93 protein-coding genes (2 of these 93 only partly in view) are annotated in these 115,343 nt (G+C 40.2%); 40 read left to right on the top strand and 53 right to left on the bottom strand.

The window, feature by feature from the left end; all coding sequences use genetic code 11:
• The 15 genes from yiaK to LV83_RS07210 form a co-directional block, all read right to left on the bottom strand.
• Window positions 1-442: the start of a 3-dehydro-L-gulonate 2-dehydrogenase gene (gene yiaK, locus LV83_RS07280; RefSeq protein WP_111610877.1), read on the bottom strand. The gene continues 572 nt to the left of window position 1, outside the view; 442 of the gene's 1,014 nt are visible here — the first part of the coding sequence; the start codon lies at window positions 440-442; its stop codon lies off the left edge, out of view.
• A gap of 74 nt (window positions 443-516) precedes the next feature.
• Complete coding sequence (locus LV83_RS07275; protein WP_111610876.1) at window positions 517-1,872, bottom strand: pectate lyase family protein; 1,356 nt, start codon at window positions 1,870-1,872, stop codon at window positions 517-519.
• Window positions 1,873-1,881: 9 nt separating this feature from the next.
• A complete protein-coding gene (locus LV83_RS07270) occupies window positions 1,882-2,265 on the bottom strand; it encodes a VOC family protein (protein WP_111610875.1) in 384 nt (127 codons plus the stop codon).
• A gap of 107 nt (window positions 2,266-2,372) precedes the next feature.
• Complete coding sequence (locus LV83_RS07265; protein WP_111610874.1) at window positions 2,373-3,857, bottom strand: pectate lyase family protein; 1,485 nt, start codon at window positions 3,855-3,857, stop codon at window positions 2,373-2,375.
• Window positions 3,858-3,937: 80 nt separating this feature from the next.
• Complete coding sequence (locus tag LV83_RS07260; RefSeq protein WP_111610873.1) at window positions 3,938-5,599, bottom strand: DUF4957 domain-containing protein; 1,662 nt, start codon at window positions 5,597-5,599, stop codon at window positions 3,938-3,940.
• 29 nt (window positions 5,600-5,628) lie between these two features.
• Window positions 5,629-7,434, bottom strand: coding sequence for a RagB/SusD family nutrient uptake outer membrane protein (locus tag LV83_RS07255; protein ID WP_111610872.1), 1,806 nt, complete (start codon window positions 7,432-7,434; stop codon window positions 5,629-5,631).
• A 111-nt stretch (window positions 7,435-7,545) separates the two neighbouring features.
• Window positions 7,546-10,833 (bottom strand): SusC/RagA family TonB-linked outer membrane protein, encoded by a 3,288-nt coding sequence (locus tag LV83_RS07250; protein ID WP_111610935.1) that lies wholly within the window; start codon window positions 10,831-10,833, stop codon window positions 7,546-7,548.
• Between the two features lie 367 nt (window positions 10,834-11,200).
• Window positions 11,201-13,114: a pectinesterase family protein gene (locus LV83_RS07245; protein ID WP_245947015.1), complete on the bottom strand. Its 1,914-nt coding sequence runs from the start codon at window positions 13,112-13,114 to the stop codon at window positions 11,201-11,203.
• A gap of 143 nt (window positions 13,115-13,257) precedes the next feature.
• Window positions 13,258-14,043 (bottom strand): rhamnogalacturonan acetylesterase, encoded by a 786-nt coding sequence (locus LV83_RS07240; RefSeq protein ID WP_111610871.1) that lies wholly within the window; start codon window positions 14,041-14,043, stop codon window positions 13,258-13,260.
• Between the two features lie 73 nt (window positions 14,044-14,116).
• Window positions 14,117-14,875 (bottom strand): rhamnogalacturonan acetylesterase, encoded by a 759-nt coding sequence (locus tag LV83_RS07235; protein ID WP_111610870.1) that lies wholly within the window; start codon window positions 14,873-14,875, stop codon window positions 14,117-14,119.
• Between the two features lies 1 nt (window position 14,876).
• Window positions 14,877-16,550 carry a glycoside hydrolase family 28 protein gene (locus LV83_RS07230; protein WP_245947014.1) on the bottom strand — a complete coding sequence of 558 codons (1,674 nt, stop codon included), beginning with the start codon at window positions 16,548-16,550 and terminating at the stop codon, window positions 14,877-14,879.
• A 21-nt stretch (window positions 16,551-16,571) separates the two neighbouring features.
• Window positions 16,572-18,251 carry a glycoside hydrolase family 43 protein gene (locus LV83_RS07225; RefSeq protein WP_111610868.1) on the bottom strand — a complete coding sequence of 560 codons (1,680 nt, stop codon included), beginning with the start codon at window positions 18,249-18,251 and terminating at the stop codon, window positions 16,572-16,574.
• Window positions 18,217-19,191 carry a pectinesterase family protein gene (locus LV83_RS07220; protein WP_111610867.1) on the bottom strand — a complete coding sequence of 325 codons (975 nt, stop codon included), beginning with the start codon at window positions 19,189-19,191 and terminating at the stop codon, window positions 18,217-18,219. The genes LV83_RS07225 and LV83_RS07220 overlap by 35 nt, the downstream gene beginning before the upstream one ends.
• A gap of 2 nt (window positions 19,192-19,193) precedes the next feature.
• Window positions 19,194-20,417 (bottom strand): glycoside hydrolase family 88/105 protein, encoded by a 1,224-nt coding sequence (locus LV83_RS07215; protein ID WP_111610866.1) that lies wholly within the window; start codon window positions 20,415-20,417, stop codon window positions 19,194-19,196.
• A 41-nt stretch (window positions 20,418-20,458) separates the two neighbouring features.
• Window positions 20,459-21,601: a DUF4861 domain-containing protein gene (locus tag LV83_RS07210; RefSeq protein WP_245947013.1), complete on the bottom strand. Its 1,143-nt coding sequence runs from the start codon at window positions 21,599-21,601 to the stop codon at window positions 20,459-20,461.
• A 429-nt stretch (window positions 21,602-22,030) separates the two neighbouring features.
• Between LV83_RS07210 and kduI the strand changes: the two genes are divergently transcribed.
• From kduI to LV83_RS07185, 5 genes are all read left to right on the top strand, one after another.
• Complete coding sequence (gene kduI / locus LV83_RS07205; protein WP_111610864.1) at window positions 22,031-22,870, top strand: 5-dehydro-4-deoxy-D-glucuronate isomerase; 840 nt, start codon at window positions 22,031-22,033, stop codon at window positions 22,868-22,870.
• An 11-nt stretch (window positions 22,871-22,881) separates the two neighbouring features.
• On the top strand, window positions 22,882-23,667 hold the full coding sequence (locus LV83_RS07200) for a gluconate 5-dehydrogenase (protein ID WP_111610863.1): 786 nt from the start codon (window positions 22,882-22,884) through the stop codon (window positions 23,665-23,667).
• Between the two features lie 40 nt (window positions 23,668-23,707).
• The gene (locus tag LV83_RS07195; protein WP_111610862.1) at window positions 23,708-24,766 is read left to right on the top strand and encodes a LacI family DNA-binding transcriptional regulator; all 1,059 of its coding nucleotides are present in this window, start codon (window positions 23,708-23,710) and stop codon (window positions 24,764-24,766) included.
• Entirely contained in the window at window positions 24,766-26,169 is a 1,404-nt protein-coding gene (locus LV83_RS07190) for a tagaturonate reductase (RefSeq protein ID WP_111610861.1), read from the top strand. The genes LV83_RS07195 and LV83_RS07190 overlap by 1 nt, the downstream gene beginning before the upstream one ends.
• 187 nt (window positions 26,170-26,356) lie before the next feature.
• The gene (locus tag LV83_RS07185) at window positions 26,357-27,475 is read left to right on the top strand and encodes an ATP-binding protein (RefSeq protein ID WP_111610860.1); all 1,119 of its coding nucleotides are present in this window, start codon (window positions 26,357-26,359) and stop codon (window positions 27,473-27,475) included.
• A gap of 184 nt (window positions 27,476-27,659) precedes the next feature.
• Here LV83_RS07185 and LV83_RS07180 read toward each other — a convergent pair whose 3' ends face one another.
• From LV83_RS07180 to rpsT, 8 genes are all read right to left on the bottom strand, one after another.
• Window positions 27,660-28,394, bottom strand: coding sequence for a zinc-dependent peptidase (locus LV83_RS07180; protein WP_111610859.1), 735 nt, complete (start codon window positions 28,392-28,394; stop codon window positions 27,660-27,662).
• A 311-nt stretch (window positions 28,395-28,705) separates the two neighbouring features.
• Window positions 28,706-30,271, bottom strand: a complete 1,566-nt coding sequence (gene rny / locus LV83_RS07175; RefSeq protein ID WP_111610858.1) for a ribonuclease Y — start codon at window positions 30,269-30,271, stop codon at window positions 28,706-28,708.
• Window positions 30,272-30,339: 68 nt separating this feature from the next.
• Window positions 30,340-30,624, bottom strand: a complete 285-nt coding sequence (locus tag LV83_RS07170) for a cell division protein ZapA (RefSeq protein ID WP_111610857.1) — start codon at window positions 30,622-30,624, stop codon at window positions 30,340-30,342.
• Between the two features lies 1 nt (window position 30,625).
• Window positions 30,626-30,910, bottom strand: coding sequence for a hypothetical protein (locus LV83_RS07165; RefSeq protein ID WP_111610856.1), 285 nt, complete (start codon window positions 30,908-30,910; stop codon window positions 30,626-30,628).
• A gap of 2 nt (window positions 30,911-30,912) precedes the next feature.
• Window positions 30,913-33,324, bottom strand: coding sequence for a phenylalanine--tRNA ligase subunit beta (gene pheT / locus LV83_RS07160; RefSeq protein WP_111610855.1), 2,412 nt, complete (start codon window positions 33,322-33,324; stop codon window positions 30,913-30,915).
• Between the two features lie 117 nt (window positions 33,325-33,441).
• Window positions 33,442-34,059 carry a DUF1684 domain-containing protein gene (locus tag LV83_RS07155; RefSeq protein WP_111610854.1) on the bottom strand — a complete coding sequence of 206 codons (618 nt, stop codon included), beginning with the start codon at window positions 34,057-34,059 and terminating at the stop codon, window positions 33,442-33,444.
• Window positions 34,060-34,193: 134 nt separating this feature from the next.
• Window positions 34,194-34,889: a RadC family protein gene (gene radC / locus LV83_RS07150; RefSeq protein ID WP_111610853.1), complete on the bottom strand. Its 696-nt coding sequence runs from the start codon at window positions 34,887-34,889 to the stop codon at window positions 34,194-34,196.
• Window positions 34,890-34,985: 96 nt separating this feature from the next.
• A complete protein-coding gene (gene rpsT / locus LV83_RS07145; protein WP_111610852.1) occupies window positions 34,986-35,240 on the bottom strand; it encodes a 30S ribosomal protein S20 in 255 nt (84 codons plus the stop codon).
• A 293-nt stretch (window positions 35,241-35,533) separates the two neighbouring features.
• On the opposite strand from rpsT, the gene LV83_RS07140 reads away from it, so the two are divergent.
• Both LV83_RS07140 and LV83_RS07135 read left to right on the top strand, forming a co-directional pair.
• A complete protein-coding gene (locus LV83_RS07140; RefSeq protein WP_394335794.1) occupies window positions 35,534-36,388 on the top strand; it encodes a zinc dependent phospholipase C family protein in 855 nt (284 codons plus the stop codon).
• A 110-nt stretch (window positions 36,389-36,498) separates the two neighbouring features.
• Entirely contained in the window at window positions 36,499-36,849 is a 351-nt protein-coding gene (locus LV83_RS07135; RefSeq protein WP_111610851.1) for a four helix bundle protein, read from the top strand.
• Between the two features lie 53 nt (window positions 36,850-36,902).
• Here LV83_RS07135 and LV83_RS07130 read toward each other — a convergent pair whose 3' ends face one another.
• Window positions 36,903-38,219 carry a pyridoxal phosphate-dependent aminotransferase gene (locus LV83_RS07130; protein WP_111610850.1) on the bottom strand — a complete coding sequence of 439 codons (1,317 nt, stop codon included), beginning with the start codon at window positions 38,217-38,219 and terminating at the stop codon, window positions 36,903-36,905.
• A gap of 451 nt (window positions 38,220-38,670) precedes the next feature.
• Between LV83_RS07130 and LV83_RS07125 the strand changes: the two genes are divergently transcribed.
• Window positions 38,671-39,885 carry a metallophosphoesterase gene (locus LV83_RS07125; protein WP_111610849.1) on the top strand — a complete coding sequence of 405 codons (1,215 nt, stop codon included), beginning with the start codon at window positions 38,671-38,673 and terminating at the stop codon, window positions 39,883-39,885.
• Between the two features lie 98 nt (window positions 39,886-39,983).
• On the opposite strand, the gene LV83_RS07120 is transcribed toward LV83_RS07125, so the two are convergent.
• Entirely contained in the window at window positions 39,984-40,226 is a 243-nt protein-coding gene (locus LV83_RS07120; protein ID WP_111610848.1) for a hypothetical protein, read from the bottom strand.
• A 163-nt stretch (window positions 40,227-40,389) separates the two neighbouring features.
• On the opposite strand from LV83_RS07120, the gene LV83_RS07115 reads away from it, so the two are divergent.
• Both LV83_RS07115 and LV83_RS07110 read left to right on the top strand, forming a co-directional pair.
• A complete protein-coding gene (locus tag LV83_RS07115; protein WP_111610847.1) occupies window positions 40,390-40,572 on the top strand; it encodes a hypothetical protein in 183 nt (60 codons plus the stop codon).
• A complete protein-coding gene (locus LV83_RS07110; protein ID WP_111610846.1) occupies window positions 40,560-40,865 on the top strand; it encodes a type II toxin-antitoxin system RelE/ParE family toxin in 306 nt (101 codons plus the stop codon). Before LV83_RS07115 ends, LV83_RS07110 begins: the two co-directional genes overlap by 13 nt.
• An 87-nt stretch (window positions 40,866-40,952) precedes the next feature.
• Here the strand turns inward: LV83_RS07110 and LV83_RS07105 are convergent, their stop codons facing one another.
• Both LV83_RS07105 and ettA read right to left on the bottom strand, forming a co-directional pair.
• The gene (locus tag LV83_RS07105; RefSeq protein ID WP_111610845.1) at window positions 40,953-42,146 is read right to left on the bottom strand and encodes a 6-bladed beta-propeller; all 1,194 of its coding nucleotides are present in this window, start codon (window positions 42,144-42,146) and stop codon (window positions 40,953-40,955) included.
• Window positions 42,147-42,455: 309 nt separating this feature from the next.
• Window positions 42,456-44,135 (bottom strand): energy-dependent translational throttle protein EttA, encoded by a 1,680-nt coding sequence (gene ettA / locus LV83_RS07100; protein ID WP_111610844.1) that lies wholly within the window; start codon window positions 44,133-44,135, stop codon window positions 42,456-42,458.
• A gap of 132 nt (window positions 44,136-44,267) precedes the next feature.
• Here ettA and LV83_RS07095 point away from each other — a divergent pair, with 132 nt between their 5' ends.
• From LV83_RS07095 to LV83_RS07075, 5 genes are all read left to right on the top strand, one after another.
• Window positions 44,268-45,515 carry a DUF349 domain-containing protein gene (locus LV83_RS07095; RefSeq protein WP_111610843.1) on the top strand — a complete coding sequence of 416 codons (1,248 nt, stop codon included), beginning with the start codon at window positions 44,268-44,270 and terminating at the stop codon, window positions 45,513-45,515.
• A gap of 78 nt (window positions 45,516-45,593) precedes the next feature.
• A complete protein-coding gene (locus LV83_RS07090; RefSeq protein WP_024284896.1) occupies window positions 45,594-45,815 on the top strand; it encodes a DUF2795 domain-containing protein in 222 nt (73 codons plus the stop codon).
• A gap of 482 nt (window positions 45,816-46,297) precedes the next feature.
• Window positions 46,298-49,984 carry a phosphoribosylformylglycinamidine synthase gene (gene purL, locus LV83_RS07085; RefSeq protein ID WP_111610842.1) on the top strand — a complete coding sequence of 1,229 codons (3,687 nt, stop codon included), beginning with the start codon at window positions 46,298-46,300 and terminating at the stop codon, window positions 49,982-49,984.
• Window positions 49,985-50,319: 335 nt separating this feature from the next.
• On the top strand, window positions 50,320-52,944 hold the full coding sequence (locus LV83_RS07080) for an Eco57I restriction-modification methylase domain-containing protein (RefSeq protein WP_111610841.1): 2,625 nt from the start codon (window positions 50,320-50,322) through the stop codon (window positions 52,942-52,944).
• Between the two features lie 3 nt (window positions 52,945-52,947).
• Entirely contained in the window at window positions 52,948-53,526 is a 579-nt protein-coding gene (locus LV83_RS07075; protein ID WP_111610840.1) for a hypothetical protein, read from the top strand.
• 192 nt (window positions 53,527-53,718) lie between these two features.
• Here the strand turns inward: LV83_RS07075 and LV83_RS07070 are convergent, their stop codons facing one another.
• The gene (locus tag LV83_RS07070; protein ID WP_111610839.1) at window positions 53,719-54,138 is read right to left on the bottom strand and encodes a helix-turn-helix domain-containing protein; all 420 of its coding nucleotides are present in this window, start codon (window positions 54,136-54,138) and stop codon (window positions 53,719-53,721) included.
• A gap of 1,325 nt (window positions 54,139-55,463) precedes the next feature.
• Complete coding sequence (gene tnpA, locus LV83_RS07065) at window positions 55,464-55,925, bottom strand: IS200/IS605 family transposase (RefSeq protein ID WP_111610838.1); 462 nt, start codon at window positions 55,923-55,925, stop codon at window positions 55,464-55,466.
• 376 nt (window positions 55,926-56,301) lie between these two features.
• Between tnpA and LV83_RS07060 the strand changes: the two genes are divergently transcribed.
• Together LV83_RS07060 and LV83_RS07055 are read left to right on the top strand one after the other, a co-directional pair.
• Window positions 56,302-56,769, top strand: a complete 468-nt coding sequence (locus LV83_RS07060) for a hypothetical protein (RefSeq protein WP_111610837.1) — start codon at window positions 56,302-56,304, stop codon at window positions 56,767-56,769.
• A gap of 263 nt (window positions 56,770-57,032) precedes the next feature.
• Complete coding sequence (locus LV83_RS07055) at window positions 57,033-57,701, top strand: DUF6266 family protein (protein WP_111610836.1); 669 nt, start codon at window positions 57,033-57,035, stop codon at window positions 57,699-57,701.
• Window positions 57,702-57,948: 247 nt separating this feature from the next.
• Here the strand turns inward: LV83_RS07055 and LV83_RS07050 are convergent, their stop codons facing one another.
• From LV83_RS07050 to LV83_RS07030, 5 genes are all read right to left on the bottom strand, one after another.
• Window positions 57,949-59,316, bottom strand: coding sequence for a hypothetical protein (locus tag LV83_RS07050; protein WP_211320462.1), 1,368 nt, complete (start codon window positions 59,314-59,316; stop codon window positions 57,949-57,951).
• Between the two features lie 504 nt (window positions 59,317-59,820).
• On the bottom strand, window positions 59,821-60,507 hold the full coding sequence (locus LV83_RS07045; protein WP_111610835.1) for a DUF2490 domain-containing protein: 687 nt from the start codon (window positions 60,505-60,507) through the stop codon (window positions 59,821-59,823).
• 1 nt (window position 60,508) lies between these two features.
• Window positions 60,509-61,105, bottom strand: a complete 597-nt coding sequence (locus LV83_RS07040; RefSeq protein WP_111610834.1) for a hypothetical protein — start codon at window positions 61,103-61,105, stop codon at window positions 60,509-60,511.
• 845 nt (window positions 61,106-61,950) lie between these two features.
• Window positions 61,951-63,033, bottom strand: coding sequence for a hypothetical protein (locus LV83_RS07035; protein ID WP_111610833.1), 1,083 nt, complete (start codon window positions 63,031-63,033; stop codon window positions 61,951-61,953).
• A gap of 51 nt (window positions 63,034-63,084) precedes the next feature.
• Entirely contained in the window at window positions 63,085-63,306 is a 222-nt protein-coding gene (locus LV83_RS07030) for a hypothetical protein (RefSeq protein ID WP_111610832.1), read from the bottom strand.
• 925 nt (window positions 63,307-64,231) lie between these two features.
• On the opposite strand from LV83_RS07030, the gene LV83_RS07025 reads away from it, so the two are divergent.
• The 3 genes from LV83_RS07025 (at window position 64,232) to LV83_RS07015 (ending at window position 67,115) form a co-directional block, all read left to right on the top strand.
• Complete coding sequence (locus tag LV83_RS07025; RefSeq protein WP_111610831.1) at window positions 64,232-65,065, top strand: sugar phosphate isomerase/epimerase family protein; 834 nt, start codon at window positions 64,232-64,234, stop codon at window positions 65,063-65,065.
• A gap of 758 nt (window positions 65,066-65,823) precedes the next feature.
• A complete protein-coding gene (locus LV83_RS07020; protein WP_111610830.1) occupies window positions 65,824-66,150 on the top strand; it encodes an ArsR/SmtB family transcription factor in 327 nt (108 codons plus the stop codon).
• The gene (locus LV83_RS07015) at window positions 66,147-67,115 is read left to right on the top strand and encodes an SRPBCC domain-containing protein (protein WP_111610829.1); all 969 of its coding nucleotides are present in this window, start codon (window positions 66,147-66,149) and stop codon (window positions 67,113-67,115) included. Before LV83_RS07020 ends, LV83_RS07015 begins: the two co-directional genes overlap by 4 nt.
• Window positions 67,116-67,219: 104 nt before the next feature.
• Here LV83_RS07015 and LV83_RS07010 read toward each other — a convergent pair whose 3' ends face one another.
• Window positions 67,220-68,497 carry a sensor histidine kinase gene (locus LV83_RS07010; protein ID WP_158530532.1) on the bottom strand — a complete coding sequence of 426 codons (1,278 nt, stop codon included), beginning with the start codon at window positions 68,495-68,497 and terminating at the stop codon, window positions 67,220-67,222.
• 678 nt (window positions 68,498-69,175) lie between these two features.
• On the opposite strand from LV83_RS07010, the gene LV83_RS07005 reads away from it, so the two are divergent.
• From LV83_RS07005 to LV83_RS06990, 3 genes are all read left to right on the top strand, one after another.
• A complete protein-coding gene (locus LV83_RS07005; RefSeq protein ID WP_111610827.1) occupies window positions 69,176-70,459 on the top strand; it encodes a condensation domain-containing protein in 1,284 nt (427 codons plus the stop codon).
• 21 nt (window positions 70,460-70,480) lie between these two features.
• On the top strand, window positions 70,481-71,110 hold the full coding sequence (locus LV83_RS07000; protein WP_111610826.1) for a hypothetical protein: 630 nt from the start codon (window positions 70,481-70,483) through the stop codon (window positions 71,108-71,110).
• Between the two features lie 487 nt (window positions 71,111-71,597).
• Window positions 71,598-73,040, top strand: coding sequence for a hypothetical protein (locus LV83_RS06990; RefSeq protein WP_111610824.1), 1,443 nt, complete (start codon window positions 71,598-71,600; stop codon window positions 73,038-73,040).
• 119 nt (window positions 73,041-73,159) lie between these two features.
• On the opposite strand, the gene LV83_RS06985 is transcribed toward LV83_RS06990, so the two are convergent.
• From LV83_RS06985 to LV83_RS06965, 5 genes are all read right to left on the bottom strand, one after another.
• Window positions 73,160-73,618 carry a COG2426 family protein gene (locus tag LV83_RS06985; RefSeq protein ID WP_111610931.1) on the bottom strand — a complete coding sequence of 153 codons (459 nt, stop codon included), beginning with the start codon at window positions 73,616-73,618 and terminating at the stop codon, window positions 73,160-73,162.
• A 249-nt stretch (window positions 73,619-73,867) separates the two neighbouring features.
• Window positions 73,868-74,992 carry a glycoside hydrolase family 16 protein gene (locus tag LV83_RS06980; protein ID WP_317046656.1) on the bottom strand — a complete coding sequence of 375 codons (1,125 nt, stop codon included), beginning with the start codon at window positions 74,990-74,992 and terminating at the stop codon, window positions 73,868-73,870.
• An 8-nt stretch (window positions 74,993-75,000) separates the two neighbouring features.
• Entirely contained in the window at window positions 75,001-76,488 is a 1,488-nt protein-coding gene (locus tag LV83_RS06975; protein ID WP_111610822.1) for a PKD domain-containing protein, read from the bottom strand.
• Window positions 76,489-76,591: 103 nt separating this feature from the next.
• Window positions 76,592-78,064 (bottom strand): RagB/SusD family nutrient uptake outer membrane protein, encoded by a 1,473-nt coding sequence (locus LV83_RS06970; protein ID WP_170124562.1) that lies wholly within the window; start codon window positions 78,062-78,064, stop codon window positions 76,592-76,594.
• A 5-nt stretch (window positions 78,065-78,069) separates the two neighbouring features.
• A complete protein-coding gene (locus tag LV83_RS06965) occupies window positions 78,070-81,150 on the bottom strand; it encodes a SusC/RagA family TonB-linked outer membrane protein (protein ID WP_111610821.1) in 3,081 nt (1,026 codons plus the stop codon).
• 248 nt (window positions 81,151-81,398) lie between these two features.
• Here LV83_RS06965 and LV83_RS06960 point away from each other — a divergent pair, with 248 nt between their 5' ends.
• Together LV83_RS06960 and LV83_RS06955 are read left to right on the top strand one after the other, a co-directional pair.
• Window positions 81,399-84,263 carry a triple tyrosine motif-containing protein gene (locus tag LV83_RS06960; RefSeq protein WP_170124561.1) on the top strand — a complete coding sequence of 955 codons (2,865 nt, stop codon included), beginning with the start codon at window positions 81,399-81,401 and terminating at the stop codon, window positions 84,261-84,263.
• A gap of 193 nt (window positions 84,264-84,456) precedes the next feature.
• Complete coding sequence (locus tag LV83_RS06955) at window positions 84,457-85,188, top strand: DUF3667 domain-containing protein (RefSeq protein ID WP_111610820.1); 732 nt, start codon at window positions 84,457-84,459, stop codon at window positions 85,186-85,188.
• Between the two features lie 33 nt (window positions 85,189-85,221).
• On the opposite strand, the gene LV83_RS06950 is transcribed toward LV83_RS06955, so the two are convergent.
• Window positions 85,222-85,671, bottom strand: coding sequence for a KTSC domain-containing protein (locus tag LV83_RS06950; RefSeq protein WP_111610819.1), 450 nt, complete (start codon window positions 85,669-85,671; stop codon window positions 85,222-85,224).
• A gap of 206 nt (window positions 85,672-85,877) precedes the next feature.
• Here LV83_RS06950 and LV83_RS06945 point away from each other — a divergent pair, with 206 nt between their 5' ends.
• Entirely contained in the window at window positions 85,878-86,792 is a 915-nt protein-coding gene (locus LV83_RS06945; protein WP_111610818.1) for a toll/interleukin-1 receptor domain-containing protein, read from the top strand.
• Window positions 86,793-87,255: 463 nt separating this feature from the next.
• On the opposite strand, the gene LV83_RS06940 is transcribed toward LV83_RS06945, so the two are convergent.
• Together LV83_RS06940 and LV83_RS06935 are read right to left on the bottom strand one after the other, a co-directional pair.
• Window positions 87,256-88,500: a S41 family peptidase gene (locus LV83_RS06940; protein ID WP_111610817.1), complete on the bottom strand. Its 1,245-nt coding sequence runs from the start codon at window positions 88,498-88,500 to the stop codon at window positions 87,256-87,258.
• An 89-nt stretch (window positions 88,501-88,589) separates the two neighbouring features.
• Window positions 88,590-89,384 carry a LytTR family DNA-binding domain-containing protein gene (locus LV83_RS06935; RefSeq protein ID WP_111610816.1) on the bottom strand — a complete coding sequence of 265 codons (795 nt, stop codon included), beginning with the start codon at window positions 89,382-89,384 and terminating at the stop codon, window positions 88,590-88,592.
• A 230-nt stretch (window positions 89,385-89,614) separates the two neighbouring features.
• Between LV83_RS06935 and LV83_RS06930 the strand changes: the two genes are divergently transcribed.
• Entirely contained in the window at window positions 89,615-90,547 is a 933-nt protein-coding gene (locus tag LV83_RS06930) for an ornithine cyclodeaminase family protein (protein WP_111610815.1), read from the top strand.
• 168 nt (window positions 90,548-90,715) lie between these two features.
• Window positions 90,716-91,906 (top strand): coiled-coil domain-containing protein, encoded by a 1,191-nt coding sequence (locus tag LV83_RS06925; protein ID WP_111610814.1) that lies wholly within the window; start codon window positions 90,716-90,718, stop codon window positions 91,904-91,906.
• Between the two features lie 69 nt (window positions 91,907-91,975).
• On the opposite strand, the gene LV83_RS06920 is transcribed toward LV83_RS06925, so the two are convergent.
• Together LV83_RS06920 and LV83_RS06915 are read right to left on the bottom strand one after the other, a co-directional pair.
• Window positions 91,976-92,713, bottom strand: a complete 738-nt coding sequence (locus LV83_RS06920; protein ID WP_111610813.1) for a phytanoyl-CoA dioxygenase family protein — start codon at window positions 92,711-92,713, stop codon at window positions 91,976-91,978.
• 114 nt (window positions 92,714-92,827) lie between these two features.
• Window positions 92,828-94,660 carry a rhamnogalacturonan lyase gene (locus tag LV83_RS06915; protein WP_111610812.1) on the bottom strand — a complete coding sequence of 611 codons (1,833 nt, stop codon included), beginning with the start codon at window positions 94,658-94,660 and terminating at the stop codon, window positions 92,828-92,830.
• Between the two features lie 381 nt (window positions 94,661-95,041).
• On the opposite strand from LV83_RS06915, the gene LV83_RS06905 reads away from it, so the two are divergent.
• From LV83_RS06905 to LV83_RS06880, 6 genes are all read left to right on the top strand, one after another.
• On the top strand, window positions 95,042-96,715 hold the full coding sequence (locus LV83_RS06905; protein ID WP_111610810.1) for an N-acyl-D-amino-acid deacylase family protein: 1,674 nt from the start codon (window positions 95,042-95,044) through the stop codon (window positions 96,713-96,715).
• Between the two features lie 155 nt (window positions 96,716-96,870).
• Window positions 96,871-97,758, top strand: coding sequence for an alpha/beta hydrolase (locus tag LV83_RS06900; protein WP_111610809.1), 888 nt, complete (start codon window positions 96,871-96,873; stop codon window positions 97,756-97,758).
• A gap of 198 nt (window positions 97,759-97,956) precedes the next feature.
• Window positions 97,957-98,448, top strand: coding sequence for an RNA polymerase sigma factor (locus tag LV83_RS06895; protein ID WP_111610808.1), 492 nt, complete (start codon window positions 97,957-97,959; stop codon window positions 98,446-98,448).
• Window positions 98,432-99,088 (top strand): hypothetical protein, encoded by a 657-nt coding sequence (locus LV83_RS06890; RefSeq protein WP_111610807.1) that lies wholly within the window; start codon window positions 98,432-98,434, stop codon window positions 99,086-99,088. The genes LV83_RS06895 and LV83_RS06890 overlap by 17 nt, the downstream gene beginning before the upstream one ends.
• Before the next feature lie 100 nt (window positions 99,089-99,188).
• The gene (locus LV83_RS06885; RefSeq protein WP_111610806.1) at window positions 99,189-99,641 is read left to right on the top strand and encodes a hypothetical protein; all 453 of its coding nucleotides are present in this window, start codon (window positions 99,189-99,191) and stop codon (window positions 99,639-99,641) included.
• Between the two features lie 250 nt (window positions 99,642-99,891).
• Window positions 99,892-100,200, top strand: a complete 309-nt coding sequence (locus LV83_RS06880; RefSeq protein WP_111610805.1) for a hypothetical protein — start codon at window positions 99,892-99,894, stop codon at window positions 100,198-100,200.
• A gap of 11 nt (window positions 100,201-100,211) precedes the next feature.
• Here LV83_RS06880 and LV83_RS06875 read toward each other — a convergent pair whose 3' ends face one another.
• The 3 genes from LV83_RS06875 to LV83_RS06865 form a co-directional block, all read right to left on the bottom strand.
• Window positions 100,212-100,439 (bottom strand): hypothetical protein, encoded by a 228-nt coding sequence (locus tag LV83_RS06875; RefSeq protein ID WP_111610804.1) that lies wholly within the window; start codon window positions 100,437-100,439, stop codon window positions 100,212-100,214.
• A gap of 72 nt (window positions 100,440-100,511) precedes the next feature.
• On the bottom strand, window positions 100,512-100,841 hold the full coding sequence (locus LV83_RS06870; RefSeq protein WP_111610803.1) for a hypothetical protein: 330 nt from the start codon (window positions 100,839-100,841) through the stop codon (window positions 100,512-100,514).
• 342 nt (window positions 100,842-101,183) lie between these two features.
• Window positions 101,184-102,188 carry a hypothetical protein gene (locus tag LV83_RS06865; protein WP_111610802.1) on the bottom strand — a complete coding sequence of 335 codons (1,005 nt, stop codon included), beginning with the start codon at window positions 102,186-102,188 and terminating at the stop codon, window positions 101,184-101,186.
• A 121-nt stretch (window positions 102,189-102,309) separates the two neighbouring features.
• On the opposite strand from LV83_RS06865, the gene LV83_RS06860 reads away from it, so the two are divergent.
• From LV83_RS06860 to LV83_RS06850, 3 genes are all read left to right on the top strand, one after another.
• Window positions 102,310-104,304 carry a tetratricopeptide repeat-containing sensor histidine kinase gene (locus LV83_RS06860; RefSeq protein ID WP_111610801.1) on the top strand — a complete coding sequence of 665 codons (1,995 nt, stop codon included), beginning with the start codon at window positions 102,310-102,312 and terminating at the stop codon, window positions 104,302-104,304.
• 88 nt (window positions 104,305-104,392) lie between these two features.
• Entirely contained in the window at window positions 104,393-105,019 is a 627-nt protein-coding gene (locus tag LV83_RS06855; RefSeq protein WP_158530530.1) for a response regulator, read from the top strand.
• Between the two features lie 47 nt (window positions 105,020-105,066).
• Window positions 105,067-106,071: a DUF1593 domain-containing protein gene (locus LV83_RS06850; RefSeq protein ID WP_111610799.1), complete on the top strand. Its 1,005-nt coding sequence runs from the start codon at window positions 105,067-105,069 to the stop codon at window positions 106,069-106,071.
• Here the strand turns inward: LV83_RS06850 and LV83_RS06845 are convergent.
• A complete protein-coding gene (locus LV83_RS06845; RefSeq protein WP_111610798.1) occupies window positions 106,043-107,221 on the bottom strand; it encodes a dicarboxylate/amino acid:cation symporter in 1,179 nt (392 codons plus the stop codon). The two genes, LV83_RS06850 and LV83_RS06845, sit on opposite strands and share 29 nt — an antisense overlap.
• A gap of 243 nt (window positions 107,222-107,464) precedes the next feature.
• Here LV83_RS06845 and LV83_RS06840 point away from each other — a divergent pair, with 243 nt between their 5' ends.
• Window positions 107,465-108,763, top strand: a complete 1,299-nt coding sequence (locus tag LV83_RS06840; RefSeq protein WP_211320461.1) for an alpha/beta hydrolase family protein — start codon at window positions 107,465-107,467, stop codon at window positions 108,761-108,763.
• Between the two features lie 7 nt (window positions 108,764-108,770).
• Here the strand turns inward: LV83_RS06840 and LV83_RS06835 are convergent, their stop codons facing one another.
• Both LV83_RS06835 and LV83_RS06830 read right to left on the bottom strand, forming a co-directional pair.
• Window positions 108,771-109,325, bottom strand: a complete 555-nt coding sequence (locus LV83_RS06835) for a DUF2911 domain-containing protein (RefSeq protein WP_111610797.1) — start codon at window positions 109,323-109,325, stop codon at window positions 108,771-108,773.
• Between the two features lie 171 nt (window positions 109,326-109,496).
• A complete protein-coding gene (locus LV83_RS06830; RefSeq protein ID WP_111610796.1) occupies window positions 109,497-110,216 on the bottom strand; it encodes a class I SAM-dependent methyltransferase in 720 nt (239 codons plus the stop codon).
• Window positions 110,217-110,556: 340 nt separating this feature from the next.
• Here LV83_RS06830 and LV83_RS06825 point away from each other — a divergent pair, with 340 nt between their 5' ends.
• Window positions 110,557-111,237: a Tat (twin-arginine translocation) pathway signal sequence containing protein gene (locus LV83_RS06825; protein ID WP_111610795.1), complete on the top strand. Its 681-nt coding sequence runs from the start codon at window positions 110,557-110,559 to the stop codon at window positions 111,235-111,237.
• A gap of 327 nt (window positions 111,238-111,564) precedes the next feature.
• Entirely contained in the window at window positions 111,565-112,497 is a 933-nt protein-coding gene (locus LV83_RS06820; RefSeq protein WP_111610794.1) for a carbon-nitrogen hydrolase family protein, read from the top strand.
• A gap of 100 nt (window positions 112,498-112,597) precedes the next feature.
• Here LV83_RS06820 and pgi read toward each other — a convergent pair whose 3' ends face one another.
• Together pgi and acnA are read right to left on the bottom strand one after the other, a co-directional pair.
• Window positions 112,598-114,244 (bottom strand): glucose-6-phosphate isomerase, encoded by a 1,647-nt coding sequence (pgi, locus tag LV83_RS06815; RefSeq protein ID WP_111610793.1) that lies wholly within the window; start codon window positions 114,242-114,244, stop codon window positions 112,598-112,600.
• 288 nt (window positions 114,245-114,532) lie between these two features.
• Window positions 114,533-115,343 carry the 3' end of an aconitate hydratase AcnA gene (acnA, locus tag LV83_RS06810; protein ID WP_111610792.1) on the bottom strand. 1,967 nt of this gene lie beyond the right edge of the window, so the window shows 811 of its 2,778 coding nt (coding positions 1,968-2,778); its start codon lies off the right edge, out of view; the stop codon is at window positions 114,533-114,535.

Raw genomic sequence — 115,343 nt, 5'->3', positions numbered from 1 at the left:
GCATATTGGGAATTGTATTTGTAAAGCAAATCCCGATGCATCCAGCCTCTACCGCCTGCCAACCGTAATTACCTCCACGCATCCAATGATTGGTGTTTTGCAAGGTAACACAGCTGATTCCAAACTCTTTTGAAAGCTGAATTGCTCGGTTCATCGCAAAATCAGCATTGAGATTCCCCACTCCCTCCTGTCCATCCCAACGCTCAAACATGCCTAGTTGAGTCAAAGCAACAGGTTCTTTATCAGGATAAACTAAGCCTTTTTTGATAAAATCGAGGAAAAGGAAAAAGCGATTTACCCCATGAGAGCGTACTCCGTCAAGATCAGCTTTGGCAAAAAGAAAGGCACATCGCTGCGCCCGTTCTTCAGTAAAGCCATAATTAAGTAATATTTGCTCAAGTGTTTTGCTGAGTTGCTCAAAAGGAAGTTGCAGATCAATCATCGAACAGTCTGAAATTATTAGTGGTATCCTCTAAGATAAAGCCTAGGCTCAAATTTCGCATATATTGTGAAAAATTAGTTGACCAAGCTGTTCAAATAAACCTCCACGTTGCTGTAATTCTGGTCCAGATCATAACCTTTGGAGTCATCCGGATTCTTTGGATCCAAGCCATTTTTCATCTCCCACTCATCCGGCATTCCGTCTTGATCCGAATCGATTTTTACAGTTCCTTGATCAAGAATCGGCCATCCTCCCACCTCAGCTTGAGAATTGATTATTCCATTTTCACCGAATTTATTTACTCCCGTTGCCACTTCCTTTACAATCCTCTCATCTATTGAATCTCTCCTGAGGCTTGCGCCAGCATTCTTTAAAACTGCATGATATGCTTCCTCAGCACACATGGTTTTTGCTCCCGCAAAGTCAAAAGCAGCTGAAGCTTCAACTTGGTCTGCATCCACTCCTTGAATTCCCAAACTGTTATCTGCCGTCACATTTTCAAACCCTTCCACTACATTTCCATCTACATAGAATTTAGCATAAGGTTCATAGGGCTCGACGATTCTATCTCGATTTGATTTCGTCGCTGGACCGGCTTTGTAGTAGTTATTGACGATGTTGTATTGCCCCTCTTCACCTGCATAGGAACTGTTTCCCTTCCAATTATAAATCACATTATTCCGGAAATCCACCCATTCCTTTTCAGGTTCCTTATGATAGCGAGCACCGTTAAATCTTGGGTTCCGGCTGTTATGATCTGCCAGAAGATTGTAAATGAAAGAAGCTTTTTTTCCTCCCCAGATTCCACCATAGCCATGTTCTCCTTTTTCGTGAACGGATTTATTCAGACTTTCTGAAAGAATAGTCCACTGCAAAGTGAAATTCTCATTGTCATAAAAAGACCCGCATTCATCCGTAGCCCAGCTCAAAGAACAATGATCAATAATGACATCTTTCACTCGAATGGCGCTCATCGCATCATCCTGAACGTTGAGTTCATCGCCTAGTCGACTTCGGATGTATCGAATGATGACGTTATCATCTTTCACTTTAATAGGATATCCTTGAAGTGTAATTCCTCCGCCGGGAGCACTTTGCCCAGCAATGGTCAGGTTACCGTAGTTTATATCCAAACTTGATTTCAACTCGATATTTCCAGAAACAGCAAAAACGATTATTCTTGGTTCCTTTTTTTGGATCATATCCCGAAGTGAGCCTGGTCCATCGTCATTCAAGTTAGTTACCACTAAAACTTTTCCACCTCGACCACCTGTAGTGAATTTCCCAAAGCCTTCAGCGCCTGGAAATGCGAGCGATTTACCTGCATTTTCTGATAGAAACTGGCTTTCAGCTTTTCCCTTTTCCTGAGCTTTACAGCCTAAAGAAATCAGTAAAATCAATCCTAATCCGATTGTGTTTTTTAGAATCATATTCAAAGATTATATCATTGGGTTTGCTCTTTTGCATAACTGAAGTGCCAATCCCCAAGGGTCTTTTACCATGACCAGGTGGGAGCCATCAGGCAAAATATCGTCAGAAATCACCTTAGCTCCAGCTTCTACCAAGCGATCTCGGTCTGCATTTGGATCTTCAGAAACCAATGCGAGATGAACGGCAAGTGGATGAAGTTTTTCAAAATCAAGAGTTTCACCTTTTGGATTGGAATAAATCTCAATCATAACCGTGCCGCTATCATCCGCCAAAAAGGTCATGTACGGTGGCTCTACCATTTTCTTGACTACTTTCAGTCCGAGATGTTCCTCATACCAATGAGAGGCAGCTGATGCATTAGCAACGTTTAGTGCAAAATGTTCGAATTTCATATGTTTATAATTGTTTTTTTATGGCCATATGGAATGCCCTGGTAATTGTTTCCCTGTGCCGTCCTTAAGGTTCAAGATCATGGGCATTTCACAGGTCTATTTTTATGTCAATTGCTTAACGGAAAATCCTTGATAAGACTATTTAAATAAAGCTCCAAAAAGCTATAAGGAGTTCCAGGTTTGATTTTAGCTGCATCTGTACCAAGATTTGGATCAAGCTCATTTGCTGTTTCCCAATTGTCTGGAATACCATCTCTATCAGTATCTATGACTGGGGTTCCTGCTGCGAGTTCTGGCCATCCACCTACGTCTGTCTGAGAGTCTATGATTCCGTTTGTAGAACCAAGTGATCCTTCTACCGAATAGGAATTATTATTAACGTTGTCAATAATTCTCAAATCAACCTCATCTCTTTTCAGTGAACTTCCTGCATGAAGCAGAACCAATTCCAAGACTTTTTCTCCAGAATGCGTAGTGACATTTCCATTAATAGGGTGAGGAGAAGCTTGTCGAATTCCATCAATATCGCCTTGCGAAACTGTGCCATAACTGCTGTGAAATTGATTTAAAACTCCATAATTCCAGTTATCCTGTGTAGTGGAGGAACTTCCTTCGATGACATTTCCGTCTATGAAAAACTTTCCCCAGACGTTATAGACTTCAGTTCCTTCATTCTTATTCTTATCGATGGAGACTATCCTATTCCGCTTCGATCCTGAAGGAGTTGCCGGGCCAGGCTTATAGTAATTATTGACAATGTTCACATTCATTGCCTCACCGCCATAGGCGCTGTTTGACCCCCAATTGTATATCACATTATTTCTCACATCCACGAGATCAGTCAAGGCAAATGCTTTACCTGCCTCCTCGCCAAGTCTAGGATTTCTACTATCATGGTGTGCTAGCAGATTATGATGAAAAGAGGCGTTTTTCCCGCCCCAGATTCCTCCATAGCCATGTGATCCTTTTTCATGAACAGAATTTTTCAAGCTTTCCGAAATAATACTCCACTGTAAGGTGGTATTCTCATTGGCATAGAATGTAGCTGTCTCATCCGTGGACCAACTCATAGAACAATGATCGATAATAATATCCTTATGAAAACGAGCTTCCAAGGCATCAGCTTGCTGTTTACCCTCGTCGCCCATCCTAAATCTAATGTATCGGATGATCACATTATCGGCATTGATTACCACAGGGAAATCCCGGATGGTTATTCCATCCCCTGGAGCACTTTGTCCTGCAATGGTAACATCGCCGAAGTTAATCTGAAGTTTAGACTTCAGCTGTATTGTTCCGCCTGTATTGAATACAATGGTACGTTTTCCAGATTGATTGATGGCATGTCGAAGTGTTCCAGCCGATCCATCATCGGTCAATTTATCCACATAATAGACTTTGCCTCCACGACCTCCAGTAGTGAATTGACCGAAGCCTTCGGCTCCTGGAAAAGCATAGTGTAACCCTTCATACGGAGGAACAACTTCTTCAATTTCCTCTTCCACCACAGGGTCAGAATCGGAAGGTCCTCCACACGAAGAACTTGCAGAAAAGATGATAGATATAAAGAAAAGCTTAATTATCGAATTCATTGGTTTTTGATTTGGATTGAAAAGAATAAGGTGTGGCAAAACCACACCTTATCTCAATTAATTATTAACCCAATACTTAACTATAATGTAACTCTCCAACGCGTGTCACCTGTATCAAACCTTCCAGCGAATCCACTGTCCTTAAAGTTAAAGTTATTCGTAGCTGGACTCACCCAAAGGTCAGATTGACCTTTTGAATAGTTACCAACAGGGAATCCTGGGATCTCATTTCCAGAAAAGCTGAAATTTGCAGTGCTGTAATTATTAATTAAATTAAAATTAGTGCTCTCCAGACCATCCACGCCTCTTATCCCATAGTTTTCAGATTCGGACTCATCCCAAGCATGCCCAAAAATACTATTGGTAATGCTGATGCCATTGGCCACATTGTTATTACCATCACCACCTCTGTATCTGAACATTTGTCCATTTGGGCTAATGAAATTGGCAAAGGTACAGCCATCAATTGTGATGGAATTTGAGTTATTTCTAGAAGTGATTCCTCCTTGGATTTTGTTGAAGGTAGAGGACTCGAATACTATGTTTTGAACGTTTGCCGTGAGCTCATCATCACTTGGGTTTGTATCCGTAGTCAGAAGCCCATAACCACCGATACTGTCCACCAATGTGTTTTTGATGAGATAGTTTTCTATGGTTACCGTTCCTCTTATCCTTAGAATTCCTCGGAAAGTACCCATTGTACAATTCTCGAAAAGTAATTCTCTCACATTCACTCCACTAGTATTAGGATTGAATACATAATCTCCAGTGTAATCAGCTCCACGAATCTCTAAATCAATGAATCGGATATGGTCGATCTGAGCGCCTTCAGCAATATTCCAGTTGCCTGTGGTATATAACTTGGCTTTTTGCTCACCAAAGCCATAAGCTGCCTGGATAGTGATAGACTTATCCAAGTTCTCAGAAGGCAAGTCGTAAGTAACGCCTCTTTTCACCAAAATAAGATCACCGTCAGCTGCTGCGAGCACTGCATCGGCCACTGCGCCTGGGCTTTCATTGTCCCGGATATCAATCACTCCAGGAGCTGTAGGGTCTATGTCAGCTACACGGGTAGTATAGTTAACCCAACCTCTCAGAACATCTCCGCTGTAGATTGCAATCTGGTATTCCATTTCAGGATCCAAACCTTCCACGATCACCTCTGCTTTTGCCTGCTCTTCACTTGTCACCATCTGCTCATCGAAAAGAGGAGTATTTAACTGTAAATCTTGAGCTGAAAACACTTTGACCCCGGTCACTTCTGCACCAGCTTTAGTCCAAGTAACTCTTGCTGCAATATCAGTCACATCAAAAGATGCCGGATTATTTAAAATGGTCGGGAAGCGCTGTGTACGCACATTTCCAAGATCTGATGCTTTGCTATCAAAAGCCGGATCTGCAGCTCTAGCTGTTGATCTCACTTGATAAAGCGTATTCCAGAAAAGCTCCTCTCCTATCAGAGCTTTGTTGATCTCGACATAAGAAGTATCTGTTTCAATGACATATTCGATTGTATTGAATGTATCACGACTCACTTCCAATGTGTAGGAAATAGCACTTTTCATATTTCCCTGATTGACAATAATTGTATTGCCTTCTGAGTAAAGATCTTCGTTCAATACCGGTCTGAATAACCTAGTCTCCTCGAACATCTCCTCGTCTTCCTTACATGCTGACACTGCCAAAACGGCCATCAACAGCATAAAAAGGGTGCTTTTTATATTTCTATTTAGAATTTTCATTGTTGAACTTTTAGATTTTGACAGCCTCATTAAAATCCATAACCATCATTGGTCAATGTCCCTTGGCTATTGTTGATAGCCGTAGAAGGAATCGGGAAGATGTAGCGTGCTACACCAGGATTTGGACCATTGTAATAGTTTGCCCAATCTTTCGTGATCCATTCCTGGTACTGCGTGGTCTCACTATGCATACTCAATAGGAATGGCACCTGATTCCAGGTATCATCCGGTGGAGCTACCACTCTCGTATTAGGATTCAGCAGTACAAACTGTCCAGACTCATTTACTTTCCAGTACATGTAATCCGGTAGATTACCAGTTCCATTGAATGCCTCATCAGCCATTTCTTTCAAGCCTTCAACAGTTTCTTCCATTTTCTCCGCATAATTTCCCCAGCGGATCAATTCGTATTTACGGATCATCTCACCACCAAACTCCCAAGCTCTTTCATCAACTATGGCTTCAAAGAAGCTCTCTTTGCTTGCAGAAATATCAGCCACATATGCATCTACTCGAGTACCCCAAAGATCATCCGAAAATGCTCTTCTTCTCACTCTTTTGAGTGCTTCCTGAGCTGCGGCAGTTGGACCGTACAATTCATTTTCAGCTTCCGCAAACATCAACAACACATCTGCGTAGCGCATCATTGGCCAGTTGATGCCTGTTCCTTTGGCAGAGGATGCACCTGGAGGATTTTCCAAAAACGATCTACTCCACTTGCCTTGGGCGATGTTTGTTCTACCGTTGACAAATTCTTTCTCAAAGTTTGTATTGATCTTGTACAATGCACAAGTCACATCTCTTCTAGTATCTAACGTATCAAAAGAAAAGTAATAAGTAGGAGGAATAGCCATGTAGTTATTACCCGACCCGAAACTGTGAGCCGCTGTAGGACCGCCTTCTACTGTAATACCGATGTTCCAGGCTACGTCACCATTTCCCAGCGCAAATGGCACTTCGAAAAGCACATCAGCATTTACCGGAGAGATGAATTTTGACTGATTAAGAAATACCTGACGATAATCTGAAGGAAGCGCACGATCCTTCAATTGCATCAATTTCTCAGTGTAGTTTTTGGCTACTTGATAGTACTCTAAATAATCGCTAGATCTCGTTTGAGAAAGGTCAGGTTGTAAGTAATACCCACCCCGCTGCAATGCAATTCTGGCGATCATTCCCAAGGTATATTCTCTGGTCACCTGCTCGATTCCATAAGGAGTCTGATCAGCCCAAAGCATTTTCTCTTCTACTTCGATCATATCCTCGATCACTCCAGACAAGATGACGTTACGATCTTCCTTTGGAAGGTTAAATTCAAGCCCTGCCTTAGGCGCTTCATTCACATAGGGCACATCCCCAAAATAGTACACCAAAATACTGTACCAATAGGCTTTCAAAGTTACTGCCTCACCTAGCAGGTGATTCATAGTTTTCGCTTCGGCTACATCAGTAGATTCTAATTTACCGGAGGCACGAAGTCCTTCTATAGAAATATTAGCATCGCGAATAGATCGATAAGCATAAGTCCAAACGATCTCCAAATCTCTGTTTGTTTCCAGAGCATTAAGGTCCCAGATTTGATATCTGTCTGATGAGCTAGTCCAGCCACTTTGATGTTCTATATCGGTGTTGCCAGCCATATTATTAGAAAGTCGAGAGCGAAAAGCATCCTGACCAAAATTTGCGTAAATAGCATTGACACCTTTTCGTGCATCATCCACATTTGAATAAATGTAGTTCGTATCGAATGTGGAAATAGACTCAGGCTCAAGGAAGTCATCGCATGAGAAACTCATCCCAGCAATAACAGCTATAATTATATGTTTGATTTTCATGTGTTTATATTTTTATTTTATGGCCACATGGAATCTCGCAATAAGAATAATCATCAATTTTTGTGAAACTCTTCATTATGCTCGATTTCATTGGTTTAAAATTCAGATCCATTAAAATGTAACATTTAACCCCACCGTGAATGAACGGCTTCGCGGAAATGAGGAGTAGTCAACTCCCGGAGTCAGCGCAGCATAAGAACTGCTTCGGCTCGTACTTACTTCAGGGTCATATCCTGAGTAATCTGTCCACAATTTCAAATTGTTTCCGGTACCGTAAATTCTCAATTGAGACAACCCAATACGTGAAATCAAATCCCTTGGAAAGGAATATCCTACGGTTAGGTTATTCAATCTGATAAAGGAACCATCTTCAACAGCCCAATCAGAGATCACTGCACCGGCGATACCAAAGCTACTATGTGACCAGATGTTTTTATCTGCATTCAACTCGCCCAACTGACCTAGATCAGTTACGACTTCACCAGGAGTTCCTGTATAAGTACCATCCACATCGATGTAGGTGAAGCGATTATCAGAACTCATCGTGGTGAGCAAGTTGCCATAGGTAGTTCTCCTGAACTGGTTGTATTGGATTTTACCGGTGTTATAGACATCATTACCAAACTGGTAATTGAAAAATATTTGCGTATCAAATCCTTTCCATCTGGCATTAAGTCCAAAACCACCCTGATTTTTTGGTAGTGCATTACCGATTACTTTTCTGTCTTTGGCATCGATTACACCATCTTCATTAAGGTCCTTCAGCTTCATGTAGCCAGGCTTGATGTTGGTGTTACCCACTACTCCGCCAGAGCTTGGAATCCCTTCTTTCAGGATATAACTTCCAGAAACAGCATCATAAGATTGGAAATCATCCACACTGTAGTAGCCATCATTTACATAGCCATAAATATCACCGAGTTTACCTCCCACTTGTAAGTAGAAATCATTGATGTTGTTCAAATCTGTACTTGCCCAGTTGGACTGAAAGAATCGGTCATTTGTCCCGTCAAGCTCCTCGATTCTAGCGATATTAACACCAGTATTGAAGTTGACAGAGAGAGAGAAATCAGGTCTGTCCAATAAGAAAACATTGATTCCCATTTCGAACCCTTTGTTTGATGTACTACCGATATTATCCCACTGAGAGTTAAACCCTGTATTAGGAGGAATGGCAGATTGAAGCAATAAGTCTCTGGTAGTATTAGAGTAGAAATCCAAGCTACCTTCAATTTTAGCCTGCATAAAGGCAAAGTCCAATCCCAAATTCCGGTTTACAGTAGTTTCCCAAACTAAGTCAGGATTGTATAATACTGAGCTACTTGGTGTGTAATACACATTATCCACGTTGCCAAAACCTGGACCTCTATTGGTAGATCCTTGGAAAAGGAATTGTGTAGCAGTAGGATCTATTCGGTCATTTCCAGTCTCTCCATAGGAAACTCTTAATTTCAACTCATCGACAAAAGTGGAATTTTGAAGAAATCCTTCCTCAGATAATTTCCAACCCAAAGCAACAGCCGGGAAAACACCGACTCTATTTTCTTTAGCAAATTTACTGGAGGCATCAGCCCTTACAGTACCTGTCAAAAGCCATTTGTTATTGAACTGATAATTCACTCTGCCAAAAAGTGAGAACCTGTTAGAATTAGTCTCATTTCTGGTTTCCAAACGATCCACTCTACCGAAGGTCATATTTGCAAAAAGCTCCTCAGGAGTAATGGATAATCTGAAGTCTTCAGATCGGATCATAGCATAGGTACCCCCGGTAGAATAAATTTCCTGCCCAACCAAGAAGTCTAACTTGTGTTTATCTCCAAGTCCCTGCACTACCCAGTTTACACTATTCAACCAACGAAATGAATTAGACTCTCTGTTAGTTTTGACACCAAGAGGTAAGCTACCTCCATTGTTGAAAGACTCCCCTGTTAATGGTCCGTAAAACCTTAGGTCTTCTCTAAAAGACTTAGACCCGTTGACGGTAGTTTTGAAATCTAAACCTTGTACAATATTCCAGTTAAGGCCAGCATTGAATACATAATCGTTGTCTGTACGTTTTCTCCAATCTTGCTCTGCCAATTCAACTGGACTTACTAGACTTAGCAAGAACGATTGAAAATCATCTTCTGAGTTGAGCTGATTTAGATCTATTTCCAATTCATCAGCTACTCCATTTACAGGTCTGGTTTGTACAGCGTCCTTAATGTTGATCTGAGCACTACCTGATGTGCCTGCTCCGTCAACCACCGTATTGGTGATACGGGCACCAGCATCAAACGTAAGTTTATTGGATAGCTCCTGATTTAATTTGAAGTTGATTACGTTTCTATTGTAACCAGAATTAATCATCAATCCTTCATCGGTATTATTTGTCAAACTCAACATCACCTTTGTTTTGTCTGTACCTCCAGAAAGGGAAATATTATGATACATGGACATTTTTGGGTCACCAAATAATTCCTCCTGCCAATCTGTTCCTGGCTTTTGCTTATAGAGCTCCAGATCATCATAGACGCCATAGAATCTCTCAAATCGTCTAAGATCAGCCTCTGATCTCAATTTGGCATATTCATAATTTGCCAACACATATTCGTACGGATCTAGCACTTCATATCTCCGATCCTTTGGCAAGGTTTTGTATTGGAAAAAGTTGTTGTAAGAAACAGATACTTTACCCGCCGTCGGTGTTTTAGTAGTCACTACAATTACTCCGTTGGAAGCTTGAGCTCCATAAATGGCCGTGGCAGAAGCATCTTTCAGTACCGAAATACTCTCTATATCTGTAGGAGGAATATCACGGATACTATTTACTATAAATCCGTCTACTACATAGAGCGGCGCATTATCCTGGGTAATCGATCCACCACCACGAACTCGTATTACAATATCTGCATCAGGAGAACCGTCTGTAGTAAGTACGTTTACACCTGGAAGTCGACCTGTGATTGCCTGTGCAGCACTTGCAACAGGAATTTTGGAAAGATCTTTTCCTGAAATAGAAGCTACCGATCCTGTCAGATCAGTTCGTTTCACTGTTCCGTAACCAAAGCTGACCACTTCGACTGTTTCCAGCTGAGCCATGTCTTCTTCGAGCGTTACGTTAATGACAGATTGATTTCCTACTTCTATGTTTTGAGTTTCCATTCCTATAAATGAGAAAACTAAAGTTTCTGAAGAAACCGCAGGGATGGAGTAGGTTCCATCAACATCTGTGACCACACCTCGTGTAGTTCCTTTTACCGTGACATAAGCCCCTGGGAGTGGCAAGCCATCCGAACCAATCACGGTTCCAGTAATTGGGCTTGATTGCGCAGAGACCTGAAAACTTAGGCTGCACAATAAGCACATTAAGAGAATTAGATATCGGGACTTTTCCGATACGAGTCGAGTTTTTTTCATTTCATTGGCTTTTTGGGTTGACAATTCCCTTTTTAAGGATAAAGAGCATCCGACAAATTCTTAGAATCCGACCAGCAGTACCTTCATGTTATTGTAAAATTTGAGTAGTTAAATAAATTATAAAGCTTGAATTGACTGCCAAGATTAGATACTCATTGTGCAATCGATTGCATGTTACATATTAATATTTAATGTCGCAAGATTTTTATCAAAATTTTCAGCAATTCAAAATAAATGGCCTGTAGGGCTATTATTGACAAAATAATAATTTGGAGAATGGAATCTAAGCACATCAAACCGGTAAAAATCATATAGCACCGTGCAATCGTTTACACTCCATTTTTAAAATAATAGTGAGAATAGATTCTTATTTCAGGGTATTTTCCAAAAAATCAGCCATTATCTCCACTGTAGTATTAAACCATGTGTCGTACAACCAAAAAGGATGTGGGCTGTCAGGAAAAGCATGAACCTCAGAATAGACTCCTTTTTCAGTCAATTTGACAATCAATTCGTCTCTTCCTGCATGAAATCTAGGATACTGAGAATTGATAAAAAGTATGGGTATCATTTCTGGTGCTTCTAAATACAATGGAGAAGCTGCATCCCATACTTCAGGCTTCTGCTCGTAAGTTCCTCCCAACCACTCTGAGGCAACTTGCCCCTCTGCCGATTCAGGATGATGAAATGCCAAAACTCCGTCCATGTCTATAATCGCTTGAACTGCTGAAGAAGCAGTTAACTCAGTGGAGCCTTCATACGCTCTGGAATTTGTCATTCCCACCAAAGCAGCAATCTGACCACCGGCAGAACTTCCTGAAATGGCAAGTAGTGTAGTATCCAACCCAAATTCATTCCCATGTACCTTCAGCCAACGGATCGCTTCCTTTACATCATGAATCGCAGCAGGATATTGCGCTTCCGGCGAAAGTCTATATTCAACAACTGAAGTCACATATCCCTTTTCAGCCAAAGCTATCGCCATTGGAATCTGTAGTTCTTTATCACCGGATTTCCATCCACCACCATGAATCATCACAATACCTGGACGTGGTGATTCTGCCTGTATCGGTGAGAAAACATCCAACTTCAGCTCCCTACCTCCGAGCTTCTTATAGACTAGCCCTTTACTTTCCGTTACTGATTCGCTGGAGAGAATCACAATAGGCTTGATCTGCGGGAAATTCTTCACATCCTTTTTCCATGCATCTTGCAGATTAAATGAACTGTCTTTCCGATAGCCAAACCAGCGATTTCCAAAGTAATCTGCATCGGTAGTTTTGCCTGAGAAGATTAAATCAGTGCTATAACTTTTAAGTTCATCTGCACTTAGCTGATGAGACCATTCTATCCGTGAATTTGCATTAGCACCAGCACCAAAACTTCCAGATTCTGCATAGAAAACAGTCTGTTCCGCTTTTTCCCGGTTCCAATTATGCCAACCTTCTGGGACGATATGAGCTCCCATTTCAGTATTTATGAAAACAGTTTTGGCAAAATCCCGCCACGGTCTTCCCAAATAAACCTTCGTGACGCCTTCAGCGGCAGTGAGTCTACAGTTCTTGAAAACATAACCGTATTCCACCCACTCTGGAGTCGAAGCCGCAGTGATGTAGGAATCTGATTTGGAATGGATGGTGCAATTTTCAAATAGCGCAGTAGCAGAGCCGAAGATAAAATCCGTTGTGCCCTCGATATAGCAATTTTTGTAGAGTTGACGGGAGTTTTCTCCAGAAGCAAACATGGTATCCTGATCGCCTATAAACCTACAATTCTCAAACACCAAGCGATCACCTTCAGCGTGAAGGGCCACTGCCTGCCCAACTGGTCCAGCTGTATTTTGAATGGAGAGATTTTTGAAAGTCAATGAATTGCCAAGGACTTTCAGTGTGTAGGTTTCGAAAGTGCCCATGTTGTCTTTCGCCGCAAAATCATCGTAAGTGATGATGGTGTTTTCAGGACTTTCGCCTAAAAAAGTCACATTGGTCACCGGACCCAGAATCGTCAATTTCTCCTGGTAAATTCCCGGCTTGATATAAACCGTCAGCGGTTTTGGCAGATAAACTCGAATCGCATCCAATGCTTCACCTACCGTTTTGAAATGCCCAGAACCATCTTGGGCTACCAATATATCATGTTCGACTTTGCCCTTCAGTGCTTCCGAATCAAGCGGTTTTATTTCTCCCGAAGGCACCTGAGAAAAAGAATTGCCAATTATCAAGAGCAAAAACACCAGATAAAAAAATGCTGATTTCATAAACCTTTTCATCATTACTTCCATACTTTCTGGTTTTATAGCCTCCTGGTTCTTAATACTTTCTTCTTGGATCTAGATTCTATTGTCTTGATACTTGATTCTTGGCTCTTGACTCTTGATTCTAAGCTCTTGGCTCTACTTTCTTGATACTTGCTACTTAATACCTACTACTTCACAAGATCCTTCATCCCTTCCAGCACCAACGCAGCAACAGCTTTCGCTCCTTCAGGCTGGAAATGTGTATTATCTTTTTGACCATCAGGATAGGCTTCGTATAGCCCTGGACCAAAGTTCATAAAGTAATTCTCGGTCACATATTCCTGCCCTTTTGCAGAGAAAAAATCCATCGAACGCTGATTCAAATCTATCATCAAAGCATCCAGCTCCGCTGCCACTTCTTTGGCTGCAGCATCATATTCACCATGGACATTCTCCAAATGACCGTCTTTCCAAGGATAATTTCTCGCCACCGGCGTCAGCACGATCGGAGTAGCACCTTTCTCTCGGGTTTGATTTACAAACAACCGAATGTATTCCTTGTAACCTTCCACCGTCACATAGCGCTCAGTTTTCTCCTTTGCCGCATCATTATGCCCAAATTGCATAATTACCAAATCGCCAGCTTGCAAATCCTTATAAACCGCCGACCAACGTCCTTCTTCGAAAAACGTCCGCGTACTTCTGCCTCCACGAGCTCTATCATCGACAATTACGGAGTCAGCATCCACCAAACCAGTTAATGACTTTAGGTTTTCTTTACTCATAAACTCTTGAAAAACCTGACCCCAACCCGTCACAGGATAGCGATCTTTCATGTAATCCTCGTCACCACCATAATTGGAATAATCCGCCATGGTAGAATCACCGATAAGGTATATTTTCTTGATCTTTTCCTTCGGAGAAAAAGCTGAGATAACTAGCAGAGCTAGAAGTATGGGAAGGTATTTTTTCATGGTTTTTTTGTTATGTCCACAGACCACGGTCTACAGTCGACTGTGGACCGTGGTCTGTGGACTTTTGACTTTATCAATCTTTCAAAAACTTCACCAGCTCAGGCAATTCCCGCTTCAATTCCTCTACAGCCAGGTCGCTCACTTTGAAAGCTCCAGTGGGTGACAAATGCGTATTATCTTCTCTTCCTTCGGGAAATTGCGAGTAATCCCCAGGACGATAATGAAGGAATAATTCCTTGGATTTCTCCACCCCGAATTGCTTGATTACTTCGATCGTTTTCGCATGCAGATCAAAAAGTGCCACTTCCATTTGGTCTGAAACTTCTCTGACTACTTCTGAATACCTGCCATGTGTATCGGTCAATACGCCATTTTCATCAAAGCTTCTTCTTGAAATCGGTGTTGCCAAAACTGCATTGCCACCCTTTTCCCGAATTTCATTGACATATCTAATCAGATTATCCCGATAGGTAGAATCTGCAAAAGCATAGCGATCGGCGGAATTGATCTTTTGATCATTGTGACCAAACTCTACAATCACATAATCTCCAGGTTTGATACGCTCCATCACCACATCCCAGCGTCCTTCATCCCGAAAACTTTTGGTACTTCTCCCGTTGACAGCATGATTTTCGAACCGGATTCCTTCTTTGAAATAAAGTGGAAAAACCTGCCCCCAACCTTTCTCGGGATTGCTACCCGAGTACGGTTTGTCAGCCATGGTGGAGTCTCCGACAAGGAAAAAAGTGATCTCGCCTTCATCTTGATGGTTTCCAAAAATCGCCGCATAAAACAGAGCGAAAGTTGAAAACAGAATTACAATCGTTTTCATCTTATTTTAGTTTTATCGCATTCTCTGAAACACCATTTCCTTTGGTAATCTTGTCTGGACTCTTAAAATCTGCCCGGTCAAACTCGACATTGTCAGAGGTTCCAAGCACACGAACCGCTGCTTTTCCATTCTCCTCAAAAGAAAAACCGCTCACTTTCACTCCCTGACTATTGTAAATCGTCAATGGAATCTCATCAGTGCCCAATACTCTTACATTGATCAGCTCCAAACCAGCTGCATCGATCGCAGTGATTCCTTTTTTTGCCTGCAAAACAGCATTTTCCAATCGCACATTTTCCAGTTTCATTTCAGGTAATCCCATAAAAAAGGCGGCTACTTCTGAATCTGTCACTGTGATGTTTTTCATGCTGATATTTCTAAAAACAGGCGTTTCTTCTGTTACAGGAACCAGATTTTCCTGTCGCGCCTCGTCATCTGCACTTTGATCTTCTTCGATCACAGGACTATTCCCAGTGTAAAACATATTGAAACCAATCGCCTCTGTTGGAATTCCAACCATATCAATGTCCGAAATCCAGATATTCTCCACTACCCCACCTCGGCCACGTGTGCTTTTGAAGCGAAGACCAATGTCTGTCCCAATAAATGTGCAATTGGAAACATGGATGTTTCTCACCCCGCTGGACATTTCACTTCCCACAGTTACTCCCCCGTGACCATGATACACGATGTTGTTCTTAATGATCACATTTTCGGTTGGAATCGCTCGATCTCTGCCGTCTTTGTCCTTTCCAGATTTGATGCAAATCGCATCATCTCCCACGTCGAAGGTGTTATTATAGATCAAGGAATTTTTGCAAGACTCCAGATCCAAGCCGTCACCATTCTGAGAAAACCATGGGTTTCTTACATTCAGGTTTCGGATGATTACATCTTCACTCATGAGCGGATGGATATTCCAAGCTGGAGAGTTTTGGAAAGTAGGCCCATCCAATAACACTACCTTACTTTCGCGGATACTGACCATCACCGGGCGAAGGAAATCTTTCATCTTCTCCAATTCAGCGCGGTCGGTAATATCCGGCACATTGAAACTAGAACTTGCATTATGTCCATCCAAGTAAGATTGGGAAGGAAACCAATTCGTCCCTTCTACTATTCCGCCACTTTTGACCAAGTCTTTCCACTGAGAATCCGTCATTTTTCCTTTCTTCACTGCTCTCCAGACTTCCCCACTCCCATCTATGGTTCCATTGCCGGTAATGGCGATATTTTCTACTTGATAAGCATTAATCGGAGAGAGGCAACGAACGGTATTCAAACCCTCAAAACTGGTCTCGATTAACGGATAATCATCTTTATCCTTGCTAAAAATAATAAGTGCTCCGTCTTCCAGATGAAGATTCACATTGCTCAAAAGCGTGATCGGCCCAGTGTACCAAACACCTCTTGGCACCAAAACTTTGCCGCCACCAGCTTTATTTACAGCTTCGATTGCTGACTTGAAAGCATTGGAATTCTTGGTCAAGCCATCTCCCACAGCGCCATATTCTGTAATGCTTTTTTCAAAATCAGGAAAGCTCGCCTCCTTCACTTTCGGCATATCGAATTCCACCCCATCATAAATGGTTTCCAGCGTTTGCTGCGCATAAATCGGTAATGTACTTGCAAAAAGAGCAAGTAGAAATGCTAGTCTTATTGATTTGGTTTTCATATTTCGGGTGTTCATTGTTTCTTATTTATTAAATCTAAACCAATCCACATCGGCAAATCCACTGTCATTGGTCTTCGTATTTCTGATTGCAAAAAGCCCAACTTTCGCTCCTATCCACTTGCCTGGAACGGCAGTGAAAGTTTCTTCGATTTGGGTGAATTTCTTTCCATCCTCACTGTATGAAAATTGGCAAATTCCACCTTTAATGACTGTCACCTGAAGTTGAATTGAGTTAATTTCCAGCTTGGCGATTTCCTTTTTCACTTCAGCTTTTCCATGCTCAGCATCGAGACAACTGACATAGACTAGAGCAATGCCGTCTTCGGTGCTTTCCAGAGCCAAATAAGCGTAACTCATTCCCATCACAATCAGCCCTACCTGCTCGTTTGTCAGTTTTGGATTTGGCAAAAATTCCAAAGAAATCGTCGTAGTAAATTCCTCCGCAGGGAATTTCTGAAGCAATAAATTCGGAGCATCCCAAAGATTTTTGGCATACTCAGGAAGTTGTACTGTGAAGAGTCTTAGCTTACTTTCAGCTGGATTTGCAAATGCCCAAGTGGCCTCAGGATTTGCTTGCCACTGCCATTGAAGACCGATATCATTTCCATCAAATTCATCCGAATCGGCTGGAGTAGTGATCTCTTGAGTTGCTTTCACAGCTGGCTTTTTATGCTTCAAAACAGGTTGTCCGGTTCCATCTCCATCCGGGTCTTCACCCATCGTAGGCCAGTCATTTTTCCAATTCATCGGCTGCAAATGCGTGATTCGTCCATAAGCCTCCACATCCTGAAAATGCACAAACCAATCTTCCCCCATGTCGGTATCAATCCATGCTCCCTGATGTGGACCATTGATTGGAGTATTTCCCTGTGCCAAAGAAATATGCTCCTCATACGGCCCATAAGGATTTTTTGACCTCAATATCAACTGCCAACCTGTAGAAACTCCACCTGCTGGCGCAAAAATATAGTAGTATCCATTTCGCTTATAAAACTTCGTCCCTTCCACCGTCGGATGCGCTTCATGCCCATCAAAAACCAATTTTCCAGCTCCAGTAGTCTTCGTGCCTTCCCAGTTCATCGGCTTTACGACCAGCACACTTTTTATCCCTGCACGACTTCCAGCAAAAGCATGGGACAAATAAGCTTTTCCATCTTCATCCCAAAGCGGGCATGGATCAATTAATCCTTTCCCTGATTCCACTAAAACTGGCTCATCCCATTTACCGAGCGGATCCTTGGTCTTGACCATGTAAATCCCAAAATCCGGATCGCCCCAATAGATGTAATATTCACCTTCATGATAGCGAATCGCAGGTGCCCAAACTCCATTTCCATGCTGTGGCTTCGCAAAATTATCAAAAGGAACCTGTCGCTCCAGCGCATAATTTACCAAAGTCCAATTCACCAAATCTTTAGAATGCAAAATTGGCAAACCCGGAACGGCATTGAAAGAAGAGGCTGTCATGTAGAAATCTTCGCCCACTCTCACCACATCTGGATCTGAGTAGTCAGCATGCAGAATCGGATTGATATAAGTCCCGTCCCCTTGATCTGAGACCCATACTTCAGATATCTCTCTTTGCTGCGCAAAAGCAGAAAGGGCAATAAAAAACGTTAAACAAATACTGTAAACTAACTTATTCACTTTTGGGTATTCTAAATTGCTAATCGTTGATTTTTTCTTTTGGATTCCAGCCATCTTCACCTGCAAGAACTGATTCCACTGTGTATTTTGCAGCTTCCTGTTCGCTTAACTGATGTGACCAAGAAACTCTTCCCGACACATCCGCTCCTGGGCCTTTAGATCCATATTCAGCGTAAAATGCAGTCTTTTCAGCATTTGGCTTGCTCCAATTGTGCCAACCTTCGGATTTGATATGCGCCCCCATTTCAGTGTTAATGAAAACTGTTTGCGCATAATCCCTCCATGGTCTTCCAAGATATACTGAGCTATCTTCAGCATCGCTTGTCAGTTTGCAATCGATGAATACAAACCCAAATTCAGTAGCTTCTTCGGTCGAAGCAGCAGTAACATAGCTTCCTCCTTTTTTGGAAAAAATCTCACAGTTTTCGAATACAGCCGTGGACCAACCAAAAATAAAATCGGTCGTTCCTTCTATGTAGCAATCTTTATAATATTGGCGACTGCGATCTCCATGCGGATAAAGTGTATCCTGAAATCCAAGAAATCTGCATTTCTCAAAAACTACTTTGTCCCCATCCACTCTCACAGCTACTGCTTGACCAACAGGTCCAGCGGAATTCTCAAACGTGATATTTTTCGCATAAAAACCATCTCCAAAAACAAAGAAACTTGTGGAGCCAGTGGTCCCCATTTCTTCTCCGAACTTGTTTTTCTTTTGTGCAAAATCATCGTTCGTAACCAACGTGGTTGCCGCATCTTCACCGATTAGGGAAATATTGGTTTTTGAAGCTGCCAGCACCAATTTCTCTTTATAAACCCCAGGCTTTAATAAAATCCGGGTTTCATTTTTCCGAAAATCCGGAACTGCATCAAATGCTTCTTGAATGATGCTAAAATCTCCAGAACCATCTTTGGCCACAACAAAATCAAAGTCCTGAGCGGAAACAAATCCGCTCAAGAAAAACATCAACAAATAGATAATAGGTTTTTTCATAATTACTTACTCAAATTCTCATATTGCAAGGATGCCAAAATAAATGGTCCAACACCCTTCGGGTCATTCACCCGGATCTCTTCGCCTACATAATACTCGAATGAACCATCCCGGTAGGGTGTTCCGCCAAGTCCTGCGACACCGCAGACATTCGTCAGGCTGATACCTCCATCGGCATCTTCTCGGACAAACTCAGCAAGCATCCCTTCATAAGCTTTCTTGCCGGCAGCAAGATCTTCTTGATCCAAGTAGCCCTTTTGGGCACCTTTCAATAGAAAGTAAGTAAACATCCCCGAAGCGGAAGATTCCAAATAATTTCCTTCACGCGTGCCCTGATCCACTACCTGATACCATACGCCTTCCGGCGTTTGATAGCGCTGAATTCCTTTCGCCAGTTTCTGCGCAATGGCGATAATATCATTTCTTTTCGGGTGGTCTGCAGGAATAAAATCAAGCACATCTACCAGTGCCATCGCATACCAGCCAATGCTCCTACCCCAGTAATTCGTGGAAAGTCCAGTTTCTGGATCTGCCCATTTCTGCTCCTTACTTTCATCCCAAGCATGGTGATAAAGTCCCGTCTCTTCGCTGTAACCATATTTATCCATCAGCAAAATCTGATTTGCGACGTCATCGAAGAGTGCAGGCTCATCGAAGGTGGCTCCGTATTGTGCCAAAAATGGAGAACCCATGTAGATACCGTCAAGCCACATCTGATGCGGATATACCTTCTTGTGCCAGAATCCACCTTCCTTATTTCTAGGATGATTTCGCATTTGGTCACGTAATTCTTCTACTGCTAGCTTGTATTTTTCTTCACCCGATTCCTCATAAAGGTTGATCAAAAACTTACCCCCATTCACGCGGTCTATGTTGAAATCAGACTTTTTATAGGTCAGAATATTCCCAGCACTATCCACCATGAAGTCCGCAAACTTCTTAGTGTAATCGTAAAACCGTTGCTCGTCTTTTTGCTTCCAAACAGCCTGCATGGAAGACATGATCAAGCCATGGGTGTATTCCCATTTTGGTTTCTTATTGAAATCTAGTGTCCAGCCTTCCGGATTTCTGGCGATTTCCGAATCTGCCATCCAGATGGAATAGGCTTTTTCAGAAACACTTTCCATTTCAGTACTTTCGACAACTTCAGTTTTTTCGGCAGAGCAAGCGATGAGAAAGGCTCCTGACAATAGGGCGAGAGAAGTGTATTTGAATAGTTTAAGCATGGTTTAGTTTGGGTTTGCTTGTTACTGTTTTACGACGAAAATTACTTTACCGCTATTTTCAGCGGATTGGAAAGCTTTAAAATTTCCTGATCTAAATAGGCTATAAATTCTTCTTGGGTAGTGATTCCGCCTGGTTCTTGTTCCCACGCTGCCAAAAAGTAATAGCTGAGCTTTTTACTTCCGGAATCAAATACCAGAATATGTGACAATTCATCTTCAGTGTCCTGCGTCAATTGAGCCGTCGGATAAATTACTGCTATTCCTAAATTATCCTCAGCCAAGCTCTGCGGACCATAAGTCGCTAGATAACTGTAAGCTAAGCTCCCATCACTTTTCAGCACTTCCGCTTTAGCATCCTTTATGAGACCGGTTGCAAAATTTGCGATAGAATTTGTGGATTCGAGATCCATTTTGGATAGACGCGTTCCAGAATGAATGGAGATATTAGCCAAAATATCTGTTTTGCCGGCAGGCAAATCCCAACCTGAATAGCGGGTAAAAACGGAAGAGTAAACCGGGCCATTATTTGTGATCTCGGCATACAGGCTATCCGTCACATCGACTCTTCTGGCTTTACCATCTTCGAGAGTAGCTATGCTTCCAAGACCTAAGGTTTTCCCAACTTTCAAAACATCCATACCCCAATTGGCTGGTTCATGATAAGAATCAAACCCATCCTGTCCAACTTCCTGTAGAACGGGAGTATTCACTTTTTTCCCAAAAACATCTATGCCATTTCTCCAATCTAAATAGAATCTATACCCTACTAAATCCGACTCCCAACCAGGGCCTTCATATCTAATAAACCAGGAATGGTCGGTGTGCGCGGCAGGCACGTGAAGTGAGTCCACATTTTCAAAGTGACCTCCCAGGTATTCACGATCTTTAAATTCACCTCCGAATTTATGCGATAGTTCAGCCTGTGTAAGTTTTGGATAATTTGGAACAGTAATGTCAGACGAAGCCTTGACTTCTATCTCAAGTTTTTGATTTGCACCTATAAAAGGGAGAACAAAAACCAGCCCCTTATCAGAACCCTTTTCATTGAGTTGAGAAGGAACCTCTTCCTCACCCAAAAACACACGATAGCTTACACCATCCTCCAAATAAAATTTCTCTTTTAATTCTTCCAGGCTGATGACAATCATTTCGCTGCTTCTATCGATGGACAAAGAATTTTCCATAGAAAAATGAACAGATTCAAACGAATTTTCCGAGTTTTCAATTTTCTTCTCCTGTGCACAACTTAATGCAACAACTAGGACAAACCCTAGGATTAGTTGAGAAAACAGTGGTTTTGACTTGCGGAATATTCTGGGCTGATATATCATTAGTATACTTAAAATCAATGAATTAGACTATAACTTGACTCAGGAATTTGAATTCAAAGGCTCAAATTTTCATATAATTTGAGCAATCGATTGCATATTAAAAAGAAATTAAATAATAAAAAATTTTAACTATGCATTATTCACCATTTTATACATTAACGGACTATTTTTATTGAATATACAAAATACTAGTTTGTCATAACTCAATGAACGATTAGTATAATTCGTATTTGAATTTCAAAATTAATACTATATTGCGCAAACGATTACACATAGACCCTAATGAGTACTACTATTGAAACACGGTATTCCTCACATCCTGAGGATTTCAAAAATTACCCAACCCAAGAAATTCGAGATAAGTTTTTGCTTGAGGAAATCTTCGTTCCAAATCAAATCACAGGGATTTACACGATGGAAGATCGGCTGATTGTGGGCGGAATTCATCCCGTAGACAAACCTGTGAAATTGGAACCTGTCGATCAATTAAAAGCACCCTACTTTCTAGAACGTCGAGAGATCGGCATTATAAACGTAGGCGATCAATGTACGATTGAGGTAGATGGTGAGTCAATTACGCTTGGTCGCAAGGAAGCTCTTTATATAGGCAAGGGCATTCAAAATGTTGTATTTCATCCTGCTACTGAGGGCAAGACATTATTATATTTCAATTCGGCACCTGCGCACTGCAGCTACCCGACTCGAAAAATAACACAGGAAGATGCTGAAGTGGTTACACTTGGATCATTAGAAAACTCTAATCACCGAACGATTTACAAGCTATTGGTCAACTCGGTTGTAGACACCTGTCAACTGCAAATGGGCATGACCGAGTTGAAGCCAGGCTCAGTTTGGAACACTATGCCAGCGCACGTTCATGACAGAAGGATGGAAGCTTACTTCTACTTTGATTTGAAGGAAGAAAACGTAGTCTCTCATTTTATGGGAACTTCAGCCGAAACTCGTCATATCTGGATGAAAAATCATCAGGCAGTCATCTCACCAGTTTGGTCTATTCATAGTGGTGCAGGCACTTCCAATTATACTTTTATCTGGGGAATGGCGGGTGAAAACATGGACTATGGAGACATGGATATGGTGAAACCTTCCGAATTAAGATAAATCGAAAGCATATGAAACCAAATTTTGAACTCAAAGGCAAAATTGCTTTAGTCACTGGAGCGACTCATGGTCTTGGCATGGCTATGGCGAAAGCTTTAGCTCATCAAGGGGCCACTTTGGTAATCAATGGCCATACTCCTTCCAAAATGGAAGCTGCGATTGAAGAATATGCCGCTGAAAAGATCCAAGCTCACCCCTATTTGTTTGATGTAAGCGATGCGAAAGCTGTTGATGCCGCCATCTCCAAAATCGAGGAAGAAGTTGGAGAAATAGCTATTTTGGTGAACAATGCCGGGATGATCCAGCGTGTGCCGGCATTAGAAATGAATCCTGATGACTTCAGAAAAGTCGTCGATATAGATCTCGTCTCACCGTTTATTGTCTCCCAGCGAGTAGCCAAGACTATGGTGAAAAACGGAAGTGGAAAAATCATCAACATATGCTCTATGATGAGCGAACTCGGCCGAAATACGGTTAGTGCATATGCAGCCGCAAAAGGTGGTTTGAAAATGCTTACAAGAAACCTTGCAACCGAATGGGCCAAATACAATATTCAAGTCAATGGAATTGGTCCGGGATATTTTGCTACCGAGCAGACCGCACCGATCCGAGTAGATGGACATCCTTTCAATGATTTTATTGTTAATCGCACACCTGCAGGGCGATGGGGAAATCCCAACGATCTTGGTGGAGCAGTGGTTTTTTTAGCCAGCCCAGCAAGTGATTTTGTCAACGGCCAAATCATTTATGTAGATGGAGGTATTTTGGCAACTATAGGGAAGCCCATCGGAGAATAGTTATTTTAGCTTTTGTTACTTTAAACCCAACCTAAAGGCAATGAAAAACGGAAAAGCCACCATTCATGATATCGCTGAAAAGCTACAGGTAACTGCGTCTACAGTATCAAGAGCATTAAATAATAACCCTAGAATCTCCGATGCGACAAAGAAAAAAGTACTAAAGGCTGCTAAAGAACTTAATTATCAACCTAATAATATTGCTTCAGCTCTGAGAAGTGGGAAAAGCAGACTTATTGGAGTGGTGGTACCTACGGCAAATCGAAACTTTTTCTCTTCCGTAATCCGAGGTATCGAAGAAATTGCTAATTCCGTTAATTATAAGGTGGTGATTTCACAGTCTTATGACGACTATGAAAAAGAGATGCAGACAATTGAGGCGCTGCTCAATGTACAAGTAGATGGCATAATTGCCTCAATAGGAAAGACCACTGAAAACGTTGATCATTATAAGAAAATCCTTAAAAAAGGAATTCCTTTAGTCCTATTCGATCGGGTGACAAATGAACTTGATGTAAGTCAGGTGGTAATCGACGATTATTATGGAGCATTTCAGGCAACCGAACATTTGATCAATGAAGGGTGTAGACGAATTGTACATTTCTCCAACTCCCAAAACATCAATATTTACAAAGAACGAAAAAGAGGTTATGAGGACGCTTTACTGAAGCATGGCATCCCCGTAGATCTTGAATTGATACGATTCAGTAAACTGCAGTTGGAAGACGGTAGAACATCCATGCAGGAAGTTATCGATGCTAAAATACCTTTTGACGCAGTCTTCTCCGCATCCGATTACTCAATTATGGGAGCAATGCAGGTCTTGAAAGAAAATGGATACAAACTCCCGGAGGATGTCAAATTAGTAGGATTTGGCGATGAGCCATTTACTTCCTTCACAGAACCAACACTTACTACAGTGAATCAAAAAAGTATTCCTATGGGGAATATCACTGCAGAAACTTTCTTTGAGATCCTCAATCAAAAAGATCAAAAGAATGTCATTTCGAAAAAAACTATTCTTAAACCAGAGCTGATCATTCGGAATTCTTCATTAAAAACCCAGAACCATAACAGCACTATTGACCTAATCGCCTAATGCAACTTCTTTCGAAAACTAACCATTCTACCCCCCAACGCCCAGTTAAAATCCTTCAATTTGGAAATGGGAATTTCTTAAGAGGCTTTACTGATTGGATGATTGAAAAATCAAATGAAGCCAATGTTTTTGACGGTAACATTCACATCGTACAAGTTCATAGCAAGTCAGGAAGTAATCCTATGAAGGATCAGGATTGTCTTTTTCATGTGATTGAACAAGGGTTGAAAAATGGAGAGTTGGTACAAGAAACAACCCTTGTAAAATGTGTCGCAGAGATCACCAATGTATTTGAGGAATATGAGGAATATCTGAAAATCGGTGAAAACCCAGATTTACGATTTGTGGTTTCGAATACTACTGAGGCTGGAATCGTCTTTGATCAGACGGATCACTCTGCAGACAGCATTTCCAAAACTTTCCCTGGAAAACTTACCGCATTACTTTATCACAGATTTAAAACCTTCAAGGGAGATGCTTCCAAAGGACTGATTTTTCTTCCTTGCGAGCTGATCGAAGCAAATGGAGAAGCACTCAAAGAATGTATTCAGAAGTACATTTCCTTTTGGAAGTTGCCTGCAGAGTTTTCGGAGTGGATTGATTGGAAAAATGTGTTCTGTAATACTCTTGTCGACAGGATTGTCCCTGGTTTCCCTAAAGGATCAATTGATGAAATTCAAGAGAATCTAGGTTACAAAGATGACATGGCAGTGATGGTGGAGCCTTACCACTTCTGGGCAATAGAAGGAGCTGAAACAGTTAAAGAAGAATTCCCGCTGGATAAAGCTGGACTCAATGTTAAATTCGTAGATAATCTCGCTCCTTTCCGGACCCAAAAAGTGCGAATCCTAAATGGAGGGCATACTTCGATGGTTCCTTATGCCTATCTGAAAGGATTGAGAACAGTGAGAGAAGCTGTGGAAAACCCAGAAATCGGAGCGTTCCTGAAAGAGGCTATTTACGAGGAGATCATCCCTACACTCGACATGCCTCAGGAAGAGTTGGAGCAGTTTGCAAACGATGTGTTGGAGCGTTTTGCTAATCCTTTTATCGTGCATGAGCTTAAGTCGATCGCGTTAAATAGCATCTCCAAATTCAAGGTTCGCGTGCTACCTTCTTTGCTAGCTTATTATGAGTTGAAAAAGGCATGTCCGGAGAAATTAATTCTTTCATTTGCAGCACTTTTAGTGTTTTATAAAGGAAATTATAAGGGAGAAGAAACGCCAGTTAATGACAATCCAACGCTGATGACTGAGTTCAAATCTGCTTGGGCACTTGGATCTACTGAACAGACTGTATCCAAACTTTTGAGCGAAAGAAGCTATTGGGGAGAAGATTTGAGTGCTTATGAAGGCTTGGTGGAAGCAGTGAGGGAAGCGGTGGATGGGTTGCTTAAGGCTTAGATTTACTTAAGTAAATAGGGACCATTATAGTACTCAATTACTTCTTTGATTTACTTTCCGATTTAGACTTAGGCTAAGCAAATCCCGAATTATTATGGTTTTACGGGATTTAAATCCTGAATTATTATGATAAAAAAGGATTGTAATCCCGAATTATTATAGTTTTACAGGATCTAAATCCTGTACTATGATAAAAAGGAAACTTCAAGAAGTAATCGAAAAAAGACTTTTCAAAGGCAAAGCTATTCTAGTTTTTGGTCCTAGGCAATCAGGAAAATCTACTCTAATCGAGAAAATTTTGCAGGAAAAGGAGTATTTATACCTTAATGGAGACGATGCTGATACCAGTTACATTCTTAGTAATACCACTGCCACCAAACTTAAAATCGCTACAGGCAAACATACTTTCATATTTATAGATGAAGCCCAAAGGATTCCAAATATTGGAATTACGCTAAAGCTTTTTACAGACCAGATAAAATCAGTTCAGGTCATAGCAACAGGCTCTTCAGCGTTTGAATTGTCCAGCCAAGTCAATGAGCCACTAACTGGCCGTAAGTATGAGTATATGCTATATCCTTTGAGTTTTGAAGAAATGGTGGCTCATCATGGTCTCATTCAAGAGAAGAGATTCTTGGAGCATCGCCTTATCTATGGGTATTACCCCGAAATTGTGATAAAGACTGGCGAAGAAATCGAGTTACTAAAACTACTCTCCAACAGCTACTTGTATAAAGATTTACTTATGTTGGAGCAAGTCAAAAAGCCACTGATTTTAGGAAAGCTACTGAAAGCGTTGGCCTTACAAGTAGGCAGCGAGGTGAACTTTCAGGAAATTGCTCAGACGATAGGAAGCGATCCTAAAACAGTGGATAAATACATTGATCTTCTTGAAAAAACCTTTGTTGTGTTTCGATTACCGGCGTTAAGTAGAAATGTCCGTAACGAAATTAAAAAAGGAAAAAAAATTTACTTCTACGATTGCGGTATTCGCAACGCAGTTATTAATAATTTCAAGCCATTTAGCGAACGAACAGATACAGGGGCTCTGTGGGAGAATTACCTTATTGCAGAGCGGCTGAAATACCTACAATATCGAAATATAGAGGCGGAAAGATATTTCTGGCGAACCACACAGCAACAAGAAATAGACTACCTTGAAGAAAATGTGGAGGGTCTTTTTGCTTACGAATTCAAATGGTCGAAACATGCGAGTGTTCGCTTTCCTACTACTTTTTCAACAAATTACCCAAATGCTCAAAGCAAGATGATAACACCAGCTAACATGGAGGAATTTATTTTGTAAATGGCTTAACAGTTTAGAAGTACAAATGAAAGAAGATTTGATATTGCTCCTATTATGAGGTCCCATAATCGTGGGCTTTGTCACATAGATCAGCCGCTTTTTGAAGCCGTGAACCACAAATGCAGTGAAGAAGATAACTCCAAAGAAGATGGGTGATGAACGCTCAAGAGTTGGAGGAGACTTTTTATACATTCACCCAAACCCTAGGGTCTTGCCGCATCAATCTCACCAAAGTCCCATACAGCTCAGGATTATATTCAAAAAACTCATGCGGCTTTTCGAAGAATGTCTCCAAAGCTACAGCGAAGAATTCATCATCGTCTATGCCGGCGTTTGATCTGAATACAGTGAGATTTCCAGTTTTTATCTTGTGGATTTCCTCAGTAGCTAGCAATTGAAATGATCGGTAAATCTCAGGATTGAAAAACTCACTTTCATCATTGTAATAAATCTGATTTTCCAGTTTCAACGCATGAGCTACCTCATGAATTCCTAAATTCACCCCATCTTTTTGATCAGCTATCCCATTCAAAAAACAGCTCCAGGACAGCACAATAATTCCATGCCTTGGATTAACTTCCCCTCTATGATATTGCTTAGAAATCGTGCTGTAATAGGTACTTGGATAGATCAGGATCTTTTTGAAATGAGGCAAGCGTAGATCATTCCAACCAAAAGTCACCATCACGATTGTAGCTCCAATGAGTATTTTCATCTCAGTTGTTACTTCACTTAAAGCTCCCCGAGGCACAAATGCTTTCCTAGTTATTACCAATTCCAGTTTGGTCACAAACTCCTTTTTATGATTTTGATTGAGTCGTTGGTAGTAGATAAACTTATTTTCCAGAATAGCCTTCTCCGAACTAGTTATTCTGTGCCTTTTCAAATGAGTGATGCCGTCCGAGAGCCACTCGAACATCTCTAATAAAAGTGAATGCAGTAAAAACATAAGTGAATATAAAGCTGATTGCGACCTGATCAGTGATTGCCTTCAAAATAAAAATTAATCCTTAAGTTATCTAGCGTAAAAGAACGGGGTTGACAGGTTTTCGGCCTAAAAGACCTGCCTACTGACAAGGCAGGCACAAGCCGAGGTTATAAAAATAATGGCAGCTACTTTTCAGCAACTGCCATTTTGAATAAAAATCTAGATTCGGTATGCACTATTTGAGAAAGGCACTCTTACTCCCCATATCTTCGGTCTTCCGCCTCCTGTCTTCCCGCTCTTTTCTACCTAGCATAATTCACTGATCTCATTTCTCTGATAACAGTTATTTTAATCTGTCCAGGATACTGCATTTCCTTCTCGATTTTCTGAGAAATATCAAACGAAAGCTTACCCGCCGTAGAGTCATCTACATTGTCTGCATCTACCAAAACCCGCAGTTCTCGACCTGCCTGCATTGCAAAACATTTGTTCACTCCGTCAAAGCTCAACGCAAGCTCCTCAAGGTCTTTTAGACGCTTGATGTAACTATCCATCACTTCACGTCTTGCGCCTGGTCTTGCGCCTGAGATTGCATCAGAAGCCTGAACAATCGGAGAAATCATAGAAGTCATCTCGATCTCATCGTGGTGAGCTCCGATAGCATTACAAATCTCAGGATGTTCCTTGTATCGCTTGGCAAGCTCCATACCCAACACTGCGTGCGGTAATTCCTGCTCCTCATGCCATACTTTTCCGATATCGTGAAGCAAACCTGCACGTTTCGCCATCTTAGCATTCAGCCCCATCTCAGCTGCCATGGTAGCACAAAGCTTGGCAACCTCTCTGGAGTGCTGAAGTAGGTTCTGACCATAAGAAGATCTGTATCTCATACGTCCCACCATTCTGATCAACTCAGGATGAAGGCCATGGATACCAAGATCTATACAAGTTCTCTCGCCGATTTCGACGATTTCTTCCTCTATATTCTTTTCAGTTTTGGCGACTACTTCTTCGATTCTAGCTGGGTGAATACGTCCATCTTGCACCAATCTATGAAGGGACAGTCTTGCAACTTCTCTTCTAACCGGATCAAAACCAGAAATAATGATCGCTTCAGGCGTATCATCCACGACGATCTCTACACCAGTTGCTGCTTCCAAGGCACGGATGTTTCTACCTTCTCTACCGATGATTTTACCTTTGATATCATCACTTTCGATATTGAATACAGATACGCAGTTTTCCACCGCATGCTCAGTCGCTGTACGCTGGATTGTATCCAAAACAATCTTCTTCGCCTGTTTGGTGGCAGTAAGTTTTGCCTCGTCAAGGATATCTTTGATCTGAGAAGATGCTCTGGAATTAGCTTCCTCGGTGAGCATTGTTACCAACTGATCACGGGCCTCTTCGCGCGTGAGATTAGCGACTTTTTCCAGGTCAGCAATTCGCTGATTAGTCACCCGATCTAGTTCTTCTTTTTTTACTTTGAGAGAATGTAATTGCGCATTTAAGTTCTCAGACTTACTATCCAATTCTGCTTCTTTTCTCTTCACCTGCTCCAATTCTTTGGAAACCTGTTGCTCTCTTTGCTTTACCTTATTCTCATTGGTGATGATAATATTCTTCTTATTACTCATCTCCTCATCAAAGTCAGACTTCAGTTTGAGGTACTTTTCCTTTGCTTCTAGAATCCTGTCTTTCTTGATGGATTCTGCATTGATCTCAGCTTCGCGAAGCATAGATTTCACTCGATCACGAGTTTCTTCCTCCAGCTTAGCATTTTTGTTTTTTATTAATGCGCCAGCAATTGCGGCTCCTGCACCAGTCCCGATAAGGGCTGCGAGGACGATATATAGTATGTCTCCCATAGGTATTTTGGATATAATTGAACCTTGGGGAATCTGAAAAATCTCCTGAATTTTTGTGTTGTGAATAATTACAACGCCTTAACTAATAAGGAGTTGATGTGAGAAATACTGGATTTTATATGCTCGGAATCTTCCGTATTAACTTGACTGGTTTCTAACGACTCCACCATGCAATCAAATGCTACCATTGCCAGCAAATCTTGGTTATCGTCCAGTCCGTATTCCTCTTTATACTTTTTTAATTTTTCATTAATCAGCTTGCCAGCATGACGGATCTTGGACTCGTCCTCGATCTTCACACGCATAGGATATTCCCTATCCCCTATTTTTAATCTGATGGCAAGTGTCTCCATATCACTCGGATAAGTAGGTGATTAAATGATCGATTTCTTGTATATAATTATTGATTAGGTCACTCATTTCAGTTGACTGTTCCGGATTCACCGGTTGGTTGTCTACAATGTTACTAATTTTAATTTTATTTTTAAAATGTTCGATTTCCTGCTCTTTTTTATCCAAAGCCGTACTTACTTCAGATAATTTTTGCTTCAATTGCACATTCTCCTCGCGTATTTCAAGCAATTTACTACTAGCTTGAAGCGCTAGTTTCTCTAATTTTTGCAGTTCCTCTTGAATCATTTCTATGTTCTTATCAATGCACCAACCTCTTTCTCAAAGGCTTGAATCAATTTACTCATAGTTTTGTCAATTACCTTATCGGTCAATGTATTTTCCTGATCTTGTAGGTGAAAACTCAACGCATAGGCCTTCTTCCCTGCATCGATTTTGTCTCCTTGATACACATCAAACACACCAATTCTTTTCAATAATTTCCCGCCAAACTTAGTCGCTACTGATTTTACCTGATCATAACTGACAGTTTTATCAATTACCAAAGAAAGATCTCTACGAACTTCAGGGAATTTTGAGATCTCCTCAAATTTCTTCAAGCCAGAAGCTTTTTTGCATAGCAAATCCCAGTTCAAATCAGCATACCACACTTCTTGACGAACTTCCGCCTGTTTCAAAATCTTATCATCTAACAAACCTATTGTCGCCAACTCCTTTTGACCAAGCATAATCTTCAACCCATAAGAAAATGGTGCTGTTTCTACCATGGAAATCTCCCCAGGAGTAACGTTTAACTTTTCTAAAATCGCTTCAACAGCCGAATAGATGTCTGCGAAAGCAAATGCTTTACTCGGCTCTAGCCAGCTTTCTGCTGTCTTTTTCCCCGTAAGAAAAAGAGAAAGTCTCCGGCGTTCTGAATATCCTTCTTCAGCCTTATTGTAAACGGTGCCAAACTCAAAGTATTTCAAATCTGTCTGACGACGATTGATATTTCTAGCCAGAACTTCCAGCCCTGAATACAGCAAACTCTGACGCATCACGTCAAGATCCTCGCTGAGTTTGTTATAAATTACAACATTTTCGGAGGGGTTCAGAAAACCAGATTTCTCAGCGTAAGTTGACTTAGTCAAGCTATTGGTGATCATCTCGTAATAGCCCTGACCGGTCAAAATCTCCGTCAATCTATACTGCAATTTATTCAGATCCTTCACAGGATGCTCCGCTAGATAATCCGTTTTCAGATTCTCTGAAAGCTCCACATTGTGAAAACCATAGATTCTCAAGATCTCCTCGATGATATCCGCCTCCCGAGTTACATCTACACGGTAAGGCTTCGCCGTCGCAGTAAATCCTTCTGCAGTTTCATTTTCCACTTTGATCTCCAGACTTTCTAATATCGACTTTACCTTTACAGGCTCAATCTTTTTCCCGATCAGGCGATTGATGTGACCATAATTCACGTCAATTACGAAATCTTGGATCGGCTCAGGGTAAATATCGATCAGCTCAGAGCTTACTTTTCCACCTGCAATTTCCTGAAGCAGTTTCACCGCCATTTTCAGCGCATAAACCGGCATATTTGGATCAGTTCCTCTTTCGAATCGGAAAGAAGCATCTGTTTTCAAACCATGAAACTGACTTCCTTTTCTAACGATATCAGGAGAAAAATAGGCTGACTCCAAGAAAATGGAAGTGGTGCTATCAGAAACTCCAGAATCCTCGCCACCAAAAACTCCAGCGATGCAAAGTCCTCCTTTAGGATCCTTAATCATCAATTCCTCACCGGAAAGCTTTCGCTTTTTTTCGTCTAAAGTCACAAATTCCGTATCCTTTGGAAGCTTGCCTACGATGATTTTTCCTTCGGAAATTTTTGCGGCATCAAACGCATGAAGTGGCTGACCCAAATCATGCAAAATGAAATTGGTGATATCCACCACGTTATTGATCGGCTCCAAATCCAGGGCTTTCAGGAAATTCTGAAGCCAAGCCGGAGAAGATCCAACTTTCAAATCCGTCATCACTACACCTGCATAGCGAGGGCAATCAGCCATGTTTTCTACTTCCACCTGAATCGCAGGACCGGAAGCCTCTACTTTAAATTCCGGAGCAGAATCAATTTTTAAATCTCTACCCAAAAGTGCCTTTAAGTCTCTCGCAACTCCTAAGTGGGAAGCTGCATCCGCACGGTTTGGTGTCAACCCGATTTCCAAGACCTGATCCTGACCAATTTCAATGAATTCAGAAGCCGGAGTACCATTTGGCAAGTCCGTATCCAACACCATAATCCCGGCATGACTGGACCCTAGGCCTAACTCATCCTCAGCGCAGATCATCCCTTCGGAAACCTCTCCTCTGATCTTGGCTTTTTTGATCTGAAATGAATCTCCATCAGAAGGAAAAAGTGTAGCTCCAACCGTTGCAACCAATACTTTTTGGCCTTTAGCTACATTCGGTGCTCCACAAACAATCGGAGAAACACCTGTTCCAATGTCTACAGTAGTAATGCTTAACTTATCAGCATTAGGATGCTTTTCGCAGGTCAACACCTCTCCTATCACTATGCCTTCAAGGCCTCCTTTGACGGAGACAAATTCTTCAAGTCCCTCTACTTCCAATCCAGATTGCGTCAGCAAGGCGCCGATTTCCTCCGCAGATTCGGTGTGAGGGATATATTTTTTTAATCGATTTATAGAAATCTTCATCAGTAAAACTTAAAGTGCAAATCAAAATTGATCTGCGTGATAAACAAAAGGGGTTCGAAAACCCCGTTTTATTCAATTATGCGTACAAATTTAAGAGATTTGAGCTAGGCAGAAAGGCTATTTCCCGTAATTTTTCTCTCCAACTGGAATTGGAATGTCTAGCAAATTTTCTTTGGGAGGAAGTGGACAGCCATAATCCGGATTATAAGCACAATAAGGATTATAGGCCAAATTGAAATCGATTGTGATACTATTCTTCCCATCTTGGCGGGCATTGATATAACGGCCTCCACCATAAGTCTCTACAGCGCTTGTTTCATCTGCAAAGGCAAGAAAGAAATTTCTCTTATCCGGCTCATTCATAGCCTGCAGAAGCAAGAGCTTTTCCGGTTTCCCATTCAACTCAAACTCAGCCCAAGAATGCTCAATGTATTTTTCTTTTGTGCCATCGGTGAGGGGAACTTCTCTTACTTTCCTGTCTTCTATATTCACCATTCTCGCCTTTACCTTATAGCTTGGGTCAATGGGATAGAAACTCAACTCCTTAAATGAGGCCTTTTGCTCCTCTGTCAATGGCGACTCAAAGTTATACCGGATGAATTTGAACTGTCGTTCGCGCTCAGCTTCGATTCTTTCAATGTAATCTTCTGGACTTTCTGTGCCTGTTAAAGTATAAACAACAGCAGCCAAAACCACCACAGAAATAATCAGAAGTATAATCGTATTGTTTTTCATGTGTTTATAATTTGATTTTTACTTGCCACATGGAATCTTCGCAAGCAGCATAATCATACCTCTGTGTGTCGCTTTGGGTCATGCTCGATTTCATTAGCTTATCTACTATTCAAGGGAACATGGCTCAACCTAAATCAGAGTGTTCCGTCATCGGCGAAGCTAAAGTAGCCACTATCTGTAAAAATCACATGATCAAGTACGGTCAAATCCAATTCTCGTCCGATATTAACCAGACGACGGGTGAGTCGCTTGTCTTGATCAGAGGGACTGATATTGCCACTGGGGTGATTATGAACCAAAATAATAGACTGCGCAAGATGCTCTAGAGCAATCTTGAAAACAACCTTGGGATCGACAACTGTCCCCGCAGTCCCGCCTTGGGAAATGAGCTGCTTTTTCATAACCAGATTACTTCGGGTGAGCAAGATTAGGTAAAAGTACTCCACTGCCGCATCAAGTAATTCCGGACGCATCAAATCATAAATATCCTGAGAACAGGTGATCTTGGGCTTTAGCACTGGTTCTGAATCTTTCCTTCTCCTCCCCAATTCCATAGCTGCAATAATCGATATGGCTTTAGCTTCGCCTATACCCTTAAACTTCTTCAAATCCTGAATGGACAGTCTTGCAAGTGCGCGAAGATCATAATTCACATCAGCCAAAATATGCTTCGAAAGATCAACAGCACTTACAGAAGGCGTACCTGAGCCTATCAGGATAGCAATAAGTTCTGCATCGGTTAAGGCTGATCTGCCTTTAAGTAGGAGTTTTTCCCGAGGTCGATCTTCTTCGGCAAGCTGGGAAATTTTGATAGAGGAGTAAGTATCCATAGCAATCCATTAAAAAGTGAGCTATGAATTTAGATACTTCAAGGCATAAAAAAAACCCTGACCAGCAGGGTTTTAGAGAATTAAAATCTTATAGAATTAACCTAGTGCAGAAACGAACCTAGCCAATCTTGATTTTTTGTTACTTGCGTTGTTCTTGTGAATCACATTCTTCTTAGCCAACTTGTCCAACATAGAAGAAACTTTCTTGTAAAGCTCAGAAGCTTCTACTTTATCAGTAGTTGCTTTCAATCTTTTGATAAAAGTTCTAGTTGTTTTAGCCTGATATCTGTTTCTCAAACGCTTAGCTTCGTTAGCACGAATTCTCTTCAGAGCTGATTTGTGATTTGCCATATCTTAATTATAATTGAATTTCTTTACGTGTCCCTATTCCGAATCGGAGTGCAAAGTTATTGTAATTTATTAATTCTGCCAAAGGAATTTTAAACATTCCCTTTGAAAGCAGTCAATTATAAACTCAATAAATTGGCAAAACCCTCGTTTACGGTGCAAATATACCGATTATCTATTCATATATCTGACAAAGATTTTGATTATTTTTAGGTATGAGAATTTTTCTAATATGCATTTTTTCGTTCTTTTTAATTTCAACCACACCAATTACTTGGGGATTTTATGCACATTCTTTGATAAATAGACTTGCGGTCTTTTCTCTACCTGAGGAAATGATCGGCTTTTACAAACCTCAGATCCAGTACATTACTGAGAATGCCGTAAATCCTGATCGTCGAAGATATGCCGTCGAAGGCGAGGCTGAGAAACACTTCATAGATCTGGACTTTTATGGAGATTCAGCAATGCAAATTCTCCCGAAATATTGGAATGAAGCGGTAGAAAAATTCACAGAAGACAGTCTTAGAGCAAATGGAATTGGGCCTTGGTCGGCCTATTTCACATTTTTAAATCTCACAAAAGCATTTGAAACCAAGAACTCAGCAGCCATTTTGAGGCTTTCTGCGGACTTGGGACATTACATAGGTGATCTGAATGTACCACTTCACACCACGGTAAATTACAATGGGCAGCTAACTGATCAGGTTGGTATTCATGGATTTTGGGAAAGTAGGGTGCCTGAACTGCAAGCCAAAGATTATCCGCTTTGGGTCGGGCAGGCGGAGTATGTAGAACAACCACAATTAGCGCTTTGGGACGCTGTGGCAGCTGCTCATGCGCAAGTTGATAGCGTATTGACTATAGAAAGGGAACTGACGAAAAGCTTCTCTCCTGATCAAAAATACAGTTATGAAGAGCGTAACAATTTAACTGTCCGGGTCTATTCCCGCGAGTTTACAGAAGCTTATGCATTGGCTCTAAACAGCCAGATCGAGCGACAAATGAAAAAATCCATCAAGATGATCGCTGATTTTTGGTTCACTGCCTGGGTGAATGCCGGGCAACCGGATTTGTCAACTTTTTCAAAGGAATCGGGGGAGGAAGAGGATATTGTTCCTGATTCAAAGATTAAAGTGAGAGAGCACTAAAATTCAGAAGTCTAAAGTGAAAAAGCTAAAAATATTTACCGAAATGTATTTGGGGAATTTGAAAATCAGAAAGATGAAGTGAAAAAGCTAAAAATGTAAACTAAACGATTATGGATAAAGACTTGAAGCAAAGAACCAAAGCATTCGCATTAGAAATTATAAAGCTTGTTTCAGAACTCCCCAAAAATACCGTTGGATTTGAGCTCGGAAAGCAAATAGTTAGATCTGGCACCTCCATAGGAGCGAATTATAGATCGTCTCAAAGAGGTCGTTCCAGAGCTGAATTTATTTCAAAGTTATCCGTCGTTCAAGAAGAAGCTGATGAAACAATCTTTTGGCTTGAATTGATATCTGAATCCGGGATTTCGCCAGAAGAAAGAATAAAACCACTACATAAAGAAGCCTGCGAGTTAACAGCGATTTTCACTACAATGGTCATCAATGCAAAGAGAAACATATAGAGCTAAACTCCTCGGGTTTTAGATTTTTCACTTCAGAATTCAGACTTTTTATTTCAAACTTCCACTTCCGACTTCAAATACTCCCCAATCGCTCTCCCTAATCTCCTAAACGTACTCTTAAAAACTTCCTCATTCTCCTCCAAAAGAGTCACACGGAAACCTCTTAAATCTGAGCAAAAAGAAGAAATAGGAACTACGCAAATCTGCTCAGCCGCCAAAAGATTATAAACGAATCGCTTATCCATTGGCATATTTTTCTCTTCCAACCATGAGTCCAGCAAACTTTGTAATCTCTCGTCTTCAATTGGCAGAAACTGATCTTCTTTCAATACTCCCTCATCAAATACAATTGTATTGTAAAAAGCTCCCTGTGTTGGATTAAACTTGATTCCTGGGATATCTCCCAAGATCTCACGCATCCAATCGCTCCTCTTACCTATCTGTGCATTTGCCTCTTCTCTGTATTTGAAGTAAGCAGGGTGCTTCATGATTTTCGGGATAGCCAATTGCGGTAAAATGGTAGAGCAAACTTCTATCATTTTGGCATTTTCCAGCGTCTGGCATAGCTTGGCGAACTCTTTCGAGGATTCACGATTATAAAATTCCATCCAGCCACAGCGTGATCCCGGCCAAGGGAATTCCTTGGAAATCCCTTTCAATGAAATAGCTGGCCGATCCCCGATTACGTCAGCCAAAGGAACAGCGGTGATGCCATTGTAGGTTATATTCTGATAGATCTCATCCGTGATCAAAAGCAGATTAAACTCCTCAGCTATTTTAACAAATGCCTCCAAAACCTCTCTTGGATACACCATTCCAGTTGGATTGTCTGGATTGATAATCAAAATTCCTACAATAGAAGGATTATAGCGGACCTTCAAATACAGGTCTTCCATATCCGGAAGCCACTGATTATCAGGATCTAGCTTATAGGTAATTGGTGCAGCGTTGGCATGAGCGGCCTCGGCAGAACTATGTGTGCTGTAAGCTGGTGAAGGACCAATAATTCGTGCCGTCGGAATCAAAAACTGATACAGCTTTGCGATAGCATCCCCCAGCCCATTAAAAAACAAAATATCTTCTGCGGTGATCTGAGTTCCACCTCTTTCGTTATTCAGATCCGCAAGAAACTTACGCGTTTCCAGCATCCCTTTGGAATCCGCATAACCATAAGTCTTGTCGTCTTTCATCAGGTCAGCGATGATTTCCTTCATCCAATCAGGCACATGATTGCTCTTTTGGATGGGATCACCAATATTTTCCCAAGTCATAGAATAACCCAAAGCTTCAACTTGACGTGCTTTCTTCACGATTCCACGAATCTCATACGTCAATTCTTCTGCTCCGGGTCTTAGGAGTAACTGTCTCATAGGTTTGATAGGCTGAATACAAAATAATTCAGCCGTAAAGAAACGAAAAAGAGGAATGAAAGTATCGCCTAGGGAAGAAATACTGAGTTTTTCTATTTCATTTTAAAACATCGCTTGAGGTCTTTATTATCTCGAAATGTTTTAGAATTTCACACTTTCAGAAAATAACCAAGCTCTTAAGGATTTGTAATTTTGCGCCAAGATCGCAGGATTTTAAATCAGGCAGATCAACATGGTAGGTATGACATTGAAGATTTTAACTCTTCGGATCAACTTTCGAAATTACAAATCCTTAGGCCTAATCACTTAACACCGAAGTAAATCCTCTGTTTTATTCAAGACAAATTCTTGAATCCATTTCAACCATTTAATCATTTTCTTGCGTAGCGTGTTTATTCTATATTGACATCCCTAGCAAGTCATCCTAATACCACATTTAAACAAATTTCACTTGGTTCGCATTACAATCCTCCTAGTCATCGTATTCCTTATCGACTGGTATTCGTATCAGGCTTTCAAAACTACTTTCCCTGAGCAAAGCTGGATTAAGATAGGGTTCTGGATTTTTTCTATTTCACTGTACCTTTTTGTAGCCTATGGTTTTCTGACCTTCAGCAGAAGTAATCTGAGCCCCAACTTTGGAAGACTTATCTCCCTGCTGGTGTTATCGTTGATTCCTAAGATCATTGTCCTAGGCTTTATGTTTGGGGAAGATATCTTACGCTTTTTAACCGGGATATTTTATTCGGTCGCTGGCCATCAGGAAGGGGATTTTCTAGCAGATAGAAGAAAATTTGTAAGCCAAACTGCATTGATAATTTCTGCAATTCCTTTTTTAGGAATATTGCATGGCGTATTAATAGGAAAATACCGTTATCGGGTAGTGAATCATACGCTGGAATTCGATGACTTGCCGGAGGAATTTGACGGATTTACTATCACCCAGATTTCAGATATACATTCCGGAAGTTTTGACAATAAAAAGAAACTGGAATATGGCATTGATCTGATCAACCAGCAAGAATCGGATGTTATCCTTTTTACTGGTGACTTGGTCAATAACCAATCGGAGGAAATGGAACCTTGGATCGACACATTCAAAAAGCTGAAAGCTCCCATGGGCAAGTATTCCATCTTAGGAAATCATGACTATGGGGATTATGTGTCTTGGCCTAGTAAGGAGGCCAAAGAAGCCAATATGCAGCGTCTGTACGAAATCCAAAAAGAATTGGGTTTCACACTTTTGCGCAATGAAAATATCAATCTGGAAAAAGGAGGCGCAAGTGTAGATCTAATCGGTGTGGAGAACTGGGGAAAGGGATTTGGACAATACGGAGACCTAAAGAAAGCTACGGCAAACCTGAGCGATAAAAGTTTTAAAATACTCATGAGTCACGATCCTTCTCACTTTGACGAGCAGGTGAAAAATTTCTCCCAATTCATCCATCTAACCCTAAGTGGACATACCCATGGGATGCAGTTTGGGATCGAGATCCCCGGTTTTATCAAATGGAGTCCCGCTTCCCTTCGCTATCCGAAGTGGGCTGGATTGTATGAGGAACTTGGACGTTACTTGCATGTCAACCGTGGATTTGGATTTTTAGCCTTTCCGGGAAGAGTTGGGATTTGGCCGGAGATTACGGTGATTAAGTTAAAGAGGAAGTAATTTTTTTTTAAAAACTTTAGAAGATTGAGCCATAAATGGACATAAAAGCCATTTACTATAGAAACTGAAATAAACCTATTCCATAGCAACTACTATCTTCAATCAAGATCAACCTCCTCTTTGAATCGATAGATAAACAGCACAGGATTGTCATCTCGCTTAATATCCAAAGGAACTATAAAACATGTATCAAAAAACTGTGACATTTTAAAGGTTTTCGGATCACTTACATCTACATATATTTCCTGGGTAGTTACTCCCTCATAATCGGAATCTGGTTCCTTGCAGGAGAAAAAAGTCAAAATAAGAAGTGATGCGGTAAAAGTTAAAAAGCGGTTCATTAAACTAAATCTATAAAAAATAAAAACCTCCTCCAAGTTTGATCAAAAGACTCAAAGAAAGCTTTACATTCTTTAACAAAATTTACAACACCTACATTTAGACTTGGTTAGAAAAAAAACTCCTCACTCCTAAAATCCTTATATTTGATTAAACTCGACTCATATGTTAACTAAAACATTGGTAAAAAAACAATTAGAGAAGCTTCCAGAGAAGTTTTCTTTAGACGACTTGGTAGAGCATTTAATTCTAGTTCAGAAATTGGAAAAAGGGCTCAGAGATTCGGAGGAAGGCAAAGTGCTTTCGGAAGAAGAACTAGATCAAGAAGTCAACAAATGGTTCGAGTAAATTGGACGGATCAAGCAGTAAATGATCTGAAAGAAATTGCCGAATATATTAGTAAGGACTCCAAACGATATGCTAAAATTCAGATCCAAAGAATAATAAGGCAGAGAACCCATATTCTGAAACAATTTCAACTCGCTGGTCAAAAACTAGAAGTTTTTGGTGATTTAAATATCCGACAACTTGTTGAAGGCAGTTATGTAATCCTTTACCATGTAAAAGTAGATAATCAGGTTGATATTTTGACAGTTCACCATTCATCTAGAGATCTCAATCAAAGAGCACTACTTTTTTAAAAACTTTAGAGGATTGAGCCATAAATGGACATAAAAGCCATTTACTATAGAAACTCAAACAAACCTATTCCATAGCAACTACTATCTTCAATCAAGATCAACCTCCTCTTTGAATCGATAGATAAACAATACCGGGTTATCATCTCGCTTAATATCCTTTTCCCTTAAAAAATCAAGGTATGAATTAGCCATGCCTTGAGAATTCCTCAGCACCTCATCCACAACAGCCGCAGGTATGATTCTCACATAAAACTCTGGCTTGGAAGATACCTCACCAGCAAATGCATTGCCTGAAGGAAAACCTGTAAGATCATCATCAATTTCATTTACATAAATGCTTTTTCCGGTTTCCTTATTATAGATAGCCGTACGAACAGCAATGCCTTCAATCACAGGCAAAAACAATAAATCACCTCCCTCAAAAAGAGCATTCCCAAAATAAAACAGATTATCCCGTGATGCTATATTGTAAAAAGACCTATCCGTCCCGTTGTCGATATCACTATAATCCAACTCCCTACCTGAGAATCTGACGTGATATGCTTTCTGTAACGTATCTCCGCCATACTCCAAAAAATAAGGAGACACCACATCAGAAAAATAAAAACCATTTCCGGAGGATTTGGGATATATAAAACTATACTTCGTTGATCTATAATGGAATGCTTTATCCCTAGAAAGAAATTTTTCAGGAATTAGTATCTCTTTGAAATCCTGAAATCCTACATCAGAAACCAAGAGTGACTCATTCTTACCATATGCATTCGCTCGTAGGAAATAAAATTTCCTGTCAAAGAACTTAAAGTCAAACAAACTAGTAATTGAATCAAGAAAAACATCTTTGGTCTTATCTGTATTTTGGTCGACGATAAGCAACTTATGAGTCCCTGCGCTGTAAATCACTACCTCTTTCTCATCAATCAACTGTGCATCACTAGGCCACTTAAATTCACCGGGACCCTCTCCTCCATTAGACAGAAACTTGATAAACTCACCCTGCCAATTGTACAAGTAAGCTTTCAGCATTTTCTTTTTATCCAAAACCAGAAGTTGCTCTTCATCAAAGTCCACCTCACTCACAATTCCGACTAATTCTCTATTATCTAAAGGAACAATAAAGCAGGTATCAAAAAACTGTGACATTTTTAAAGACTTGGGATTATTTATATCTACAAGTATTTCTTGGACATCGACTTCCTGGATTTCTTTCCTCTCCTGATTGCATGCAGAAACAATCAGGAATAAACTTGAAGCTATTATTAGTAGTAAAAATCGTCTCATTGAACTAAACCTATAAAAAATAAAAACCTCCTCCAATCCTGATAACCCAGATTGAAAGAGGTTTTATGATTTTTAACATACTAATCAATAACACCCTTCGACTTCACTCAGGGTGATACCTTACAGGATATCCACCGAAGAACTAGCAATGCAGCTTTATCACTTCAGATTTCTGATTTTATACTTCAACCTTTCTGAATACTGATCACTGCCACTGCCTACTTCTTCAGACTTTTGAATTATTGCCTTCGACTCCGCTCAGGCTGACTGAACACTGCGACTGCTTACTATTTTTAGCTTTCTGACTTCTTATTTTAGATTTTTGTATCGAATCCTCTTCGGCTCTACATCACCCAATCTCTTCTTCTTATTCTCCTCGTAGTCGGAGAAGTTACCCTCAAACCACACCACCTGAGAATCTCCTTCAAAAGCCAGAATATGTGTACAGATTCTATCCAGGAACCATCTATCGTGAGAAATTACCACGGCGCAACCACCGAAGTTCTCCAAGGCTTCTTCCAACGCACGAAGTGTATTCACATCCAAGTCGTTGGTAGGCTCATCGAGAAGCAGCAAGTTACCGCCTTCTTTTAGCGTCAGCGCCAAGTGAACTCGGTTACGCTCTCCACCGGAAAGTACTCCCACCTTTTTCTCCTGATCTCCTCCACCAAAGTTGAATTTGGAAACATAGGCTCTAGAATTCACCTCTTTGTTCCCTAGTTTCATCAGCTCGTTTCCTTCAGAGATCGTCTGATAAACTGTTTTATTTGGATCCAAAATATCATGTCCCTGATCGACATAGGCCAGTTGAACCGTTTCTCCAACTTCAAAATTACCAGCATCCGGTTTTTCTTGTCCCGTAATCAATTTGAAAAGCGTGGATTTACCAGCACCATTGGGCCCGATCACACCCACAATTCCACCTTGAGGTAAGGCAAAAGTCAAGTTTTCGAACAACAGTTTATCTCCGTAGGCTTTGGACACACCATTAACTTCGATCACTTTCGCTCCCAAACGCGGTCCCGGGGGAATAAACAATTCAAGTTTCGCTTCTCTCTCTTTGGATTCCTCTCCAACTAACTTATCATAGGAGTTAAGACGTGCTTTACCTTTTGCCTGACGGGCTTTGGGCGACATCCTAATCCACTCCAGCTCTCGCTCAAGCGTTTTCTGTCGCTTGGATTCTGTTTTCTCCTCCTGCTTCAGACGGTTTTGCTTTTGATCCAGCCAAGAAGAATAATTTCCTTTCCAAGGGATACCCTCCCCACGATCAAGCTCCAAAATCCATCCGGCTACATTATCCAAGAAATATCTATCGTGAGTTACAGCAATGACGGTTCCCTTATAATTTTGCAAGTGCTGCTCCAGCCAATGCACGGATTCCGCATCCAGGTGGTTGGTAGGCTCATCAAGAAGGAGCACGTCTGGTTCCTGAAGAAGTAGACGGCAAAGTGCCACTCGTCTCTTTTCCCCTCCAGAAAGGTTTGCTACGTTGGCATCACTAGGCGGCAGTCGAAGCGCGTCCATTGCTTTCTCCAGCATAGTGTCCAATTCCCATGCGTTGGCAGCATCTAACTTGGTTTGCACTTCACCTTGCTTCTCGATCAAGTCATTCATTGCATCTGGATCTTCCATCAAGGCTGGATCCATGAATTTCTCATTGATATCCTCAAATTCCTTTAGCAAAGCAACAGTCTCAGAAACCGCTTCTTCTACTACTTCTTTCACAGTCTTAGTAGGATCAAGTTTTGGCTCCTGTTCCAGCATCCCTACAGTATAGCCAGGTGACCAAACAACCTCGCCTTGGAATTCCTTATCCATTCCGGCGATGATTTTTAGTAGGGAGGATTTACCCGAACCGTTCAAACCTAGAACCCCGATTTTGGCTCCATAAAAAAATGAGAGATAGATATCTTTGAGGACTTTTTTCTGTGGCGGATAGATTTTTGAAACTCCTGCCATGGAAAAGATGATTTTTTCTGAACTCATGCGTTATATTTTTACTTAGAAATTGCACTTAAGAATCAAAGATGGCAAAAAAACCGCTTTCTTAGGATAAGTGCTTTTGAATTAATTAATTTGCGGAAATTCGAAAACCGCCACCTAACCTACTGTAGAGCAATGGAGCATCCGTATGGATATATCAAAAACGACAAAGTTTATTTGAAAGGTTTTTTGGGGCAGGACGATAGGATAATCGGTGAAGTAAAAGAAGATGAAGCTTCTACGCTTAAGTATTTTGAGGATCGATTTGAGCAGCTCAAGGAAAAAGTAGAGAAGCTCAAAAATGACATTCAAGAAAACCAGAACAAAGGTTCTTTCTTGATGAAACTCATTCACCTTAGAGAATCGCTTATGCAATCTGATGCATTGGGGGATTTTGAACCACTGATCAAGGACCTAAGCCAACAAGAGGAGTACCTGAATGAAATCATACAGGTAAACCGTACCAAAAACCTTGAAGTAAAAAAAGGGTTAATTCTAGAAGCTGAAGAGAAAAAAGACGATACTGACTGGAAAGAAACCACCGAGTTTTACAAGGAACTAAAACTTCGCTGGATCAAGACTGGCCCTGTAGATAAAGAACATCAAGAAGAAATCGAAGGCACTTTCAATGATATTGTTCAGCATTTCTTCGAAAACAGAAGGCATTTCTTTGAAGGGTTAGCCCTTCAGGCAGAAGAAAACATTAAAGTGTACGAGGCACTGGTCGTGCAAGCTCGAGAGGCACATGATTTTCCAGATGCTAAGACAGCCTTTGACATCTCCAAGAAAATCCAACGTCAATGGAAAGAGGCTGGAAAAGTGCCTGCAGAAAAACGTCAGCCACTTTGGGATGAGTTTTCTAAACTGAATAACCGAATTTTCTCTCGCTATAAAAGAACGCTTCAAACTGGTCCTCAAATGAACCCTCGGGAACTAATGAGGAAAGTAGAAACCTTAACAGAGGAGATCAAGGCCCTTTCAGGAAAACCAACTTCTTATGAACTGATCGGTAGAGCCAAGGCTATACAGGAAGAGTGGAGAAAACTACCACCACGCAAGCCGAGAGAAGCAAATTTGATCGTCAGATCATTCCAATTCTTCTCCGACATCGTATTTGAGAAGGCATTCTTGGAAAAATTGGTTCATGGTAAATACCAAGACTTCGACGAAAAACCAGAAGCGGAACAAATTCAGATAAAAACGGCTTTACTAAAAGATTTATTGAAAAGAGATCAAACTGAGCTGGAAGCGGCACAAAACAATACGGAGAATTTCCGCGTTCAGTCAGCTGATTTTGACATCATGATGAAGAAAAAACTATTTGCTGTAAAGCGGAAGGTTGACGTTAAAAATTATATTTTAAAACAACTTTCTTTTAAATAGTAAATACACAATTGGATATTTCAAAAAAAGAATAATTTTGCAACCCTTAAACTCCGGAACTCCTTTAAAATAAACATTATGTACTGGACACTCGAATTAGCATCCTATCTAGAGGACGCCCCCTGGCCAGCCACCAAGGATGAATTAATTGATTATGCCATCCGATCCGGCGCACCAATGGAAGTAGTAGAAAACCTTCAAGAATTAGAAGATGATGGCGAACCTTATGAGACCATCGAAGAAATTTGGCCTGATTATCCGACCAAAGACGACTTCTTCTTTAACGAAGACGAATATTAAATTCAAACAGCCCTGAGTGATCGGGGCTGTTTCTTTAAGTGCCATTTGGTCTAAGCCTACCTGCATGCAGCCCGTCTGGTTCAAGTCTTCAGACTTGGACCTACATTAATGAAGTCTCCCGTCTGGTTCAAATCTTCAGACTTGGATCCACCATAATGAATTCTCCGGACTTCCATTTCAATTTCAAAGCATAGCAGTCTGAAGACTGCATTGAACAAGGCACAAGTCTGAAGACTTGCGCCAATCAATTCCGGTTGTTCAAATGGTCTGGTTCAAGTCTCATGACTTGGACCTAAATTAATGAAGTCTCCTGACTTCATATTTCAATTCCAAAAATTTGCAGTCTGAAGACTGCATTGTAATAGGCACAAGTCAGGAGACTTGCGCCAATCAAGGCCATTCAAGTGACGATATTTTTCAATCTTTCAATCTTTCAATCTCCCCCTCAATTCCGTACCTTTGCATCTTACCAGCCAAAGGACATGATTTTCTTCTTTGAATCCCCTCAAAAAACCGTTTACGCTGTACAATCTCCACAACCTTTCGCATCCGAAGACTTAGAAAAGCTGACTTGGCTTTTCGGCGGAGCCACAGCGATCAGCAGCCCTTCACTTTCTGGAGAATACTCAGGACCCCGCAAGGAAATGATTACGCCATGGTCCACCAATGCCGTGGAAATCACCGCAAACATGGGAATCCCTGGAGTCATCCGTATCGAGGAGTTTTTCCCGCTAAATGAAGGAGATCAGATTGACCCAATGCTTCAGCATGCATTTGATGGACTGGATCAGGAGATTTTTGATATCCACCTGCAGCCAGAAGCTATCGTAGAAGTGAACGATATCGCTGCTTATAATAAGGAAAACGGATTGGCGCTGAGTCAGGTAGAAGTCGATTACCTGGACAATGTCTCCAAGCAATTGGAGCGACCGCTGACGGATTCTGAGGTTTTTGGATTTTCCCAAGTGAACTCAGAGCATTGCCGTCACAAGATTTTCAACGGTACTTTTATCATAGACGGAGTAGAAAAGCCACAGACACTTTTCCAACTCATCAAAGAAACTGCAAAAGCGCATCCCAATCGGATCGCTTCGGCTTACAAAGACAACGTAGCATTTGTTGGCGGACCAAAAGCCCAGCAGTTCGCGCCGAAAACTGCGCATCAGGCGGACTTCTTCGAAACCCGAGAGATCGACACCGTCATTTCCCTGAAAGCTGAAACACACAATTTCCCAACTACCGTGGAGCCTTTCAACGGAGCTGCAACCGGTGCCGGTGGAGAAATCAGAGACCGTATGGCGGGTGGAACAGCCTCTATTCCTTTGGCAGGAACGGCGGTTTATATGACTTCTTACCCACGCTCCGAAAAAGGAAGATCTTGGGAAAGCAAGCTGGAGGAACGCCCTTGGCTGTACCAAACCCCGATGGATATCCTGATCAAAGCTTCCAACGGAGCTTCTGATTTCGGGAATAAATTCGGTCAACCCCTGATCTCCGGATCTCTCTTGACGTTCGAGCACGAGGAAGATGGCAAGCATCATGGTTTTGATAAGGTAATCATGCTGGCTGGTGGAGTGGGTTTCACCAATGCCAAATACACCAAAAAAGACGAGCCAAAAGCCGGTGATCAGATTGTGATCATGGGCGGCGACAATTATAGAATCGGAATGGGCGGTTCGGCGGTTTCTTCCTTGAACACCGGTGAGCTTTCCAATGCTATCGAGCTAAATGCAATTCAGCGATCCAATCCTGAGATGCAAAAGCGAGTTTCCAACGTGATCCGCGCCATGGCCGAAAGCGAAAACAACCCAATCATTTCCATACACGATCACGGAGCTGGCGGACATTTGAACTGCCTTTCTGAGCTGGTGGAAGACGCCGGAGGAACAATCCACATCGACCAACTTCCTGTGGGTGACCCTACCCTTTCCGCTAAGGAAATCATCGGAAACGAATCTCAGGAACGTATGGGATTGGTGATCGGCAAGAAGGATGTGGATACCCTACATCAAATCTCTGACCGCGAGCGTGCGCCATTCTACGTGGTGGGCGAGACGACTGGAGACATGCATTTCAAATTTGAAAATGGTAAAACCGGCGAGAAGCCAGTGGACTGGAACCTGAGCTACATGTTCGGTTCTTCGCCTAAAACCATCTTGGAAGACGATACGACCAATGCAACTTTTGCGGAAGCAAGCTATGAAGCTGACTTGATCCAAGGATACGTTCGCGAGGTGCTTCAGTTGGAAGCAGTGGCTTGTAAGGATTGGTTGACAAATAAAGTGGATAGATCCGTGACTGGTCGTGTGGCGACCCAGCAGACCGTCGGCGAGATCCAACTTCCGCTGAATGACGTGGCCGTGATGGCGCTTGACTTCACCGGAAATAAAGGAATCGCAACTTCCATCGGCCATGCGCCAGTGGCAGCTTTGGCAGATCCTGAGGCGGGTAGCCGATTGGCGATTGCTGAGGCGATGACCAACTTAATCTTCGCACATATTCAGGATGGTTTGCAGGGAATTTCCCTTTCTGCCAACTGGATGTGGCCAGCAAAGAATAAAGGCGAAAACGATAGACTTTATAGAGCGGTTGAGGCCGTTTCGAAGTTTGCGATAGATCTGGGTGTGAATATCCCTACGGGAAAAGACTCCCTTTCCATGACGCAAAAATACCCTGACGGAAAAACGGTGTACTCTCCGGGAACGGTGATTATCTCCTCCGTAGGCGAATGCTCTAATGTGCAGAAAACAGTGAAAACTGCATTGAAACCTATCAAAGGAAGTAGAATCCTATACATAGATTTCTCTAAGGATGACTTCAAACTGGCTGGATCAAGCTTCTATCAGGCCTTGAACAAGGTCGGAACAGAAACTCCAGACATCAAAAACCCTAGATACTTTGCGAAAGCATTTACAGCCGTTCAGGATCTGATCGATCAGACTTGGGTAATGGCTGGTCATGATATTTCTTCTGGTGGATTGGTGACAGCTTTGTTGGAAATGTGTTTCCCTGTGCAGCAGGTAGGCTTGAAAGTGAAAATCGATCGTCTGCATGAGCCGGACATGGTGAAAGCACTTTTTGCAGAAAATCCAGGTATCCTGATTCAGGTAGCCGACGATCACGCAGTGGAAGCCTTACTGGTAGAGGCTGATATCGATTATGTAGAACTGGCAAAAGTGACTGATTCTGGAAACATCGAGTTCGCAGGAAAAGACCTGACGCTGGACATCGCAGAGCTTCGTGATGTATGGTTCAGATCTTCTTATTTATTAGACAGAAAGCAAAGCGGTGAGCAATTGGCAAAAGACCGTTTTGACAATTATAAAAATCAGCCGCTTGCATTTGAGTTTGCAGAAGGATGGAAAGGTAACTTTGCAGCAGCTGGATTAGATCCTTTCAGAACTTCGAAAGGCAAGGCGAAAGCAGCGATCATCCGTGAAAAAGGCGTGAATGGCGACCGTGAGATGGCTTATTCCCTATGGCTCGCAGGATTCGAAGTGAAGGACATTCACATGACCGACCTAATCGCAGGTCGTGAAAACCTGGAAGATGTGCAGATGATCGTCTTCGTAGGCGGATTCTCCAACTCAGATGTCTTGGGTTCGGCCAAAGGCTGGGCAGGTGCCTTCCTCTACAATCCTAAGGCTAAGCAAGCGCTGGACAACTTCTATGCAAGACCTGACACCTTGAGTTTGGGCGTATGTAACGGTTGCCAACTGATGGTGGAATTAGGCTTGGTCACTCCTGATCATTCCGAAAAACCAAAGATGCTACACAATGCATCGCATAAGTTTGAATCCACCTTCGTGAACGTAACCATCCCACAAAACGAGTCTGTGATGCTAGGCTCACTTACCGGACAGAGATTGGGCGTATGGGTGGCGCATGGTGAAGGCAAGTTCTCACTTCCACAAGCAGAAAGCGACTACAACTTCGCGATGAAATACAGCTATGAAGCTTACCCTGGCAATCCAAACGGTTCCGATCATGCAACGGCAGGTATCGCCTCCGCAGATGGCCGTCACCTAGCCATCATGCCACATATCGAGCGAAGCCTGAAGCCTTGGAACTGGGCACATTATCCTGCAGATAGAAGCGATGATTTCACGCCATGGATGGAGGCTTTTGTGAATGCGAGGAAGTGGGTTGAGGCGAATTATGAATGCTAATTTTTTAAAAAAACATGAATTAAACAATCCCTTTGGACATCCACCAAAGGGATTGTTGATTTAAAGAAAACATCTAATTACAAATTAAGAAATACTGGATTACAAATTACTAATAAGGAATTAATAGTTATATTAGAGAAAAATAACCAGCAAAAACAGAAATTTACTCAACAAATCTTGTGATTTTTAGAAAATAAAACAAAGGTTAGTATGACAAATATTGTCATATTTTAAAAAACTAAAATGGCTTTCTAAAAGTAACTATTATCTTTAAAAAATTTAAATCGTCAACTAGAAAGTAAAGTTTCATAACATTTTTGATCACCATCGATAAAATGACCTATATAAGTAGCATACATAGCCAACTAACAAGCCACACTACTGTAGATAACCCAAAGGATTTAGTACTAAATTTTGCTAAGCACTTAGGTTGGAATCCAAGTTACTTCATAGAACCATCAGCCAATGAAAAGTCAAATGGATATCTTGTAATTGAGCATGGCTTAGAAAACTCAGCAATAATTTCATTTCTCACAAAAAGAAATGAAGAGTTAACATCGCGTGAGGAAGAAAATCTATTAGCAATTTCTTATAACAACTTAGTAGGTTGGCACATAACTATTGATGATAGGTATATAAATTATTACTTTATACTGAATAAACAAAATAGGCAAGTTGAGTCAAAAAAGATAGAAATTGGAAATGAAGAAGAAGCCTTAAAAGTATCCACATTCTATGAAGTAATTAAAAGAAAGCCTAATTCAAACATAAGAGCTTTAGATGACGTATTAATAGAGAATATATCAAATTGGAAAAGAATCATTTCAGCCGAATTAAACAATAGTATTGATTTAGTTACTCTGTCTTATTTATTCAATGGAACAATTTTTTTAAGGTCAATAGAAGACAGTAAAAAAAGAGCAAATGAAATAGATTCTCACACCAACATATTACTAGATATATTATCTTTAAACAAAGACATTAACATTTCTAACATATTCGAGATAGCTCAAGAAAAACTTTCAATAAAAATACCTGAACACATAGTTCCAAAGGACAAAGTAAAATTATTTAACAGGTTAGATAACTCTATTCTAAAAAGATATTTCTATAGCTTTTATGAGAATGAATACAACAGATTCAGGTATGATTTCTCTATAATGACTAAGCAAGCATTAAGTAGAATATATCAAAAATATGTTTCAATATTAAGTGTAGTTCAAAGCAATAATCAAGGTAATCTTTTCACTCCAATACCAATAGAAAAAATAAATAAAGATAACGGAGCATACTACACTCCTGAGTACATTGCACGTTTCTTCTCAAAATATATATGCAAAAGGTTTACAGACGGTGAATTTGACAATTTGAAAATATTAGAACCATCAGTTGGTTCGGGAATATTTTTAAGGACGCTATTAGAAACTGAAATAGAGGAGCGCATATCGAAAAAATCAAATTTTAATATAGACAAACTTTTTAACAATGTTACTGGTATTGATCTAGATCCAAATGCTTGTTTAGCAACAAACTTATCATTAACATTACTTCACTATATTTTTAATAAAACTTTTGCGCAGCCAGATATTATCACAGGAGATTCTCTAACCATATTACAAGAAAAAATAAAAAAGAAGGAAAATTTTGATATAGTTATCTCTAATCCACCATATATTAATCAAGATAATAAATCTGAAGAGGAAACTAATAAAAATAAAATCATTCTTGAAGGACTTAATAACGGGAAAATCGACACCTATCAAGCATTTATTAAATTATCCGTTGATATATTAAACCCAAATGGATTAGGATTATTTGTTTTACCACATAATTTTTTAACCGCCAAAAGCTCAAAGAAACTTAGAAACTATCTACTCGATCATTGTTATATAGAATTAGTTGCAGATTTATCAACAATTAATGTATTTGATAAAGTTGGAACATACACAATGCTATTAATTTTTAGAAAAAAAGACCATCTAAAATCATTAAACACCTATACTTGGTTATTAAAGTGCCGAACATCTGTAGGAGAAGCATTAAATCAACTACTGATTGAAAACGAAACCAACCAAAGGCAATACCAAATTTATAAAGCAGAAAATTATTTTAATATCGACGAGGAATGGTATATTTTAAACAAACCAGAATTTGATCTTTTAAATAAATTAAAGAGCAACAAAAATATCGATACCTTCTTAAAAGTAAACCAAGGCATAATAACCGGAAATGACGAGGTATTTATAAGAAATTCAAATTCAATAGATAATAAGGAAAAAGATATTTATAAAACGTTCCTTCCCGACAAAGAAATTGAAAGATTTACTATATCAAAAAAATCTCAAAAGGTGTTGTTTTATCCTTATACTAATAACATAATAATTACGAAGGAAAATCTACAAGATAAATTCCCGAAATCATGGGAATATATGCAAACCCAAAAGAAGAAAATATATACTGAATCAACCGATGTTAAGAAAGAAAAAAGAGTATGGTGGTCTCTACATAGGCCAAGGAGGTCAGAGTACATTAATGCACCGAAAATAGTATGTCCATATATTTCAATCTCTCCTAAATTTGCCTTGGATTTAGAGGGGAAATTTGCAACGTCACGATCACCATATTTTATTTTAAAGGAAGAAAATTTAGACCCAGATTTATTATTCTATTTTTTAGGAATATTAAATTCTGTTCCATGCTATTGGGCTCTATCGCTCCAAGCACACAAACAATCAAGCGGATATAATATTTTCCATTTAAACCTACTAGGTAAAACTCCTGTGCCTGACCCTACATTAACTGAAAATTCAAGTTTAGTCTCTAAAATGATTTTATTGGTTAAAAAAAGAATTATAGAGAAAAATGAACTAAAGAAACTAGATCTTGAATCAGAAATCAATCTTACTGCAAGTGACCTTTACAAACTCAATCCAACGGAACTCGAATTATTAGGCTTGTAGTATATGAGTATAAAAAAAATAAAAATAACTGAGACCGAATTAAGCTCTAAAAGAGTAAAGCAGATAAAGAATATTGTAAAAAAAATTGCTGCAAACAATAGTATTCATCCTACTAGGGTACCTTCGAACTTTGGCGAAAACAAAATTATATTTTGCGTTACGGATAGTTCTAGAATCACTAACTACACTCAATTCAACAATGAATCCAACATCAACGAACGCTTTAAAACTAAAAATAAATTATTCACGGCAAGTTATTACGAGATTTGGGAAAAAGTAACAGGAACAAAACAAGATTACAACCTAAATAGAATATACTTCCACATATATTTAAGTGATTCGGACAAAGAATATATACTTCTTCATACTGACCCTTTAGACAATGATGAAACTCACGGCATGTATAAACGCAGTCCACATTTACATATAAAGCACTCGATAGATAATATAATCCCTCATGCTCATTTTGCACTAAATGTTAATGATTATGATATTGCTCTGTCGACAATAGAAGAAATAAACAAGTGCTTTCAAAATCACATTGAAATGATAGCTCATCAAATATTATTTATAAGAAAATAATCACCCGTTTAAGTGCCGTCAGATTGATTATCTAACCCCGACTTCGTGTAGTCAGGTCGTTCATCTAAGCGTTCTTTACAACCCCGTCTGGAATTAATCATATCGTTCGTCAAAGCTAAGTTTGTAACTACCCTTTCATATCCAATAGAATTTGTGCTTCTCTATGGTTCAAAAAGGATTTTATGGATCAGCCTAAGGATTTTGCTTATTTAATAACTTTTCCAACCTGGCCATCATTTCATCTTTTTCCTTAAGCATCCGTTCGTAAAGGGCAATTTTTTCATCGTGGAGCTTCTTGATTTCTTCTAGTGGATTGATGTGGAATGTCGGCTTGGTATTACCTACAAATGCATCTTTCTCAATATTGAAAGTGTTTGCAATTATGTTGACCGCCTGCTCCTCATTAAAACTTTTAATCGCCTCAGCCGGAACCTTTAAAATCTCCGCCACCTGACGCAAGAGTTCTTCCTCCACTTCTTCCTTTTGCTCAAGCAGGCTGATTTTCTTCTGGGACCAGTCAGGCCCGAGTTCGAAGGCCAGTGACTCCTGCTTGATGCCCATCATCTCACGAAAACGCTTGATATTCCTGCCGTGGTGGATTTTTTCGTTCATATTCTGAGGTATTAGAAAGGGAAATTAACAAAATCTGCCCAAAGTGTTTAGACTAATTTATTCATTTGGGAGGATACCCGCAAGGAAATGGCTGTATTACCTGATAAAACCAGACAAAAGATGTCGGGGATGGGGGATTAAAAATTGAGATTTTGGTTGTATACAGGCCAGGGAGGAATGATGAGCAAATCATATGCTACAACTGATATCGGTCATGCCTATGGCATTCTATAAATCATCAACCATTTTTTTCACCAGCCATTAAAATGGCTGGCTAGCTAATCGGTCATGCCTAAAGGCATTCATTCTACATATGGCCAATTTATCAGTCCCAGAGGGACGGTTCATATCCTAGCCAGAGGTTTCAACCTCTGGAATTTGAATGTTAATAGGATCTGGCAAAGCCCCAGCGGGGCGGACGATATCAGTTGAGCACCAAGCCTGATTTCTATTGTAGAAATTCAATCTATAATTGGATTGATATTAAACAATATCGGCCATGCCTACGGCATTTTGTGAACCATCCGTTTACCATTTGTACCAGCCATTGAAATGGCTGGCTAGGTAATCGGTCATGCCTACGGCATTCATCTACATATGGCCAATTAATGAGTCCCAGCGGGACGACCGATTTTATTGCCAGAGGTTTCAACCTCTGGAATTTGAATGATAATAGGATCTGGCAAAGCCCCATAGGGGCGGACGATATCTATTTACCACCAAATCTTTTATGGAAATGACATGAAGCCATATCGGCCATGCCTACGGCATTTTACAAATCATGTATATACCATTTACCAGCCATTGAAATGGCTGGCTATAGGATCGGTCATGCCTACGGCATTGAGCCCTGAATCTAATTCATATTTCTCTGTAATCGAAGGCTAGCTAATTTATGGCAATCACCAAAAACCGTTCTTTCTTCTCCTCCCCAGTCCCAGCGGGACGAGCGATTTTATTGCCAGAGGTTTCAACCTCTGGGATTTAAATGACAATAGGATCTGGCAAAGCCCCATAGGGGCGGACGATATCTATTTATCAACAAATCTTTTATGGAATTAACATGAAACCATATCGGCCATGCCTACGGCATTTTACAAATCATGGATTTACCATTTACCAGCCATTGAAATGGCTGGCTAGATGATCAGTCATGCCTACGGCATTGACCCCAATTTTTTTTATCAGGAACATAGAGCGTATTACTGTTACACCAATATCTAATCAGTCCCAGCGGGACGAGTGATTTTATTGCCAGAGGTTTCAACCTCTGGAATTCTGAATACCAAATAGCTCAGGCAAAGTCCCATAGGGACGGACGATATTTACTCTAATTCTTTAAAAAGATATTCGGGTAAGAAATCAATCTTATGAGCCTTTAGCATCTCAAGATATTCCTCTCTAAAGGTCATCTTTTCATGATGCTTTTCCTGATTTTTCACATAATCAAAAATATTGGATACCTCTCTTTCGCTGTAAGTAAAAGCACCAAATGCAACTTGCCATTCAAACCTATGCTCAAGAAAATTTGATTCATTTAACCACTTGGAAGATTTTGCTTTTGCACTTTTCATGATTTCAGAAACTGCTTGTTTTGGATAGAACTGAAACAAACAATGAACATGATCAAAATGGCCGCTAACAATTAGAGTCTTCGCCCCAGTCTCATTGATTAGGTTTCCTATTACTCCGTATAGCTCACTCTTAAAAACATCCTGTATAACTGCTTTCCTGTATTTGACCGCAAAAACTGCCTGACAATACATCTTTGAATAGGTATTTGGCATAATAGATTCACATTAATTCTTCAAACTAATTTAATCAATATCGGCCATGCCCACGGCATTTTTGTAAAAACCTTATTCCATTTTTCCCCAGCCATTGAAATGGCTGGCTAGATCATCGCTCATGCCTACGGCATTGATACAACAAATCTCCAATTAACGAGTCCCATAGGGACGAGCGATTTTATTGCCAGAGGTTTCAACCTCTGGAATTTGAATGACATGTTGAAATGGCAAAGCCCCATAGGGGCGGACGATATTATATCTATCTCGCAATACAGATTCTATTGATTCCCAAAGCTGAATAAAATATCCCTCCCAGGAATACCATATGCCGCAACACTTATGCAAATTCATAACCTGACTAAACAAGCTCGTGATGAAAAAAAAGAAGGCAAAAACCACCCTGATAGATTCCAATGAAAAATATGCAGAAATAGGCGATATGTATACCTCTAGATGGCGCAAGTTGGATCTACTTATTCCAAGCAATTTCCGCATGCTCTGTGCAATATTGAATGTAAAGCCTGAACGTATACTGATGGATTTTATGTGGAAACTTAGCTATTCAGTCATTCATGGGGCCACAGAGAAGCAAAGAAAAGCCGGAAAGAAATTCTTTATTGAAGGCGGTTTCGGCCAGCCGGCATACACTAAACAAGACATTAAAAAGATGTTTAACGAGTTGAAATACATCCGGAAACTCACTGATACCACCGAAGCCATGGAAGATGAAAATAAGGAGCTATTCTGGAAAAACAATCACATGTATGTAGAATTCTGGTATAAGCGCTGGTTTGAGAAGAACAGTAGGCTAGATGAGCTGTCGGTGCTGGATGAATATTGATTTGAGTGATTCCTATACTATTTCTATGCACTATAAGCCAGTTCTCCCACTGTCCCTAACCCAATGCTAATCCAGTTAGATCAATCAGATTTATTTTTAAACCATATTATGACCAATACTAAAACAATACTTAAACAGTATTTAACCTTTTAATTATTGCTTTTACATTGTTTAAACTATGCTAGATTTTTTATTAAAAATTAATTTTATTGGTTTCACACGATTGATATTTTATCTTCATCTGTATATCAACTAGTAAGCATATGGCAAGAATTACTAACTCAATCCAAGAGGGGCTATCAGGCAGTGTGGGAGATCTGGTTTTTTACAAAGTGGGCGGAAAAACCTATGCCCGCAGGAAGCCCGGCAAGCAAAGTAAAAGCACCAAAGCAAAAACATCGGTAATCAAGCGTCACTCGCAGTCGGTGAATACCCAAACACATAAATTCCTCAAAAACATCACGCATATCTTACGCTTTGGCTACCAAAACCATGTAAATGGTGCAAGCAGACCTTACCATGCAGCTGTATCCTATACGATGAAAAACTCCTTCAAATTTGAGGGCACTACTGCATCAAAAGTACTGGATATCAGTTTGGTAAAGGTGAGTCGGGGAAGTCTTCTAGGACCTCAAGACCCTAAAGTAGCGCGGGTTTCTGAGGGAGTACAATTCACCTGGACTGACAATTCCTGGCAGGCATCTGCCACCCCTTATGATCAAGTTTTTGTCTTTCTGCTTTCAGCTGAAGGAATTCTAAGAGGTTCAGAATGGGAGTTTCTCGGGAATACAAGAGACAAAGGAAATCATGTTATTCCCATCTCAAGTACACTAGCGGATACGAAATGGCATGCATGGATTGCCTTCAGTCAGGAAAATGCTTGGACAAAAAAAAGAGATTTATCAGATTCTGTTTATTTGGGAACTATATAGTCGGAAATCCTTTTATCCCCTCTCGGCGTAGTCAAATCGTTCGTGGGACCGGGTGTAGTTTGTCCGCCTTGCTCCCGTACAGCTGTCGGGACTGACCCAAGGCTAAAATCATTCACAGAATGATTTTTTGAGGCCTTTTCCTACCCTAGTATCCCAGCCGATTTGCAACCAGAAACCAACTCATACTTCCCTCTTCCATGAAATAGAACTGCAAAGTCGACCGATTAGGGTCTTTTAATCCCTAGAATCAATCATTTCCAACAAAATTGGCCCTTCCAAAAAACCTTCGATTCACAAAGTTGTTGAGATTTGAACCAAAGCGGTAATTAAACCCAAACCTGGTATCGATGGTATAGGCTGAAGGTAGGTTTACCCTTCCGCTCAAAATATCCTGTTCGGTATAATCTCCTGCTGCCAGGTAAATCTGGTCTTTTACGTAGTTACCTTCTGCCCGCACAAAGAAAGAAAAATTCCCAGTGACACGGACTTCTGCACTAATATTCAAACCTGTGGACCAAGAGCTAAAATCATCTAGGTAATTTCTCACACGGTATCCCACTTCCAGGTTACCCCAGCGTTGATTTAGACCCAGACTGACTCTCAAACTATGAAGTACTCTAGTTTCTCTAAAAACCCCCGAAATCGTCTCTTCGACATATCTATTATTTCTGACTTCAATCCCATAGTTCCCTCTTAGAAATCTGGAATTCTGCACCGCTTCCGGGAAAAAATTATACTCTAAAGCTGGCCTAAAGCTGGTCTGAAACTGATAATTAAAGCGGGTATTCTGACGACCTGCCATATCATATCCATAAGACCATTGGGGTGAAATAGACTTTACAAGCTGATGACTGAATCCAAATTCTGATACATCAAATTTATTCTCCACATCATCGATGATTTGGATACCGGATTCGTCAATAACCGGATTTCCATTGGTATCCACTCTTGGTACTTTTTGAATCGTTCTTCTCAGCCTTTCATCTATTCTCCCGGATAGGGATATTTTCCATTTATCGGTGATTCGGTCAATATTGATTTCTCCCCCAAAATTGATCTCCCTGCTCAATTCCTCTAACTCAATGTTGGCGTCACTACCCACATTAAAAACCCAATAATCCCAAGGGTCAACGCTTTCCTGCACTGTATCTTCCAAATTGCCGGAGCCAGTCTTCATATTGATTTCTATGCCCTCTCCGGCTTTGGTTTTTGCAACAAATGGAGCCAATCCTAACTTGATAAACCGGGTAAGTTTTTCCCGCACTTCAAAGTCGGTATCCGTCTGTATGGTATTTACATAGAGGGTATCTCTTCTTCCCGCATGGAGGTTTTGTTGACCTATAAACAAAAGTTGATATTGCCTTCCACCACCACCCGATCTGTTATTGTTAATCAACAGAAAGACATCAGCCGTTTGATTATCTCTATAGAAGTCCACCGCAGTAATTTCCGTTCTGATAAAATCCATATCGCAGCCTCCATCCCTCCCATCACAACCATCGATAAATACTCTGAGTTTATTAGGCAGGTTGTTATCACCAACTAATGTTTGACTATTTGAAGGAGTAGTCAAGGCAAAGAAGGTGAGGATCAGTAGAAGTAGTATTTTGCTCATTTAATTCGGTTTAATTCGTGTTGATCGTCGCATTTCGATCGAAATTGATTTCCAGCTATCAACCTTGAAACGATATTTTTCTCATTAATATCTGAAAATGAGTAATCATTTTACACTAAAAAATTAAGAAAAACAAAATTATATTCTTCACATTTCAATTTCTTGAATTAGGCGCTCAGCCTTCTCCTTGAAACTGAAATAGTATGAGTATTTGTAGCAAGCACGGCGTCTTCCGACTTTATGGTATTTCCAGATTGAACATCGACAATCTATCCCGACGGTGAAGTTTGCACTCCAAAGCTCAGCTTCAATCTAACTTACCCTGAATTTCGTTTCGCTGTATTCAGGACTAGTAAACCTTGTGACTTTGATGAAAAATTGAGGACTAGTCAGAGCATCTTGCAAAAGGCGAGAGCTTTCACCCCCCTCTCGACATAGTCAAATCGTTCATCGCAACTGAGTTATTCTCCCTACTCCCTGCAATGCTCACAGACTGGCCCAAAGCTAAAAACTATAAAAATATCCGACCTTCGCCCAAAGACGAGTTCGGAAACCTTCCTGAATAAATTTATCAGTGCGGTAATCTAAACCCCATTGGAGTTTTTGACTGGAAGTGATCAGTTTACCAATGGAAAACACCAAGCGATTTTCGATTTCGAACTCACCTCCCTGAAAACTGAAAATAGGCTCATTAGACAATACCAAATAATGCTCTCCCGGGTCTAAGCTGCTCCCGGAGAGCGGTATTTCCGTTGCTATCCTGTACCGAAGTCTGATTTCTAAAGATTCACCTTTAGTGAAAGTTTGATCGGTCCTGAGACGATGTGCCAGTTTCAGCCCTCTCAGCCGGTTTACTGAGGCAAATTGCTGAATAATCCTATTGGCATTTGCCCCCTCCTGAATTCTATGAAATACTCCAAAGGCGACACTTTTTGTAGGGTTTAATTTGAAATCATAAAAGCCCATCAAGTCCGTCCTATAGTGGGTGAATTGTATTTCATCTCGTTGATCGTCGGAATTGTTATAGAAAACATCCTGATGCTCAATTTTGAAAAGTATCTTTTGATCATTTTTAAAATTCTTAGTTATCGTCGCTTCGGGAAAAAACCCCGTAAAGAACTGGCGTTCCTGCGCAAAAGAGGTAACCACGCTAACAAGCAATAAGAAAATAGTCAGGTAAAATTTTCTCATCCTAAAACAAAAGGTTTTCAGTAGGCACCAAAACTATCTTACGCTTCATTATAAGCTCGCCTGTTTCAGAAAATAAGCCCTCAAATAGCTCCAAGCCTCCAGTCTCATCAGGACCGATAAATTCTATTTCGAAACGGATTAAAATTCCTTCCAAACTATTTTCATCAAAAAAATCTTCCAGATCATCTGGTTTGCCAGAATATTGAATTTGAATTCGTTTTATATCTGAACTTTTATAATCCGCAGAAAGATGACCCTCCAGTCCAGTTTGAACTTCGGTTGGAAGCTCATTAAAATCTATCTCAATTTCTACGTCTTGAATCAAGCCCAAAGAGTCAAATTCCACACTATAAAATTCACCTTTCAACTTGAATTTGGCTTCATAAGAATACCCTGATTCGAAAATTTCCTGATACCATTTTGGCCTTTTTGTAGTCTCAAAAGCATCATAGAGCCAGTCTCTCGCCACTTTAGGAACTACTTTCTCCTCCACACGAAGCTCGCGCTCGATTTTGTCCTGAGCAAAAAGAGACCCAGAGATTATCCAGAAAAAGGCTAGAGTTGAAATATGTTTGAGCGTAGGTTTTATAGATTTCATGCTTGACCAAACGTAATTCAGTTAAATACGATCAACTTAAGTAAAAGCTTAAAATTTACTGATTTTTTTTGGGCTTGATCCTCCGACTTTAGTTTATCTGATCGCTTTTACCTTTGGTTACTTCTGCCTGCCTTACTCCGAACAATTGTCGCGGAATGACCCAAGGCTAAAACAACTGACTGGATTGTTTTTTACGCCTTTTCTTACACTAATTTCTTTTTGATGACAATTTCATTCATCCCCATGTATCAATAGTAAGCTCTAGTCAAATAAAAATGCAGTGCGCCGGCATATAGACTATCGTTAGCTTTCAAGAGCTTATTATTTACAAGAAAATAAGAGCACAGCATAGCTCAGCCACCTAAGAAATTAAAGTTTACTTGAGCAATATTAAATGATCAATTAATCTGAGGTTGACAACAGGACTTCAGTTTAGTTTTCAATTGCTATTTTGGTTGAAAATAACTCCTAAAATAAAGTCATGAAATGCCCACTCGAAAAGTTCTCAAACAGAGGGATCTCTCGTATAAATTGAATCCCTTAAAATTTCTTTAGTGGCAGAATAGCGTAGAATCATAATGAGAATAATTGGAATCAATTGAATTACAAATTCTATTTGACATAAAGCTGTAGTTACCCCAGTTTCGTTCCGTGAAGACGCCGTACCATACCTATTAGTCCAGACTAAAGCAAACGATACCGTAGTAATAGGTACTGCTTAGGTGCGCTCTTTGGTTTGCATTTGCTAAATTGGTTGACAATAACACCTAAAAAAACCTCATAAAAAGCCTACTAGAAAAGTTCTCAAACAGAGGGATCTCTCGTTTAAATTAAATCCTTCATAATTAAGTATCACCTAAAGAATATTCCAAGGTCACCAAGATTAAATCTTCTTTGGTGGGATGGTTGGAAACTAAATAAATTTTTGACTCTGTTGCGTGTAAAATTTTTTGAAAAGCTGGTGTTTCTACAGAGTAGGTTTTCAAATCTTTGAGATCTTCAACCAACAAATAACTTTCAAATGCGAATTTATTATTGATTTTTTTTCTAGATAAGGTATTGGAAACCACTCTTTCCTTCGAGGCCATTTTCATTGAATAAAACTGGTCACTTGATTGAGATTCAAAAAAATCACCGTTAACTAGAGGGTATAATACATAGGATATTTTTTCCGTACCCAAGGAATATTCAGCAACTAGATCTCCTGATAGGTTAAATCGACTGATAGCTGGATCCCCGGCTACTTCTCGGACATAAAAATTCTCACTATTGTAGTCAATTAAAACAATACCTTCTGTCAGAATTCTTTCCATCAGTTTTTTCCTTCTTTCCCCAAACTGACCAAATGTTCTTATCAATTCACCAGTCTCTAAACTAAATTCTGCTATAAACCTGGTTTTATTTAAAAATATTTCTTGGTTATTAGACTGAATATTCATTACACCAATATAAACAGACTCTAAAGATTGATTAATGAAAAAATGATCTCCTTTAGACACAAAGGTCAAATCAATATCAGACAATCCCTTTAATTCAATTTCTTTGACAGTTTCATAGTGATAGTCAACATTAACAATCTTTGACCTTTGAGGAAAAAACAAACTTAAAGAACTATCCTTTTCAAAAAATCTAGCATGTAACATTCCTCCTTCAGGCAAAACAATTGGCACAGTGTCTAAATCAAGGGATTTTACTATAGTGTTTGATTTAAAATGAAACGTCCACAATTTTCGATCCTGATGGATTATAAGAAAATTCCCGAGATCACTCACATGAAACTTAGCATTTTGGTATTGTGTATAACCAACACTAAGGAAAGTTGTATCTGAGGAAATAATTTCAAGAGGCAAATCGAGATTTTCAAGTTTCTTATCACCACAAGAAAAAATAAACAATAATACAACTTCAAATAGTATCAATCTTTTCATAAATAGAAAAAGGAATAAAACCCACGAATGGATTTTATCCCAAGTTAAATGTTAATCACCTATAACTGGTACTTCGGGAAGATTACAAGCTTGGACGATTTCGTCATTTGGACAGTCGTAAAGAGCACAAACCATTCCATCAGGGAAATAAGTAATACTATCTGGTATTAGCGTACATGTCATTGTTTGCGCTTCAAGTTTAGAGGGATTTATTAAAAACATGCTCATCATCCCTAGGCTCAAAATACCCAGCTTTAAAATCATCTTTTTCATCGTTTAATAATTTATAATATCTCAGTCCAAAAAAAGGCCGGACTGATTGACCCTTGAAAAACTCAAAAAAAGTCGGCCAACCCATTGATTTTCAGTCTTAATACCCCCCCTCAGACTAATAATCCAAATTTAGGTCATTTTTTTTAATGACCCTCTCCATAAAATACTGATATTCAATATGTTTATTTCACCTGCCACATAGAGAAGAATTCCTACTAGCATGATGTCCAGAAAATTAAAGTTAATTCAACAAACCAAACTCCAGCACCAGCTTTTCGGTCGATCCGTATCCACAATCAGCCGCACATATCATATGACACGCAAAGTACCGGTAAGTCTCCTTCAAAGCTTGTGTAAAGTTGATTCATCTCATCGATAGACGAAAGCCTCGCCTTTCTACAGAACTACTAAGTTAATATGTTTACTCATGTTTGTATAGCTATATAAATACAAATTCTTTCCTTTTCAAGGGTAAGTCAGATTCTCCAAAGTAAAATCATGGTAATCCTATCTCGAAAAAACACCCGCACAAACCACTACTTGAGAGGTCAAAAAATGAGGCATCTTTTTGAGCCTTGATTTGGTATGCGTCACTTATATAATGAAAATAATTGGAATCAAGTGCATTACAAATTCTATTTGACATAAAGCTGTAGTTACACCCAGTTTCGTTCGGTGAAAACACCGTCGCATACCTATCAGTCCAGATTAAAGCAAACGATTCCGTATTATTTGTAAACTTCAAATGCTCTCTTAGCTCTGCATTCGTTAAATTGGCTGAAAATAACTCCTAAAAAAACCTCATTAAAAGCCTACTAGAAAAGTTCTCAAACAGAGAGACGATTATAAAAGGCATTCTCCCGATGAAACCCGAGCTATCGGGACGGGACAGGCTATTTGCCATTTAAAAACAACTTAAAAACAGATGAAATCAACCCTTTTAACCCTTTTGTTTGCCTTCTCCCTGATGGTTTGCAAAGCACAGGAAAACAGACCTGGACCACAGCTACCACCAGAAACTGGTGAGACTTTCAAAGTTGGAATCGCCGGCTACACCTTTGTGAAATTTGATCTGGACAAGACGCTCGAAACTTTAAAAGCACTAGATGTACATTATCTATGCATTAAAGATTTTCATTTGCCGATGGCTAGCACCGATGCTGAAATTGCTGCTTTTCATGAAAAACTGAAAGCCCATGATATCACAGGGTATGCCGTTGGCCCTATTTATATGAAAAGCGAGGAAGAAATCGACAGGGCATTTGATTACGCAAAAAGAGTAGGTGTAAAGCTAATCGTGGGAGTTCCCAATGTTGAGCTTCTGCCCTACGTCGATAAAAAAGTGAAAGAATATGATTTTAAATTCGCAATCCATTTGCACGGGCCAGATATTAAAATCTACCAAGATGCTGACGATGTCTGGAACCACACCAAAGATCTGGATCCTAGAATGGGAATGTGCCTGGATATTGGCCACGACACACGTAACGGTAAAGACCCAGTAGCAGATATGGAAAAATATCACACACGCGTATTTGATATGCACATAAAAGACGTGACGGGACCAACAAGGCTTGGTTATTCACTCGAAGTAGGTCGTGGGGTAATCGACTTTCCGGCAATGGTAAAAATGATCAGAAAAGTAGGTTACACTGGAGTGTGCAGTCTAGAGCACGAGAGAAATATGGACAATCCATTTATGGGAATTGCCGAATCCCTAGGCTATTTTCGCGGTGTAATTGAAACGACCAAAGAATAGATTTCGAATAAATCTTATTTAATTATCCGCAAAGATGCCAGTCACCTTAAATTCTTTGCTTATCTGGTTGGAAGACCTCCCGAGCTATCGGGAGACCGAAGACCGAAGCGGCCTCAATTCTTAAGTTTAACTTATCTTTTTTGCTTTTGACTCCATACTGGCACAAAAGCGGATATACATATAATCTTATTAGCATAAAGGCTGAACTCCTTAGAATTCAGCCTTTTTTATTTGGGATTTCATTCCTTTTAGGAAATTTGATTACATCGAAATAAATCGGACATGTCTACGGCATTAATTCCTGGCCTCTTACTTATCAGTCCCACAGGGACGGTCCATATCCTTGCCAGAGGTTTCAACCTCTGGGATTATTAATAGCAAATTGATCTGGCAAAGTCCCAAAAGGACGGACGATTTTCATTGCATAAACTCTGTCTATAATTGGACATTAATCAATATCGACCATGCCTAAAGGCATTTTAAAAAACCTCATTTCTATTGACCAGCCATTGAAATGTCTGGCTAGTCAATCGACCATACCTACGGCATCGATTTAAAGGCCTTACTAAATCAAGCTCTCTAGATGTAGTAAGATTTTTCGCCTATGAGTAATCCCGTTATCGGTGTAGTCAGAGCAGTTTCACATTTCTACTATTTCCCTTTCCCCTTCCATTAAACCAAAAATATTCACGCACATTTTTGCGCAATCAAATAATTGCATATATTTGAGCAACCATTTAGTTGCGAATAGAGAATAAATGAAAACCAGACGTGACGTATTTCAGGCAATTGCTGACCCTACCCGACGGGCAATAATCATGCTTTTGGCAGTAGGTGCCATGACTCCCAATGCCATTGCGGATCATTTTAATTCGAGCAGGCAGGCAGTTTCCAAACACTTGCAAATTCTCACGGAATGCGAACTAGTGCAGCAAGAGCAACAAGGCCGGGAGATTAATTATCATTTAAATGCTGCTAAAATGAAGGACATAGAAAAATGGCTGGAACAGTTTAAGCAATTACTTACTCAGCGTTTCGACCAACTTGATACTGTTTTAGAACAATTAAAATCCAAAAGAAAATGAAAAGCAATCTGCAATTTGAATTTACAGTCAACAAGGATACCAACACGGTAAATGTGACCCGTGAGTTTGCCGCCAACGTGGAATTGGTATGGGAGGCTTGGACAAATCCTGAAATTCTCGATCTATGGTGGGCGCCGAAACCTTATCAAACAAGAACAAAGTCCATGGACTTCAGAGAGGGTGGAATGTGGCTTTACACCATGATCAGTCCAGAAAATGAAGCGCATTGGTGTAGAAATGACTACCACAAAATTGTGCATCAATCCATGTTTTCCGGTCTGGATGCTTTTTGTGATGAAAAAGGAGAGGTCAGTAAAGAAATGCCCCGGACACATTGGGCTAACAACTTCTCTGACCAAGGAGAAACAACAGTCGTCAACATTGTAGCTACATACGAGAGCCTTGCTGACTTAGAAAAAATTATTCAAATGGGCTTCAAAGAAGGGTTCTCTATGGCGTTGGAAAACCTCGACCAATACATCGAGGCACAATTCAAACTTCGCCAGCAAAATAAAAAAAGCAACAAAGCGCGTGTTTCAAGCTATTTGAATTTTGACGGAAAAACAGAAGAGGCCTTTCTATTCTATCAAAAGGTGTTCGGAACAGCCTTTCTAGGAAAGGGTATTGAACGATTTGGTGATATTCCAGCAGAAGCCGGGCATCCACCGGTAGCAGAGGAAATTAAAAAAATGGTGCTACATGTAGAACTTCCAATTCTAGGTGGACACATTTTAATGGGGACTGATGCTCCTAAGGAAATGGGCTTCACACTAGCTAAAGGAAATAACATGCATCTCTGCCTAGAACCTGAAACCAGGGCAGAAGCCGATCGTCTATTCAATGAATTATCTACTGGAGGAAAAGTCACCATGCCCATGGCAGACATGTTTTTTGGAGCATATTTTGGTGAGTTTTCGGATAAGTATGGAATTAATTGGATGATAAATCACCAAAACCAGGTCTGATGAGAAAGAAAGGACAATTTGAAAATAAGAGTTACCCAATCTGCGGGTAGTCAGATTGCTCGTATAAGAGAAACTCTCCATTTACTAGCAGGTAATACCTAAAACTAGCCCATTGCACCACTAGTCAACGGTAGGGTAAAAATAAATTTACTTCCTTTTCCCACAACACTTTCAACCCAAAGATGTCCATTAAGTCTTTTTACAAACTCTCTGCAAAGAACAAGACCTAAACCTGATCCACCTTCATTTTCTGTACCTAGTGATGTCATTGTAGAAGATGGATCAAAGATCTTACGAATCGTTTCTTGATTCATCCCTACTCCATTATCACAAATAGAAATTTGCACCTGATGCTCATCAGCAGTAGCTAGGACAATAATATATCCTCCTTGTTTGGTGAATTTTATCGCATTCGAAATCAGATTCCGTAAAATGGTATCCAATATATTTCTATCAGTATATAGTTCAATATCACGGGTTGGAGAATAAGTCAAAGAAATGTGTTTTGCCTTTGCAAGTGATTCTTTCAGCCAAATAATTTCAGAAATAACTTTCGTCAGTTTGATTTTCGAGGGGGTAAAACTTAATTCCCCTGTTTGTGATTTTGCCCAGTTCAACAGATTATCAAGCAAATTCAAGGTATTTTTCGCGGTAGAATTGATTAGATCAGCATATTCTATGGCTTGTCCTTTATCAGTATCACTTTCTTTAAGCAGTTCTGAAAGGCCTACGATGTTATTAAATGGGTTTCTCAAATCGTGAGCAATTATAGAAAATAACTTGTTTTGGGTCTGATTTAATTCTTCTAGTTTTAGTTTACTATGTTCAATTATTATATTCTTTTCAAGAATCGTTTTTTGATCTATTTCTTTCAGAAGCATGATAAAACCTATGCAAGATCCACTGATAACGAAGAGGGATATGATTAAAAACCAATTGCCAACCAGTGAATTAGTCGTATAAATATAAGTTTGGCCTAATTGGTAAATATTAAAAGCCCGGATGAGCTGGAATATCGAGTAAATAAGAAGTACGCCACTAATCAGTATAGCCGATTTATACTTATGCGTATTGGTAAAAAGGTAATAAGACCCAATCCCAAAGAAAATTGAAGAAGATGATATTCGAATAACATTAAGCATTGTATTGTTTTCTTCGACAATTAAGGAGCCGAAAAAAACCAAAAAAGCAATGGCAGTGAAAGCCCACAGGAGCTTTTTTCTAATGATACCATCGAAAGATAGAAGACCAAACGAAATCAGTGGAAAGCTGAAAATCATAAGGAAATTACTAATTCGTATTGGAAGTAAAGGAGGAAAAGCCTCTCTAAAATTAAATATAACTATGGCAAACACTTGAAAGCCAATCCCTAATGCAACCAAAAGCAGGTACCATTGCTTGTGATGAAAAAAATACTGATAGATGTATAGGGCAATAATGAATAAATTATTCAGTGCTAAGAAAAACAAGATCGAAGGGTAATCTAAAGTCATATACTTTTGCTATTCATTTGAACCTACTCAATATTACAATATCCGCTCATAAATCTTATTTTATGAATGCAATTCTTAAAAATTAAAAGTATACCTGCAGAAAGACTTCTTAGAATATCTACCTTTTTTATTTAGTCAGAACTCTGATTAGAGTTGGGGTAATTTGCTTGCCCTACTTCCTCGTCCTTTACTCAAACTTCTCGTCTGAGAGTAGTCAGATCGTTCTTTGGACTGGCTTTGCTACTATACCCTAATATCCTATGCAATTTGAAATTGGCTCTACAAAACAATTTATCAAATATCCAACTCTACCATCCCCCCTTAGGTGTAATCAGATCGTTCTTCCTATTGTAGGTTGTAATCACACTATAATTTCCTTGCCCAAAAACAGGTCACTTCGAAGGATTGCACCTCTTTTTTTAAATGCAACTAATAAAACCTTTAGTGTTCAAAGAATTGTGAAAAATTGAATAAATGGGAACCTGAAACTTTTGGAAATAAAAATCAGTAGCAGAAATAAAAATTTATTTTTTACTACGCTTCTGGTTTTTCTATTTTTGATTATGCATGAACACTAAGCAACCCTACTTAAGAATCCTTAGCGAAATTGAACAGGCATTCACCTTTTCTAATGAAGCATTTCCTTTGGCTGTCGTATGCGCACTCCATTTAACTTCAGGACCAGACTCAGAATCGTTAAAAGACGCGTTGAAACAACTGCAAGCTCGACACAAATTACTTCGGTCTGGAATAGTAAAGAAAAAAGGTGCATTCTACTTCCAACCATTAATCGCTAGTTCACCAATAGAACTTTGTTTAATTAGTCGAACTGATAAGAATTCTTGGCGAAGTGTTACAGAAGATGCGTTGAACACAACCTTTGACTTAGCTGGGCCACTGATGAGATGCTGGTACCTTCCTAGTCCTGAAAAAACTGAATGTGAATTGATTGTTTGTTTTCATCATGCAATCATCGATGGCATTTCAGCACGATTGCTACTTCACGAATTACTTAGCCTTGCAGGGGGGCAATCACTTCCGAGGCCCTCGGAGCATAGCATAATTTCAACATTCCCTCCCTCTTTTCAAAAATGGAATTTGGTTACACGGCTAGTAGCTTTCTTGGGCAGGCAAATGAAAGAAGAATGGCACTATAAAAGTAAGGGAGTGACCGCACCGATTCCCTTAAAGTCAACCAATGCCATTTTAAGCTTCAGGTTGTCACCGGAAGTATCCAGAAAATTAAGTGTCAGAATCGCACGAGAAGGTCTTAGCCTTAACAGTGTGCTTTTGGCGACCATTGCTCAAAAAGTATATCATCACCGGCATTCTGATAAAGGAAATCGTTTGGTTAGAATGATCAGTTTTGCAGACCTTCGTTCTTCGATGGATCCCCCTGTTTCTGATCAAGAATTGGGTTGTTACATTTCGATGCTACGATTCAGTATACCAATTGCACCTAACCAGTCTGTCTTTCCATTGGCCAAAACTATTTTCAAAACAATTGTTAAGGCAAGTCGGCAAGGTGATGTATTTATGATGTCTAAAATGAGCAAATATGTGATCAAGATGGTTCTGAAGCTAAAAAATATGCGACTCGGGCTAGTGGCACTCAGCTTTATCGGCAAATTAGATTTAGAACCTCAGTATGGATCTATTCAATTAAATAATGTAAATGCCTTTATTTCAAATAATCCTTTAGGGCCCGAATTTTCTGCCTTTGGGAAAATTTTGTTTGGTTCTATCGGCCTAGATTTCAACTATTTGACTGCTGAAATGGATGCTCAACAAGCAGAAACAATTTTGAAAGAAATCAAAGAGACTCTTGAAGAGATTGCGAATGTTCCGTAAATTGAAGAAAACTAAAAAGGGATGAAAAAGATTGGGATTTTTATTACCGCCATCATTCTATCCAGTTTAGGTTGGATGGGATTTATTAGAGAGCCTCTTCCTCCTATACCTACCATAACTGCTGAAATTAGTGAAGAAGTTGATTTCGACTTTTCCATAAATTCAATAGACTACTCAGGCCTGGAGTTGTCTCTTAATGACAAAGTAGAGGGAAAAGGCATGTACGTTGAGTTCAAGATGAATAATGCTTGGGAGACTGGACGACCAGGATTGGTGGTCAACGGAATCAAGGCCGAAAGCAGCTTTGATAAAGGAATGTCGCCGAAAAAATATTTGGAAAATAAAAATCGACCAAAAAAAGGAAATAAAGATTTTGGTGATTTTATGGAAGATTCCAAAGGGAAATCTGTTTCGACCTATAAATTTAAACAAACCCTAGTCGAAGACGAAAATGGAAAAACATTCATGCGAATGTCTTATGATGGTTCAGAGATGGAGATGATACAAACCTTGGAAATACCCCGCCCTATTACACTTCCAGCACATATTTCGCGTAAGTTTAGTCCTAATGGTATTATTCAATTTCAACGTGGAGTGGTAACCTTTGACAATAAGATTAAAGGGTTTTATATCCCTGTCTTAATTAGGTAATTACTGGAGTAAGTAATAAATAAACTAATCGGAATATCCTTTGCAATAATCTCAATGGACTATTTTCAATATTGAGTTTTTAATAGAATACTGAATGAGATATAATCATATACAATTATATACTCGCACCAATTGTATCAAAGATTTCGCATCTCATTTTTAGAGACAATTGAATTCGTACTAAACACCGAGTCAAAAGTTTCTTTTGGATTACCAAAAATCAACTTCAATCACGGGTACCTGCCCAAGGTGGTGGGATTCCAAGCATTGAAATATAGATGTACTTATAGCTTTTTTATAATTCCAGTCAAGGTAAAGATCCTTCTTTTTAAAAAGGATCCTTTACAGCGCACAAACAGAAATTGCCCTAATATTTATTCCTACTCAGCTCCAATACCAACTACCACCCTAGCAATCAGTAATTTGAATTCTGAAAGAAAGGCAGTAAATTTTATCAGCTATTATTTTTATACCTAATCCAATGCATATGATTAACCAATCCATCTTTTTTGCAATACACCCCGATGCTCCCAAAGACATGCGAATCTTTGGTGATAAGCTAAAGAAATCGGGGACACGAGGAGCTAGCAGTTCTGTGGGCTTCGAGACCAAAGAACTCCAACCAACACCCGGATTACAGATCCCCGAGTTAATCAGCTCATACAAAGGTGGTATTGACACCATTTTGTTTGCTTTTCCTTCTATTCCTTTCTCAGGAGATTCTGAAAGAACGCTAGCTTATCAATCCTTGATTAAGGAACTCCGGATAGGCACCAATTTCATTATCGTTCATTATAAAACTGACCGGGCAGTAATAGAAAAATGGTTTACTTCCATTGGCCATGATTCTCAGTCTATATCTTGGGTTCCAATTCCTAATTATGTTGATTTTACGGATTGGGCTGAGGATGCCTATGTAGCACTGAAAGATGCTCATGACGATACCTATTACCTGATGGAACCCTGGGAATTCCCTCGTTCTGGTGATCAATTGATCGCCGATAGTATAGAAGAATATACTTCCCTTCACGCCAGCCAAGCACCATTGATTTTCCAGGGTGGAAATTGCCTGGTCGCAGACGATTTTTGGATTCTTGGCAAGGACTATTATCAAGACACCATCAACCTAATCCAGGATCAAACCCTGCCCCTGAGGTCCAACCCCGGACAAAAACTGGAGGACTTGGTTCGCCAGAGTTTTTATGATTATGTAGATAAAAAGAGACCCATGTTTGTGGCTGGCACCAAGAAAAAAATCCCGCTAGCAGCTTATGTAGGCACACAGGAAGCAGACAAATTTATTCTAGATATAGTTGGTGCAGGTACTGGCCCATATCAACCGATCTTTCATGTGGATATGTTTATCAGTTTGATTGGCAAAAATAAAAAAGGTCAATTTGAGATCATGGTCGGATCACCAGAATTGGGAAATGAATTGCTGGGCCTACCAAATCGCGCCCACAACTTGCAAGAGGCATACGATGAGATCGCCAGATCCTTTGCTAAGCAAGGGGTAATTGTCCATAGAAACCCCCTGATTCACTACCCTGAGTTTACCGGAAGGAGAATCGCGGTCAAGCATCTACAAAACCTTGCATTGCAGAACCCAGAAGATCAGGACGTCAATAGTCTGATGAAGGATTTACTCAGTTTAGGAGCTCGGGAAAATGACGTAGCCGATGTCAGAAACTGGCATCATATCACTTGCAACAACTGCTTGGTGGAAAACAGCAAGAACTATGGCAAGCATGTGTATTTACCCACTTTTGGGCATGGAGAATATACCGAATTAAAAGTGCTGGATGAGCATATGAAAGCAATGTGGGAAGGCTTAGACTTTACTGTTCATCAATTAGGGGATTTCAACAGCTTTGCCAAAAGGCAGGGTGTAGTCCATTGCATCTCGAAATACATAAAAAGAAGTGATTGAACTATTCCATTTCAAAAAGCTATGAAGTCTAGCTAGGCGTAGTCATTTCATCCACCTGAGATTTTCTAGTGCTTACGTTGTGATCAACTACGCTTGCTTTTATTTGATAATTTGAAAAATTAATTAAATCCTCCCATAGCGATTACAGTTGTCACCCATACAATGACACAGGAGATAAAAATCCCGATGGTATTTGCCAAAAAAGCCTTTTTCTTGTTCATACCGAAAAGGTATCCTGCTATAGTACCGGCATAGACGCCTGTACCCGGAATTGGAAGCAATACAAAAAACATAAGACCCCAAAATCCATATTTTTGGACATTTTTGCCAGCACCCGCTTTTGCTCTACGCCCGACAAAAATTGCTGCCTTTTTATAATGATACCATCTCAAGAAATAACGATTGACTACGTCCAAAAAGAAAGACATAACGGGGAATACCAGCACATTAGCAACAAAGCAAAGCGCAAAAGCTAAATAGATATTTATATCATTTAGCAACGCATAAGGGATACCTAGTTTCGCCTCTCCAAATGGAGAAATGCTCCAAAGCATGGCGATAATTATTTCCAAAAACATGTAGTGGTGATTAGGTGCTGCAAAACTAATGATTTTCCTATCTGCTACCGCTTGGTAAGCAATCAAATCATCGAAATCATAAAACGACCTTTCTGTTAAAAGGATTCCTTTTTTTTCTAAAATATCAAAACACCCTATGAGCTTCACCAGACCATGGGACTCTGATTCATTTCCAAGCAGATTAAACTAAAAAAAGCTGCTTCCAATTGAAAGCAGCTTTTCCAAAATTTACCTTAAACCCCTTACATTTTATTCCTTCTCGAAAACTCTAACATAATCCACCGCAAATTGTTGGGGAAAGATGGTAGAATTATCAGGGCTACCTGGCCAATTACCTCCTACCGCCAAATTGATCAGAATGAAGAATGGCTTTCTGAATTCGTCCATGGTAGAAGAAGAGATATCCATTCGATGAAATTCCTCATCATCGATAAGCCACGCAATACTTTTTTCATCCCAGATGATAGAATAGACATGGAAATTATCCGCATACTTCTTGCCATCAGCAAGAGTCTTAGAACCTCCTTGGTAGGCATAATCTCCGTTGTTTTGCCAATGGAGCGTGCCATGAACCGTATTGTCTCTTCCACTTGCCTCTCCTCCAATCATCTCCATGATATCAATCTCTCCACTAGCTGGCCAGCTAACTTCTGAAATATTGGCGCCTAACATCCATAGAGCAGGCCATATTCCCTGACCTTTTGGAACAGCTGCACGAATGTCAATCCTTCCAAATAGAAATTCCTGTTTACCCTGAGTTTTGATTCTTGATGAGGTATAGTTCTTGCCCCCCATCGCTTCCTGTCTAGCAGTAATGATCAATCGACCATCCTTCACTTCTGCATTTTCCCTGCGATAAAACTGCAATTCATTATTGCCCCAACCACATACACCCGGACATCCATCTCCCAAATCATATACCCAATCTGAAGAAAGTGATGTACCATTAAACTCATCATTCCAAGTCAATGTATACCCGTCATACTCCAAAGGAGACTCAAAACCGGTTGTAGGCAATCCAATGCCAAGCACCTGATCTGTAATGAGTACTTTTTCTTCCTTTTTTATAAAATCATCCTCAGTGCTATGCGCTTGAACGGTAATCGTATATTCTCCTACGGACGTGTAGCGATAGGACACTTGATTACCCGTCACAAGCTCTGGAAGCTGATTATTTACCCCAAACCCAACACGATAGAAATTAGCTTTATCTGCAGAAAAATTCACATTTACTATCCCATTATCGCCCATCTCAACAAGTACTTCCAAATTACTTGGAAGCAAAATTTGCTGATCAGCATCCTCCTGATTACAGGAAGATGCTGCCATAAGCATGAATAAATAAAAGAGTGTGTTATGAATTTTAGTTAGCATCAACATTTTTAGTTAGTGTCTGGAGTTAGAACAAATGTCCAGTATACAGCACCTGTACCAGACACATCGATGGTAATGGTCAATTCCTCCACTCCTTCTTCGTTTGAATAACCTATGACATCATAAGTGACAGATTTATCCGCATCCGGCGGTCCGGCACTATATTCTCCACCATTGAAGGCTTTTGGCAGGACCAAAAAGGCCCCTGTCCCTGTTACAGTGATTTGCGCATTGGAAGAATCTGTCCCTTCTGTAAAGCTAAATGAGTGAGAACCAGCTCCCCAAGCAGCACCAGGCGTATCGGCTAGATTATCCACCGACTGGCAACCTTCATCCTCTACCCCCATGTATAGTTCTGCGAAAATATCGCCTTGAGGATCGTAGGAATAGGTACCATCTTGGTTGAAGATAAATAGGTCGTTGAACAAACAGGCTCTGTCACCTGAAATATCTGTCCCATTAGGGAAAAACTCATCACTTCCCGCTCTTGGACCTACTCCAAAAGAGCCTGCCGCAGGTTTTAACTTCCAGGCTTTTGTACCATCACCGATTAAATTATCAAGCGTAAAATCTCCTGATGGCTCAGGCTCTGGTTCTGGGTCTGGTGTCTCTTCATCCGGCACAAACCCTTCTGGAATCAAACGGACATACCATGCCAAACCGGTGTTAGCCTGATCCACAAACCTCAACAAGATCTCATTTTCTTCTATAGTTATGAGTTGATAAGTTCGCCCTCCAGCAAAATACCCCAAAAAGCCACCTTGAGAAATGGTCAATTCCGGATAGCCGCCTTCTGGCTCTGATATACTCCACTTCAGTCCATCAGGAGCTTCATAAGGTGCAGAAAGATCACCAACACCAGGATCAAAAGCCCCAGGGAAATTAGAACCTTGGGCTGCATTTAAATACACGAAGCCGTTTGTTTCCATATTAAAGTTAAAACTGTCCAAGAAGAAAGTATAGCGGTCGGTATACATTCCAGAACCAGCCTTTTCATTTGGCTGCGCTTGGTACCACTCCGGGAAATCCCCAGCTGCGGAAGATGGGTTTGGCCCAACTCCAAAGTGTCCCACTCTGGTAGCATCTACCTGCCAAGTTTTACCTTCTACTGCATCTGCACCGCCAGTCAAGTTATTGAAAAGAGGGGTATCCAGTAAAAGAGGGTCCGTCTGAGCAATAACAATTTCTCTACTCGCACTGACACTCCCGCCTTTATTGAAGACTGTCAAGGTTACCTTGTAAGTTCCAGCGGTCGGGTAAGTCCCAGTTACAGTCTTACCAGTACCTGAACTTCCATTTCCTAAATCCCAATTCATGAGGAAAAAGTCATTATCCGCAGTAAATCTTAGGATGTTGTCACTTTGCTCAGTGGACTGAAAACTGAAGCCCGCCTCTTCTGCTGTTGGAGGGATATCATCTAATGTATATTCCTCCATGCATGCTGCCAATGCGAACAATGGCAACACATACATTATATATCTTATATATTTTTTCATCTGTTTATCATTTGATTTTTAAGGTCAGATGGAATCTCGCATGGCTATACTCATTCCAGTTCGTGATGTGCATAGTCATGCTCGATTTCATTTGAGTTTATGTTTAATATCCAGGATTTTGACTCCAATTCCCCCCAGCCAAGTCAATCTCAACCTGAGGAATAGGAAACAATTCATTCTTTCCTACCACAAAGCCACTGATATTATCGGCAGCTTGACCTGTTCTCACCAAATCAAAGAATCTGTAACCTTCACCAGAAAGCTCATACCTTCTTTCATCCAAAATCGCCTGATATAAAGCATCACCTGAGCTGTTAATCGCAGGCATATCCACCCTAGCTCTTACTTTATTCAATTCAGTTCTTGCTCTACCGTCGTTTCCGGATTGTTGAAAAGCCTCAGCTGCCATCAATAGCACATCTGCCCAGCGGATCACTCTGTAATTTAGAGGACTGGTCAAATCATCATCAGGGAGACCGATTTCACCTTGTCTTTTGATGTATTTGTTATTGAAAAAGCCCGTATGACCTCCAGCACCAATGCCGTAAGTAATTTCATCTGAATTTGGCTGAGCCGCGATAAATTCATCCAAGTTCAAAACGGTCGCGTCACGTCTCAGATCTCCGTCTGCAAAAGAATCATACAAATCCTGAGTAGGTAAGTTATAGGCGTTGCCATCAGCATAAAAAGGTCCTGTATATTGTCTGATTCCCTGGAAGCCAACTGCAGCATTTCCGTTCAAACAAATCAAACAGCCATAGTCACCACCTTGCAGCCCACTGAACTGTACAGTGAATACATCTTCAGAAACATTTTCATTTGCCGCATAAAACATCGTACTATAATCATCAAACAATGCATATCCGCCAGGATTGTTATCGATCAGATTTCCTAGTACCGTACTGGCTTCAGTATATTTCTCCTGATACAGCAACACTTTGCCAAGCAATGCCATGGCCGCACCAGTAGTCAATCTTCCCACTTGGCCAGCTGTGGCCGGAAGCACAGCTACCGCATCTTCCAAATCAGATTCAATTTGAGCATAGATCTCTGCTTTAGGAGTCCTTGGAGTAGTAGGAATTTCATTAATTGAAATCCTTCTATCCACGATTAGAGGCATATCTCCAAAGTAAGTTACCAAGTTGAAGTAGAAATAAGCACGCATGAACTTGGCCTCAGCCAAAATCAATTCCTTGCCTTCAAAATCAATTTTATCCTGGTTTTCAAAGATATAATTAGCTCGTGCAATGCCGGTGTAATTCACCCGCATTACGGCTCTTAGTTCCTGATTAACACCACCATGAGTCATGTTTTCGATCTCATGTAGACCTCTTGTATCATTGACACTTTCTCCTCCAGCAATGGCGTTGTCCGAAGCAATCTCACCAATCCAGATATTCAGATAAGCTGGCTGCATCATGTCATATACACCGATGATGGCCCTGTCAAAATCCTCTTTTGTATTGAAGAAGTTTTCTGCATCCTGAGTGAATTCAGGATCAATATTCAATAAACTATCGCAAGCGGTACCCATCCACAAAGACATGAATAGAAACCATTTTGTTATGTTTTTCATACTTTCTAGAATTTAAAATTTAAACCAGCCATGAACGAACGTGCCTGTGGGTAGATACCATTATCTACGCCTGCAAAAAGTGGATTTCCTGATCCCACATCCGGGTCAAATCCTTGGTACCTAGTCAGAGTGACAAGGTTGTTGGCTGCTAGATAAAATCTGAAATGCTGAACCCCTATCCTCTTGGTGATGGCATTAGGAATGGTATAGCCCAATTGCACATTTCTCAATCTCAGAAATGATCCGTCCTCCACATAAAAGTCCGAGAAAACGTTATTTCTGGTTGCTCCGGTCGTTAATCTAGGAATCTCTGTACTTGTCCCCGGACCAGTCCATCTGTCAATATTGTAAGACAATTGATTTGCATAAATCTGCTGTCTTTCATAATTCCGGATAATTTCCTGACCCAAGGCCGCATAGATATTTGCTCCCAAGTCAAATCCTTTGAAATCAACATTCATGTTGAATCCCATGACTACATTTGGTATTGGTGATCCAATCATTTCCCTGTCAGAATCATCACCGAAGTTGATTACCCCATCACCATTTTTGTCTACAAATCTCAAATCACCTGGCTGAGCTCCTGGTTGGGAAACTGGGCTGTTAGCAATTTCCTCTTGAGTTTGGAAAATACCGTCAGTCTGGTAACCTATGAAGTATCCAATTGGATAACCCTTCTCAAATCTTGTGGCAATGTTACCGCCTACGCTGAAGCCTGCACCTGGAATAAATTCAAAGCCTTCCGGCACTGCAGTCACTTCATTTTTCACGAAAGTAACGTTGTAACCAAATCTGAAATTAGCTCCAGTTGTATTATTTGTTCCGTAGCTCAATTCCAATTCAAGTCCACTGTTTGTCACATCGCCAGCATTGATTACTGGTGGTGATCCGCCTGGTCCGTAGGAACCTAAAATAGCTGATACGTCTGGTTGGAAAAGTAGATCTTTTGTGTTTTTGACAAAATAATTTGCTGTAAAATCAAAGTTCTCGAAAAGGGAAAAATCAAGACCAATATTAGTTTGATAAGTAGTTTCCCACTTTAAATCTGGATTACTGGTATTCCCAATCGCAGCTCCGTTTATGATAAAATCATTGAAAACGTAAGTCGCAGATCCATTCAGCAAGCCTCTGTATCGGAACAGACCAATCTGATCATTTCCAGAGACTCCGAAACTTGTTCTCAATTTCAAAAAGTCAATTGCACTGGAATTGAAGAACGATTCGTCAGAAATCAACCAAGCTCCCGAAATAGCAGGGAAATACCCGATTCGGTTATTTGGGCCAAAGTTGGAAGATCCGTCTCTTCTAAGGATAGCAGAAACAAAATAGCGCTGCTTGTAATCGTACTCACCTCTGACAAAGACTGAAGTTAAGCGCTGAGAACTTTGAAAAGAGCCTGTATTGTTCAAAAAGCCTCCAGTAGCCTGGTTAGCAGAAATATCTGCAAAAGCCAGATCATTGTTCGGAATGTTGAAACCCGTTCCATTCAATCCTTCACTTCTGTTTCCTACCAAGGAAAGTCCAAAAGTCCCTTTGACTCTGTGATCTTCACCAAAGCTTTGATTGTAGTTTAAGAAGGTCTCCAAGTTGTAATCCAAAAAGGTATTTCTGGATTCAAATACGTTGGCACCTCTCTCGATTTCTACCCCTCCTACATCCACTAAAACCGGATCTAGATTCTCGTTGGCAGCAGAATTGGCAAATTTACCTTGGCCATACCATACGAGTGGATTAAAGGCTTTGAAATCCACCATGGCGAAATTGTAGCCTGCTCTACCTGTCCAGGTGAATCTATCATTGATCTTAAATTCAATCTCTTCTTTACCTACTAATTTATTGACCCATGAGTCATTGTAGGTGTTTTCCATTTGAGCCAAAGGATTGATGATGTCATTCACATTGTTCAAATAGGAATATCTGTCCCCAACTCGAAGTGGCTCAGTTGGATAAGCATTTATTGTATTATAAAGCACCGAACCGATTCCTCCTTGAGGCAAACCGCTACTCATCTCTCTTGTAAAAAGGGTAACATTTGTAAACTTCAGTCTAGGAGCAATTTCTGTAATAAAATTAATTCTGGCGTTTATTCTTTCAAGGTTAGCTTTAGGTCCACCCACTATACCTTCTTGGGAAAAATAAGACCCACCTATTGAATAAGAAGTCTTTTCCGAACCTCCAGTAAGCGTCATGTTGTATTCCTGAATTGGTGCGTCCTGAAAAACTGCATCTTGCCAGTTAGTACCTTCACCTAATTCAACATTGTTGAAAGGCATCGCCTGACCGCCTGCCGCAAAAGCCTCATTCTTTAGAATAGCATACTCACGGGCATTCAATAAGTCCAGCTTACTGGCTGTCTGTTGCACACCGTAATAAGTGTCAAAATCAAGTCTCGGTTTAGAACCCAAATTTCCTTTTTTGGTCTCAATCAAGATTACACCATTAGCAGCCCTTACTCCATAGATACCGGCAGTACCATCTTTCAGCACATTGACTGATTCGATGTCATTTGGGTTTAGAGAATTCAGACCAGCTGCGTCATAGATCACTCCGTCCACCAAGATCAACGGATCATTATCTCCGAACGTACCAATCCCTCGGATACGAATGTTTGAGGTTCCTCCCGGAGCTCCTGAGTTGGTAGTAATGTTTACCCCAGCGATCTGTCCCTGTAGTGCTTGATCCACTCGGGGCATGTTCATCTTTTGTACATCCTCTCCACCTACTTGGGAAGTCGCACCAGTCAGTTCGCGTTTAGTCGCGGAACCATAACCAATCACCACTACTTCATCTAGATTGGTCAGGTCTTCCTGTAATACAACATTGACCTCAGTAGAATTTCCTACCCGAATAGTTTGAGGTTGGAAACCCAAAAAGGAAAACCTCAACTCATCATCAGGACCTGCATTGATGGTATAAAGTCCATCAAGGTCTGTGACTGTACCTACGGTGGAATTAACCTTTAAAATACTAACTCCAGGCAGCGGTTCCCCCGTTCCATCCACTACTTTGCCTGAAATCACAGTTGATTGTGCCCAAGCCACATAATGGACAGCGAGCGCAAAGCACAGCAATAAAATTTTTTTCATTATTTTTTGGATTTATTACGTTAACAAGGTGAAAGAAAATTCACGACAGGCAAAACTATTGAGTACAACAATACTACATCACGCCTATTTTTTGACTTTCACAAAAACTCTACAAAAACAACAATAATAGGCCTTCAATTGTTTTTAGATGATAATTCTGTTGCACAGTGAATCTCATGCTTCTTGAAAACTCATTACATCAATTTGAAAAAACCTATATTGCTTTTCGCAACAAGCGATATGAGTCCATGAAATATATCTCAACCTGTCTGCTGCTTTTTCTATTGGCTAATTTTGCATCAGCACAATCTATAGGATTGCCATTTTCCAGGTACTATTCCAGCCAGGAATATCAAGGTGGTATTCAGAATTATGCTATCACGCAGAATGCAGCTGGGTTGCTTTATGTAGCAAACAACTATGGCCTGATAGAATATGATGGCACTACTTGGAGAAGGTATGCATTGCCCAGTGGAGCCAAAGTGAGACATGTGCAGGTGGATGCCAGTGGAGCCATCTATGTTTCCGGACAGGGTGATTTCGGAACCTTTCTTCCAACAGCCAGGGGACAGCTTACTTTTGAGTCACTTAAAACCGAACTTCCGGATGAAATCAAAAATCTGGAAGAAGTCTGGAAAGTCTTTGTCACAGGAGAAAACTTATTTTTCTGCACCTACGAGCGAATCTTCGTATTTGATAAAAACCGGAAGTTTCAGTACAGCCTCGAAAGTGAGCGTAGTTTTGAAAGCTTTCATTTAAGTAACAATATCCTCTTGGTCAATGAAATCGGGGGAGGCCTTAAAAAGCTACAAGATGGAGCTCTTGTATCCTTAACCAATCAAGGATTCTTTGGGAATCACCTAGTCACAGGGATATTACAGATGGGACTGAACAGCTACCTAGTCTTTACTCGCGATAATGGCCTTTTCACTATGAATGGAGGACTGGTTGAACCTTGGGAAAGCTTAGGTAATCTGACCATTAACGCTGCCTTGATGCTCCGAAATGGCACCATTGCTATCGCTACTCAATTGCAAGGTCTTTTGCTGGTGGATACCAATGGAAAAGTGCTCATGAAATTGAACAACGACAATGGATTGAACAACAACTCTATAGTTTCACTTTTTGAAGACCTGAGCGGCAACTTATGGTTGGGGCATAACAATGGGATTACCATGGTTCAACTTAGCCTCCCATTTACCAGAATCAATCAATTCTCTGGTTTGACTGGCACAGGATATCATGCCACTTTTTTTAACAATAAGTTCTATTATGGCACAAACAATGGGGTTTATGTACAGGAAAATGGAAATAATGGACTCTCTCAAATCTCTCTGATAAAGAATTCAACAGGACAAGCCTACCAGATTAAAGCCATTCAAAACCATCTCCTGATTGCTCATAACGATGGTGCTTTCATGATTGAAGGCAACTCCGCTAAAAGAATTGAAGGCCCAGGCGGGGTATGGAATTTTCAAACGCTCCGAGGTCGCCAGGATTTGATCCTGGTAGGTTCTTATAATGGACTCCACCTTTTTCAAATCGATGGAGCTAACATTCGGTACTTAAGACAGATCAAAGGCTTCAACGAATCCAGCAGGATAATTGAACAAGATGACAAAGGCAATATCTGGGTAGCACATGGCTACAAAGGACTTTTCAGAATCCAACTCGACACCCAATTAGAATCAGCTACTGTAACCTATTTTGGGCAAGAATCCGGATTACCAACCAACATCCTGAACAATGTATGGCGGATTAATAATCGGCTTGTTTTCACTACTCAGGCAGGGATTTTCAGGTATAATGAGATTGAAAATAAGTTTGAACGGGATGATTTTTTTAGTCCTTATTTTGAACCAGAATTTCTGGCCCATTACCTCGTGGAAGACCAAATGGGCAATATTTATTTTATTGGAGAGACAGAAACTGGAGTTTTGGAAAAGAAAGTGGACGGTAGTTATACCAAGCATTTTCAGGTCTTCAACAAACTTCTACCCATTCTAAATGATGACCTACAAAACATATCAACTATACAGGGAAACGAGGTCCTTTTCGGAGCCAATGAGGGTTTTATCAGATTTAGCCTCAATGAAAACACCTACCAGCCCTCAGCCTTCCCAACCCTGATTCGAGCAGTCTATATCACTGGAGCTACTGATTCATTGATTTTTGGTGGAAATAAATACCCGATCAATACACAAAGCCAAAATGGTATTCTAAAGATCCCATACAAAAAGGCAAATATCCGTTTTGAAAGTAGCAATCCAGTTCCAAATAACGAGAAGGATTTGCGGTTTCAGTACTGGCTTGAGGGTTTGGAGCCAGGGTATGGGGATTGGATTGAAAAGCGGGAAAAAGCCTATACCAACCTAAGGGAAGGTAACTATACCTTCCATGCAAAAAGCAAAAATCTCTATGGAGAGATCAGTGAAGTAGCTTCCTATTCGTTCGAGATTTTACCCCCATGGTACCGCAGCAAAGCAGCTTACTTCGTGTATTTCCTGATTCTAGTTTTGGTCACGTATCTGATTTATAGAATAATTGAAAAGAGGTACCAAAAAAAGGAGCAATTAATCAAATCTGCCTCCACAAAGGTCATTCAGGAAAAAGACACAGAACTCAAGAACACCCAAGCCCAATTCGAAAAGCTAAAGACTGAAAAGTTAAAGCAGGAAATACAGCTGAAGGACAAGGAACTAGCTGCTGCAACCATGCATTTGATTACCAAAAATGGTTTTATAGATCACATGCGTAATAACCTCAATGCAATTACCAAAAAGAGCAAGAATCAAGAGGTCAAAAATGAAATTCAGAAAGTAATTAAAAACATAGAGCGAAATTTCTCCGGAGATCAGGACTGGGAGCAGTTTGAAATTCATTTTGATCAGGTCCACGGGGATTTCATGAGCAGGTTTAAGAAAGAGTATAGTAGCCTGAGTCCTCAAGAAATCAAATTGAGTGCTTACCTGAGGATGAATCTTTCTACAAAAGAAATTGCCTACCTGATGAATATTTCAATCCGTGGTGTTGAAATCGCCCGCTATAGACTTCGTAAAAAGCTAAATCTTGAACGGTCTGATAATCTACAGGAATATATTCTGAAGTTTTAAGAGCAGAATATCGATGAAAGTCACCACTATTTTTCAACGTCTATTGCTTGAAATCCTTCCTGATTAAGTCCAGATTCTGGAAACAGAGGGAGTAACCGAAACAATGTCAAAAACATGAGATTTTATTTGACACACTATTTATATACTTTAGAAATAGGGAAGGTCAATCGAAATTAGAGTTTAAAAAAGCTGCATGCAGGATCAAACTAGTGAAGCCTATTGTAAAAAATGTGAAACCAAGCTAAGTGGCAGCTATTGTTTTAATTGTGGTTCTCCAGTAGCGCTAAAAAGGATCGATAGAAAATACGTTTTCGATGAGATCGGAAGTGTCCTCAACTTCGACAAGGGTATTTTATATACCATAAAAAAACTGCTTCTCAGACCCGGAAAAACCGTACAGGAATTTATTGTGGAAGATCGAAATCGGATCGTAAAACCCATCGTTTTCATAATAGTCTGTTCTCTGATCTACACGCTTACCCAACAGCTGTTTGAATTTGAGGATGGCTACGTTAACTATTCCACTGGAGACACCACTACCACCTCGTTGATTTTCGAGTGGGTTTCTAGCAACTATGGCTACGCCAATATCCTGATGGCACTATTTATAGGCTTTTGGATTAAGGTATTCTTTAGAAAATACGGCTACAACTTTTTCGAAATACTCATCCTGCTATGCTTTACCATGGGAATGGGAATGCTGTTTTTCGCAGTTTTTGGAGCGATCGAAAGTCAGATAAATGTGAAAATATTGGATAAAGGAGCCTTGTTGAGTTTTTTTTACATTTCCTGGGCGATAGGGCAATTCTTCGATAAAAAGAAGCTCTTCAACTATGTAAAAGCATTTATTGCCTACCTTCTAGGCTTCCTGACATTTTCACTCAGCGTATTATTGATCGGCTTCATGATTGATTATATGAAATAAAGACCAACAACTGAAAACCGACAACTCCTAAACCTACTCCTGCTCGGAGCTCTTCTTAGACTTTCTGTAAGTATAATTCGGATAGATCGCTCGCTTGGCAAAGCGGTTGATTTTGTCGCTATTGATCATTTTTTGAAAAACTTGTGGCGTCACACCAAAGTATTCGTAGGTATTTCCATCCACAAAAGTGATTTCCAATACCATACCCTTGTGATGATAATCAGCAATTCCGGCAACATTGATCGTCTCTGTGTAAGCTTCTTGGTTAGCTGTATGGGTCTCTGGAGCAATACTCACCAAAAAATGATACCCATCTATAATCCTTCTACTTTGTTGCTCCGCCTCCACTTTCATCGCATCGCCATCTTGAAATTTGTCCGGATGCCACTCCTTCACCAAGTTGCGGTAAGTTTTCTTTAGCGTAGCCAAATCGATTTCTTTTTCTACTCCAAAGAGCTTCTTGTATTCGTTGATGCGTTTCATTCGTGTTTTTTCTATGCGGCCGCAAAAGTAGGTTTTTATTTGACGGTAATTACTACTCAGTCTTGGCTTTATGCAGAAACTACTTTAACTACTCCAAACTTTGAATCCCACAAACCCAGACTGACAAAAAACTCAAGCCTTAAATTACTATATTCAAATGCCAGTAAAGGCGATTGATAGAATACCTGACTTTTAATTAACAGACTATGAAAGACTTTTTCATAAGCTATACTGCCAATGATGTGCAATGGGCTACTTGGATAAGCAAAATCCTGGAAGAGGCTGGTTACACGACGGTTTTGCAGGCAAAAGATTTTCGACCGGGTTCTAATTTCGTTTTTGAAATGCTCCATGCCGCGGAGTCTGATAAAACTATCGCTATTTTCTCGCAGGATTATTTTGCTTCAATTTATACCATGCCTGAATGGGCAGCAGCTTTTCAAGCCGATCCAACAGGAGCAAAACGGATGATCATCCCGTTCAAGGTAAAACCATGTACTCCACCGAAAATGCTGAAATCACTTATTTATGCAGATTTGGTAGGAAAGGATCAGAAAACTGCCAGGCAGTTGATCTTGGATGCTGTGGCCAAAGAAAACCCCTTTGATTTGAGTAAAGCAGAGTTTCCAGGAGCTGAAGCAAGCGCAAAAGAAACCTCTACCCCCATTTCAAATAAAGCAGCCGCTGAAAGTTTGCTGGAAGTACTGGATACGGCTTGGACTACGTTTCAGGCGCAGGTAAAACTTCGGAACAAGCTAGCCCAAAAAATCAAAGACCGAATTCCAGATGCCAAGCGCCTACAATACGAGGAATTCTTTCATGAATATTTTGATCAGATGACTGCAAACGAACTGATCCTTCATCGTACGATTCGGGCTTACACCTCTAATGTTTTAGCGGAATACAATCAATCAGCCTTGGATCTACTCAAGCAGAACCGAGCGCTTCTTTCTGATATCCCTAGACTCAAAGAACTGAAAGCCCACTTAGAATTATGGCTTGCAAAGTTCAAAGGCATCTTTGAAAATACCCCTTCCAGCTGTTTGATCTACCTGGGCGTAGAAGAGAAAAAAGGCTTTCCTGTGGGGATAGAAGGAGAATTGAGAGAGTATATTGGGTGAGGAGGAAGTTTGGAAGTGGGATTTTGGAAATGCGATTAACGAAATACGAGAGGCAGGGTAATTTGAAATACGAGGTACGAAATGAGATGTAGTAAATATCGAATGATGAATAATGGAGGTCGACTATTGAAGTAAAGACCACTTTACAACCTTCATCGCCCCTTCTGGGTGTAGTCAGATAGTGATAGCACTGGGTGAGTTTGCAACTACACCCATCTAAAGAAAATAATTCGAATCAAACGATTTTCAAATTCTGAAAGAAATAATGATGTAGTTATAAACTACAACTCGTCCTGGTCCACGTTCAAATTGTAGGTGTAAAGTCCTTGCGTCTCGGCATGGTCTGTTTTTTAACTGGAATCAACGAAAGAGCAAAAAGACCGCCCCGAAGGACAGCCTTTTCTAGGATTAACTCGTCGTCAAACACTTCAACCCTTTTTAACTTATGTTGATCAATTGGTAATTAGTCATTTACCGATTGAATGTATTCAACCGTCTGCCTTACCCAATCGGATTCCTGATTTAGCTTAATGTCCGGCTGCACCCCCACCTCTTCATAGGCGATAAATTCTCGCTGACGCATATCGGTAGGATAAAAATTAAAAAGGCCAGAAGGCGAATTATAGCTTTTACCATAATTTGACCCGTAGCTAATGGCACCATAAGTCCTCTGTCCGAGTTGAACGGCATCAAAATCATCCTTCAGACGTACGGTAGTCATTTCAGCATTGGATCCAGTAAAAAAATTGGTGAGCACATAGATGTTAACCTTCTTCTTTTTCAGTTCCTTAAGTATTGGAAGTGAAATTTTGTCCGCTCCACCCCCATTGTTTCTGAGGTCAATGATCAGATTCTTTGCGGTAAGGCCTCTCGGGATCTCTGCGATAAGCGCATCCCGTTCTGCCGGCTTGGTTACTCGGTTGAAACTATTAAGCCAAACGTACTGAACATCATCCGTCAAGTTGGAAAGTTGATATGCTTCTTCCTCCGGCTTATCTATCCATGCATAGTTGCTTTCAAGGTCTTCCTTCAACACAGAAGGGAATAGCATCCCATGGTCAAAGAATTGGGCTTTTGAGAATTTGAGGTTTTTCTGGCTCGTTCCATAGTGGATGATGTCGTAATGTGACTGGATGTTGGAGTGCTTGAGGTAAGCGAAGATTTGACCAGGCTCCCAGATTTCAACTTGCGAAGATAGAATCACCCCCACCAAACTGTCTGGAGTAACGCGATACACTCCCATCTTTAGCTTGCTGCCAATTTTATAAATTCCTTCTACCTCATCCAGTCTTTTCCCTTCCAGACTTTTTGCCAAATTGGCCACATTTCTGTCGGTCTTAGGGAAATTTTTAAACGCATGACTGTCTCTATATCCTGCTAAGAAGCTAGAATCCTGAAGACTTTTCTCCGATAGCCCCAAGGGATTCTCAGTGAGCGCAACATGTTTATCCTGCACCATGTACATCAGTTGATTCAGTGCCCAAAAGCAATCCAATTTGCTCAGCTCATCATTCATCTGAGCTCTTAAGCTTAAGTAATTCTCCTCGAATTTCGCCTTCTTCTCGCCTCTGATCTGGTCCTTGAATGAAGCGGTTGTCTGGACTTGCTCATATACAAAATCCAGTTCGGATGCGCAATCGCAATTGGGTTGTGCTGCCAACTTTAAGTTGAAATTAAGCAGCAACATTAAGATGAATACCTTTTTCATAGAGATTGAATTATGTGTTTGACTGATTCAAACATACAAACTCAAATCTACCTCTGAAGACAATAAACAGGGATTGTGGCGAAAGTGCGCTATTCTGTGGTGAAATTCACCGCAGCTTTCAAGGCCTCCAAGTAAGTCTTGGAGACAGGCACTTCTATCCCTTCACTTAGCCGGATAAACAATTTCCTATTGCCGGTTTTCCACTGATTAAAATGAGCTGGATTGATCAAAAAAGAGCGATGCGTTCGGATTAGTTCTGGGAGTTGTTCCTCTATGGCAGAAAGTTTATTCCGGATCAATTGTGTTTTTAAATTTTCACCCTCTTTGAAAAAAACCTCTACATAATTATCGGAAGATTGTATGTAAATCAAATCCTCCCTTTGCATTCGCAGTCCTTCAAAATTGCCCACTCCACGAATTTCTATTTTATCCTTTTCCAGTTGTTTCTCTTTGTATTTCCCAAAAGACCAGCGACCGATTGCCAGTATTGGAAATACTGTCAATGCTGCCGGCAGATAGATAGCTTTCGCAAAATAGTCAATCGTGTAGGCGTAAGGATTTGCATCCATCACGATATAAAAATAAACCAACCATGAAGTGACAAACCCGATCAAAATCAACGTGGCCATAAAAATTAACTCTGAGGGAAGATGCCACCTCCCTTCTTTTCTGGCTTGCCATGATTGAATAGGAAGACAAAGTAAATACCCTACTGCCCCAAACAATCCATAAATCGGCAGAAACTTCAGTTTATCGACATCAGGCAGCTGTCCTACGTCAAGGGGCTCTGTGAAAAACAAGAAAATAAATATCCAGATTGCCAGACCTAGAGCGATAATCAGGTGATGTTTGATGAATGGGTCGAAAGGGTAGGTATTTTTCAACTTTTTTCTTTAAGCTACAATACTATTTCAAAAACTGACTCCAAAACTGCAAACTTGATTTGAAATTTATCTGTCTGTCTGGGTGTGTTCAGCTTGTTCTTAGAATGAGAAGGCTGCTCGATGGCCTCTTGAAAGTGCATTAATTTACCACAAATTATCAAACTACGCAGCATAGTTAGTATTGAAGAATTTCTCGAACTTCAGCCCTTTGACCAATTCAAGAAATAGATATGCTACTTATACCTGACCAGAAAATCTCCGAACTTCTAGATTACAAAAAACTGATAGAGGCACTTCGTGAGATTTTTCAGTCTGATTATACTATGCCAGTACGGCATCACCATTTTTACCAAACTCCAGAAGGAATTGAGAACACCTTGATTCTTATGCCTGTTTGGAACTCCGATTACCTGGGCATGAAGCAAGTCACTGTAGCACCGGCAAACTCAAACCAGAACATGCCTGCTATTTTTGCTCAGTATATATTGAGTAATTCCAAAACCGGTGAACCTTTGGCCATGATGAATGCCACTGAACTCACAGCTAGAAGAACGGCATGTACTTCTGCGCTTGCTTCCTCTTACCTATCGAGACAAGATGCAGAAAATCTATTAATTGTAGGGGGAGGATCTGTGGCAAAACACCTAGTTCAGGCTCATAGGACTGTCAGGAATTTCAAAAGTGTAAACGTCTGGATGAGAAATTCAGACAAAATGGAAGAATTCGTAAAAGAGCTGAAGTCTCAAGGGATTTTGGCAGAAGGAGTAACAAACTTGGAAGAAGCCTCTCGCATGGCTGATGTTATTTCTTGTGCCACCCTTTCAAAAACTGCCATAATAAAAGGCGAATGGATAAAACCAGGAACTCACTTGGACTTGATAGGATCACATAAACCAACCACCCGTGAAACTGATGATGATTCCATTCGCAAGAGTTCCATTTTTGTTGATTCACGAGCAGGCGCACTTCATGAAACTGGTGAACTTGCATTGCCTATCGCAGACAGGATAATCACCGAAGCAGATATCAAGGCTGATATTGTCGAATTAGTCAAAGGCAATCACGAAGGAAGAAGCTCTAGACAAGAGATCACTCTTTTCAAGTCTGCTGGCTTGGCAATCGAAGATCTCGCCGCAGCGCTATTGGTTTACAAAAGCTTCTAAGAATTACTTTTCAAAGGTCTGATTTTCAATGAAACCCCATCTACCAGTGGCTTTTCAACCCTAGATTTTGGCCCAAGACTGAAGCCTTCTAAATTGGCTTAGATTTAGCTAAGAGAAATTTGCTAAAATTCTACAGCTAGCCTTATCTATCCCATTCTTGAGAAAAACATGAAAACGCCTTTATTTCTCTTCCTATTTCTGCTTACAGCTGCCTTTTCGCAAGCTCAGACGGAAATAACCGAACAAATCAAAACGGATCGTGACAATCAACTTAAAGAGCTAAATGAAAAGCTGAAAAAAAACGAGGAGATTGTCAACGGACTCACTGAAAAGCTCGCTGCCACAGATAACAAAACAGCATCGGATAAGGAAAAAATTGAGGACATGGAAAAACTTCAAATCGCCCTTGATTCACGTTTGAAAATCTTGGAGGAAGCTCCTAAAACAAAGATAAATCTTAACGGACAGCTTGCTTTCACAGAATTGCTGAGCATCCAACGCGACATTCAGCCCCTTGAGTTATTTCTTTCCTCTCAGTCATTTTTTGATCAGTTGGGAAGCATTGGCAAAATCCAACAATACAAGTCATTTACGACTTGGAAAACCGACTTTGATAAATGGTATGAGAAAGATGGTAAGTCAGATGCGATGTCTGGATTACTCCAAAATTCTCTTTCCTTGATTTCTACTGCATCTTCAGCAGTTCCGCTTTATGGCACCATGGTAAATACTGCCATTTCTGGTGTTACCAGCCTGATTGGAACGCTAGGAAAAAAAGAAAAGGACCTATATGACAAGACTCCTGAGATGCTTAGAATATTAACTATCTCTAGTCAATTTGAACAGCAAAAATCAATAATAGATCACGAATGGAATCTGATTAATCAGGAACTAGAGCAACTTCAGATGGAAAATGCGCTTTTGCTAAATGAGCAAATGAGCTACTTTGCTATTGATAAACAGCGTTTTGAAAGCAGGTATTTAAAAGCCACACTTGATTCTGAACGCGAGCAATTCAAGAATGAATGCCGAAAATCAATTTCTGATAAAATCATGTATTTAGATAAATCTCCCGACACTAGAGGTAAATGGCTCGGTCAGGTAGAAACTTACATGTATAAGGTCCAGTCGTTACGACTTAGATTTGGGCAGCTCACCACTAGAATGCTGGCTAATATTGATCAATACGACACTCTTTTGAAGAATTATTCGGACACTACCAAGTTCCCAGTAGAATTTACATCTAAAATAATGGCGATGAATAGTCCCCTAAATAACCTCAGAAATAAATTCTACTCCAGCTTCAATCCTGCCAAATACGTAGAAGACTCTGCTGTGATGTATATAGAGCGGCAATAGTTTGTCGCCTGTTTATGGTTGAGCAATTGACTTAAAAATGACCGGGTTTACTGCCCATAAATCTCACCCTTAAACATCTAAAGTCCACCTTCCCTTTTCACCAATTCTCTTCAGAGTATTCTCAGTGATGTATTTCTTTTGGTCGATCTGTTGCGGTTGCTCTCTGCTACAGAAATAGCTGTGAATGCTCCTGCGTACGTTTTCTGTTTCATTCATGGTGCCTCCATGCCAGACATGCGAGTTGAAGATAAAAACTGAGCCTGCTGGTGCTATTATCCGGATTTCATCGGGATGTTTGTCAAGAGGATCTGCCATCACTTCATCAGGAAGAGAACTTAACTTGTGGGACTTTGGAACGATCCGCGTAGAACCATTGTGCTCGGTAAAGTCGTCAAAAAGCCAAATGCTATTGCAGACTTTATACGCTCCATCGACGACCGTATTTTTCCAATCCACATGAAGTTTCTGGAGACCCATACCTGGTTTTGCAGCCCGGTAATTGAGCGAGGACAACTTGTATTGCTGTCCCAAAACTGCCTCTATACCAGCTAGCACTCGAGGATGCGTATAAAAAACATCGAAGACAGGCCCCTTATTAACCAAATCGGCTAAACGGTCCGCTCCTTCTTCTTTTGGGTGTCGGATATATTTGGACTCAACTAATTCCGCTCCAGCATTTTCTCCCTCGGTCTGCATCAAATCCGCTATTCTATCATTGACTTGTTTGACCTCTTCGTTTGTCAGAAGCTGACCCAAATTAAGGTAGCCATAAGTTTCCAAAAATTCGATTTCCTGTTCCGTGAGCATAGCTAGATATTTTATCCTAAACTAAGAATTGGTAATCAATTCATTCCATCTTGTTTGAAAAATAATGTCAGAATTGTGACAATCTTACTTCAGTATCCATACCGCAACACCCGCTTATCTCTTTACTTTTTTCATTCCGGTTCCTAGGTAAAAACTAGGGTGAGGAGGCTGGTTGTAACCCACATTTTGCCAAGCAATACTTAAGCGATATTGAGAATCTTGCATGAGCGTAGGCATCCTAAAAGTTGTTGGAATGGTGGTTGCATAAATGCGAAGTTCAGAATTGTCTTCACTTCTTAAAATCAGTTCTTCGCGCCAGTCACCAAGAATATCACCGGATAAAGCTGGGGTAGCCTTTGTGCCATTATTTGAAGTTGCTCCTTCAGCTTCGAAAATCAGACCTTTCCTATATTTGGTAATTCTATTTCGGTCCAAGATTTCGCGAGACAAATCACCGTCCCACCATATCAGGAAGTTTTTCTCCCTAGGGGCTTCACCGATTATATTTCCTTTGATATCATATAAATTGGGATCTCCCGACCACCACATCTGTGCTCCAACTCGGGAGGAATCAATATTGGCAGCTACTCCTCTACCCACATCTATATCCGGAGCTGCTTCAAAAAGGGCTTTACCATTTCGGGCATTGAAAAGTACCACGCCAGGTCCCTTGGTCCCATCTTCTATTTCATGAATTCCAAAAACCTCCAAATCAGGCGTGGAAGGATCCAAATCACTAACATGAAGGGCATCGCCGTGCCTGAATCCAGTCGTGTACAAACCTTCTCCGGTATCATCCACTACCATTGCTCCAAACACTATTTCATCTTTTCCATCAAAATCAACATCGGCTACAGAGAGTCCATGGTTACCCATGCCTGAGTAAGGGTTTGTCCCATCTTTCGAGTCAAAAACCCAACGAGTTTGAAGTTGATCATTTCTGAAATCAAAAGCCGCTAATACAGTCCTCCCATAATAGCCTCTACCCATGACTAAGCTAGGGTGAACACCATCCAAATAGGCAATACAAGCCGTGAAGCGATCCGCTCGATTACCAGAGCTGTCATTTCCACCATTTCCACCTATGCCTCCCCAGCCAGATAAATTCCCTCTACCTGGAATATAATCTATGGTATGTAAGACTTTGCCAGTGCTTCCGTCGAAAACACTTAAGTATTCTGGCCCGGTGAGTATTTTTCCAAAAGTGGGAGACTGTTGATCCAAATCCCTAAAGTCTTTTGAAGGATCTCCGATTACTTTTCCGAATGCATCGATGGTACCATCGGCAGTTTTGCAGGCAAATTCTGCCTTGCCATCGCCATCCAAATCGAAAACCATAAACTGAGTATAGTGAGCTCCCTCTCGGATGTTTTTGCCCAAGTTTATTTCCCAAAGAAACGTACCATCTAATTTATATGCCTGAAAAATAGGTGGATCTGTGATTCCCTTTTGGGAATTATCACGACTCCGCCCAACCTGATGCACTATAATTTCATACTCACCGTCACCATCCAAATCTCCCACCGATAGATCATTTGGCGCATACCCTTCAGGATTCTCCATAGGAATAGAAAAGTAGGGTTTGGTCGGCGCTAAGGCAGCACTTGTAAAACTTCCTTTTTCAATGGATTCCCGCTTTGCTTTCACTGACTTCACATACCAAGTATGCTCTTGATTTGGATCAAAGGACTCATCCTGAAACCAAGTCACTTTCTCGATAGGCTCCTCATTGACTTTGGAAACTTCGCCTTTGCCATTTTTTCGGTAGAGATTAAAGGTAATATCATCAGGATCTTCATTAAACAATCTCCAACTTACAAACACTTTTTTTTCCTCTGTTTTAATGGCTACCAAACCACGATCTAGCTTTTCCATTTGGCGTTGAGCACTCAGGAAAGTTGGGATTATGAAAAAAATCAGGAAGAAAATAAAGAGTCTATTTCTCATGAGATTTGCATTAAAGGAAGACTTTCAGAGGTACGATTTATGCCCAAAATCAATATTATCTCCCTAAACAAATCTATTAAAGAAAGTGAAAGGACCTCAACCGTTTAAAAAAAGCAATCCCATTCCTTTTTATCCGAACCCAACTTACGGGTATCGCATTTCGAATAAAATACCTCAAGAGGTTTAGACTGTGATTCTTCCGTAATCGATAACTTCTTTGGTATGAGCACCCCAATTTTGAAAAGCCAGTAGAATACAATCCTTGAAAACATAGTAACTTCAGAAAATAAAAAAGTTAAAATCCCATTTTTAATTCGTGCCGTATAACCATGAAGCCCAATATGGATCTTACTATTCCTTTCGAAAAATAAAATCAACTCCATGAAAGCATTCCTCTTCTTTCTCACAATTGCCAGTGTTTTTTTCAGCTGCTCAAATCCTGAAACCTACGATATCCTAATCAAAAATGGTCAAATCATCGATGGTTCTGGAAACCCTGGCTATGTTGGAGATATAGGCATTCGGGCAGATACAATTGCTGCCATCGGTAATCTTCAAGATGCAATTGGTACATCAGAAATAGATGCGACCGGTTTGGTGGTAGCTCCAGGCTTTATCAATATGTTGAGTTGGGCAACGGAGTCCCTAATCGAAGATGGAAAGTCCCAAAGTGATATCCGGCAAGGCGTGACTTTGGAAGTATTTGGTGAAGGCTGGTCCATGGGGCCACTCACTGATGAGATGAAAGTGGATGAGGAAAAATCGCAGGGAGACATTAAATTCCCTATAAGCTGGACAACTCTCAGTGAATACTTAGATTTTCTTGTGGATAAAGGAGTCTCCACCAACGTAGCTTCCTTCATTGGTGCCACCACAGTTAGAATCCATGAACTCGGATATGAAGACCGAGCTCCAACAGCGGAAGAATTGGAGTCTATGAAATCCTTGGTTAAGCAGGCTATGGAAGAAGGTGCATTAGGTGTGGGATCTTCCTTAATCTATGCTCCCGCCTTTTACGCCAGTACGGAAGAACTCATAGAACTGTGTAAAGTAGCTGCAGCTTATGATGGCATGTATATTTCACATATGAGAAGTGAAGGGGGAAGGCTATTAGAAAGCTTGGACGAACTGATCCGGATTGCTGATGAAGCAAAAATTCGGGCAGAAGTTTATCATTTGAAGGAAAGTGGACAAGCCAATTGGGGAAAATACGATGCTGTGGTTGCCAAAATAGATTCAGCAAGAGCGGCCGGATTAGAGATTACTACTGATATGTATACCTACGTAGCCGGAGCTACGGGTTTAGATGCTGCGATGCCTCCATGGGTACAAGAAGGTGGATATAACAAATGGGCTGAGCGCTTGCAGGATCCTTTAATTCGTAAACAAGTACTTCAGGAGATGAAGACTCCTACCGATGAGTGGGAAAGTCTGATGCAAGCTGTAGAAGGACCCGAGAAAATGATTTTGGTTGGTTTTAAAAACGATAGCTTGAAATATCTTACTGGCAAGACGCTGGCAGAAGTGGCAGAGCTGAGACAGCTTTCTCCTGAAGAAACTGCTATGGATTTGGTGGTTCAGGATGGTAGTAGAGTTGGAACCATTTATTTTCTGATGTCTGAAGAAAATGTAAAAAAACAGCTGGCACTTCCCTACATGAGTTTTGGCTCAGATGCTGGCTCCTACTCCATAGAAGGAGTATTTCTCAAGTCAAGCTACCATCCTAGAGCTTTTGGGAATTTTGCCAGAGTGCTGGGCAAATATGTCCGCGAGGAAAAGGTTATTTCTTTGGAAGAAGCTATTTACAAATTGACAACTTTGCCAGCCACAAACCTGAAAATCAAAAAGCGTGGTACGTTAAAAGAAGGTTATTTTGCTGATCTGGCAATTTTTGATCCTACTCAAATTCAAGATCATGCTACCTTTGAAGAGCCTATGCAATATGCCACTGGTATGGTTCACGTCCTTGTTAACGGAACACCCGTTCTCCAAAATGGAGAACATACAGGAGCATTTCCAGGACAAGTAGTAAAAGGTCCAGGGTTTAAAGAATAGCCTTTTCTAAAAATTCATTTTGAATTACCTAAATACAAACCCAACAGAATAGATGTTCGTGAGTTATAAGTAACTGAATTTGAATCACTCTTTTTGATAGACTCCAAAAGTAACCTAACCCCAAACTTGTTTGCTCCCATGCTACCTTAGTGCCAATGAAAATTAAACTTTTCTATCTCATCGGATTAATACTTTTACTTGGCGGAGTTTACATTGGAACCAAGAAAATAGTAGAAAGGATCGATGAGAAAAAACGCCAAGAATCAATAAGATTGCTAAAGTCGACAGCCTCTCCCAATGTGGAAATTCTCTATGACACTATTCCAGTTGATTACCTAAATGAGAAAAGGACAATTGCCATTTATTTGCCTGAAAACTATCAGCTAGATTGCGCTAGCTATTCTGTCCTTTACTTTTTAGATGGACAAAGCCTATTTGACCAAAAAATCCAGGAAGGTACCGAATGGGAGCTTGATGAAGTTATCGATAGCTTGGGGCAGCTTGGCGGTGAGCAGTCGATTGTAGTAGGTCTATATAATTCCAAAAATAGAACAGAGGAATACAAACCCCTACCCGAAATGGGCTGGTTCGCAGATAAGAGTTATAGCGGGGATAAGCATGCCGCATGGATAGTTGAAACTGTCAAGCCTTGGGTAGATACAAGATACAGAACGAAGAAAGAAGCTAACTCAACGATCATTGGGGGAGCATCTCTAGGAGGATTGATGTCTTATTACATGCTGATGAAGTACCCCTCAGTTTTTGGAGGAGCTATTGTGTTCTCCCCATCATTTTGGATCAACGATGAGGTATATAAATGGCATGAAACCAATGAGCAAGTATTCAATCAAAAAATCTACTTTAATGGGGGCAACCTAGAGCGGGCTATGCTGCAAAATGTGGAAAAAATGCAGAATATTCTCCTTAACCACGGAGTACCCAAAGAGAATATAAAGGTGGATGTGGAAGACGGATTTGGTCATTCCAATTCGGTTTGGAAAAATGGTTTTAAAAAAGCGTATCCGTGGATTTTGAGTCAATAGTGAAAAGACTGTTTGTGTAATACTATTTTTTATTCAATAAATTGAATTCTATAGGGTATCTACCTTAGTAAGTGTTGTTAGAAACGAAAACAAGCCCAACCCAACACGCTGGACTTTCATCTGCTCTTGTTCTTTTAAAGAAAAAATTAATCTGGGTGTAATAATTTTTGATTGAAGCCACTAACCAAATAAAACGATTTGAGTCAGGATTTTTACAATACTTCTATAACGCCCTTTTCGGGAATAATCATCAAGCTTTGCCGGGCCTATACAAGTTCGCAGGAGGATTTCGAAGATTATTACCAAGAGGTCTGCTTACAGATTTGGAGAAGTAAGGATAATTTCAGAGCTGAATCAGAATGGAGTACTTGGGTTTACCGGATTTCTCTAAACGTCTGCCTGACCTTACTAAAGAAAAAGAAAAACAACACGCAGCATTTCGTGTCAGATTCCATGCCTTATCTGGATACAGTTGACAATCATGCATTTTCAGACGAATCATTGAATCTCCTATACGATGCTATTCGACAACTTTCAGAAATAGATAGAGCGATCATCATGCTTTATCTAGAGGAAAAATCATACAAGGAAATCGCAGACATCATTGGCACAAATTATAATAACATTGGAGTCCGTGTTCAAAGAATTAAATCAAGACTAAAGAAATTATTAGATGGAAAGATCAATTGAAAACATATGGAAAGAGGGTTTTCTGAAAAGTGACGCATTAATTGCGCCTAAAATCAATGACCTCTACGCTCAAAAATCCATTCATATCATCGATAAGTTCACAAGAATGTTCCGGATAAACCTGAAGGCAATTGTTGTATTTTCATTTGTCTTTCTGCTAATATCCTACCTAGTTGGAATCCCAATCATGGGCATTATATTTTTCGTAACGCTGATGGTATTGGTGGTCATTAACAGAAGTCTATTGAAGAGTCTAGAGACAATCGATAAAGGTGAGAACAGTTACGAATACCTTAAAAAATTTAATCATTGGATAAATAAACAGGTTGAAATCAACAAGCGAATAGCGATGTTCTTATATCCAATTTCTTTCATGTCCATTATTTTGGGTTTATGGTTTAAGGATGCAGAAGGAATGTTCCTTGGAGAAAGACTGGTAAATAAGATCATGATACAGTTTCCTGAAATAGATTTACTATTCGGAATCCCGACCCTAGGGATTGCGATTGTACTTTTGATTTTAGGATTATTAGCATTTTTTTCGGGTAGAATCTATATGTGGGATTTAAATCTTGTCTATGGAAGAGTCTTCAATAAAATGAAAGAATTAATGAGCGACCTGGAAACATTGAACAACTAACACTTGAAAATCAAATAGTTACATTCTAGTTTCAAAAAAAATATCTTTCCTGTGTAATATTTACTGATTTCTGCCACTAATCAAGAAAACAATAAATAGCATGAAAATTCAAGAAGCTTACGACATTGTTGAACGTTTAAAAAACAAGAGTTCATCGAAGTCCCAAATCAAAATCTACACGAGTTTCCTTCAAATCCTCGAGAAGCTAAAAGGAAGAGATTTTTCGACAGAAGAGATTCAAGCCATTGAAACTAAGTTGGATAATTTGACTTTGACTTCACCCCATGCTGATAACAAAAAACACTTCGGCAAAATCATCAAAGATTTTAAAGAATACTTGAAGGAAAACCATTCTCTCATCTCGGCAGGATATTATTCATCTTTAGGCGTATCCATGGGAGGCGCATTTGGAGTGGTGTTAGGAGTTCTTTTTGGCGAGCGCTTTGAAAGATCCTCAGGGATTGCGCTGGGCGTGAGTATCGGGATGCTAATTGGTCTATTTATTGGCCGCCATATGGACTCTGTAGCAGTAGCTGAAGGTAAAGTTCTTTAAATAAAAGTGTCTTGGGATAGTAGAGTTAAGGTTTTACGCTGATTAAAATATTCGCTGTTTATCTCCTCAATTCTACATTCCAACAAAGTAATTCCGCTGATTGAGGTCTCTTTGGCATGCTTTATCTGAACCCTAAAGGGCACATATAGGTTTGATAACTGATAGGCATACCTACATTGATATCAGGTTTAGTTAAACCATTTATTCAGTTATCACCTTAACTTTCCTATAAAGTATTTCACCTTACGATTTGAGAAAACTATTCATACCAACTATTGCTACTTTGATATTCATAGGCGGACTTATTTCGCTTCTGCTTCCCTTCGTACCCTTGGGTTGGTTGCTCATAGCACTTTCTTCCTTACTTTTGGCACCGTATTTTAAGCTGATGCGGAAGTTCATTGGATGGCTTGCTAAAATTGACAAAACGGGATTCGTAGAAAAAGCTGGACTGAAAGCTTCAAAACTATACGAATGGGCAGGAGAAAATCAGAGAGCTAAAAAATTGGAAACAATCATTGATGAAAATACCAGTGATAAAAATAGGAGTGCAGATTAAGAACTACTCTCCTATTTACTATTTTTATCACGCTCCTCATTATCTACCGTTTCTTCCTGAACATCATTTTTTAGATTGTTTTTCCGTTCAATTTCATTGAATTCATCGGACTTAGGAGGCCTCGTATCTCCAGTCTGTCCTGGAGTTTTTCGGGTAGTCCTTTTATCTACATCATGCTCCTTTTTACTCAGTAGAAATGCCGGAAATAATCCCGTTGGTTGGTTGTTAATGAAAAGCATATTTGTGGAAGTTAAATGGTTAGTAAAAATGGAAAGGGATTATGACTGAAGGAAGCGCCATGGCTAAATAGCTTACATTCCTTCTATCTCTTCTATAGGTACCCGCTTAATAAAATCATCGTAATATTGATTGTCCATGTCTGAATAAGTACCATACGCATTAAGTAAAAAACCTTTTTCTTCAGCGCTATGTAGTAAATATATCACAGCCATATCTGATGGATCAGATTCTCCCTCGAACCTATATACCTTCACAATCTTTAATTGCTCGGGTTGATAGATTTTGTCAGAACCGTCGAATGAACCTCCCGCACGTTTGACAGTTAATTCTTTTCCGTAGCCTTTGGCTGGCAGCTGATTTAATACTTGTGAGTAAGTTGTCATTGATTTGGAAGTGCTCATAAAGTTTGATGTTTGGTGAAAAAAACGGAATATCTATTTCAATTCTATCATACAAGACAGGTTCCATCGATGATTCTATTTCTTTAAAAGTTATAAAAATTTAAAAACCCTTTCAAAAACAATCTAGGGGAAGTATTCTAGAATTTTTGAATAGCCCGGCAGGCATGCGAAGGATTAGTAGATAGCGGCTGATCTACCCCAAAATGGGGACTTTAGAGAACTTTCTTTTCAGATAAAAGAACCCTCTTCCCAATCATTGTAATTAGGTGCTGGGACAAAAAATAAAGACCTTGATCTGCACCCAATCAGATCAAGGCCTCAGTATTTCGCTTACCTTCCAGATTAATTTCCCAGGCTAGCTATAAAATTATCTACCACCATACTCAAATACTCGTTCAGTGCCGCTTGAGTTTTAGCCTTATAAGCAGCTGGATCAGCTTTCACCTGGTGTGATACCTCCAGCTCTTTATCATTCGTGTAGGCAACACCCGCAAATGTGGTATTAAAACTCATATCAGGTGCTACATACTCCTTAAACTTCTTTTCTTCCATCACCCCTGGGATTTCAATCTTACCTTTAGGGCTATAGGATAATATAGTGTTGGCTCCAGAACCATTCATTCCACCTTTCCACACCACCCGAGCAGCAACTCTAGAGGTTTCAATTTTACCTCCTAAAAACCCTTCTGCTGATTTGGCTATTGCCACTTCTGGGATTTGATATTCTACCACGCCTTTCATCTTGGTAGCATCTGTTACATAAGAACTATTTCCCTCAATGGTCACAAACTGAAAGCTGATATTTGCTTCGAATACTGGAATATCTCCCAAATCTTTAGATAGAGCGGGTGTGGTATCCACGATAAAAGAGCCTTTGGTTTTCCCTTTACTATCCATTTTTTTGTAAAAAAAGTCAAACCCAGTTGGCACTGTGCTTACATAACCTAGGAGTTGAGCTTTGGAAGGATTCCCTCCTTGGGCTTTTGTCCAATTACTATAAAAATCAGTCTTTTCAGCCTCAGAAGAACTGACAATCTCGATTCCGGCATCAGTCAATTTTTTCACCAACATTGCATAAGCATTATCAGTGATTTCTTGCATAACATCTACATCAATTCCAACCATACCCACAGCCATTTCAGCTCTGGTTTTGCCACCCGAACTTGATTCGGAACTTGCAGCGATTAATTGGTAATTGATATTAAATTGATTCAGATAAATCTTCTTGGGAGCATCCTTCAATTTCTTTTCTCCATAGCTATTATCGCTAAGGTTTTTGCTAGTCACTAGCTGCCCATTTGCTATGGTGCAGACAAAAAAGGCAAAGATTAATAAAGTGTTTTTCATAGTTCAAGAATTTTATATTCTAATTGATACAAATAACTGAATTAAAAGCACTTGCTTCAATAAGGTTGATTAGGTATTTTGGCATACCTAATGGTAGGTATATAAGCTTAAACCAGCTGTCTTGAGACCTCTTTGTATTTTTATCCTTTGCCTATATAGTTTTGTTTCCTACGGACAAACAGAGCTGATCGACAGCCTTCAGAACATTTTAAATAATCAACCAGATGATTCGACCAAAGCTTCCGTACTGGGAGATCTCTGCTGGCATCTGAAATACTCAGATCCGCCAAAAGCGTTGGAATATGGGCACGAATCTATTTCCATCGCTAAGAACAATGGGTACCAAGCCTTACATGCGTATGCTTCTAATAATGTTGGCGTAGTTTTTTGGGCAAAATCAGATTATGATTCAGCAGCATATTACCTAGACAAAACCCGCGAATTATACACTTCATTAAATAATGAACGGGGTGTTGCAGTCACATCAGTGAATTTAGGATTGATCCTGCAAAATAAAGGAGACTATGACGCCTCCCTTGAATATCAATTGGAGGCACTTCGAATTATCAATAGCTTGGAAGATCAGGGTATGAAAGGAAGTATACTGACCAATATTGGTAATGTGCATTTCCTGAATGAAAAGTTTGACAAAGCAAAAACCTACTATTTCGAGGCCCTTGCGTTCAAAAAATCCTTGCCAGAAGATCAATTCAGACAGAATATTCAAAAGACCTTATTGAACATTGGAAATGTGTATGATCGCCTAGCTAATCAGGATTCCGCTATTTACTATTTTCAAGAGGCACTTCCTTATGCCCTTGATGCCAATGACACAAAGAGCCAAGCACTCATATACACAGATTTGGGTCATGCATTCTCAGAAATGGGAGATGTCAATCTTGCCAATAGCTATTTTGAAAAAGCTATGGCTATCTATTCCACTGGGAGCTATGAGAATGACTATGATTACTCTATCCTCCTTTATTCATTGGCTCAAAATGAACTCAAACGAAAAAACATCCCTGTAGCGATTAAATTCGCTCAGCAGAGTATAGAAATCGCTCAAAAATTGGAGAACCTAAATCGCTTAAAAGATGGATACGGCCTTTTAGCAGAAGTTTACGAAGCCAATAATCAATTTGGAGATGCGCTGAAAGCACACAAGTTTCAGAAAATATATGCAGACAGTCTTCTAAATATTGAGACCAACAAGGAAATCGCAGAGCTGGAAACCAAATACGAAACAGAAAGGAAAGACCAGCAAATCGTCTTATTAGACCAGGAAAACAGTATTCAACAGGCGAAAAACGAGAGAAATAACACCGTAATAGTAGCACTTACCCTAGTACTTTTGCTGATATTATTAGTGTTTTACCTTTGGAGAAAGCAAGCAAATATAAGTCAGGAGAAGGTGCTGAGCGAGCAAAAAACCAGACTACGGGAAGCTCAAATTCAGGCAGTTATCTCCAGTGAGGAAAAAGAAAGAAAGCGTTTTGCATCTGACCTTCACGACAGCATGGGGCAATTGGTAAGTGCTTTGACGATGAATATCCAAGGCTTGAAAGGCACTAGCAATGACCCTTTGGTACGAAACGAGATAGTCGATAATTCTACGGTTTTGCTAAATGATATTCAGCGTGAAATACGAAATATCGCCTTTAACCTAATGCCTCAAGTACTGACAAATGAAGGCCTGATTCCAGCATTGCAGGAATTAATTGCCAGGATCAACAAGTCAAATCAAGTAATTGCAAAAGTGCAGGTATTTGGGATAGAGGAGCGATTAAATGAGGTTTTTGAAATCTCGCTCTACAGAATTTTGCAGGAATGGATATCGAATATTTTGAAGTATGCCGAGGCAAGCGAGGTGTTGATTCAATTTACAGCCCATGAGGAAGAGGTCATTATCACGGTGGAAGATAATGGGAATGGATTTGATCTAAGCACCTTTGAAAACAGCAAAGGAAATGGCTGGAGAAATATCAATACCAGATTGAATCTCATCAAAGGATCCTTAGATATTGATACCACCGTAGGCAGAAAAAACACCATGCTTACCATTACTATCGACAAGTATCTTGCCTTCAAAAGGACTGAGGCAGAGATGAATACCTAGTCATAGGTATTGAAATAAACAGTAAACGCAGCGTACTTTGTAATAAAAAATGCTGAGTTTATTTAAAAGTAGGACTGAAAAACTGACGATGAAAAAGTACCGAATACTTTTAATAGATGATCATAAGATATTGCTGGAAGGCACCCAAAGTCTTCTGAGTGGCTTGGATGACTATGAGGTTTCGGCAACTGCCAGTAATGGACAAAGAGCTATTGAACTTCTAAAAACACAAGATTTCGAAATACTAGTAACAGATTATGAATTGCCAGATTTTTCAGGTTTGGAAATCATCAGAATCGCTCATTCAATTAATCCAGACATCAAAGTTATCGTACTTAGCATGCATGATGATCCTTCGGTAGTGAAGGGACTTCTAAAAGAAAACATCGATGGTTTTGTATTGAAGAATGACGCTCATTCTTCTTTAATGCAAGCTTTGGATAAAGTTACTTCCGGTAAAAAATATTTCAGTGACGAAATCTCAGAGATACTGGTCAGGCAGCTTAATAACCCACCAGAAAAAAGTGATCTTTCACCTCGGGAAACAGAAATCATTAAACTCATAGCAAGGGATTTTTCTACCAAGCAGATTGCCGAAGTGCTCTTCATTAGCGAAAAAACAGTAGAAACTCACCGTAAAAATATACTGCGAAAGATCGATTGCTCCACTTTGGTAGGCTTGGTCAATTATGCACATTCACATAATCTTGTGTAGATTTTTTACCCGCTTTCTTACTTGAAGTTTTAAGGACACTTTATATCATGATTTCTAAGAACGTATTTTATCTTTCACTTTTCCCTATTGCTCTCCTTTTCTTTGGACTCACTTCCTGTCAGCAGGTAGTACCAAAAAACAGAATTATAGTCTCTACAGATATTGGAGGAAGTGACCCAGATGATTACCAATCACTCGTTCATCTTTTCCTTTATGCAGATACATTGGAGATAGTGGGTATAGTTTCTTCTCCTCCTTTTGACGGGCGAAAAGAGCATATTTTGGAAGTAATTGATGCGTATGAAAAAGATTATCCAAAGCTCATAGCTCACTCAAAAGCGTATCCTTTTCCTGATCAGCTTAGGTCAGTTTCAGCTCAGGGGGCAATCGAAACACAGGAAGGTTTAACGCCTACTTCTGGTATCTCTGAGGGTGCAAAGTTGATTGTAGTGGAGGCAAAAAAGAAAGATTCAAGACCACTGTACCTGCTTGTTTGGGGATCATTGACAGATGTTGCTCAGGCGCTACATTTTTCTCCTGACATCAAAGATAAACTACGAGTGTATGCTATCGGGTCTTGGAATACCCTGCAAGACACCAGTGCCAGAAATTACATTTTCGAACAGCATCTTGATTTATGGTTCATAGAAAACAATACCACATTCAGAGGAATGTATATGGGTGGATATCAAGAAGAGGATTTCGGAAATGAAGGCTTTGTAAGCGAGCACATCCACAATCATGGAGCCTTAGGAGATCTTTTCTATGAAAAGAAAAAAGACATCAAAATGGGTGATACCCCATCAGTTCTTTACATGCTTCATGGAGACCCATCAGATCCGGAAAGTGAAAGCTGGGGAGGCCAATTTATCAAAACTGATCATAGCGAAACTTACTGGACAGATAATCCCGATCCTTCTTTGGTAGAAAACAAGCGGAATGGCGCCAAAACCGTAAATAAATGGCGGAAAGAATTTCTTACAGACTGGAAAAATAGAATGGATATTTTGAATAGCTCAGTGATTAAGCAGCCGCATTTTCCTTCTCAGTAATCTTATCTACTACCAATGCGATAGCCCCATCGCCAGTAACATTACAAGCCGTACCGAAACTATCCATCGCGATATACAATGCAATCATCAAACCAGTCATTTCCTCACTGAATCCAAGCATAGACTGAAGTATAGCAATGGCTGCCATAATCGCCCCACCAGGAACTCCAGGAGCAGCAACCATCGCTATACCTAGCATAAAAATAAAACCTGCAAACATCCCAAAATCAAAAGGAACTCCCTCCAATATCATCAAAGCCATGGCACATGCAGTGATTTTCATGATACTTCCAGAAAGGTGAATTGTTGCGCAAAGGGGAATCACAAAACCAGCGATCTTCGGAGAAACACCATTTTTCTCAGCTTGTTCCAGAGTGACCGGAATCGTAGCAGCAGAGGATTGCGTACCTAAAGCTGTAAAATAGGCCGGCATCATATTAGCCAAAAGGCGAAAAGGGTTTTTCTTTACAATCGCCCCTATTATCACATATTGAAGCAAAAGCAGGAAAATATGCATGGCGAAGATTACTCCAATGATATTTAAGAAAACGGAAAGTATGGAATATACCTGCCCGCTGTAGGCCATATTGGCAAAAATTCCCAAGATAAAAATTGGCAAAAATGGAATGATTACGTTCTCGATTACTTGCATGATGATCGTTTCAAAATCTTTTACCACCTTTTTCAACGTGGAATTCTCTTGGTATGAAAGCCCCAAACCAATCACAAACGCCAATACCAAAGCAGACATCACATCGATTACAGCAGGAATGGTTATACTGAAATAGGGCACCAGATCTTTTCCTCCATCAGCCACCTCAGCCACCTCATTCACATGTGAAGCTAGGAGTGAAGGGAAAATAGTAGAAGAAGTGAAATAGCTCATAAAGCCGGAGAAAAGCGTAGACCCATAGGCAATAGCCGCGGTAATCAACAATAATCTCCCGGCCCCTTTACCCAGGTCAGATATGGCTGGCATAATCAATCCGAGAATGATCAATGGAATAGCAAAATTCAGAAATTGCCCAAAGAAAGCATTGAAAGTGGTAAAAATACGATTGATGGATTCTGGCAGGTAAAGACCAAAAACTATCCCTAGTACAATAGCGATGAATACTTTGAAGAGGAGATTGGAGAATATTTGCTTCATTGATGCTTGGAATTCTTTAGGGAAAGGAAAACAGCCTATTTTTTTGAATCGCTAAGATATAAGAATAGGATTTTAGATTAGAACCGATTAAAATTTATTCAAAAGCCAAGATTCAAGACACATAAATGTTTAACATAATACACTGGCAGTAAATTTTTAACCTTTTCTCTTTCAAATTGCTCAGCACCAGGACTGTCAAATCAATTTCATTTAACATATTGAGAGAACAATAATCCCCAAACCATGCTTAGAACTCCTTTGAAAAAAATATACCTACCGTTTACAATTGTGCTGTCCATCAACTTTCTAGCTATTGCTCAGGAGCCACCAAAACTAGTCGCAGGTTTCCCTGTCAATTACGACGAAGAGGCCATTCCTCCTTATACTTTACCTGAGTTGCTCACCCTAGAGAATGGTAAAAAAGTTACTAATTCAGAGATTTGGATAAAAGAAAGAAGACCGGAGCTGTTGAATTTCATTGCAGAACTTCAGTATGGAAAAACTCCTCCAGCTCCAAAATCAATAGACTATGAAGTTTTTGATAAGGAAAGCGAGGCATTAAACGGCAAGGCAATTCGCCGGCAGGTTAGAATATATTTAACAGAAAACAGCAAAGACCATCCCATGGATTTGCTCATTTATTTACCCAAGAATTCTACCGAAAAAACACCCGTTTTCTTCACCATTTCTTTTACCGCCAATAATCTTTCCGTCGACTATCCAGGAATACGAGTTGGTGAAATCTGGAATAGAGAAGGCAAAAAAGTCAAGGCTGATCAACCAACTGCTTTTCGGGCTACCAACGTGGAGCAATTCATTGATGCTGGATACGGTTTCGCCACGGTTTACTATGGTGACATAGATCCAGATTTCAAAGGTGGTTTTGAGTTTGGAATACGCAAGGAATTCCTGGGATCTGGTGAAACCAAGCCACAGGCCGATGAGTGGGGCACAATCTCGGCTTGGTCATGGGGACTAAGTAGAGCCATGGACTATTTTGAAAAAGACGAGCAGATTGATGCCAGTAGAATTGCGCTTATGGGAGTTTCCCGCTTAGGAAAAACCGTGCTTTGGACAGGAATTAGAGATACTAGATTTAAAATGATAATAGCAAGTTGCTCAGGAGAAGGTGGGGCTGCAATTGCCAGAAGAGATTACGGCGAAAACATTAAGCACATGTCTGATTCCTCCAGGTATGGCTATCAGTTTTCATCAAACTATCAAGCCTATTCCACCCATGTGAATGATTTCCCTTTTGATGCTCATGCACTTGTAGCGATGATCGCCCCAAGGCCTTTATTGCTGCAGACAGGAAATACTGATTACTGGTCTGACCCAAAAGGTGAGTTTATTGCTGCTCAGGAAGCCACTGAGGTCTATGAACTTTTTGGTGAAAAGGGTCCAAAAAACAATGAAATGCCTGCTGCCGGAGACACTTCATTGCTGGAAAATAAACTTGGGTACTACATGCATGATGGTGGGCATGGTACTATTCCCTCCGACTATCCTGTCTTCATCCAGTTTATGAAGAAGTTTTTATGAGTTAGGATCAGTAAGAAACAGGGATTTCTACCATCGTCTGATCCCAGCCCAATCGCATTACTGCTGTATTATTTCCTAAGTCTTCAAATCGAATCGAAAATGCCTCCACAGTTTTCGGGAGCGACTGAGATTCGACTGTGAAACGGGTCACATCTTTGCTTTCCTCATACTTAAATGCTCCCCAGTAATCCAGATCAGAACTGATAATGATAGTCCATTCTGTTTCTCCTGGAATTGCAAATAGAGAATAAGTACCTGCTTTGAGCGCTTTGCCACCTATTGTCAAGTCTTTGAATGCCTTGAATTCTACCGCTTCATTAGCTCCCACTCTCCACACTTTCCCAAATGGAACAATTCCTCCAAAAACCACTCGATCAGACTTGTTTGGTCTGCTGTAGTATACTTTGGCTATTGCTTCTTCTCCCGCTTTACGATCATGGGCAAAATTATCCGGTAAGTAAGCGACATCCATTGGGCTTTTATCTGGGCCTCTGAAATCCTGAGCATGGACTAAGGTGGAAAAACTACCTAAAAGAATTAGAAAGAAAACAAGGAATTTCATAGAGATATAGTATTGTTAGAAGTGAAGCAAATTAGTCAAATTAAACTAAAGCAATTCCGCCATTCCTGTAGATTCTCAAGGCAAATACAAGGAAAAGCGACCTTAGCTTTTACCTGAGTAAATTCAATCCTTGACTCAAATTTGCGCTCTACACGAGATTGGCAGCTTTACTTAATCAGCCTTTTCGAAGATCAAATAATGCTGAATTGGTAAGAATTTTCCATTTTCTACAAATTCGAATCCATTGGCTTTAAGCTCCTTTTTGGCCTGCTTTTCAGTCATTTTATGAAGTGGCTTAATTGCAATACTAGGATCCTCGCCCTTATATTCCAGCAATAAAATCTTTCCGTCTGGTTTGAGAGCCTTGTAAATTGCACTGAGCATTTCCCGCGGATAAGCCAGCTCATGATACACATCGACCATGATTACCAGATCGATCTCGCCTTCAGGTAAGTTGGGGGACTTCTCAGTTCCCAGCACCGGAATTACGTTTGCAATACCAAGTTCTTTACTTCGGTTTTTAATGTAAGTAACGGCATCCTGCTGAATATCTACCGCATAAACCTTCCCTTCTGACACCAAAGGAGCTATTCGAAAAGTATAATAGCCAGAACCTGCTCCTATATCTGCAAGGACACTATTCGCATCAATAGGTAGATTCTTCAAAGCCAAGGAAATACCTTCTTCCCGCTCCCGCTCAGCTCTTTCCAGCCAGGCTTTCCCAGCAAAACCCATCACCTGGGAAATCTCTCTTCCTAAATAGACTTTACCAGTACCATCCCGGCTTGCATCTTTGAAAGTGTATGTGGCATCGCTTGTTGTCTGAGCCTGACAGGAAAAATTGAGGCAAAAAATGGTAATAAATAGAAAATAGAAAATTGATTTGTTCATATGTACTTAATTATACCTTATCTAACTGATTACCTAATCGCTTGTTTCAATTTGAAATGCACTTTTCCCTTTTAATTGAACAAGCGAAAGGCTTGAAGCTAAAAATAGAATAGTATTATTTTAAGAATTTACAATTCATCTTAGAAATGGTAATTACTCTAATTAGATTTTCAATTAATTGAAAAGTCAACTTTAGATCAAGCACAAACTAACTCCAGATTAACACGCTATAATTCAAATATATAATAGAATTAACCAGTTAAAATAGTTATATTCATTAATTAATTTTTTAAAAGCCCTTAGTTCAGATTAGTATTTATTTAACTTAAATTATTTTTATATGAAAGATCAAAATAGTAATTCTCGAAGAAATTTTATCGAAAAAATTGCACTTGGCTCAGCTGTAGGAGGCCTTGCTGGGCTAGCGAATCCCGCCTTGGGAAACCCAGCAAAAGACAGTGAAACTTCACTGCACGAAGCAGATGAATGGTTCAAAAACATCAAAGGCACTCATCGAGTAGTGTATGATGGCTCCACTCCACATGATGGCTTTGCGATTATTTGGAATTGGGTATTTTACCTTACTAACAATCAAACTGATAGCCCGGATTCTGATATCACTGCAATGACCGTTCTTCGGCATAGCGGAGTTGGTTTTGCTCTAGAAGATTGGGTTTGGGCAAAATACAAGCTTGGAGAAGCATTGGATGTACAAGACCCAGCTACGGGTAATCCTTCCTTGAGAAACCCATATTATGATCCAAAACCGGGAGATTTTCCAATGCCACAAATTCAAGGAATAAAAGATCTTATAGGTAGAGGCGCTATGTTCTGTGTTTGTGATCTAGCCTTGCAAGTAAATAGTGCAGGAATTGCTGCGAAAATGAATATGAAAACAGAGGATGTTTATGCCGATATGGTCAAGGGTGTACTGCCAGGAGTCAACCGAGTACCTTCAGGAGTTTGGGCTTTAGGAAGAGCTCAGGAACATGGATGTGCCTATATTTTCGCAGGTGGTTAGGAGAATATCAAAAGGGTTTTATCTATCATACAAAATCACGGTTTTCCTAAGGATCGTGATTTTGCTTTTTATATCTGACCTAGTCTATAGCCTTAAATACCTGAACTTGATACAACTAAATAAATTAGGATAATTGACAAGGCTAACTTTTTCAAAGGGTTTATTTATACAATTATCTACCAAGACGAAAGCTTATTCTAATCCAAAGCTCAATCCATTAAACTAGAAATACGAGGACACCTACAAAAGGCTAGGTGGTTTTTACCTATACTCTAGATAAAAAAGGCTTGAGGTTTTAGCAATCGTAATTGCTATTTTAGTAAAACTATGACTAATAATAAAATCGTTAAAGTTGGCGTGGTGCAAGCCACTCCTGCCCTATTTGACCTTGAGAAGTCGGTAGATTTGGTTATTTCTTGGATTGAAAAAGGTGCAAATGATGGATGCCAATTGCTGTTGTTTCCAGAGTCATTCATCCCCTGCTACCCAAGAGGACTGGATTTTGATGCGATCATCGGAAGACGCACGGACAAGAGTAGAAACCAATGGTTAGATTATTGGAACAATAGCGTAGAGGTCTTTTCCGAAAGCATAAGAAAGATCAGTGAAGCAATCCAAAAGGCTAATCTTTTTGTCGGCTTAGGCATAACAGAAAAAGAAAGCATTGGCGGATCTCTCTATTGCTCTTTGCTGTATTTTGACAATCTAGGCAAACTGATGGGCACGCACAGAAAATTAAAGCCTACAGGGCTGGAGCGCTACATATGGGCGGAAAGTGATGGAAGTACATTAGTAAGTTTTGATACTCAACTAGGGAAAATTGGTGGGCTACTATGTTGGGAAAACTACATGCCGCTTGCACGGATGGCAATGTATAATCAAGGTGTGGAAATTTACCTTGCCCCTACTGCAGATTCTAGGGAATCCTGGCAAAATTCCATGCAGCACATCGCATTAGAAGGACGCTGCTTTGTTTTGGCAGCTAACCAATTTGTACGCAGGTCAGATTATCCAGAAAAATACCAAGATGATTTGAAAGACGAACCAGAAATCATGAGTTCAGGTGGAAGTGTGATTATTTCACCTATGGGTGAGATCCTGGCTGGACCACTTTGGAATGAAGAAGGGCTGCTGATTGCCGAGTTGGATTTTTCAGTTTTGGCAAAAAGTAAATTAGACTTTGACGTAGTCGGACATTATTCGAGAAAGGATGTGTTTAACTTCGAGGTCAATAAGCAGCCTGATATTCTAAAAAGTTAGTGCCTGCACTAGAAAAAGTAAATCCCGACTCTTTTTTAGAATCGGGATTTTGTTTTCATTCCTCAACCTCGGTCTGATAGACGCAGGCCATGGAGAATTATTACTTTCTCATTTTCTTGTAAGCATTGATCAAGCCATTGGTGGAGCCATCGTGTGCGGTAACTTCCTCGTCTCCTTTGAGCTCTGGAAGAATACCAGATGCCAGCACTTTGCCTAGCTCGACTCCCCACTGGTCAAAGCTGAAAATATCCCAAATCACACCCTGCACAAAGATTTTGTGCTCGTACATGGCAATCAAAGCCCCTAGTGTAAACGGTGTAATCTCCTTCACCAAAATAGAGTTGGTAGGACGATTTCCTTCAAAAACCCTATGAGGAGCAATTTTTTCGATTTCCTCTGCTGATTTACCAGCGGCTTTCATTTCTGCTTTTACCTCTTCCAGAGACTTACCGTTCATTAGGGCTTCTGTCTGCGCAAAGAAGTTAGAAAGCAACTTCTGATGATGGTCTCCTATAGGATTGTGGGAAATCGCTGGTGCGATGAAATCACAAGGAATCAAATGCGTACCCTGATGAATCAACTGATAAAAAGCATGCTGACCATTTGTCCCAGGCTCACCCCAGATAATAGGCCCTGTGGTATAATTCACCTTTTCACCGGAACGGCTTACGTATTTGCCATTACTTTCCATATTTCCCTGCTGGAAATAGGCTGCAAAACGGTGCATATACTGATCGTATGGCAGGATCGCCTCAGAACTTGCACCTAGGAAATTGGTATTCCAAATACCTATCATCGCGAGAACAACCGGGATATTGCTATCAAACTGAGACTGGCGGAAATGCTTATCCATAGCATGTGCACCTTCCAAAAGCTTTTCAAAATTATCAAAACCCACGGTGCAAGCAATCGGCAAACCAATCGCAGACCAAAGGGAATATCTTCCTCCTACCCAATCCCAAAACTCAAACATATTGGCGGTATCAATCCCAAATGCCTCTACTGCCTTGGCATTGGTAGAAAGTGCTACGAAATGCTTCGCCACTGCAGATTCATCCTTTGCATGTTCCAAAAACCAATTACGCGCAGAATGCGCGTTGGTCATAGTTTCCTGCGTGGTGAACGTCTTGGATGCAATAAAGAAAAGTGTGGTTTCCGGATCTACTTTCTTCAGCGTTTCCGCGATATGAGTTCCATCCACATTAGAAACGAAGTAACATTCAATGTCCGGGTTTTTGAAAGGCTTCAATGCCTCTGTCACCATCACTGGCCCAAGGTCAGAACCTCCAATCCCGATATTCACCAGTGATTTGATCGGCTTGCCAGTATAGCCTAGCCATTGCTTATTCTGGATCTTGTCAGCAAAAGTCTTCATCTTTTTCAAGACAGCTGAGATATCTTCCATGATATTATGACCATCCAGCACTACGGCCTCATCAGCAGGACTTCTTAATGCTGTGTGCAATACAGCTCTGCCTTCAGTGACATTTATCGGCTTTCCTGTGAACATGTCTTCGATTGCCACGTCCAGTTTGCACTCAACAGCTAGGTCAAACAGAGACTTCATGATATCCTGATTCAGCCTATTTTTAGAAAAATCGACCAAAATATCTCCCATTGTTAAACTCATGCTATCAAAGCGACCCTGCTCCTCAAACTGAGATAAAATAGTCATGTTTTTATGATCTTCGGCAAGCTGCTGCAGCCTTGCCCATGCAGGCGTTTTGGTAGGATTAATTGCGTTCATCGGTTCTTAGTTTAAAAGGAATGAGTCACAAAAATAAGGTTTATCTTCCGGGATAAAAGGGATTTGGATTAAAGTGAAAACCTACATTATAACTCCCCCAAAAAAATGGGAGAATACCCAGCGATGGAAATACCTTCAAACATTAATAAGTTTTAAAAATCCTTTAAGACATCAAAAACCCGCCATTTCTGACGGGTTTTGCTTTCATAAAAAGATAAAATTACATAAGGGAGATTCAACTCATGCTACAGCGAGCATCGGTCACCCGGCATCAAACATCCAACTCTTCTAATCCTTCAAGAAGTCTCTCAGCACATAATTCAAGATCCCTCCATGCTTGTAGTAAGCAATCTCTACTTCTGAATCTAATCTAGATAGCACTTCGATTTTCTTCTGCTGAGAATCTGATTTGACTATCACCTGAAACTTTTGAGTTGGAGTTAATCCTGATTCAATTCCAAGAATACTGAACTCCTCTTTGCCTGTTAAGCCTAAGCTCTCGGCATTTTCTCCCGGCAAGAATTGAAGTGGTAAAACGCCCATTCCTACCAAGTTACTCCGGTGGATACGCTCATAACTTTCAGCGATTACGGCTTTGATTCCCAACAAAGTGGTTCCCTTTGCCGCCCAGTCACGGGAAGATCCCGAGCCATATTCTTTTCCTGCCAAGACAACTAAGGGAATTGATGCTGCTTGATATTTTTCGGATGCTTCGAATACACTCATTTCTTCCCCGGAAGGAGCATAAGTAGTAAATCCACCTTCTTGAGTACTCAATTGATTTTTGATCCGCACATTGGCAAAAGTACCACGAACCATTACCTCATCATTTCCTCTTCTCGAACCGTAAGAGTTGAAATCAGGTCGCTCCACTCCGCGACCATTTAGGTATTTACCTGCTGGGGTGTCTGGTCTAAATGATCCTGCTGGAGAAATATGGTCTGTCGTAATCGAGTCACCCAATTTCAATAAAACACGTGCATTTACTATATCTTTTGCCTCCGGCACATCAACTGAAATTCCTTTGAAGAACGGAGCCTCTTTGATGTAGGTACTGGTGTCGTCCCAAGGGTAAATTTCCCCTTCTCCAGACTGCAAT

Source organism: Algoriphagus yeomjeoni, assembly GCF_003259505.1.
Lineage (GTDB): Bacteria > Bacteroidota > Bacteroidia > Cytophagales > Cyclobacteriaceae > Algoriphagus > Algoriphagus yeomjeoni.
Note: the sequence above shows the minus strand (reverse complement) of the source record. Positions and strands in the feature narration are given on the sequence as shown.

What these genes read in the sequence shown, in the direction of transcription:
- LV83_RS06900 (WP_111610809.1), top strand. Translation starts at nt 96,871, where the DNA reads ATGAAAATTAAACTTTTCTATCTCATCGGATTAATACTTTTACTTGGC.
- LV83_RS07180 (WP_111610859.1), bottom strand. Translation starts at nt 28,394, where the DNA reads ATGTTCGAGTGGCTCTCGGACGGCATCACTCATTTGAAAAGGCACAGA.
- LV83_RS06845 (WP_111610798.1), bottom strand. Translation starts at nt 107,221, where the DNA reads ATGAAGCAAATATTCTCCAATCTCCTCTTCAAAGTATTCATCGCTATT.
- LV83_RS06920 (WP_111610813.1), bottom strand. Translation starts at nt 92,713, where the DNA reads ATGCTCACGGAACAGGAAATCGAATTTTTGGAAACTTATGGCTACCTT.
- LV83_RS06905 (WP_111610810.1), top strand. Translation starts at nt 95,042, where the DNA reads ATGAAAGCATTCCTCTTCTTTCTCACAATTGCCAGTGTTTTTTTCAGC.
- LV83_RS06915 (WP_111610812.1), bottom strand. Translation starts at nt 94,660, where the DNA reads ATGAGAAATAGACTCTTTATTTTCTTCCTGATTTTTTTCATAATCCCA.
- LV83_RS06840 (WP_211320461.1), top strand. Translation starts at nt 107,465, where the DNA reads ATGCTTAGAACTCCTTTGAAAAAAATATACCTACCGTTTACAATTGTG.
- LV83_RS07045 (WP_111610835.1), bottom strand. Translation starts at nt 60,507, where the DNA reads ATGAGAAAATTTTACCTGACTATTTTCTTATTGCTTGTTAGCGTGGTT.
- kduI (WP_111610864.1), top strand. Translation starts at nt 22,031, where the DNA reads ATGAGTACTACTATTGAAACACGGTATTCCTCACATCCTGAGGATTTC.
- LV83_RS07255 (WP_111610872.1), bottom strand. Translation starts at nt 7,434, where the DNA reads ATGAAAATCAAACATATAATTATAGCTGTTATTGCTGGGATGAGTTTC.
- LV83_RS07275 (WP_111610876.1), bottom strand. Translation starts at nt 1,872, where the DNA reads ATGATTCTAAAAAACACAATCGGATTAGGATTGATTTTACTGATTTCT.
- LV83_RS07075 (WP_111610840.1), top strand. Translation starts at nt 52,948, where the DNA reads ATGAGTATAAAAAAAATAAAAATAACTGAGACCGAATTAAGCTCTAAA.
- LV83_RS07190 (WP_111610861.1), top strand. Translation starts at nt 24,766, where the DNA reads ATGCAACTTCTTTCGAAAACTAACCATTCTACCCCCCAACGCCCAGTT.
- LV83_RS07200 (WP_111610863.1), top strand. Translation starts at nt 22,882, where the DNA reads ATGAAACCAAATTTTGAACTCAAAGGCAAAATTGCTTTAGTCACTGGA.
- LV83_RS07090 (WP_024284896.1), top strand. Translation starts at nt 45,594, where the DNA reads ATGTACTGGACACTCGAATTAGCATCCTATCTAGAGGACGCCCCCTGG.
- LV83_RS07130 (WP_111610850.1), bottom strand. Translation starts at nt 38,219, where the DNA reads ATGAGACAGTTACTCCTAAGACCCGGAGCAGAAGAATTGACGTATGAG.
- LV83_RS07250 (WP_111610935.1), bottom strand. Translation starts at nt 10,833, where the DNA reads ATGAAAAAAACTCGACTCGTATCGGAAAAGTCCCGATATCTAATTCTC.
- LV83_RS06960 (WP_170124561.1), top strand. Translation starts at nt 81,399, where the DNA reads ATGAAATATATCTCAACCTGTCTGCTGCTTTTTCTATTGGCTAATTTT.
- LV83_RS06925 (WP_111610814.1), top strand. Translation starts at nt 90,716, where the DNA reads ATGAAAACGCCTTTATTTCTCTTCCTATTTCTGCTTACAGCTGCCTTT.
- LV83_RS07015 (WP_111610829.1), top strand. Translation starts at nt 66,147, where the DNA reads ATGAAAAGCAATCTGCAATTTGAATTTACAGTCAACAAGGATACCAAC.
- LV83_RS06980 (WP_317046656.1), bottom strand. Translation starts at nt 74,992, where the DNA reads ATGCTAACTAAAATTCATAACACACTCTTTTATTTATTCATGCTTATG.
- LV83_RS07020 (WP_111610830.1), top strand. Translation starts at nt 65,824, where the DNA reads ATGAAAACCAGACGTGACGTATTTCAGGCAATTGCTGACCCTACCCGA.
- LV83_RS07035 (WP_111610833.1), bottom strand. Translation starts at nt 63,033, where the DNA reads ATGAAAAGATTGATACTATTTGAAGTTGTATTATTGTTTATTTTTTCT.
- LV83_RS07000 (WP_111610826.1), top strand. Translation starts at nt 70,481, where the DNA reads ATGAAAAAGATTGGGATTTTTATTACCGCCATCATTCTATCCAGTTTA.
- LV83_RS06950 (WP_111610819.1), bottom strand. Translation starts at nt 85,671, where the DNA reads ATGAAACGCATCAACGAATACAAGAAGCTCTTTGGAGTAGAAAAAGAA.
- LV83_RS07110 (WP_111610846.1), top strand. Translation starts at nt 40,560, where the DNA reads ATGGTTCGAGTAAATTGGACGGATCAAGCAGTAAATGATCTGAAAGAA.
- LV83_RS07245 (WP_245947015.1), bottom strand. Translation starts at nt 13,114, where the DNA reads ATGGAAGTAATGATGAAAAGGTTTATGAAATCAGCATTTTTTTATCTG.
- pgi (WP_111610793.1), bottom strand. Translation starts at nt 114,244, where the DNA reads ATGAACGCAATTAATCCTACCAAAACGCCTGCATGGGCAAGGCTGCAG.
- LV83_RS07270 (WP_111610875.1), bottom strand. Translation starts at nt 2,265, where the DNA reads ATGAAATTCGAACATTTTGCACTAAACGTTGCTAATGCATCAGCTGCC.
- LV83_RS06850 (WP_111610799.1), top strand. Translation starts at nt 105,067, where the DNA reads ATGATTTCTAAGAACGTATTTTATCTTTCACTTTTCCCTATTGCTCTC.
- LV83_RS07115 (WP_111610847.1), top strand. Translation starts at nt 40,390, where the DNA reads ATGTTAACTAAAACATTGGTAAAAAAACAATTAGAGAAGCTTCCAGAG.
- LV83_RS07265 (WP_111610874.1), bottom strand. Translation starts at nt 3,857, where the DNA reads ATGAATTCGATAATTAAGCTTTTCTTTATATCTATCATCTTTTCTGCA.
- purL (WP_111610842.1), top strand. Translation starts at nt 46,298, where the DNA reads ATGATTTTCTTCTTTGAATCCCCTCAAAAAACCGTTTACGCTGTACAA.
- LV83_RS07195 (WP_111610862.1), top strand. Translation starts at nt 23,708, where the DNA reads ATGAAAAACGGAAAAGCCACCATTCATGATATCGCTGAAAAGCTACAG.
- LV83_RS06870 (WP_111610803.1), bottom strand. Translation starts at nt 100,841, where the DNA reads ATGAGCACTTCCAAATCAATGACAACTTACTCACAAGTATTAAATCAG.
- LV83_RS06820 (WP_111610794.1), top strand. Translation starts at nt 111,565, where the DNA reads ATGACTAATAATAAAATCGTTAAAGTTGGCGTGGTGCAAGCCACTCCT.
- LV83_RS06975 (WP_111610822.1), bottom strand. Translation starts at nt 76,488, where the DNA reads ATGAAAAAATATATAAGATATATAATGTATGTGTTGCCATTGTTCGCA.
- LV83_RS06965 (WP_111610821.1), bottom strand. Translation starts at nt 81,150, where the DNA reads ATGAAAAAAATTTTATTGCTGTGCTTTGCGCTCGCTGTCCATTATGTG.
- LV83_RS07070 (WP_111610839.1), bottom strand. Translation starts at nt 54,138, where the DNA reads ATGAACGAAAAAATCCACCACGGCAGGAATATCAAGCGTTTTCGTGAG.
- LV83_RS07040 (WP_111610834.1), bottom strand. Translation starts at nt 61,105, where the DNA reads ATGAAATCTATAAAACCTACGCTCAAACATATTTCAACTCTAGCCTTT.
- LV83_RS07215 (WP_111610866.1), bottom strand. Translation starts at nt 20,417, where the DNA reads ATGCTTAAACTATTCAAATACACTTCTCTCGCCCTATTGTCAGGAGCC.
- radC (WP_111610853.1), bottom strand. Translation starts at nt 34,889, where the DNA reads ATGGATACTTACTCCTCTATCAAAATTTCCCAGCTTGCCGAAGAAGAT.
- LV83_RS07220 (WP_111610867.1), bottom strand. Translation starts at nt 19,191, where the DNA reads ATGAAAAAACCTATTATCTATTTGTTGATGTTTTTCTTGAGCGGATTT.
- LV83_RS06835 (WP_111610797.1), bottom strand. Translation starts at nt 109,325, where the DNA reads ATGAAATTCCTTGTTTTCTTTCTAATTCTTTTAGGTAGTTTTTCCACC.
- rny (WP_111610858.1), bottom strand. Translation starts at nt 30,271, where the DNA reads ATGGGAGACATACTATATATCGTCCTCGCAGCCCTTATCGGGACTGGT.
- LV83_RS07235 (WP_111610870.1), bottom strand. Translation starts at nt 14,875, where the DNA reads ATGAAAACGATTGTAATTCTGTTTTCAACTTTCGCTCTGTTTTATGCG.
- LV83_RS06875 (WP_111610804.1), bottom strand. Translation starts at nt 100,439, where the DNA reads ATGCTTTTCATTAACAACCAACCAACGGGATTATTTCCGGCATTTCTA.
- LV83_RS06970 (WP_170124562.1), bottom strand. Translation starts at nt 78,064, where the DNA reads ATGAAAAACATAACAAAATGGTTTCTATTCATGTCTTTGTGGATGGGT.
- tnpA (WP_111610838.1), bottom strand. Translation starts at nt 55,925, where the DNA reads ATGCCAAATACCTATTCAAAGATGTATTGTCAGGCAGTTTTTGCGGTC.
- LV83_RS07060 (WP_111610837.1), top strand. Translation starts at nt 56,302, where the DNA reads ATGAAAAAAAAGAAGGCAAAAACCACCCTGATAGATTCCAATGAAAAA.
- LV83_RS06865 (WP_111610802.1), bottom strand. Translation starts at nt 102,188, where the DNA reads ATGAAAAACACTTTATTAATCTTTGCCTTTTTTGTCTGCACCATAGCA.
- LV83_RS06985 (WP_111610931.1), bottom strand. Translation starts at nt 73,618, where the DNA reads ATGTTTTTGGAAATAATTATCGCCATGCTTTGGAGCATTTCTCCATTT.
- ettA (WP_111610844.1), bottom strand. Translation starts at nt 44,135, where the DNA reads ATGAGTTCAGAAAAAATCATCTTTTCCATGGCAGGAGTTTCAAAAATC.
- LV83_RS07025 (WP_111610831.1), top strand. Translation starts at nt 64,232, where the DNA reads ATGAAATCAACCCTTTTAACCCTTTTGTTTGCCTTCTCCCTGATGGTT.
- LV83_RS06945 (WP_111610818.1), top strand. Translation starts at nt 85,878, where the DNA reads ATGAAAGACTTTTTCATAAGCTATACTGCCAATGATGTGCAATGGGCT.
- LV83_RS06830 (WP_111610796.1), bottom strand. Translation starts at nt 110,216, where the DNA reads ATGAACAAATCAATTTTCTATTTTCTATTTATTACCATTTTTTGCCTC.
- LV83_RS06990 (WP_111610824.1), top strand. Translation starts at nt 71,598, where the DNA reads ATGATTAACCAATCCATCTTTTTTGCAATACACCCCGATGCTCCCAAA.
- pheT (WP_111610855.1), bottom strand. Translation starts at nt 33,324, where the DNA reads ATGAAGATTTCTATAAATCGATTAAAAAAATATATCCCTCACACCGAA.
- LV83_RS06890 (WP_111610807.1), top strand. Translation starts at nt 98,432, where the DNA reads ATGGAAAGATCAATTGAAAACATATGGAAAGAGGGTTTTCTGAAAAGT.
- LV83_RS07005 (WP_111610827.1), top strand. Translation starts at nt 69,176, where the DNA reads ATGAACACTAAGCAACCCTACTTAAGAATCCTTAGCGAAATTGAACAG.
- LV83_RS07120 (WP_111610848.1), bottom strand. Translation starts at nt 40,226, where the DNA reads ATGAACCGCTTTTTAACTTTTACCGCATCACTTCTTATTTTGACTTTT.
- LV83_RS07165 (WP_111610856.1), bottom strand. Translation starts at nt 30,910, where the DNA reads ATGATTCAAGAGGAACTGCAAAAATTAGAGAAACTAGCGCTTCAAGCT.
- LV83_RS07095 (WP_111610843.1), top strand. Translation starts at nt 44,268, where the DNA reads ATGGAGCATCCGTATGGATATATCAAAAACGACAAAGTTTATTTGAAA.
- LV83_RS07055 (WP_111610836.1), top strand. Translation starts at nt 57,033, where the DNA reads ATGGCAAGAATTACTAACTCAATCCAAGAGGGGCTATCAGGCAGTGTG.
- LV83_RS06930 (WP_111610815.1), top strand. Translation starts at nt 89,615, where the DNA reads ATGCTACTTATACCTGACCAGAAAATCTCCGAACTTCTAGATTACAAA.
- rpsT (WP_111610852.1), bottom strand. Translation starts at nt 35,240, where the DNA reads ATGGCAAATCACAAATCAGCTCTGAAGAGAATTCGTGCTAACGAAGCT.
- LV83_RS07050 (WP_211320462.1), bottom strand. Translation starts at nt 59,316, where the DNA reads ATGAGCAAAATACTACTTCTACTGATCCTCACCTTCTTTGCCTTGACT.
- LV83_RS07225 (WP_111610868.1), bottom strand. Translation starts at nt 18,251, where the DNA reads ATGGCTGGAATCCAAAAGAAAAAATCAACGATTAGCAATTTAGAATAC.
- LV83_RS06940 (WP_111610817.1), bottom strand. Translation starts at nt 88,500, where the DNA reads ATGAAAAAGGTATTCATCTTAATGTTGCTGCTTAATTTCAACTTAAAG.
- LV83_RS06955 (WP_111610820.1), top strand. Translation starts at nt 84,457, where the DNA reads ATGCAGGATCAAACTAGTGAAGCCTATTGTAAAAAATGTGAAACCAAG.
- LV83_RS07155 (WP_111610854.1), bottom strand. Translation starts at nt 34,059, where the DNA reads ATGAAAAACAATACGATTATACTTCTGATTATTTCTGTGGTGGTTTTG.
- LV83_RS06825 (WP_111610795.1), top strand. Translation starts at nt 110,557, where the DNA reads ATGAAAGATCAAAATAGTAATTCTCGAAGAAATTTTATCGAAAAAATT.
- LV83_RS07105 (WP_111610845.1), bottom strand. Translation starts at nt 42,146, where the DNA reads ATGAGACGATTTTTACTACTAATAATAGCTTCAAGTTTATTCCTGATT.
- LV83_RS07260 (WP_111610873.1), bottom strand. Translation starts at nt 5,599, where the DNA reads ATGAAAATTCTAAATAGAAATATAAAAAGCACCCTTTTTATGCTGTTG.
- LV83_RS06855 (WP_158530530.1), top strand. Translation starts at nt 104,393, where the DNA reads ATGAAAAAGTACCGAATACTTTTAATAGATGATCATAAGATATTGCTG.
- LV83_RS07030 (WP_111610832.1), bottom strand. Translation starts at nt 63,306, where the DNA reads ATGAAAAAGATGATTTTAAAGCTGGGTATTTTGAGCCTAGGGATGATG.
- LV83_RS06885 (WP_111610806.1), top strand. Translation starts at nt 99,189, where the DNA reads ATGAAAATTCAAGAAGCTTACGACATTGTTGAACGTTTAAAAAACAAG.
- LV83_RS07135 (WP_111610851.1), top strand. Translation starts at nt 36,499, where the DNA reads ATGGATAAAGACTTGAAGCAAAGAACCAAAGCATTCGCATTAGAAATT.
- LV83_RS07210 (WP_245947013.1), bottom strand. Translation starts at nt 21,601, where the DNA reads ATGGAAAATTCTTTGTCCATCGATAGAAGCAGCGAAATGATTGTCATC.
- LV83_RS07170 (WP_111610857.1), bottom strand. Translation starts at nt 30,624, where the DNA reads ATGGAGACACTTGCCATCAGATTAAAAATAGGGGATAGGGAATATCCT.
- LV83_RS07185 (WP_111610860.1), top strand. Translation starts at nt 26,357, where the DNA reads ATGATAAAAAGGAAACTTCAAGAAGTAATCGAAAAAAGACTTTTCAAA.
- LV83_RS07240 (WP_111610871.1), bottom strand. Translation starts at nt 14,043, where the DNA reads ATGAAAAAATACCTTCCCATACTTCTAGCTCTGCTAGTTATCTCAGCT.
- LV83_RS07080 (WP_111610841.1), top strand. Translation starts at nt 50,320, where the DNA reads ATGACCTATATAAGTAGCATACATAGCCAACTAACAAGCCACACTACT.
- LV83_RS07230 (WP_245947014.1), bottom strand. Translation starts at nt 16,550, where the DNA reads ATGAAAACCAAATCAATAAGACTAGCATTTCTACTTGCTCTTTTTGCA.